91 protein-coding genes and 6 pseudogenes are annotated in these 91,465 nt (G+C 71.1%); 53 read left to right on the top strand and 44 right to left on the bottom strand.

Going from position 1 to position 91,465, the window contains the following annotated elements:
* The 5 genes and pseudogenes from AB0L59_RS38385 to AB0L59_RS38365 form a co-directional block, all read left to right on the top strand.
* Positions 1 to 238: pseudogene (locus tag AB0L59_RS38385) on the top strand (hypothetical protein); the annotation flags it as partial.
* Between the two features lie 540 nt (positions 239 to 778).
* Positions 779 to 1,258, top strand: coding sequence for a hypothetical protein (locus tag AB0L59_RS38380; RefSeq protein ID WP_365591689.1), 480 nt, complete (start codon positions 779 to 781; stop codon positions 1,256 to 1,258).
* A 185-nt stretch (positions 1,259 to 1,443) separates the two neighbouring features.
* Complete coding sequence (locus AB0L59_RS38375; protein ID WP_365591686.1) at positions 1,444 to 3,336, top strand: NHL repeat-containing protein; 1,893 nt, start codon at positions 1,444 to 1,446, stop codon at positions 3,334 to 3,336.
* Between the two features lie 377 nt (positions 3,337 to 3,713).
* Positions 3,714 to 4,205: pseudogene (locus AB0L59_RS38370) on the top strand (tyrosine-type recombinase/integrase); the annotation flags it as partial.
* Between the two features lie 14 nt (positions 4,206 to 4,219).
* Positions 4,220 to 4,516 (top strand): ribosomal protein L7/L12, encoded by a 297-nt coding sequence (locus tag AB0L59_RS38365; RefSeq protein ID WP_365591683.1) that lies wholly within the window; start codon positions 4,220 to 4,222, stop codon positions 4,514 to 4,516.
* An 80-nt stretch (positions 4,517 to 4,596) separates the two neighbouring features.
* On the opposite strand, the gene AB0L59_RS38360 is transcribed toward AB0L59_RS38365, so the two are convergent.
* Positions 4,597 to 5,358 carry a phosphoglyceromutase gene (locus AB0L59_RS38360; RefSeq protein ID WP_365591680.1) on the bottom strand — a complete coding sequence of 254 codons (762 nt, stop codon included), beginning with the start codon at positions 5,356 to 5,358 and terminating at the stop codon, positions 4,597 to 4,599.
* Positions 5,359 to 5,536: 178 nt separating this feature from the next.
* Here AB0L59_RS38360 and AB0L59_RS38355 point away from each other — a divergent pair, with 178 nt between their 5' ends.
* On the top strand, positions 5,537 to 6,790 hold the full coding sequence (locus tag AB0L59_RS38355) for an MFS transporter (protein WP_365591678.1): 1,254 nt from the start codon (positions 5,537 to 5,539) through the stop codon (positions 6,788 to 6,790).
* 478 nt (positions 6,791 to 7,268) lie between these two features.
* Here the strand turns inward: AB0L59_RS38355 and AB0L59_RS38350 are convergent, their stop codons facing one another.
* Positions 7,269 to 7,478, bottom strand: coding sequence for a hypothetical protein (locus AB0L59_RS38350; RefSeq protein ID WP_365591675.1), 210 nt, complete (start codon positions 7,476 to 7,478; stop codon positions 7,269 to 7,271).
* A 639-nt stretch (positions 7,479 to 8,117) separates the two neighbouring features.
* Here AB0L59_RS38350 and AB0L59_RS38345 point away from each other — a divergent pair.
* Positions 8,118 to 8,591: a carboxymuconolactone decarboxylase family protein gene (locus tag AB0L59_RS38345; RefSeq protein WP_365591672.1), complete on the top strand. Its 474-nt coding sequence runs from the start codon at positions 8,118 to 8,120 to the stop codon at positions 8,589 to 8,591.
* A 15-nt stretch (positions 8,592 to 8,606) separates the two neighbouring features.
* Here AB0L59_RS38345 and AB0L59_RS38340 read toward each other — a convergent pair whose 3' ends face one another.
* Entirely contained in the window at positions 8,607 to 9,047 is a 441-nt protein-coding gene (locus AB0L59_RS38340) for a DUF2000 domain-containing protein (RefSeq protein WP_365591669.1), read from the bottom strand.
* 49 nt (positions 9,048 to 9,096) lie between these two features.
* Here AB0L59_RS38340 and AB0L59_RS38335 point away from each other — a divergent pair.
* Positions 9,097 to 9,893: pseudogene (locus AB0L59_RS38335) on the top strand (AraC family transcriptional regulator).
* Here AB0L59_RS38335 and AB0L59_RS38330 read toward each other — a convergent pair.
* The 3 genes from AB0L59_RS38330 to mshA all read right to left on the bottom strand — a co-directional run bounded on the left by AB0L59_RS38330 (position 9,872) and on the right by mshA (position 13,529).
* Positions 9,872 to 11,590, bottom strand: a complete 1,719-nt coding sequence (locus AB0L59_RS38330) for a glycosyl hydrolase family 28-related protein (RefSeq protein WP_365591667.1) — start codon at positions 11,588 to 11,590, stop codon at positions 9,872 to 9,874. The pseudogene AB0L59_RS38335 and the gene AB0L59_RS38330 overlap by 22 nt on opposite strands.
* A 108-nt stretch (positions 11,591 to 11,698) precedes the next feature.
* Positions 11,699 to 12,199, bottom strand: a complete 501-nt coding sequence (locus AB0L59_RS38325) for a YbjN domain-containing protein (protein ID WP_365591664.1) — start codon at positions 12,197 to 12,199, stop codon at positions 11,699 to 11,701.
* The gene (mshA, locus tag AB0L59_RS38320; RefSeq protein ID WP_365591661.1) at positions 12,192 to 13,529 is read right to left on the bottom strand and encodes a D-inositol-3-phosphate glycosyltransferase; all 1,338 of its coding nucleotides are present in this window, start codon (positions 13,527 to 13,529) and stop codon (positions 12,192 to 12,194) included. The genes AB0L59_RS38325 and mshA overlap by 8 nt, the downstream gene beginning before the upstream one ends.
* Positions 13,530 to 13,847: 318 nt before the next feature.
* Between mshA and AB0L59_RS38315 the strand changes: the two genes are divergently transcribed.
* The 4 genes from AB0L59_RS38315 (at position 13,848) to AB0L59_RS38300 (ending at position 18,362) form a co-directional block, all read left to right on the top strand.
* Positions 13,848 to 14,552 carry an LAETG motif-containing sortase-dependent surface protein gene (locus tag AB0L59_RS38315; protein WP_365591658.1) on the top strand — a complete coding sequence of 235 codons (705 nt, stop codon included), beginning with the start codon at positions 13,848 to 13,850 and terminating at the stop codon, positions 14,550 to 14,552.
* A 133-nt stretch (positions 14,553 to 14,685) separates the two neighbouring features.
* A complete protein-coding gene (locus AB0L59_RS38310) occupies positions 14,686 to 15,471 on the top strand; it encodes a class I SAM-dependent methyltransferase (RefSeq protein ID WP_365591656.1) in 786 nt (261 codons plus the stop codon).
* 187 nt (positions 15,472 to 15,658) lie between these two features.
* Positions 15,659 to 16,726 carry an NlpC/P60 family protein gene (locus tag AB0L59_RS38305; RefSeq protein WP_365591699.1) on the top strand — a complete coding sequence of 356 codons (1,068 nt, stop codon included), beginning with the start codon at positions 15,659 to 15,661 and terminating at the stop codon, positions 16,724 to 16,726.
* Between the two features lie 334 nt (positions 16,727 to 17,060).
* Positions 17,061 to 18,362, top strand: coding sequence for a fused response regulator/phosphatase (locus AB0L59_RS38300; protein WP_365591653.1), 1,302 nt, complete (start codon positions 17,061 to 17,063; stop codon positions 18,360 to 18,362).
* Between the two features lie 108 nt (positions 18,363 to 18,470).
* Here AB0L59_RS38300 and AB0L59_RS38295 read toward each other — a convergent pair whose 3' ends face one another.
* The 3 genes from AB0L59_RS38295 to AB0L59_RS38285 all read right to left on the bottom strand — a co-directional run bounded on the left by AB0L59_RS38295 (position 18,471) and on the right by AB0L59_RS38285 (position 20,107).
* Positions 18,471 to 18,815 (bottom strand): DUF2516 family protein, encoded by a 345-nt coding sequence (locus AB0L59_RS38295; protein ID WP_365591696.1) that lies wholly within the window; start codon positions 18,813 to 18,815, stop codon positions 18,471 to 18,473.
* A gap of 103 nt (positions 18,816 to 18,918) precedes the next feature.
* Positions 18,919 to 19,536, bottom strand: coding sequence for a hypothetical protein (locus AB0L59_RS38290; protein WP_365591651.1), 618 nt, complete (start codon positions 19,534 to 19,536; stop codon positions 18,919 to 18,921).
* Positions 19,537 to 19,615: 79 nt separating this feature from the next.
* Positions 19,616 to 20,107, bottom strand: coding sequence for a helix-turn-helix transcriptional regulator (locus AB0L59_RS38285; protein ID WP_365591648.1), 492 nt, complete (start codon positions 20,105 to 20,107; stop codon positions 19,616 to 19,618).
* A 130-nt stretch (positions 20,108 to 20,237) separates the two neighbouring features.
* Between AB0L59_RS38285 and AB0L59_RS38280 the strand changes: the two genes are divergently transcribed.
* Positions 20,238 to 22,625 (top strand): excinuclease ABC subunit UvrA, encoded by a 2,388-nt coding sequence (locus AB0L59_RS38280; RefSeq protein WP_365591645.1) that lies wholly within the window; start codon positions 20,238 to 20,240, stop codon positions 22,623 to 22,625.
* A gap of 70 nt (positions 22,626 to 22,695) precedes the next feature.
* On the opposite strand, the gene AB0L59_RS38275 is transcribed toward AB0L59_RS38280, so the two are convergent.
* The 8 genes and pseudogenes from AB0L59_RS38275 to AB0L59_RS38240 all read right to left on the bottom strand — a co-directional run bounded on the left by AB0L59_RS38275 (position 22,696) and on the right by AB0L59_RS38240 (position 28,974).
* Positions 22,696 to 23,235, bottom strand: a complete 540-nt coding sequence (locus AB0L59_RS38275; protein ID WP_365591642.1) for a DUF6817 domain-containing protein — start codon at positions 23,233 to 23,235, stop codon at positions 22,696 to 22,698.
* A gap of 107 nt (positions 23,236 to 23,342) precedes the next feature.
* Positions 23,343 to 23,843: an HAD domain-containing protein gene (locus AB0L59_RS38270; protein WP_365591639.1), complete on the bottom strand. Its 501-nt coding sequence runs from the start codon at positions 23,841 to 23,843 to the stop codon at positions 23,343 to 23,345.
* 12 nt (positions 23,844 to 23,855) lie between these two features.
* Positions 23,856 to 24,488, bottom strand: a complete 633-nt coding sequence (locus AB0L59_RS38265; protein ID WP_365591636.1) for an RraA family protein — start codon at positions 24,486 to 24,488, stop codon at positions 23,856 to 23,858.
* 14 nt (positions 24,489 to 24,502) lie between these two features.
* Positions 24,503 to 24,861 (bottom strand): annotated as a pseudogene (locus AB0L59_RS38260) (AAA family ATPase); the annotation flags it as partial.
* A 206-nt stretch (positions 24,862 to 25,067) separates the two neighbouring features.
* The gene (locus tag AB0L59_RS38255; protein WP_365591633.1) at positions 25,068 to 25,772 is read right to left on the bottom strand and encodes an HAD-IA family hydrolase; all 705 of its coding nucleotides are present in this window, start codon (positions 25,770 to 25,772) and stop codon (positions 25,068 to 25,070) included.
* Between the two features lie 14 nt (positions 25,773 to 25,786).
* Entirely contained in the window at positions 25,787 to 26,944 is a 1,158-nt protein-coding gene (locus tag AB0L59_RS38250; RefSeq protein WP_365591631.1) for an aminoglycoside phosphotransferase family protein, read from the bottom strand.
* A gap of 62 nt (positions 26,945 to 27,006) precedes the next feature.
* Entirely contained in the window at positions 27,007 to 27,840 is an 834-nt protein-coding gene (locus AB0L59_RS38245; protein ID WP_365591628.1) for a GntR family transcriptional regulator, read from the bottom strand.
* A gap of 240 nt (positions 27,841 to 28,080) precedes the next feature.
* Positions 28,081 to 28,974, bottom strand: a complete 894-nt coding sequence (locus tag AB0L59_RS38240) for a GntR family transcriptional regulator (RefSeq protein ID WP_365591625.1) — start codon at positions 28,972 to 28,974, stop codon at positions 28,081 to 28,083.
* Between the two features lie 299 nt (positions 28,975 to 29,273).
* Between AB0L59_RS38240 and AB0L59_RS38235 the strand changes: the two genes are divergently transcribed.
* On the top strand, positions 29,274 to 29,456 hold the full coding sequence (locus AB0L59_RS38235) for a hypothetical protein (protein WP_365591622.1): 183 nt from the start codon (positions 29,274 to 29,276) through the stop codon (positions 29,454 to 29,456).
* 20 nt (positions 29,457 to 29,476) lie between these two features.
* On the opposite strand, the gene AB0L59_RS38230 is transcribed toward AB0L59_RS38235, so the two are convergent.
* Together AB0L59_RS38230 and AB0L59_RS38225 are read right to left on the bottom strand one after the other, a co-directional pair.
* A complete protein-coding gene (locus AB0L59_RS38230; protein ID WP_365591619.1) occupies positions 29,477 to 30,217 on the bottom strand; it encodes an HAD-IA family hydrolase in 741 nt (246 codons plus the stop codon).
* Complete coding sequence (locus tag AB0L59_RS38225; RefSeq protein ID WP_365591694.1) at positions 30,217 to 31,071, bottom strand: winged helix-turn-helix domain-containing protein; 855 nt, start codon at positions 31,069 to 31,071, stop codon at positions 30,217 to 30,219. The genes AB0L59_RS38230 and AB0L59_RS38225 overlap by 1 nt, the downstream gene beginning before the upstream one ends.
* Before the next feature lie 166 nt (positions 31,072 to 31,237).
* Between AB0L59_RS38225 and AB0L59_RS38220 the strand changes: the two genes are divergently transcribed.
* Positions 31,238 to 31,426, top strand: coding sequence for a hypothetical protein (locus AB0L59_RS38220; protein WP_365591617.1), 189 nt, complete (start codon positions 31,238 to 31,240; stop codon positions 31,424 to 31,426).
* On the opposite strand, the pseudogene AB0L59_RS38215 reads toward AB0L59_RS38220, so the two are convergent.
* From AB0L59_RS38215 to AB0L59_RS38205, 3 genes and pseudogenes are all read right to left on the bottom strand, one after another.
* Positions 31,421 to 32,033, bottom strand: a pseudogene (locus AB0L59_RS38215) (GntR family transcriptional regulator). The gene AB0L59_RS38220 and the pseudogene AB0L59_RS38215 overlap by 6 nt on opposite strands.
* 379 nt (positions 32,034 to 32,412) lie before the next feature.
* A complete protein-coding gene (locus AB0L59_RS38210) occupies positions 32,413 to 33,651 on the bottom strand; it encodes a GNAT family N-acetyltransferase (protein WP_365591614.1) in 1,239 nt (412 codons plus the stop codon).
* Between the two features lie 50 nt (positions 33,652 to 33,701).
* Complete coding sequence (locus tag AB0L59_RS38205) at positions 33,702 to 34,304, bottom strand: aerial mycelium formation protein (protein WP_365591612.1); 603 nt, start codon at positions 34,302 to 34,304, stop codon at positions 33,702 to 33,704.
* A gap of 159 nt (positions 34,305 to 34,463) precedes the next feature.
* On the opposite strand from AB0L59_RS38205, the gene dtd reads away from it, so the two are divergent.
* Entirely contained in the window at positions 34,464 to 34,889 is a 426-nt protein-coding gene (gene dtd, locus AB0L59_RS38200) for a D-aminoacyl-tRNA deacylase (RefSeq protein WP_365591609.1), read from the top strand.
* A gap of 110 nt (positions 34,890 to 34,999) precedes the next feature.
* The gene (locus tag AB0L59_RS38195; protein ID WP_365591607.1) at positions 35,000 to 35,770 is read left to right on the top strand and encodes a maleylpyruvate isomerase N-terminal domain-containing protein; all 771 of its coding nucleotides are present in this window, start codon (positions 35,000 to 35,002) and stop codon (positions 35,768 to 35,770) included.
* 16 nt (positions 35,771 to 35,786) lie between these two features.
* On the opposite strand, the gene AB0L59_RS38190 is transcribed toward AB0L59_RS38195, so the two are convergent.
* The 4 genes from AB0L59_RS38190 to AB0L59_RS38175 form a co-directional block, all read right to left on the bottom strand.
* Positions 35,787 to 36,752, bottom strand: coding sequence for a folate-binding protein (locus AB0L59_RS38190; RefSeq protein ID WP_365591604.1), 966 nt, complete (start codon positions 36,750 to 36,752; stop codon positions 35,787 to 35,789).
* Positions 36,753 to 36,761: 9 nt separating this feature from the next.
* A complete protein-coding gene (locus AB0L59_RS38185; protein WP_351030817.1) occupies positions 36,762 to 37,199 on the bottom strand; it encodes a Fur family transcriptional regulator in 438 nt (145 codons plus the stop codon).
* 30 nt (positions 37,200 to 37,229) lie between these two features.
* Positions 37,230 to 37,805, bottom strand: a complete 576-nt coding sequence (locus AB0L59_RS38180; protein WP_365591601.1) for an FABP family protein — start codon at positions 37,803 to 37,805, stop codon at positions 37,230 to 37,232.
* Positions 37,806 to 38,515: 710 nt separating this feature from the next.
* Positions 38,516 to 38,641 carry a hypothetical protein gene (locus AB0L59_RS38175; protein WP_365591598.1) on the bottom strand — a complete coding sequence of 42 codons (126 nt, stop codon included), beginning with the start codon at positions 38,639 to 38,641 and terminating at the stop codon, positions 38,516 to 38,518.
* Positions 38,642 to 38,691: 50 nt separating this feature from the next.
* On the opposite strand from AB0L59_RS38175, the gene AB0L59_RS38170 reads away from it, so the two are divergent.
* Positions 38,692 to 39,054, top strand: coding sequence for a DsrE family protein (locus AB0L59_RS38170; protein ID WP_365591595.1), 363 nt, complete (start codon positions 38,692 to 38,694; stop codon positions 39,052 to 39,054).
* A gap of 5 nt (positions 39,055 to 39,059) precedes the next feature.
* Here the strand turns inward: AB0L59_RS38170 and AB0L59_RS38165 are convergent, their stop codons facing one another.
* The gene (locus AB0L59_RS38165; RefSeq protein ID WP_365591592.1) at positions 39,060 to 39,323 is read right to left on the bottom strand and encodes a DUF3099 domain-containing protein; all 264 of its coding nucleotides are present in this window, start codon (positions 39,321 to 39,323) and stop codon (positions 39,060 to 39,062) included.
* A gap of 180 nt (positions 39,324 to 39,503) precedes the next feature.
* Here AB0L59_RS38165 and AB0L59_RS38160 point away from each other — a divergent pair, with 180 nt between their 5' ends.
* The 5 genes from AB0L59_RS38160 to AB0L59_RS38140 all read left to right on the top strand — a co-directional run bounded on the left by AB0L59_RS38160 (position 39,504) and on the right by AB0L59_RS38140 (position 42,916).
* Positions 39,504 to 40,241, top strand: a complete 738-nt coding sequence (locus AB0L59_RS38160; protein WP_365591590.1) for a DUF2993 domain-containing protein — start codon at positions 39,504 to 39,506, stop codon at positions 40,239 to 40,241.
* 198 nt (positions 40,242 to 40,439) lie between these two features.
* Complete coding sequence (locus AB0L59_RS38155; RefSeq protein ID WP_350751515.1) at positions 40,440 to 40,520, top strand: Ms5788A family Cys-rich leader peptide; 81 nt, start codon at positions 40,440 to 40,442, stop codon at positions 40,518 to 40,520.
* A gap of 121 nt (positions 40,521 to 40,641) precedes the next feature.
* Positions 40,642 to 41,487 carry a sulfurtransferase gene (locus AB0L59_RS38150; RefSeq protein WP_365591587.1) on the top strand — a complete coding sequence of 282 codons (846 nt, stop codon included), beginning with the start codon at positions 40,642 to 40,644 and terminating at the stop codon, positions 41,485 to 41,487.
* 27 nt (positions 41,488 to 41,514) lie between these two features.
* A complete protein-coding gene (locus tag AB0L59_RS38145) occupies positions 41,515 to 41,802 on the top strand; it encodes a DUF1416 domain-containing protein (protein ID WP_365591584.1) in 288 nt (95 codons plus the stop codon).
* A gap of 418 nt (positions 41,803 to 42,220) precedes the next feature.
* The gene (locus AB0L59_RS38140; protein ID WP_365591582.1) at positions 42,221 to 42,916 is read left to right on the top strand and encodes a hypothetical protein; all 696 of its coding nucleotides are present in this window, start codon (positions 42,221 to 42,223) and stop codon (positions 42,914 to 42,916) included.
* Between the two features lie 354 nt (positions 42,917 to 43,270).
* Here AB0L59_RS38140 and AB0L59_RS38135 read toward each other — a convergent pair whose 3' ends face one another.
* Genes AB0L59_RS38135 through AB0L59_RS38125 form a run of 3 tightly spaced genes read right to left on the bottom strand, consistent with a single transcriptional unit; the run spans position 43,271 to position 45,606 of the window.
* Positions 43,271 to 44,449 (bottom strand): hypothetical protein, encoded by a 1,179-nt coding sequence (locus tag AB0L59_RS38135; RefSeq protein ID WP_365591580.1) that lies wholly within the window; start codon positions 44,447 to 44,449, stop codon positions 43,271 to 43,273.
* Between the two features lie 4 nt (positions 44,450 to 44,453).
* On the bottom strand, positions 44,454 to 44,708 hold the full coding sequence (locus AB0L59_RS38130; protein ID WP_365591578.1) for a MoaD/ThiS family protein: 255 nt from the start codon (positions 44,706 to 44,708) through the stop codon (positions 44,454 to 44,456).
* 46 nt (positions 44,709 to 44,754) lie between these two features.
* On the bottom strand, positions 44,755 to 45,606 hold the full coding sequence (locus AB0L59_RS38125) for an alpha/beta fold hydrolase (protein WP_365591575.1): 852 nt from the start codon (positions 45,604 to 45,606) through the stop codon (positions 44,755 to 44,757).
* Between the two features lie 170 nt (positions 45,607 to 45,776).
* Here AB0L59_RS38125 and AB0L59_RS38120 point away from each other — a divergent pair, with 170 nt between their 5' ends.
* The 6 genes from AB0L59_RS38120 to AB0L59_RS38095 all read left to right on the top strand — a co-directional run bounded on the left by AB0L59_RS38120 (position 45,777) and on the right by AB0L59_RS38095 (position 51,768).
* Entirely contained in the window at positions 45,777 to 46,556 is a 780-nt protein-coding gene (locus AB0L59_RS38120) for a response regulator transcription factor (RefSeq protein WP_365591573.1), read from the top strand.
* A gap of 116 nt (positions 46,557 to 46,672) precedes the next feature.
* Positions 46,673 to 47,698, top strand: a complete 1,026-nt coding sequence (locus tag AB0L59_RS38115; protein ID WP_365591571.1) for a LacI family DNA-binding transcriptional regulator — start codon at positions 46,673 to 46,675, stop codon at positions 47,696 to 47,698.
* 135 nt (positions 47,699 to 47,833) lie between these two features.
* Positions 47,834 to 48,907 (top strand): trypsin-like peptidase domain-containing protein, encoded by a 1,074-nt coding sequence (locus tag AB0L59_RS38110; RefSeq protein ID WP_365591568.1) that lies wholly within the window; start codon positions 47,834 to 47,836, stop codon positions 48,905 to 48,907.
* A gap of 32 nt (positions 48,908 to 48,939) precedes the next feature.
* Positions 48,940 to 49,242, top strand: coding sequence for a hypothetical protein (locus tag AB0L59_RS38105; protein WP_365591565.1), 303 nt, complete (start codon positions 48,940 to 48,942; stop codon positions 49,240 to 49,242).
* A 319-nt stretch (positions 49,243 to 49,561) separates the two neighbouring features.
* Positions 49,562 to 50,296, top strand: a complete 735-nt coding sequence (locus AB0L59_RS38100; protein WP_365591563.1) for a response regulator transcription factor — start codon at positions 49,562 to 49,564, stop codon at positions 50,294 to 50,296.
* The gene (locus tag AB0L59_RS38095; protein ID WP_365591560.1) at positions 50,293 to 51,768 is read left to right on the top strand and encodes a HAMP domain-containing sensor histidine kinase; all 1,476 of its coding nucleotides are present in this window, start codon (positions 50,293 to 50,295) and stop codon (positions 51,766 to 51,768) included. Before AB0L59_RS38100 ends, AB0L59_RS38095 begins: the two co-directional genes overlap by 4 nt.
* A 63-nt stretch (positions 51,769 to 51,831) precedes the next feature.
* Here AB0L59_RS38095 and AB0L59_RS38090 read toward each other — a convergent pair whose 3' ends face one another.
* The gene (locus AB0L59_RS38090) at positions 51,832 to 52,320 is read right to left on the bottom strand and encodes a MarR family transcriptional regulator (protein ID WP_365591557.1); all 489 of its coding nucleotides are present in this window, start codon (positions 52,318 to 52,320) and stop codon (positions 51,832 to 51,834) included.
* Between the two features lie 109 nt (positions 52,321 to 52,429).
* On the opposite strand from AB0L59_RS38090, the gene AB0L59_RS38085 reads away from it, so the two are divergent.
* Together AB0L59_RS38085 and AB0L59_RS38080 are read left to right on the top strand one after the other, a co-directional pair.
* A complete protein-coding gene (locus tag AB0L59_RS38085) occupies positions 52,430 to 53,296 on the top strand; it encodes an NmrA/HSCARG family protein (RefSeq protein ID WP_365591556.1) in 867 nt (288 codons plus the stop codon).
* Between the two features lie 184 nt (positions 53,297 to 53,480).
* On the top strand, positions 53,481 to 54,203 hold the full coding sequence (locus AB0L59_RS38080) for a PH domain-containing protein (protein ID WP_365591555.1): 723 nt from the start codon (positions 53,481 to 53,483) through the stop codon (positions 54,201 to 54,203).
* 19 nt (positions 54,204 to 54,222) lie between these two features.
* On the opposite strand, the gene AB0L59_RS38075 is transcribed toward AB0L59_RS38080, so the two are convergent.
* Entirely contained in the window at positions 54,223 to 56,031 is a 1,809-nt protein-coding gene (locus tag AB0L59_RS38075; protein WP_365591552.1) for an ABC transporter ATP-binding protein, read from the bottom strand.
* 582 nt (positions 56,032 to 56,613) lie between these two features.
* Between AB0L59_RS38075 and mshD the strand changes: the two genes are divergently transcribed.
* The 7 genes from mshD to AB0L59_RS38040 all read left to right on the top strand — a co-directional run bounded on the left by mshD (position 56,614) and on the right by AB0L59_RS38040 (position 64,292).
* The gene (gene mshD / locus AB0L59_RS38070; protein ID WP_365591549.1) at positions 56,614 to 57,540 is read left to right on the top strand and encodes a mycothiol synthase; all 927 of its coding nucleotides are present in this window, start codon (positions 56,614 to 56,616) and stop codon (positions 57,538 to 57,540) included.
* A gap of 220 nt (positions 57,541 to 57,760) precedes the next feature.
* The gene (locus AB0L59_RS38065; RefSeq protein WP_365591546.1) at positions 57,761 to 58,102 is read left to right on the top strand and encodes a hypothetical protein; all 342 of its coding nucleotides are present in this window, start codon (positions 57,761 to 57,763) and stop codon (positions 58,100 to 58,102) included.
* A 732-nt stretch (positions 58,103 to 58,834) separates the two neighbouring features.
* Positions 58,835 to 61,189 carry an RNA degradosome polyphosphate kinase gene (locus AB0L59_RS38060; protein WP_365591544.1) on the top strand — a complete coding sequence of 785 codons (2,355 nt, stop codon included), beginning with the start codon at positions 58,835 to 58,837 and terminating at the stop codon, positions 61,187 to 61,189.
* Complete coding sequence (locus tag AB0L59_RS38055; RefSeq protein WP_365591542.1) at positions 61,170 to 62,288, top strand: CHAD domain-containing protein; 1,119 nt, start codon at positions 61,170 to 61,172, stop codon at positions 62,286 to 62,288. Before AB0L59_RS38060 ends, AB0L59_RS38055 begins: the two co-directional genes overlap by 20 nt.
* An 18-nt stretch (positions 62,289 to 62,306) precedes the next feature.
* The gene (locus AB0L59_RS38050) at positions 62,307 to 62,720 is read left to right on the top strand and encodes an NUDIX hydrolase (RefSeq protein WP_365591539.1); all 414 of its coding nucleotides are present in this window, start codon (positions 62,307 to 62,309) and stop codon (positions 62,718 to 62,720) included.
* Between the two features lie 130 nt (positions 62,721 to 62,850).
* Complete coding sequence (locus AB0L59_RS38045) at positions 62,851 to 63,267, top strand: peptidase inhibitor family I36 protein (protein ID WP_365591536.1); 417 nt, start codon at positions 62,851 to 62,853, stop codon at positions 63,265 to 63,267.
* On the top strand, positions 63,264 to 64,292 hold the full coding sequence (locus tag AB0L59_RS38040) for a hypothetical protein (RefSeq protein ID WP_365591534.1): 1,029 nt from the start codon (positions 63,264 to 63,266) through the stop codon (positions 64,290 to 64,292). Before AB0L59_RS38045 ends, AB0L59_RS38040 begins: the two co-directional genes overlap by 4 nt.
* A 21-nt stretch (positions 64,293 to 64,313) precedes the next feature.
* Here the strand turns inward: AB0L59_RS38040 and AB0L59_RS38035 are convergent, their stop codons facing one another.
* On the bottom strand, positions 64,314 to 64,499 hold the full coding sequence (locus AB0L59_RS38035; protein WP_365591532.1) for a hypothetical protein: 186 nt from the start codon (positions 64,497 to 64,499) through the stop codon (positions 64,314 to 64,316).
* A gap of 143 nt (positions 64,500 to 64,642) precedes the next feature.
* Between AB0L59_RS38035 and AB0L59_RS38030 the strand changes: the two genes are divergently transcribed.
* Both AB0L59_RS38030 and AB0L59_RS38025 read left to right on the top strand, forming a co-directional pair.
* Positions 64,643 to 65,491 carry a hypothetical protein gene (locus AB0L59_RS38030; protein WP_365591530.1) on the top strand — a complete coding sequence of 283 codons (849 nt, stop codon included), beginning with the start codon at positions 64,643 to 64,645 and terminating at the stop codon, positions 65,489 to 65,491.
* Between the two features lie 101 nt (positions 65,492 to 65,592).
* Positions 65,593 to 65,760 (top strand): hypothetical protein, encoded by a 168-nt coding sequence (locus AB0L59_RS38025; protein ID WP_365591702.1) that lies wholly within the window; start codon positions 65,593 to 65,595, stop codon positions 65,758 to 65,760.
* Between the two features lie 52 nt (positions 65,761 to 65,812).
* Here AB0L59_RS38025 and AB0L59_RS38020 read toward each other — a convergent pair whose 3' ends face one another.
* A complete protein-coding gene (locus AB0L59_RS38020; RefSeq protein WP_365591527.1) occupies positions 65,813 to 66,178 on the bottom strand; it encodes a metal-sensitive transcriptional regulator in 366 nt (121 codons plus the stop codon).
* 222 nt (positions 66,179 to 66,400) lie between these two features.
* Here AB0L59_RS38020 and AB0L59_RS38015 point away from each other — a divergent pair, with 222 nt between their 5' ends.
* The 3 genes from AB0L59_RS38015 (at position 66,401) to AB0L59_RS38005 (ending at position 68,750) form a co-directional block, all read left to right on the top strand.
* Positions 66,401 to 67,021 (top strand): DUF47 family protein, encoded by a 621-nt coding sequence (locus tag AB0L59_RS38015; protein WP_365591525.1) that lies wholly within the window; start codon positions 66,401 to 66,403, stop codon positions 67,019 to 67,021.
* Positions 67,022 to 67,028: 7 nt separating this feature from the next.
* Positions 67,029 to 68,027: an inorganic phosphate transporter gene (locus AB0L59_RS38010; RefSeq protein ID WP_365591522.1), complete on the top strand. Its 999-nt coding sequence runs from the start codon at positions 67,029 to 67,031 to the stop codon at positions 68,025 to 68,027.
* Positions 68,028 to 68,396: 369 nt separating this feature from the next.
* Complete coding sequence (locus AB0L59_RS38005) at positions 68,397 to 68,750, top strand: hypothetical protein (protein ID WP_365591519.1); 354 nt, start codon at positions 68,397 to 68,399, stop codon at positions 68,748 to 68,750.
* Between the two features lie 148 nt (positions 68,751 to 68,898).
* Here AB0L59_RS38005 and pstB read toward each other — a convergent pair whose 3' ends face one another.
* From pstB to pstS, 4 genes are all read right to left on the bottom strand, one after another.
* The gene (gene pstB / locus AB0L59_RS38000) at positions 68,899 to 69,675 is read right to left on the bottom strand and encodes a phosphate ABC transporter ATP-binding protein PstB (RefSeq protein ID WP_365591518.1); all 777 of its coding nucleotides are present in this window, start codon (positions 69,673 to 69,675) and stop codon (positions 68,899 to 68,901) included.
* Positions 69,676 to 69,723: 48 nt separating this feature from the next.
* Positions 69,724 to 70,782 (bottom strand): phosphate ABC transporter permease PstA, encoded by a 1,059-nt coding sequence (pstA, locus tag AB0L59_RS37995; protein WP_365591517.1) that lies wholly within the window; start codon positions 70,780 to 70,782, stop codon positions 69,724 to 69,726.
* A complete protein-coding gene (gene pstC / locus AB0L59_RS37990) occupies positions 70,779 to 71,786 on the bottom strand; it encodes a phosphate ABC transporter permease subunit PstC (RefSeq protein ID WP_365591516.1) in 1,008 nt (335 codons plus the stop codon). The genes pstA and pstC overlap by 4 nt, the downstream gene beginning before the upstream one ends.
* A 117-nt stretch (positions 71,787 to 71,903) precedes the next feature.
* On the bottom strand, positions 71,904 to 73,034 hold the full coding sequence (gene pstS / locus AB0L59_RS37985) for a phosphate ABC transporter substrate-binding protein PstS (RefSeq protein WP_365591691.1): 1,131 nt from the start codon (positions 73,032 to 73,034) through the stop codon (positions 71,904 to 71,906).
* Between the two features lie 350 nt (positions 73,035 to 73,384).
* On the opposite strand from pstS, the gene AB0L59_RS37980 reads away from it, so the two are divergent.
* Positions 73,385 to 74,941 carry an FAD-binding oxidoreductase gene (locus tag AB0L59_RS37980; protein ID WP_365591514.1) on the top strand — a complete coding sequence of 519 codons (1,557 nt, stop codon included), beginning with the start codon at positions 73,385 to 73,387 and terminating at the stop codon, positions 74,939 to 74,941.
* A gap of 15 nt (positions 74,942 to 74,956) precedes the next feature.
* Here the strand turns inward: AB0L59_RS37980 and AB0L59_RS37975 are convergent, their stop codons facing one another.
* From AB0L59_RS37975 to AB0L59_RS37955, 5 genes are all read right to left on the bottom strand, one after another.
* Positions 74,957 to 75,700: a hypothetical protein gene (locus AB0L59_RS37975; protein ID WP_365591512.1), complete on the bottom strand. Its 744-nt coding sequence runs from the start codon at positions 75,698 to 75,700 to the stop codon at positions 74,957 to 74,959.
* A gap of 87 nt (positions 75,701 to 75,787) precedes the next feature.
* On the bottom strand, positions 75,788 to 76,492 hold the full coding sequence (locus AB0L59_RS37970) for a phosphatase PAP2 family protein (protein ID WP_365591510.1): 705 nt from the start codon (positions 76,490 to 76,492) through the stop codon (positions 75,788 to 75,790).
* Positions 76,493 to 76,739: 247 nt separating this feature from the next.
* Positions 76,740 to 77,747, bottom strand: a complete 1,008-nt coding sequence (locus tag AB0L59_RS37965; RefSeq protein WP_365591509.1) for a bifunctional lytic transglycosylase/C40 family peptidase — start codon at positions 77,745 to 77,747, stop codon at positions 76,740 to 76,742.
* A gap of 439 nt (positions 77,748 to 78,186) precedes the next feature.
* Positions 78,187 to 78,957: a trypsin-like peptidase domain-containing protein gene (locus AB0L59_RS37960; RefSeq protein WP_365591508.1), complete on the bottom strand. Its 771-nt coding sequence runs from the start codon at positions 78,955 to 78,957 to the stop codon at positions 78,187 to 78,189.
* A 213-nt stretch (positions 78,958 to 79,170) separates the two neighbouring features.
* Positions 79,171 to 80,070 (bottom strand): oxidoreductase, encoded by a 900-nt coding sequence (locus AB0L59_RS37955; RefSeq protein WP_365591507.1) that lies wholly within the window; start codon positions 80,068 to 80,070, stop codon positions 79,171 to 79,173.
* 62 nt (positions 80,071 to 80,132) lie between these two features.
* Between AB0L59_RS37955 and AB0L59_RS37950 the strand changes: the two genes are divergently transcribed.
* The 8 genes from AB0L59_RS37950 (at position 80,133) to AB0L59_RS37915 (ending at position 90,383) form a co-directional block, all read left to right on the top strand.
* Positions 80,133 to 80,747, top strand: a complete 615-nt coding sequence (locus tag AB0L59_RS37950) for a TetR/AcrR family transcriptional regulator (protein ID WP_365591505.1) — start codon at positions 80,133 to 80,135, stop codon at positions 80,745 to 80,747.
* Between the two features lie 235 nt (positions 80,748 to 80,982).
* The gene (locus tag AB0L59_RS37945; RefSeq protein ID WP_365591503.1) at positions 80,983 to 82,350 is read left to right on the top strand and encodes a S53 family peptidase; all 1,368 of its coding nucleotides are present in this window, start codon (positions 80,983 to 80,985) and stop codon (positions 82,348 to 82,350) included.
* A gap of 961 nt (positions 82,351 to 83,311) precedes the next feature.
* Positions 83,312 to 83,620, top strand: coding sequence for a hypothetical protein (locus tag AB0L59_RS37940; protein ID WP_014673544.1), 309 nt, complete (start codon positions 83,312 to 83,314; stop codon positions 83,618 to 83,620).
* A 120-nt stretch (positions 83,621 to 83,740) separates the two neighbouring features.
* Positions 83,741 to 84,571, top strand: a complete 831-nt coding sequence (locus AB0L59_RS37935) for a hypothetical protein (RefSeq protein ID WP_365591502.1) — start codon at positions 83,741 to 83,743, stop codon at positions 84,569 to 84,571.
* Entirely contained in the window at positions 84,561 to 85,907 is a 1,347-nt protein-coding gene (locus tag AB0L59_RS37930; protein WP_365591500.1) for a hypothetical protein, read from the top strand. The genes AB0L59_RS37935 and AB0L59_RS37930 overlap by 11 nt, the downstream gene beginning before the upstream one ends.
* Positions 85,904 to 87,463 (top strand): SCO6880 family protein, encoded by a 1,560-nt coding sequence (locus AB0L59_RS37925; protein WP_365591498.1) that lies wholly within the window; start codon positions 85,904 to 85,906, stop codon positions 87,461 to 87,463. Before AB0L59_RS37930 ends, AB0L59_RS37925 begins: the two co-directional genes overlap by 4 nt.
* 14 nt (positions 87,464 to 87,477) lie before the next feature.
* Complete coding sequence (locus AB0L59_RS37920; protein ID WP_365591496.1) at positions 87,478 to 88,890, top strand: ATP-binding protein; 1,413 nt, start codon at positions 87,478 to 87,480, stop codon at positions 88,888 to 88,890.
* A 23-nt stretch (positions 88,891 to 88,913) separates the two neighbouring features.
* A complete protein-coding gene (locus AB0L59_RS37915) occupies positions 88,914 to 90,383 on the top strand; it encodes a type IV secretory system conjugative DNA transfer family protein (protein ID WP_365591495.1) in 1,470 nt (489 codons plus the stop codon).
* Here AB0L59_RS37915 and AB0L59_RS37910 read toward each other — a convergent pair.
* A complete protein-coding gene (locus AB0L59_RS37910) occupies positions 90,372 to 90,932 on the bottom strand; it encodes a GNAT family N-acetyltransferase (protein ID WP_365591493.1) in 561 nt (186 codons plus the stop codon). The genes AB0L59_RS37915 and AB0L59_RS37910 overlap by 12 nt on opposite strands.
* Before the next feature lie 101 nt (positions 90,933 to 91,033).
* Here AB0L59_RS37910 and AB0L59_RS37905 point away from each other — a divergent pair.
* Positions 91,034 to 91,360 (top strand): annotated as a pseudogene (locus AB0L59_RS37905) (isochorismatase family protein); the annotation flags it as partial.
* Between the last annotated feature and the right edge of the window lie 105 nt (positions 91,361 to 91,465).

Below are 91,465 nucleotides of genomic sequence, written 5' to 3'. Positions count from 1 at the left end.
GGTCGTGGACGACCGCGACGCCCCATGCGACCGGGCCTTGATCCTCGACGACCGGGTCTTTCGTTCGCTCAATGCCCTCGGTTGGATCAGTTGGAAGGCGGCCGGCACACGCCACTGGCCCACTCGATACGCCGCCTACGTCAGCACCATGCACGGCTGGGCCTCGTCTCTGGGAGTCACGGCGGACTGGCTTGAGTGGCTTCTCTTCCATCTGAACGGTCGCGTAGACGAGCCCTGAGCTTGGGAAGCTCAGGTGATCTAGGGCTCGCTGCTGTGTTGACCTGCGACGGAGGTGCCCACGTCTGGCGGGCAGGGGTCATTGCTTCACCGGTGTTCCCCGTTGTTCCCCGTACGATCTGGCACGCGTATGGCACGACTCTTCGTCCCGCATTCGCGGTGAGGGCGGGGACTCGTGGGCCGGCTAGGCGGGTGCTGGGCATCGATGGTCGGTCCACTCGCTTGACTGGACGATGCACGAGACCGCGGGCAGCCGTGCATCGCCCCGACAGCGGTGGCGGTACTCCTCGTAAGCGTCGACAATCGGAGTTGTTGGCCGGGTGCCTGGTCGAACTTCGATTTCCGTGATCGAGGTTGGCCGTAGGGCAGTAGACATCGGGCAGGGGAGCGCTGGTTATGCCTGGGCTGTTCCTGCTGTTCCTCACCTCCGACAGGCCCGTTCCGCTGGTCTAGGCGGTTCGGCAGCGTCGGCCTCAGCCAGTTGGCGGCGCATGACTCGGCGCGAGTGATCATTCGCACCAGCATGCCAGGAGGATGATTCGTGGCACTCACCGAGACGGATCTGCTCAAGATGGGTGATGCGGGCCTGGTGGAGCTATTCCGCGCCAGTCCGCCCGGTGCCATTCCGAAGGGCCCGGCGGAGGGTACCGGCATCGTCCGTTGGGGAGGTAGCTGGGTGGCTCAGCCGCTCGCCTGGCTGGTACGCATGACCCTGTGGCGGGGAAAGGTTTTCGACCCCCAAGGATATTTGAGCAATCGGATGACCGCGTTCGATGTTCTCGCCATCGTGGCTCAGGTTTACACCGGGCCGAGCCTGTTGGACGAACAGGACTGCATCGTCATCGACTACTCCAAGATCTCACTGGTCGCACGTGGCGTTCGCGACGAGATACGCGAAGTCGAACCGGGGTTGTTTCTGGGCGTGGTGTGGCTGTTCGGGGCCCGCGTCGGCTGGTTCACGCTGAGGGTGCCGGAAAGCGGCGCTGGAGCCTTCGGGACGGAGGAAGCCGCAGCCGGGTGAACCGGCTGATCGGTCACACGCAGGGCAGTCAGCGCACTCCTCGTGGCGGCAGGGCAGTGCCTCCCTGTTTCTTCCCCTGTTCGATGACACAGAGCAAAGGGACGACTATGAGCAATTCGCGCATGCGCGCTGGTGGATTGCCTGCCTGTAAGGAGCGTCGCCGCGCCAGAAGGTGGACCGGCGTCGTGACGTTGACGTCGGCCACGGTCGCTGCGGCCTGCGCCGCCTTTGGCCTGCCGACATCAGCGCTCGGTGCTGCGTCAGCCTCGTTGCAGGGAACCGCCACCGGGGCGGGGAAGCCGCTCCAGGGGTCTCAAGTCGTACTCATGGCCGGGTCGCGCTCCGGAGTGAAGAGGCTGGGGCAGGCCACGACCGACGCGCACGGTTCCTTCCGGATCACGTACACCAAGCCTGCCGATGGCGCGGTGTACGTCGAGGCCTTGTCTGGGCAGGCGCACCGACTCCGGCTGCGCTCGGTCGTCGGGTTCGGCGGGGGCGGCGGGGTGCCCGAGCGAACCGTGAGCAAGGTGACGATCAACGAACTCACCACGGTCGCCGCGACGTACGCACTCGCCCAGTTCAGCGACCAACGCGGCATCTCCGGGCCCGGTCCGGGGCTGCAGAACGCCGCCGCAACCTCGTTCAACCTTGCCGATCCCGGGACCGGAAAGGCCGGAGGGCCCCTCACCAGCGACAACGCCAACAGCCAGACGCTCGCTACGCAGAACACGCTGGCCAACCTCGTCTCCCTCTGCGTCACGGACAACGTGCGATGCGACAAGTTGATCCAACTGGCGACGCCGCCCGGCAGAACCAGGCCGACCGACACCGTGCAGGCGATCCTCAGCCTGGTCCACAACCCGACCCAGTCGCCAGGCCGCTTGGAGGCTCTGGCGCGTGCCGCGAAGGTCTTCACACCGGCGCTCAGCGCCGCACCCTCGTCCTGGATCCTGGCTCTGCGCTACACCGCTTCGCAGCTCTACGCGGCCGGCCGCATCGCGTTCGACGCGAAGGGCAACGTATGGGCGACCAACAACTGGAACCCAGGAACCCGCGATCCCAACTACCATGTCACTGTGCTGGATCCGACCGGCCGACCGACCTTGGACAGTCCCATCAGCGGCGGCGGCATGAAGGCAGGTGCTTGGGGCCTCGCAATTGATCACGAGGGATCCGTGTGGGCTCCCAGCTACGGCGGCAACGCGATGTCGAAGTACTCGGCCTCTGGCAAACCGCTGTCACCCGAAGCCGGATGGAAGAACGGCGATTTCGTCAAACCACAGGGGGTCGCGGTCGACCAGCACGGCAACATATGGATCGCCAACTCCCACGGTCTAAAGGGCAAGCCCGGTGCAGGCAGCATCGTGGTCTACCCCCACGGCGACCCGAGCAAGGCCATCACCATCATCGAAAAGAGCCTCAACCACCCGTTCGCCGTCCAGATCGACGGCCAGGGACGGGCCTGGGTCACCAACAGCCACCTTTCTTTCGAAGAGATCAGGCAATCGGGGCGGCCCAGCAACGTCGGTGGCAGCGTCACCATCATCGGCCCCGACTTCAAGCCGATCACCTCAATCAACGACAAATCACTCCAAGCGCCCGTCGGGCTCGCTCTCGACTCCAAGGGCAACGCCTGGGTCGCCAACTTCTTCAGCAGCGCGGTCACCGAGATACGGCCAAACGGAACTGTCGCGGGCGTCCACCAATTGCCCAGGAGGGTGTTCCCCTGGTCGGTCGCCATCGATGGCCGGGACCGTGTATGGATCGCTGGTTTCGGCGACTCCTCCGTGTCACTCCTGTGCGGGGCGGACAGCGCAGCCTGCCCGCCCGGCGCTTCCGCCGGGACTGTCCTGTCCCCTGCACAGGGCTTCCAGAACAAAACGATCCAGCACCTCACGGCGGTGCAGATCGACTCCTCGGGCAACGCCTGGGTGGCCAACAACTGGTCCAAGATCGTCCCGCCCACCGGGGGCGTGGGTCTTGTGGAACTCATCGGCGCCGCCACCCCGGTCTGCACCCCCTTGACCCCGCTGCCGGTGCGTCCGTCGGCAACAGCCCCGAACCCATGCCCGAAGTAGGCTGTAGCGGGTCAGGCACAGCGGCGTTGATCTGGGCGGAAGCCCACGGAGCGTGGGGTGATTCGCTCAGGTCGGCGGAGCGGCTTTGGGGCGGCGCTGCTTTGGCGCGAGTGATCATGGCGCCGTAAGCTTGCGGCGCGTCGGGCAGTCTGTGGACCTGCCCGGTAAGGCGCGACGTTGGGGCCATGATCTTCGAGGCTCGCGCCAAAGTGGCTGCCTAAAATCGCGGAGCCGACCGCCCCAGCCACGACGTACCCCTTCTCTGACGTCAGACGGCTGATTGCTGCGCGCGCGGCGCGGGCGCCGGCCGGGCTGGAGCGGGACGGAGGCAGGAGCGCAGGCCCGGCCGGGGGCCGGGCCGCGCGCGGTGAGCGGTGCCGGTCTTCGCCCCGCCGAAGGGTGGCAAGCTCCGGGACGTACCGCTCCCCGGTCCAGTCGCTGACGCTCTCCGCGCCCACATGAAGCGATTCCCGCCGGTCGAGATCACCTTGCCGTGGAAGGTGGCGGACGGGCCTCCGGTGACCAAGCGGCTGATCTTCACCGGACCACGCGGCGGGCACGTCGGGCGGACGTCGCTCAACGAGGAGGTGTGGAAGCGGGCCCTCGCCTCGGCCGGCGTGATTCCCGAGCGGAAGCCGGGCGGGTCGTATGCCGAGTCACGCGAGAACGGCATGCACGCCCTCCGCCACTTCTACGCCTCGGTGCTCCTGGACGCCGGAGAGAACATCAAGGCCCTCGCCGAGTACCTCGGCCACTCGGATCCGGGGCTGACCCTCCGGGTGTACGCACACCTCATGCCGTCCAGCCAGGAGCGCACCCGAAAAGCCGTGGCTGCCGTCTTCGAGGGCGCATACGCTCCCGTCCGCTGAGGCAGGAGGGCGAGATGTCCGACGAAGAGTCCACCGAGTACTACACGCTGCTCTGCGACGACCCGTCCCACGAGGTGGTGCTCGTCGACTGCGGGCCCCGCGAGATGGATGTGATCCGAGCAGTGCGCAAGGTGACCGGGCAGAGCTTGTGGCACAGCAGGGTCCTGGCGCGCCAAGCGCCCGTCACCCTCCTTGGGGGTCTGTCTGCGTACAGGGCCCAGTCCGCTGTCGCTTCGCTCCAAAGCGCCGGAGCCAGAGCGGAGTGGAGACAGCAGCCGGAACCCGGAGACCGCACGGCCCCATCGTCCTGACGGCCCAGAGACGGCCCAGAGACAGCAACAAGCCCCCTACTCGCGGAGAAACCGCAGGCAGGGGGCTTGATCGTTCCGGGTTACTTCTTCTTGCCCTGGTTCTTGACCGCCTCGATCGCCGCCGCGGCCGCCTCCGGGTCGAGGTACGTGCCGCCGGGGGTGATCGGCTTGAAGTTCTCGTCGAGCTCGTAGTACAGCGGGATGCCCGTCGGGATGTTCAGGCCCGCGATGTCGGCGTCCGAGATGCCGTCCAGGTGCTTGACCAGGGCGCGCAGCGAGTTGCCGTGGGCCGCGACCAGGACCGTGCGGCCGGCCAGGAGGTCGGGGACGATGCCGTCGTACCAGTAGGGGAGCATCCGGACGACGACGTCCTTCAGGCACTCCGTGTTCGGGCGCAGCTCCGGCGGGATCGTCGCGTAGCGGGCGTCGTGCGCCTGGGAGAACTCGGAGTCCTCCGCGAGCGGGGGCGGCGGGGTGTCGTAGGAGCGGCGCCAGAGCATGAACTGCTCCTCGCCGAACTCGGCCAGCGTGGCCGCCTTGTCCTTGCCCTGCAGGGCGCCGTAGTGGCGCTCGTTCAGGCGCCAGCTGCGGTGGACCGGGATCCAGTGGCGGTCGGCGGCCTCGAGGGCCAGCTGGGCCGTGCGGATCGCGCGCTTCTGCAGGGACGTGTGGACCACGTCGGGGAGGAGGTCGGCGTCCTTCAGGAGCTCGCCACCGCGGACTGCCTCCTTCTCGCCCTTCTCGTTGAGGTTGACGTCCACCCAGCCGGTGAACAGGTTCTTCGCGTTCCACTCGCTCTCGCCGTGGCGGAGGAGGATCAGCTTGTACGGTGCGTCGGCCATGGGAAAGAGCGTAATCCACGGGTTCCGGCCGCCGCCCGGACCGGCCAGTGGGTGGACGGTTTACGGCGTCTGTTAAACGAGTGGCCACCGGCGGACCCCGTCTGTAAGTTGTGCTTGCCGGTTGTGCTTCTTACAGTGCCCCGCAGGGGGCGCGCTACGATCCATGGGGGGTCTTGTCATGTCCGCCGCCCGTCTCCGACGTGCCGCCCGGGAGAGCGTCTCCGGGCTACCCCGTGAGTTCTGGTGGCTGTGGACCAGCACCCTCGTCAACCGGCTCGGCGCCTTCGTGGCCACCTTCATGGCCCTCTACCTCACCCTCGACCGCGGCTACTCCGCCTCGTACGCCGGCCTCGTCGCCTCGCTGCACGGGCTGGGCGGGGTCGTCTCCTCGCTGGGGGCCGGGGTGATGGCCGACCGGCTCGGCAGGCGGCCGACTCTCCTCATCGCCCAGTCGGCCACCGCCGCCTCCGTCGCGCTGCTCGGCTTCATGACGGCGCCTGTCGCCATCGCCGCCGTCGCCTTCCTCGTCGGCATGGCCTCCAACGCCTCCCGGCCGGCCGTGCAGGCGATGATGGCCGACATCGTCCGGCCCGAGGACCGGGTGCGCGCGTTCTCGCTGAACTACTGGGCCATCAACCTCGGGTTCGCCGTCTCCTCCATGGCCGCCGGGTTCATCGCCGAGTTCAGCTACCTCGCCGGGTTCCTGATCGAGGCCGGGATGACCCTGGCCTGCGCGCTCGTCGTCTTCCTCAAGTTGCCCGAGTCCCGGCCCACGGCCCAGGTGAGGGAGAGGGACAGCGCCGTCAGCCTCGGCACGGTGCTGCGCGACGGGCGGTACATGGCCGTCGTCGGGCTGTCCTTCCTCGTCGCGCTGGTCTTCCAGCAGGGGTCCGTGGGGCTGCCGGTGGCCATGGGGCGGGCTGGGTTCTCGCCCGCCGACTACGGTCTCGCCATCGCCGTCAACGGCCTCCTGATCGTCGCCCTGCAGATCCCGGTCACCCGCTTCATCGAGCACCGCGACCCGCGCACCCTCCTGGTGGTCTCCTCGCTGCTCGCCGGCTACGGCTTCGGGCTCACCGCCTTCGCCGGGTCCGTCGGCGTCTTCGCGGTCACCGTGTGCGTGTGGACCCTCGCGGAGATCGTCAACGCACCGACCCAGACCGGGCTCGTCGTACGACTGTCCCCGGTGCACGGGCGCGGGCGCTACCAGGGCGTGTACACGCTGTCCTGGTCCGTCGCCGCGCTGGTCGCACCGCTGATGTCCGGTGCGGTGATCGACCGCTGGGGCGCGGAGTGGCTCTGGGGGATGTGTGCCGTGGTGGGGACGGTCGCGGGGCTGGGGTACGGGCTGCTCATGCGGGGGCTGCCGAAGGAGAGCCCGGCCGTCGCCGCCCCGAGGACGGACGCCGAGGCCGAGGTCAGTGCCGCCTGAGCGGGCCACCGACTGAGCGGGGCATCAACTGAGGACCCACCGCCCGACGGCCACCGGCCCAGGGCCCCGCTGCCCGACGGCCACCCTCTGAGAGAGCCACCGCACGAGAAGCCAACGGCTGAAGAAGCCAACGCCACAACGGGTCACCGACCCAGGGCCCCGCTGCCCGAGGTCCGCCGACTGAAGGAGCCAACGCCCGGTAGCCGACCGGCTGCAGGAACCACAGCCAAAGCTCGACGGACCGCAAAAGCCAACGCCCGAAAGCCCACCGGCCGCCGGAACCACAGCCAAAGCTCCACCGACTGCGAAAGCCCACACCCGAAGGTCAGCCGACAGCAGGCGTAGTCGAAGGGCCGCCGGCCGAGGGGCGGCGTCCCTGCGCAGGCCGGGCGGGCGGGAGAAAAGCCTGGACACACGGCCGATCCCCCACCGGTGGTCCGCCGTGGGAAGCGGAGCCGGCAGGGGATCGGAGCGGTGCTCAGAAGGAGAGGTTGACGCCGATCTGGTGCGGCTGGCTGAGGGCGCCCAGCAGCTCGCCCTGGACGGAGCCGAGCTGGGACAGCGCGTCGGCGCTGCCCAGGGTCGTGGAGTCGGCGGTGACGCTGGCCTCGGGCAGCAGACCGCCGGAGACGGTGTCGAGCTCGGCGTCGGCGATCTCGAGGGTCTGGACCTGGTGAGCGGAGTTCATGGGGAAACTGTCCTTCGCTTGGGTTGTCCTCAGGGGGGAGCGGCGCCGTTGGGGGACAGACGGCTAACCGCGGCCGCACGGGCACGCACCGGCCTTTTCAAGCCGCTTCGGCGCGATCCCGGCGGTGCGAGCGATCAAACCACGGAGCGCGCCGGGCAGCCAGTCAACCGCCGCGCATCTCCGGCCGGTTGCCCCGCCGGCCGACTCATCCGTGCGGGCTCGGTCACGCGTTGGGGGCAGAGTCTCCACATGCCGCGCCGCACAGGCAGGCCACAGCTCTTGCCACCGCCGCGCCGACCAGGACAACTCCGCACCAACGGAACCCTGTCGAACCACGGTTGCGAACGCGCTGTGCAGATTCCGTCGACGAACGCGTCCGGGCCCGTCGCCCGCGTCGTCCCGCGGGCGTCCACGCGCTCGACCGGGCCGCCCCCGCCCGCCGAAGCGACCGCCACTCTGCGGTGACGCACGCCGTACCCGGCCGTCCCCCGCGCTCGCGGCGCTCTCCGGGTTCCGCAACGCCGGAGCGGCGCCCCCCCGCCCATAGTCGGTGACTCACGTCACACCCAGCCCCGTCACATCCCCCCGGCCCGATCCGTCAGGGAGGTGTAGCCATCGGCAACCACACGGGAGCACACCATGGACGCTCGTCTGAACCTCTTCGCCAACCCTGTCGCCGGGAAGTTCCTCAAGTACGTCAACTCGGCGGGGAAGGCGGTGTCGGACTCCGGCCTGCCGGCCGCCACACAGGAGCTGGTGAAGATCCGGGCCAGCCAGATCAACGGCTGCGGGTTCTGCACCGACATGCACACCAAGGACGCGGCCGCCGCCGGGGAGACCGCACAGCGGCTGAACATGATCGCGGCCTGGAGGGAGGCCAAGGTCTTCACCGAGGCCGAGCGGGCCGCGCTGGAGCTGACGGAGCAGGGAACCCGCATCGCCGACGCGGCCGGGGGCGTCCCGGACGCGGTCTGGGCGAACGCCGCCAAGCACTACGACGAGGACCAGCTCGCCGCTCTCGTCTCGCTGATCGCCCTGATCAACGCGTACAACCGCGTCAACGTCATCGTCCAGCAGCCCGCCGGCGACTACCAGCCGGGCATGTTCGCCTGACCGCGGCCGGGGGCCTCAGGGGTGCATCCGGGCGCCCTTCAGAACCTTGTCCACCCCGTTGCGCGGTCCGTACACCGCCAGCCCCACCAGGTCCAGCTCCGCCGTCGGCACCGCCCGCACCGCCGCGCGGTTGTCGCGGTCGTTGCCCGTCGCGAACAGGTCCGAGGTGAAGACGGCACGGGGCAGGGCGCGGCTCAGCGCCCTGCCGTGCGCCGCCTTCAGGGTCTCCTTCGCCCCCTCGAAGACCAGCACCGGCTGGCGGAACATGGGGAGGTGGCCGACGCCGTCCGCGTCCTCGTACGGCTCGCCGATCACCTCGGGGACCTGGCTGCCGAAACCGCTGACCAGGAACGCGGTGACGTTGAGCCGCTGCCAGGGCTCCAGGTCCTCCCGCAGCAGCACGGCGATCTTGGTGTCGAAGCGGACGGGCTCGGTGGGGATCGGTTCGGTGTTCATGGGGTGAGACTGCCGGGCGGCCGGGCAGCGGGTCTTGTACGTTCTTTGCGTGGCCGCCGACCAGCCGGAAGTCTCCGCTTGGCGCCCGCGCGTACCGGGCGTCGTGGAGGTCTTCCACGCCCACTTCACCGAGTACGCCTACCCGATGCACGTCCACGACGCCTGGACGCTGCTCATCGTGGACGACGGGGCCGTACGGTACGACCTCGACCGGCACGAGCACGGCACCCCGCACGACACCGTCACGCTGCTGCCGCCGCACGTGCCGCACAACGGCTCGCCGGCCACCCCGGACGGCTTCCGCAAGCGGGTCGTCTACCTCGACAGCAGCCGTCTCGGCGACGATCTCATCGGCCGCGCCGTCGACACGCCCGACCTGCGGGATCCGGTGCTGCGGCGGCGCGTCGGGCAGTTGCACTCCGCCCTCGCCCAGCCGGGCGACGAACTGGAGGCCGAGAGCAGGCTGACGCTCGTCGGGGAGCGGTTGCGGGACCACCTGCGGGGGACGGCCGGCCCGGCGCACCGCCCGGATCCCGTTCTCGCCCGTTTGCTGCGCGAGCTGCTCGACGCCCGGATGGTCGACGGCCTGCCGCTGGAGGAGGCCGCGCGGCTGCTGCACGCCCATCCCGCACACCTGGTACGGGCGTTCAGTGGCGCGTACGGCATCGCCCCGCACCAGTACCTGATGTCCGGCGGGTCGGGCGGGCGCGGCGACTGCTGCTGGACGGCCTGGCGCCGGGCGAGGTGGCCCCGGCCACCGGCTTCTACGACCAGGCCCATCTCACCCGGCACTTCAAGAAGCTGGTGGGGGTGACACCGGGGCGCTATCGCGGCAGCTCGCGCTGAGCCTCGTACAGGTTGCGCGGGCGTACGGCGTCCGTGGTGCCGTACAGCTCCAGGCGGGAGTGCAGGTCGCCGGTGAAGTCGGGGACGTCGATCTGGTCGAACTCGGTCACCGTGTCGAGGCCGACGGTGGCCGAGTACGGGGCCAGGCCGTCGATCTTCACCAGGCCCGCGCGGCCGTTGGTGACTCTGACGTTCCAGTGGGTGAAGCGGGCGCCGAAGAGGGGGCCCGCGTTGGCGTCCCCGCCGTGCCGGCCGTTGTTGTTCACGGTGATGTCCGTGCGGACGTTGGCGAAGGGCAGGCCGCGGTGGCTGTCGAAGGTGCCCATCCGCATATCGCCGCGCGACCAGACGTTGTGCGAGGACAGGCCCTCGACGTTGATGCCGTGCAGCTGTGTGTTCGGCGGGGCCGGTACCGTGCGCTGCTCGATCGTGAAGTCCTCGATCAGGTTGTCGTGGGAGCCCTCGCGGCAGAAGTACGGGTGGTGCGAGCCACGGCCGGCCACGCGCGTGCGGCGCAGGGTGCAGGCGGAGGCGGCGACCAGGCCGAAGCCGTTGTCGACGTTGCGCACCGTGACGTCGTCCACCCAGCAGTCGTAGGCGCACTGCAGGACCACGCCGTTGTAGCCCTTGTCGAGGAGGTGCGGGGACTGCGGGGTCTCCGTCACGTCCAGCGTGATGCCCTCGACTCCCGAGTCCGTCAACTCCGGTACGTGCGTGGTGAGTCGCGGAGTCCACTCCGGGCGGATATCGAGCGGGAGGGGGCGTTCGAGGGTGATCCGGCGGCCCCGGACACGGGTGATGCGGACCGGCCACTCGTAGGGGACGTACGACAGCAGCTTGGTCTTGTCGTCCCAGTAGTACGACGCCGGGCCCGGGCCGCCGCCCGACATGTGCTGCAGAAGGGTGTGGGCGGGGTCGTCGGAGAGGCGGAGGAGGACGAGTCGGCCGGGGTGCAGGGCGGAGGCGTCGGCGACGGTGATCGTCCAGGAGCCCTGCCGGGCGGGTTCCACCGCCGTCAGCGGCGCCCACTCGTCCCGCTTGTTGCCGGTCCAGCCCTCGAAGGGCCAGGCGCGGGATCTGATGGCGGCGACGAGGGAGTCCCAACGGGCTCTCGGAGCCAGCCAGATGAGGCCGCCCGCCCAGGACCAGGCCGACTTGTCGCCGCCGTAGCGGGAGCCGTAGACGCCGATCAGCTCGGTGAGACTCTTCGTCGCGTACAGGGTCGTACGGCCGCTGCCGGCGCCTCGCAGCACGACGCCCGAGTCGCCGATGCGGATCAGGCCGTCGATGCGGAAGGTGCCGGGCGGGATGGTGACCGTGCCACCGCCGGCCCGTCCGGCGGCGGCGATGGCACGGTTGATCGCGGGGGCGCAGTCGGTGGTCCCGTCGGGCACGGCGCCGTAGTCGGTGACGTCGGCGACGACCCGGGGGCGGGGGAAGCGGGGGGCTCCGCCGTGCCGGCCGGCGCGGCCGACGTAGGGAATCTGGGGATGGGTGAAGGGGGAGCGGACGAACTCCCCCCAGATGGCCGGGACTTGTCCGGCCTGCGGGACTTCTCCGGACGACGGCACTTCCCCGGCCCGCGGGAATCCGGCCTGCTCTGCCGCCGCCGCCCGGACCGTCGTCGCACCGAGCGCCACCGCCGTGGCACCGGCCAGCAGGGTCCGTCTCGTGAGATGCGTGCTGCTCATGCCCATCCGCCCCTTCATATTCATGCATATGAACGACGTTCAGGATCGCGTCGGCGGTGAGCATGCCACTGCCCTGGCAGCAGAGGGAAGGGGCCGTACCGAAAGTCGGGTAAGTCAGTCGGCGGGACGCTCGATCAGGTGTCTGAACGCATCCAGGTTGCGCGTGGACTCGCCGCGGGACACCCGCCAGGCGTACTCCTTGCGGATCGAGGAGGCGAAGCCCAGCTCCAGAAGGGTGTTGAACGCGCCGTCGGCCGCTTCCAGGACCTGGCCGAGGAGGCGGTCGATCTCGTCGGGGGTGACGGAGGCGAGGGGCAGCCGGCCGGTGACGTAGACGTCGCCGAGGCGGTCGACGGCGTAACTCACGCCGTAGAGCTTGAGGTTGCGCTCCAGCAGCCAGCGGTGGACTCCGGCCTCGTTCTCGTCGGGGTGCCGGACGACGAACGCGTTCAGCGACAGCGAGTGGCGGCCGACGAGGAAGGAGACCGTCGTGGACAGCTTGCGCGTGCCGGGGAGCTTGACCACGTAGTTCCCGGGCTCGGGGCTCTCCCACTCCAGTTCGGCGTCCTTGAGGACACCTTCCAGGACCTGGCCGGCCTTCTCGACGTCACCCATGAAGGGAGCGTACGCGACGGCGGTGCTCCTGGGTCGCGGCCGTGTAGACGTCGGCGGTCTCGGTGGCCGCCCGGTCCCAGCCGAAGGACTGCGCGTGGCGGGCGGCGGCCCGGCCCATGGCGGCGGCGAGGGACGGCTCGTCGGCGAAACGGCGCAGCACGCGCGCGTAGTCGGCGGGACGGTGACCGTGCACGAGGAAACCGGTCTCGCCGTCGCGCACGGCCACCGGCAGCCCGCCGACCGAGGCCGCGAGCACCGGCGTGCCGGCCGCCTGTGCCTCGATCGCGACCAGGCCGAAGGACTCGCTGTAGGACGGCATGACCAGCACGGACGCGGCCCGGAACCAGTCCGCGAGCTGCTCCTGCCCGACCGGCGGGCGGAAGCGTACGACGTCGGCGATGCCGAGCCGGGCGGCAAGCTTCTGCAGCCCCTCCGGCTTGGCGAGCCCGCTGCCGCTCGGGCCGCCGACGATCGGGACGAGGATGCGCGAGCGGAGCTCCGGGTGCTCGTCCAGCAGCACGCCCACCGCGCGCAGGAGCACGTCCGGGGCCTTCAGGGGCTGTATGCGGCCCGCGAAGAGCGGGATCAGGGCGTCCTGCGGGAGACCGAGGCGGGCACGGGCGGCGGCGCGGCCGTCGGCGGGGCGGAAGCGGTCGAGGTTCACACCCGGGTGGACCACGGCGATCTTCGCGGGGTCCGCGGCGTAGTGCCGTACCAGCTCGTCGGCCTCCTCCGCCGTGTTGGCGATGAGCCGGTCGGCGGCGCCGACGATCTGGGTCTCGCCGATGACCCGGGCGACGGGCTCGGGGGTGTCGCCGTCGGCCAGGTTGGCGTTCTTGACCTTGGCCATGGTGTGCATGGCGTGCACCAAGGGCACGCCCCAGCGCTGGGCGGCGAGCCAGCCGACGTGGCCGGAGAGCCAGTAGTGGGAGTGGACGAGGTCGTAGTAGCCGGGGCGGTGACCGGCCCAGGCCTGCATCACGCCGTGCGTGAAGGCGCACAGCTGGGCGGGGAGGTCCTCCTTGGCGAGGCCCTCGTAGGGGCCGGCGTCGACGTGCCGGACGAGCACACCGGGGGCCACGTCGACGGCCGGAGGCAGTCCGCCGGCCGTGGAGCGCGTGAAGATCTCCACCTCGATGCCCTGAGCGGCGAGCCGCTGGGCCAGCTCCACGATGTAGACGTTCATGCCGCCGGCGTCACCGGTGCCGGGCTGGTGGAGCGGGGAGGTGTGCACGGAGAGCATGGCGACCCGGCGGGGTCTGCGGTGCAGCCGGAGCCGGGACGCGGCCGACGGGGAGCGTCGCCCGAGCCTGCTGACGTACTGGCTCACCTGGCCGTCCTCCTTGCTGCGGGCATGCCGGACGGAGGGCCTGGCTCGCCCTCCGAGGTGGTCCAACAGCGGACAGGTGCCCTGCCATTTCCGGATCAAGCGGCTTTACCCAATCATGACCTCGAATCGCTCAACCGTTCGGGGGCGGGTGCTGTCGCCGGACGGTCGCGCGCCACGCGGGTGCGACGGCACCCCACTCGGCCGACGAAGTCCCTTAACCGAGCCTTGACCTGCGGCGATACAACCTTTGACAGGACACGCACAAGCCCGGTAAACGCTTCCTCGTCCACCGTTCCCCCTCGAAGGCCGAGGACAAGCGTGTCCCTTTCCCACCGCGCCACCCGGGCTGTCCGTGTCATAGCCACGTCAGCCGCAGCGGTCGCGCTCTCCGTCACCGCCGCCCAGAGCGCCCTCGCCTGCAGCATCGGCGACTTCTCCGCCGCCCCCGCCTGCGACAGCACGGGCGAACCCGTCATCCGGGTCACCGACCGGGACGCCTCCGGCACCCCGGCCGCGCTCACCCTGAAGGTGGAGCTGAGCATGCCGGGCGGCGAGCGGGACGTCGACGCGAAGACGATCGACCACCCGACCGCGCAGGGCGTCAGCGTCGACCTGCACCCCTTGGACTGGTACGCCGGAGAAACCCTCGTGGTCCACGTCAAGGCGGGCGACCGCGTCGACGAGGACCTCAGACCCCCGGTCGTCGTACCGGACGACTTCACGTGCACGCCCACCGGCGGCTCGGCCCCCTCGGCCTCCCCGGCGCCGACGCCGTCCGGCCAGCCCTCCTCCCGGCCCTCCGGCGCGCCCTCCGTCACCCCGAGCCCGGCGCAGACCGGCAGCCCGGCCGCGTCGCCGGTCGCGAGCAGCGCCCCGTCGCCCGCCGGCGGCGGCACCCACCTCGCGGAGACCGGCGCCTCCGGTGCCACCCCGGTGATCGCCGGTGCGGCGGCGGCGCTGGTCGTGCTCGGTGGCGGCGTCGTCGTCGCCCTGCGCCGCAGGGCGGCCCACGGCTCCCGGTGAGCCGGTGCCCGGTCCGGCCGAGCCCTCGGCCGGACCGGCGCGTCCGCGGCGCCCGCTTACCCTCGTAGGCATGACAGCCCGCGCCGCGTCCCTCCCCCGCTCTCGGCTTCGCTCGAGCGGGGGGACCCCCGTCGTGGGAACGGTCACGCGCGGGACGACCAACCCCAACCGGCTCCGCCGCATGGACCGCTGGATCGCGGCGACCCACGGCGCCGAACTGCGCCGCGCCGCGGACCCGCTGGCCATCGACCTCGGCTACGGCGCCGCCCCCTGGACCGCCGTCGAACTGCTCGGCCGGCTGCGGACGGTCGCGCCCCACACGCGCGTGGTCGGCATCGAGATCGAACCGGAGCGGGTCGCGGCCGCGCGGCCGTACGAGCGGGAGGGGCTGACCTTCCGGCACGGCGGCTTCGAGGTCCCCGTGCCCGGGCGGCCGGTGCTCGTCCGGGCCGCCAACGTGCTGCGCCAGTACGACGAGGACGAGGTCGCCGCCGTCTGGGAGCGGCTGTGCGCGCGGCTAGCGCCGGCCGGCGGCGGCTCGCGCGGCGGACTGCTGGTCGAGGGGACGTGCGACGAGATCGGGCGGCGGCACGTCTGGGTGGCGCTCGGCCCGGAGGGCCCCCGGACCGTCACCTTCGCCACCCGGCTGGGCTCCCTGGAGCACCCCTCCGGCCTCGCCGAGCGGCTGCCGAAGGCGCTGATCCACCGGAACGTCCCCGGCGAGCCGGTGCACACCTTCCTGCGCGACTTCGACCGCGCCTGGGCCGCCGCCGCGCCCTACGCCTCCTACGGCGCCCGTCAGCGCTGGCTGCGCGCGGTGCGGGACCTGACGGCCGACTGGCCGGTGACCGACTCCCCCGCCCGCTGGCGGCAGGGCGAAGTGACGGTGGCGTGGGAGGCGTTGGCGCCCCGGAGCTGACATCACCCGTTCGGTGAGGGTGGGACGGAACGATCCTGGTGCGCCGTTCGTCACATCGGCGGGGAGATCGTCATGCCCGGGCGGGTACAGGGGGAACACCTACCTCTGTCGTTCTGTGTCGCAACGTGACACCATCCCCCCGGCACCGTAAGTTACTGACGGTAAATCAGCTTTGGGGGCATCTGTGATGGGCTGGGGCAAGCGCAGCATCCTGTCGGCCGCCGTGACCGTGGTCTGCGCGGTGACCGTGCTGGGCGCGCCCGGCACGGCCTTCGCCGCCCCCTCGCCCGGCCCGAGCGCATCACCGACTCCGCCGCCCGGCAAGGACCTTGAGCGGGTCCGCGAGAAGCTCGACGAGCTCTACCACGACGCGGCCGTCGCCACCGACGCCTACAACGCGGCCGAGGAGAGGACGAAGCAGCAGTCCGCCCAGATCGTCGCGCTGGCCAGGAAGATCGACGAGGGGCAGCGGGAACTCGCCCGGCTCAAGGACCAGGCGGGCGCGGCCGCCCGAGCCCAGTACCGCACCGGCGGCATCCCGCCCACCGCCCAGTTCCTGCTCAGCGACGACCCCGGACAGGTCCTGGACGGGGCCGGCCTGGTGCTCCAGGGCCAGCGGGCGACGAAGTCGCTGATGAGCGAACTGACCAGCACGCAGAAGCAGTTGCAGGCGTATGCCGCCGACGCCGCCGACCAGTGGAAGAGGCTGGACGCCGAGCGCCGGGCCAAGGCCGCCGCCAAGAAGCGGATCCAGCAACAGATCTCCGCCGCCGAGAAGCTCGAGTCCGACCTGGAGAAGAAGGACAAGGAGCGGCTCGCCAGGCTGGAGGAGCAGGCCGCGCTGAAGGCCCAGACGGACTGGCTGGACACCGGCATCCTCAAGAAGATCCACGGCAAGGCGTCGGCGCAGGGCGAGAAGGCCGTCGCGTTCGCCACCGCCCAGCTCGGCAAGCCGTACGTGTGGGGCGCCGAGGGACCGAAGTCCTACGACTGCTCCGGCCTGACCTCCCAGGCCTGGGCGGCGGCCGGCCACCCCATCCCGCGCACCTCGCAGGAGCAGTGGAAACAGCTCAAGCACGTCGACATGAAGGACATGCGCCCCGGCGACCTCGTCATCTACTTCGACGACGCCAGCCATGTCGCCATCTACATCGGCGACGGGGCGATCATCCAGGCCCCGCGCCCAGGCCGGACGATCACGGTGGCGGGCGCCGGTTCGATGCCGATCCTGGGGATCGTACGACCGGACGCGTAGGCCGCACGGCCGGGACGGGCCGGGCGGCACAGCGCCCTCGAGTCGCGGCCGCCTTCCGGGTGCGGGCTCCGCCGGGGCACGTGACGTACGCCATGTGACCCAGTCCACCGCCCATCCCGACCCACCCGGGCCGGACGTGAGCTTCGTCATCTCCTGGGCCGGGTCGCCCTGTCCAACTGTCGTACGGAACGCGGCATATGACAGCGGTCTGCGCGGGAGCGACGCGGCTCACACCATTCCATCGGAGTGGGCAATGCCGCTATGGTCACCCGTCGGTGGCTTCGAGACCCTCGACGCCGCCGTGCCCTCGGGGGGAGGGAAGGAACCCAAGACGATGCCCGTACCCGTACCGCGGCAGAGAGCGATCCCGGCCGTGGAGAGTGGTCAGGCGCAGGCCGCCTCCGCAGTCGGCGGCCCCCTCAAGGAAGAGGCCCACCGCGACGCCACGCCCACGAGCGGCACCGGCGCCACTCTCACCCTGCTGCTGATCGAGGACGATCCGGCCGGTTCGCCGATCGTGCCCGACCTGCTGGACCCGGCCGGCAAGCCGATCCGTGTGCGCACCGCCCGCAACCTCACCGAGGCCGAGCGGCTGCTCACCGACGACGTCCACTGCATCCTGCTGGACCTGGCGCTCCCCGCGCCCGGCGGCAGAGGCGCCGACGACGAGCTGGCCGTCCTCAAGCACGTGCTCGAGCTCGCGCCCCGGCACGCCGTGCTCGCGCTGACCGCCTCCGGCGACGCCGAGCGCGGCGCCGAGGCCGTACGCGTGGGCGCGCAGGACTATCTCTTCCGGGACGAGCTGGACGGCCGGCTGCTCAGCCGTGCCATCCGTTACGCGGTGGAGCGGAAACGTTCCGACTCGGCCGAGCGGCGGCTGGCGGAGGGCCGGCTGCGCGCACAGGAGAACCGCCGTCTGGAGCGCGGGCTGCTGCCCACGCCCCTGCTCGAGGGCTCCTCGCTGCGGTTCGCGGCCCGCTACCGCCCCGGCCGCTCCCGGGCGCTGCTCGGCGGCGACTTCTACGACGCCGTCCGCACCCCCGACGGCACCGTGCACGCCATGATCGGTGACGTCTGCGGCCACGGCCCGGACGAGGCCGCGCTCGGCGTGGAGCTGCGCATCGCCTGGCGGGCGCTGACGCTCGCCGGGCTGTGCGGGGACGAGCTGCTGGGCACGCTGCAGGAGGTGCTGGAACACGAGCGCGCCGACGACGAGATCTTCGCGACTCTGTGCACGGTGGACATCGCACCCGACGGCCGCCGCGCGGGCCTGTGCCTGGCGGGCCATCCGGCCCCGCTGCTCGCCCGCCCCGGCCGGCCGGCCCGGCTGCTCCCCTACGACAACAACGGCCCCGCCCTCGGCCTGCTCCCCGGCGCCCGCTGGCCGCGGATGCAGGTGGAGCTGGGCGCCGAGTGGAGCCTGATGCTCTACACCGACGGCCTGATCGAGGGCCGGGTCGGCGAGGGCGGGGAGCGCCTGGGGCAGGAGGGGATGGTGTCGATGATCCGCCGCCAGCTCTCCGAGGGGCTGCGGGGAGAGCATCTGCTGCGGGCCGCGGTTCATGAGGTGCGGCAGCTCAACGGGGGCGAACTGACGGACGACGTGGCTGTGGTGCTGCTGGATCGGGCGCCCTAGTTCCGGGCTCTCGCCGTAGGGAGTTCCTCACCGTCGCCGGGTGCGGTGCGTGGGGGTTGCTCGCGCGGTTCCCCGCGCCCCTCGGGCACCCGCGCCCGGCAATCGCGACTAGCGGCCGCCGTTCCAGGGCCCGTAAGGACCGTCGCTGCTGCTTCCCCGGCCCCGGCGGCGGAATCCCCTGCCCCCGGACACCTGCTGAAGCGCCGGCCGTACGTCCACGAAGAAGACGATCGTGGCGACCAGACCCGCGAGCTGCAGGAACAGCATCGGCACGAACAGGTTCACGGCGACCGCGATGCCCAGGATGATCAGCCAGAAGCCCTTGTTCTGCTTGTCCGCGGCGCGGTACGCGTCCTCGCGGAAGACCGCGGCCATCACGAACGCCACGATGGCGAGCGCCAGCATGACGGTGAAGATCAGCCACATCACGCCGCCCACTGCCGTCATCAGCACAATGCCCACCACCCGAGTCGAGTCGTCCGTACAGCCACCGTACCCGTACAACGGGCCGGGCACCCCCAAGGTGCCCGGCCCGGTGTCATCTCCTCGATCCGGCTCACTTGGCCGGCGGGGTGGTCTTCTTCGCGGTGGTGGCCTTGCGGGCGGCCGGGGCCTTCTTCAGGGTCGGCTTCTTCTCCGCGGCGGACTCGCCGCCGGCCTCGGCCGGCTTCGGCTCGGCCCTGAACCCGGCCGGCTCGGCCCTGTCCTGGACCGGCTCGGGCTTGCCCTCGACGGCGATGGCCAGCTCCTCGATGTCCTCGGCCGCCTCGCCACGCCAGTTCCGCACCGCCTGCTCGCCGTGCTCGGCGACCCGCTCGTAGGTCTCGCGGGCCTTGACGGCGTACTCGGCGGCGACGCCGACGCCGCGCAGGGCGAAGTCCTGGGCCTGCTCGCCGAGCTTCTTCAGGTCGACGTCGAGGGTGCCGAGGAGTTCGTTCACCTTGCTCTGGAGGGTTTCCTGCGCCTCCTTGGCCCGGGTGGCGGCCTTCTCCTGCACGGCCTTCGGGTCGGTGTTGCGCACGGCGTCGATGCGGGCAGGAGCCTCGACGCGCAGCTGCTCGACCAGGGCGGGCACCTTCTTGGCCTGCTGGATGGCGAGGTCGGCGGTGCCGGCGGCGAAGTAGAGCGGAGTCGGGTCGCTGAGGGTCTTGCGCAGGTCGTCGGTGATGGCCATGGTGATCTGGTCCTCCCGGATTCGCGTTCGGCTGAGGTTGTTGGTGGTCCGCGGTGAGGCGACCGGCGCCCTGGTCCGGTTATCCGGCCGTCCGCCGCGGACCGGCATCGGCATCGTGTCCGCCGGCCGTGCCCGTACCGCGCACGGCGGTGTCGCCGGTGTCCGCCCTCCCTCGCTGCGCCAGGTCCTCGACCGCCTCGTCCGCGGCGGGCTCGCCGACCCCGAATCCGTTCTCTTTCCGGAAGGACTCGTAGATCTGGAGCAGCACCTGCTTCTGCCGCTCGTTCAGCGAGGGATCGGCGAGGATGACGGCGCGCGTCTCCACCTCGTCCCGGTCCCGCTCGGCGTCGAGGATCCCGGCGCGGACGTACAGCGTCTCGGCGGAGATGCGCAGGGCCTTGGCGACCTGCTGGAGCACCTCCGCGCTGGGCTTGCGCAGCCCGCGCTCGATCTGGCTCAGGTAGGGATTGGACACCCCGGCGGCGTCGGCGAGCTGACGCAGCGACAGCTGGGCGTTCCGCCGCTGCTCGCGCAGATACTCACCGAGATTGCCGACGTTCAGTGATGCCATGCCTCCACCTTGCCGCATCTTCGCTAACAATTGCAAGCACCCGCTTGCAAAAGTGTCGTGGGACCGTCCCCGGGGACCGGGTCAGGATCGGAGAAGCGCCGGCCGGTCCGTCCCCGCTAGCGTGGCCGCCATGGACCTCACCGCACCGCACGCAGCCGACAGCCACGACCTGATCCGTGTGCACGGCGCCCGGGAGAACAACCTCAAGGACGTCAGCGTCGAGATCCCCAAGCGCCGGCTGACCGTGTTCACCGGCGTGTCCGGCTCCGGCAAGAGCTCGCTGGTGTTCGACACGATCGCCGCGGAGTCGCAGCGGCTGATCAACGAGACGTACAGCGCGTTCGTGCAGGGCTTCATGCCCACGCTGGCCCGGCCCGAGGTCGACGTGCTCGACGGGCTCACGACCGCGATCATCGTGGACCAGCAGCGGATGGGCGCCGACCCGCGCTCCACCGTCGGCACCGCCACCGACGCCAACGCGATGCTGCGCATCCTGTTCAGCCGGCTCGGCACGCCGCACATCGGCTCGCCCAAGGCGTTCTCCTTCAACGTCGCCTCGATCAGCGGCGCCGGCGCGGTCACCGTGGAGCGCGGCGGCCAGCAGGTGAAGGAGCGGCGCAGCTTCAGCATCACCGGCGGCATGTGCCCGCGCTGCGAGGGCCGCGGCACGGTCTCCGACCTGGACCTCGGCCAGCTCTACGACGACTCCCTCTCCCTCAACGAGGGCGCGCTCAGCATCCCCGGCTACAAGACGGGCGGCTGGAACTACCGCCTCTACACCGAGTCCGGCCTGTACGACGCGGACAAGCCGATCCGCGACTTCACCAAGCGTGAGCTGCACGACTTCCTGTACCGCGAGCCGACCCGGATGAAGATCGCGGGCATCAACATGACCTACGAGGGTCTGATCCCGCGGATCCAGAAGTCGATGCTCGCCAAGGACAAGGAGGGCATGCAGCCGCACATCCGGGCGTTCGTCGACCGTGCGGTCACCTTCACCGTCTGCCCCGAGTGCGAGGGCACCCGGCTCACCGCGGCGGCCCGGTCCTCGAAGATCGAGGGCGTCAGCATCGCCGACGCGTGCGCGATGCAGATCAGCGACCTGGCCGAGTGGGTCCGCGCGCTGGCCGAGCCGACGGTGGCGCCGCTGCTCGCCTCGCTCCGGCACACCCTCGACTCGTTCGTGGAGATCGGCCTCGGCTATCTGTCCCTCGACCGGCCGGCGGGCACACTGTCCGGAGGCGAGGCCCAGCGCGTGAAGATGATCCGCCACCTCGGCTCGTCGCTCACCGACGTCACGTACGTCTTCGACGAGCCCACGATCGGACTGCACCCGCACGACATCCAGCGGATGAACGAGCTGCTGCTGCGCCTGCGGGACAAGGGCAACACCGTGCTGGTCGTGGAGCACAAGCCGGAGGCGATCGCGATCGCCGACCACGTCGTCGACCTCGGTCCCGGCGCCGGTACGGCGGGCGGCACCGTCTGCTTCGAGGGCACCGTGGACGGGCTGCGGGCCAGCGGCACGCTCACCGGCCGGCACCTGGACGACCGGGCCGCCGTCAAGGACACGGTGCGCAAGCCGACCGGTGCCCTGGAGATCAGGGGTGCGACGACGCACAACCTGCGCAACGTCGACGTGGACGTCCCGCTGGGCGTGCTCTGCGTCGTCACCGGGGTGGCCGGCTCCGGCAAGAGCTCGCTCGTGCACGGTTCGATCCCGTCCGGCGCGGACGTCGTGTCCATCGACCAGGCCCCGATCCGCGGCTCGCGGCGCAGCAACCCGGCGACCTACACCGGTCTGCTGGAGCCGATCCGCAAGGCGTTCGCCAAGGCCAACGACGTGAAGCCGGCGCTGTTCAGCGCCAACTCCGAGGGCGCCTGTCCCACCTGCAACGGCGCCGGTGTCGTCTACACCGACCTGGCGATGATGGCCGGCGTCGCCACGACCTGCGAGGAGTGCGAGGGCAAGCGGTTCCAGGCCTCGGTGCTGGAGTACACCCTCGGCGGGCGGGACATCGCCGAGGTGCTGGCGATGTCGGTGACCGAGGCGGAGGAGTTCTTCGGCGCGGGCGAGGCGCGCGCCCCGGCCGCCCACAAGATCCTGGAGCGCATGTCCGACGTCGGCCTCGGCTACCTCACCCTGGGCCAGCCCCTCACCACGCTCTCCGGCGGCGAGCGCCAGCGCCTGAAGCTGGCCACGCACATGGCCGACAAGGGCGGTGTGTACATCCTCGACGAGCCGACGACGGGCCTCCACCTGGCCGACGTCGAACAGTTGCTGGCCCTCCTCGACCGCCTGGTCGACTCCGGCAAGTCCGTCGTCGTGGTGGAACACCACCAGGCGGTCATGGCCCATGCCGACTGGATCATCGACCTCGGCCCCGGGGCCGGCCACGACGGCGGCCAGGTCGTCTTCGAGGGCACCCCGGCGGAACTGGTCGCGACGCGCTCGACCCTGACGGGGGAACACCTGGCGGCGTACGTCGGCGCGGGGTGTGACACGGCCGCGCGGTGAAGCGCCGTGGAACCGCGGTCGGTCGCCGAGTACGGGTGCGCCGCGTCCCCAACCTCACAGGGCGATACAGCTAGCCGGCCAGCACCGCCTCGCACGACGACCAGGCCGGGGGGCTCAGCAAGGGGCGGACGCGGGTGAAGAGGCCGAGCAACGCGGGACCCCACCGGCTGCGGAAGGCGGGGTCCAGGACGGCCAGGTCGAGTTCGTTGGCGGCGGTCAGCTCGGCGAAGTCCCGGCGCGGGCCGGCCCCGGGGACGTGGGCCCGGCCGGTGAAGCGGTCCCGGAAGACCCCGTCGTCCTCGGCGAGCGCCGGATAGCTCGCCTCGCGGTCGCAGGAGCCGTACAGGTACACGAGGGCCTCGGCCTCGGTACCGATGACTCCCGCGAGGTCGGCCCGGCGGTCGGGCGGCAGCAGGGCCTCGGGAAAGCCGTCGGTGCCGTAGCAGGCGTGACACAGGCCCGCGAGCCGGAGAGCGGGGCGCGCGCCCCACTGCGCGAGTTGCCGCTCGACGCGCCGGAGATGCGCGAGGAGGGTGCCGCCCGGATGCGCGAGATCGGCGGCTCCCAGGTCGCGCAGGAACGCGATCGCGGCGGCGGGGGAATCCGGCACGGGTCTCCTCCGTCCGTCGGCCCGAAGGACATCGTCCTGACGATCATCCGGCGGTGGGCGTGAACCGGTCAATCCTCGGATTTCCTCCGCCGGCCCAAGCCGTCGCTTCACCCGCTCCCCGGCCTGGGGGCGCTCGCCGCGTACAGCCACTCCCTCAGCGCCCTGAAGTCGGCCTCCGTCAGCCCGTAGCGGTGGTCCACCCGGTGGAGCAGGGCGGGGGCGGGATGGTGGACGGTGGTCCAGGCGCGGTCGGCCTCGGTGATCTCGTCGTCCACCCAGATGAAGTGGCGCCCGGCCGCCCAGTCGACCAGCGGCCGGGTCTTCCAGTGCAGCAGCCCCGGCGGTTCGTCCTCGTCCGGCCACTCCACGACCGGCAGTGGCGGCAGGCCCAGCCAGGGCGCGAGGACCGCGTTGGCCTCGTCCATCCAGGTCGTGGCCCACACCAGCTCGCAGCCCAGCGCGGACAGCCGGCGGCCCAGGCCCGGATCGACCCGGTTCAGCAGCGGGTGGGCGTCGGCGCCGGCCGAGGGGCCCGCGTAGACCGGATAGGCGCGGTCCGCCGCCCCGAACGGGATGAGCGGACCGTCGACATCGAGGAAGAGCAGCATCACGGTCCAGGATCAGCCCTCGAAGCCCCCTTCGGCCAGGATCTCGTCGATCCGCGCCCGGTGGGCCTTCTCCCAGTCGTCCAGGGTCTGCTCGGCCTCCTCGGCCGACTTGGCGAGGGCGACCTGGAGGATCTCCGCCGCGCGGGACGCCGGTACGGCGACGACGCCCTCCTCGTCCGCCACGACCACGTCTCCGGCCTCCACCCGTACACCCCCGCAGCGCACGGGCCCGTTCAGCGGTCGTACGGCCTTCTTGGCGCCGGGGATCGGGATGATGCCGCGGGCGAAGACGGGGAAGGCCAGAGCCCGGACCTCGCCCAGGTCGCGGATCAGCCCGTCGGCGACGAACGCCGCCACGCCCCGCCGCTGCGCGACCGCGCACACGTTGCCGCCGGCCAGCGCGTGGTCGAGGTCCCCGGACTCGACCACGATCACCGAGCCGGGCGCGGCGCGGTGGATGGCCGCGTGCAGCATGAGGTTGTCGCCGGGCGGGCAGCTGACGGTGAACGCCGGTCCGGCGACGCGCGGTACGGGCTGCCACAGCGGCCGTACGCCGATGTCCATGACCCGCTCGCGGCCGAGGAGGTCGGCGAGGGTGGTGGTGGGGATGTCCCCGAGGGCGGCGACGATCTCGGTGTCGGTCATGGCCGCACGCTACCGGCCGTCGGCACCCGGAAGCCGGTGGTCAGCGGGATCACGGCCGCGTCCGGCCGGCCGAGGTGGCGCAGCTGGACGGACCAGTCGCGGGCGGCCCAGGCGGTGGTGCCCTGCGCGAGGTCGCCGAGGACGGTCAGCGAGCCGAAGACGGCCCGGCGGGCGATGGCCCGGCATCCATGGGCGAGAGGTCCTGCGCCTCGTCCACGACGATGTGCCCGTACCCCTCGGGACGTTCGATCAGGCCGGCCAGTTCGTCCAGGAGGACCAGGTCGGCGGCCGACCAGCGGGCCGACTTGTACGAGCGCGGCGGGCGGGGCCACAGCAGCGCCGTCTGCTCGTCGGGGTCCAGCAGGCCACCGGCCGGTCGAACCGGAGCACGTGCGCTCGCGGCTCCCGGCACTTCCGCCGCCCCGCCGGCAACCGGCCCGGTTCCGCGGGCAGCGGGAACACGTAGGTCTCGCGGTGGTGACCGTGGAGAGGTCACTCGACGACGTCTTCGGCACCGTCCACGTCGAACGCCCGCAGCCTCGCCTCCCACCACGTCGAAGCGGTCACGTGCCGCCTCCCTCAATCGCCCTGGAGCAGTGGAAGGTAGGAAGTCACCACGACCGGAGCGTCCGCCTCTCGCAGGCCACGCACCTTGCGCTCGTCGCGTCCATAGCCGACGAAGGCGACCCCTGCCGCCCGCGCCGCCCGGACGTCGGAGCCGCTGTCGCCGATCATCAGCGCGTCGGCGGGCCCGACCCCGAGCCGGACGAGCGCACGGTGCACCACATCCGGGTGGGGCTTCATCAGTCCGGGATCGGACGTGCGCCCCTGAACCGTCTCGAAGAGGTCCGACAGTCCCACGGCGGACAGGTACAGCTGCGCCGCCCGAGGGGAGTTGTTGGTGACGACGGCCAGCCGGTGCCCCGTGTCCACCAGGTGCCGGACGAACTCGACGGCGTGCGGCGTGGGCCAGGCGCTCCTCGCCGCGTCCCGCTCGCCTGCGGTGAGCAGTTCCTCCATCAGCGCCAGCAGGTCACCGCGGCCGGGCCCCGCCCGGTGCACCGCGCGCAGCACCACATGGGGATCGATGCTCTCCCGCTCGTCGGGCGTGAAGAGGTCACCCGCTCCCGATGCGTCGGCCACCTCGCGCAGCGTGTGCGCCAGCGGTGCCGAGGACCCGTCGGGAAAGAGCCGGCAGACCGGCCCGTCGAAGTCGAACAGCACGCACCGTGCCGTCACCAGCATCCGCCGCGCATCCCCCACGTCACCCGGGCCGTCGACCATGCCGTCCCCCCGTCTCATCCGTGCCCACGCCGCCCGGCCCCGGTGGCCGCGCCCCCGGCCCGCGCCGGACGGGGGCCCGCGTCGGCCGCCACCCATGCGCGCAAGGCGTCGATGACCACTCCCTCGCCCCGCACTCCCTCCAGGAGCCCCAGCGGTTCTCGTGCCCGCTGCAGCGCCCGGCGGACGCGTTCGGCCGCCGCGCCGAGTTCACCGGCGCCGGGGCGGTCCGGAAGGACCAGCGCCGCTCGCATCACATCGGGGAACACCGACTGTACGTACTCGAATCCGAGGTAGACGGGCAGATCGGCCTCCATGCCCGCGCACAGCGCCCCATGACCCGCCCGGTGCATGGCGTCCGCCCACATGCGGACCATGAGGTCCTGCTCCGTCTTGTCGTAGTTCATCCGCACCAGATGCGTGGCCAGGTCGTGCAAGGGGTCACCGAACAGGGAGAGCTCCCAGTCGATCACCGACAGACGCTCGCCCCCGGACCCGGGCCGCACCACCACGTTCGCCCGGTGGACATCGGTGTGCAGCAGGACAAACGGACGCGAGGCCGGTTCCGGCACACCGCGCATGAAGCGGTCGATCGCGTCCGCGGGAATGCCCACGGCCTCGAACAGCGACCCGAAGCGGGGCAGGTTGGCCTGGTGAACCCTTTCTTTGGCGAACCGCGCGATCCACTCCAGGAACCCCCGGCTGTGGTCACGGCGCGGCCAGCCCGGTGGAAGGGGCGGCAGTTCCTCCGCCGTGACATCGGCCAGACGGGCGAACATCTGCGCCAGAGCCCAGAGCCGTTCGCTGCCGATGGCGCCCTCCGGGACGACGTCGGCCAGTGTCCGCCCGTCGATGTACTCGTGCAGGGACCAGTCCCCGAAGTCGGCCAGGCAGCGCGGGACTCCGCTCATGTGGGCCTCGAGCGCGCGCAGGACCCGGGCCTCGCTGGACCAGATCCGGGGCACCACCTCGACGGTGGGAAAGGGCGTACGGAACTTCGCGAGCAGCCGTCCGGACGGCTGCCGGAGCAGCAGCGCCAAGGGTTGCCGCAGCGCTGCGATGCGGTTGATGTTGTGGTGGCCGGAAACCACCTCCCCATCGGGGCTGCGGCGCCGCGCCTCCGCGAAGTAGCGCACGAGGGCCAGGTGCACTCCGCGGGGCAGAGGGTGCGACATGCGCGCAGAGGATAGCGGGTGGCATGGGCCTTCTCACGCCGTGTCACTATGTGGACGCCGCTTCACAGGTCGTCCTCGGCCTCGCTCAGCAGTTCCCAGCATGACCGGAAACTGGCCTGCGCGGTGGCGAAGTTCCGGCCGTCGTGGGACTCGGTCTCCGTCGAGTCGCTGTGGTAGTGGGAGAGCTGCGAGCCGAGACCGAGGACGTCCAGCGACGGCACCAGGCTGCCGTCCGTCTCCAGCATGATCGTACGCTCGAACACCTCGTACAGGCCGAACAGCACGTCCTTCTCGTTGATCACGTAGAGCTTGTACTGCGGGGTCATCGGCACGCGGCGGATCTCCGCGTCGGCGTCCACACCCAGCCCCCGCCATTGCTCCATGAGGTCCTTGACCTCGATGGCGTACCTGCGGGCCATGGCACGCCAGCGCTGCCAGATCCGGTCGTCGTCGGGGTCCTTGGCGGCGGGGTACGCCAGCCGCATCCGCTCCGAGGGCAGGAGCATGCGCAGCCGTACCCGCCGCGGAGCGACCTCCCCGCCGGCCACCCGCTCGGCCTGGACCTTCAGATGGTTCCAGAGGGTCTCCGAGGTCAACGTGAAGGTGTCCAGGAGGACTTCGGGCTCTTCGAAGGCGCGGTGGATGAACGGCCCGAGCGAGACCTTCGTCCCCCGCCTGGGCCGCGCGCCGGGCGGTTCCACGTCCGGCACCTTGACCACCCGCATGCCGCTGCCCTGCCGGGACTCCACCCATCCCTCGTCCGACAGCTTGCGCAGCACACGCTGGATGGTGTCCCGGCTGACCCCGAACTCGTCGGCCAGCTGCCGCTGGGTCTTCAGGTTCTGGCCGGCCCGGTAGGTCCCGTTCGCGAGCTGCTCGCGGAGCACGGACTCCACCAGAGTGGCCCTGGGTCCGCCTTCCGCATGTCCTGAGGTAACCACACACCGAACCTAGCGTCCTCGCCCGCGGAACGCACTACTTTGGGCCGCTCATTCACTCCTATTGGACCGATAGGCCCAACCGAGATGACTGGAACCCGACAAGTTGGCGGGGCCGACCCATCTGGCTGGAAGTGGTGGGCATGGGGCCGGGGGCCCTGTCGTGGCGGCCAGGAGAACGTGAGGTCCGCGTGGCGTTCAGGAGAGCGTGAGGTCCGTGGTGATGGTGTTCCACAGCGCGTCGAACCATTTCTGGGACTGTTCCCCGAACGCGGAGTCCCGCTCACCGGCGCTCCTGTCGAAGGAGAAGAGGAGGGCCTGGGAGCCGAGGGCGTCCCACATGTCGAGCCGCTGGGTCTCCCCGGCCGGGTCGCCCCACTCCTCCTCCCGCCTGGTCAGCATGTAGTAGGCGAACAGCACTTCCTCGCCGTTGAGCAGGTACATCTTGAAGGGCGGAGTGAACGGCAGCGCGCGGAAGGTGACCTGGACGTCGATGCCGTGCGTGGCCCGCAGGGCCAGGAGATTGTGCTGGATGACCTGGCCCTGGGCGTTGCGCATCGCCAGCCAGCGCCGATGGACCGGGTCGCCTTCCAGGTGCCCCTCGACGGGCACCGGGAAGGCGAGGGTGATGTCCCGGGACGGCACGAGGATGCGGACCTCGATCCTCCGGGGACGCAGGCTGCCCTCGTGGATCAGCCGGAGCGGCTCGCCGAGGGCGACCATGAGGGTCTCTGCCGTGTGAGAGACGACGTCGATGCGCACGTCGGGGGCCGCGAAGGCCTCGGTCAGCCGGGGAGCGAGGGCCACCATCGTGGGCTGGGGCTCGCTGCGCGTCGCGGTGATCTCGGCGACGCGAGGCGGGCTGCCCTTGCTCACGTCCGTCAGCAGTCCGTCGTCCTGCAGCAACCGCAGGGCCTGGCGTACGGCGCCGCGTTCGACCCCGAACTCCCCCGCCAGTTCCGCCTGGGTGGGCAGGCGGTCGCCCGGCCTCAGCCGGCCGGCGCGAATCCGGTCCCGCAGCGCGTCGGCGACCTGCCGAGAGGAGAGCCGTTTGCCACGGTCCACTGCCACATGCTCCTGGGTCACGACCAAAACGCTACAACTTTGATCCATCTACCGGGAGTTGTTTCGTAGTTGTTTATGAAGATCCACCAACGACCGGAACTTGGTCGCAGTTGGGAACCAACCTGACGGGAACTCACCGGGATTCCGCCCCGCACTCGACCAGTCGGCCACCCGCTCCGGCAATCGGACCGGCATCCAGTCAAATAATCAGTCCAAACCTGACGGCCGGTTAAGCGATCACCGAGCGAGGGCAGAACCATGACGCCGGGATCAGTCCAATTGGACGACTAGTTGATCGCGCGGCGCACGTGACGACAGGGGGAGACATGATCGTCAGCCAACTGGTGACCGCCACCCTGACCATGGGCCTGGAGCACTTGGTCCAGGCGCGCTACGGAGGACTGGGCATGCTCTCCCTGTTCCTCGTCGGCACCGGGATCAAGGCACGGAACTCGACCTGCTCCGGGGTCGGCGCCGTGCTGATGCTGCTGCTGATGCTCCAGGCCTGAGGCCGAACACAGCAGTCCAATCAGCCGACACCCCGGAGCAGGCGCAACAGCGGCTCCAGGGAGCCGACGACACTCGCCCCTCCCGCCTCACGCAGCAGCCTCGCCCTGCGCCCGTCGGGCGCGTAGCCGAGGAAGGGCACGCCGGCGTCGTTCGCGGCGGAGAGGTCGGAGGGGGAGTCGCCGATCATCAGGGCCGCCGAGGGGGCGGAGCCCATCGCGGACAGGGCCCGGTTGAGGCAGTGCGGGTCGGGCTTGAGCAGGTGCAGGTCGGTCGTACGGCCGTAGATGTGGGGGGCGAAGCAGGAGGTGAGGCCACGGTCGCGCAGATAGGAGCTGACCACCTTGGGAGAGTTGTTGGTGGTGATGGCCAGGCGGGAGCCGACCGCGGTCCAGGTGCGTATCAGGGGGTCGGCGTAGGGGGTGGGAAAGGCGGAGGCGGCGGCCCGCATCTCCTCCTGGGTCAGCCGTTCCTCCAGTTCGGCCACGAGATCGCTGCCGGGATGCCTCAGGTCAACGGCGCGCAGCAACTCGTGCGGGTCCGGCGAATCGCGCTCGGACGCGCTCAGCAGGTTGTGCAGCCCGCGTCCGGCCAGCCAGTCCACCAGGTCGGTCGCCACCCGTTCCGCCTTGTGCCGCGCGAACAGACGGCAGATCGGCCCGTCGAAGTCCCACAGGACGACCCGGGCACCTTTGATCAGTTCCCGGAGCTTCTCGATCTCGATCGCGGTCTGTTCGGTCTGCGTCGTCGCATCAGAAGTCACTAGGAGAGTGTCAGGTCCGTGGTGATGGTTTCCCAGAGGGCGTCGAACCACTTCTGCGATTGCTCCACGAACGCCGCGTCCCGCTGTCCGGCCCGCTGCGCGAAGGAGAACAGCAGCGACTCCGAGCCGCGGGTGTCGTACATCTCCAGCGTCCCGTGCTCGGTCCGCTCCGCACGCCGCGTGATCATGTAGTGCGCGAACAGCGCCTCCACCCCGTTGAGCAGATACAGCTTGACCGGCGGGGTGAACGGCAGCGCCCGGAAGGTGACGTGGACGTCGATGTCGTGGGTGCCGCGCAGCGCCTGGAGGTTGTGCCGGAGCACCTGGCCCTGGGCGTTGCGCATGGCCAGCCAGCGCTGGTGGACGGCGTCGTCCTCGTCGCTCCCCGCGTCGACGGAGACCGGGAAGGCGAGGTTGATGTCGCGGGACGGCAGCAGGATGCGGGCGTCGATCCGCTCGGGGCGCAGCCGGCCCTCATGGACCAGCCGCAGGGGCTCGCCGAGCGCCGGGATCAGGCTCCCCGCGGTCAGACAGGCGGCGTCGATGCGCACGTGCGGCGCCGAGAACGCCTCGATCAGCCGGGGCGCGAGGGCCACCATGGTGGGCTGCGGCTCCCCGCGCGCGGGCGCGGGCTCGGCGACCCGTGGCGGACGGCCCCTGCTCACGTCGGCGAGCAGCCCGGCGTCCTGGAGCACCCGCAGCGCCTGGCGCACGGCACCCCGCTCCACCCCGAACTTCCCCGCCAGCTCGGCCTGCGTGGGCAGTCGCTCGCCGGGCCGCAGCTCACCGGCACGAATGCGCTCGCGCAGGGTGTCGGCGATCTCATGGGGAGTGAGCCTTCTGCTGCCGTTCACTGCCGCATGCTCCTGAGTCACGACCGAACGCTACAACTCGACTCTGTCCGCAGGGAGTTGTCGGGAAGTTGTTTATCCCCTCGGACCAAGTGGGGACAACTTAAGTGAAGTTGGCTGCCAACTTACGGAAGTTGGTAAATCTTTGCTGACCGAAGGGGGAATCGCCGTGCCCGCCCTCGCCCTCCTCTCCGCCCTGTTCGTCATGGGCTTCGAGCAGCTCGTCCAGTGGAAGTACGGCGCCGTCGGCGTCGTCGGCATGCTGCTGCTCTCGGTCGGGATCAAGGCCAAGAGCCCGGCGGTCAGCTCCGCCGGCGCCGTCCTGCTCGCCGTGCTCCTCGCCGGCCCGGCGCTATGAACTGAGCACCGGGCCCGAACCGATCGTCTCCCACAGCGCGCCGAACCACAGCCGCGACTGCTCCACGAACGCGGCGTCCCGCTCCCCGGCCCCCCGCTCGAAGGTGTACAGCCTCGAGCGGGGGGGCCGTCGGCGTCGTACAGCTCCAGATGCTCGTGTGCCATCTCCCGCTCGAGGCGCCGGAGCGTGTAGTACGCGAACAGCGCCTCCACCCCGTTGAGCAGGTACAGCCTGACCGGCGGGGTGAACGGCAGCGCCCGGAGGGAGACCCCGGACGTCGATCTTGGCCGGTTTCAGTCGTCCCGCATGGTTCTGCCGGAGCGGCTCACCGACGGCCGGCGTCAGCGAGACCGAGGCCGGGCAGAGCGCGTCGGTCCGCACGTGGGAAGCGGTGAAGACGTCCGCGACGCGCGGCGCGAGCTCTTCACGCTGGCCGGTCTGCCCTTGGAGACGTGGGTGAGCAGCTGCTCCGACCACAGGATGCGCAGGGCCTGCCGTACGGCCCCGCGCTCGACGCCGAACTCGTCGGCCGGCTCGGCGTGGGTGGGCAATCTCTGACCCGCCCGCAGCACACCGGACCGATCCGGCTGCGCAGTTCGTCGGCGATCTCGCGATGGGACGGGTGGGGCCGCTGTGACCTCGTCCGTCCACTGGCGGAGACGTGCTCGGGATCCACGGACGGACACCACAACTTCCCGCCAAGTTACGGCAGTTCGCCGGTCGCTGGTTATGAGTCGCATCCCAACGGAGATAAGTACAGTGAAGTTGGCTGCCAACTTGCACAACCTGGTCAAGCTTCCCAGTGGTTGGCCGACCGGGCTCCCTTCCGGAGGGGAGCCGGGAGTCCGGGCAGGGGACGGCCACCGAAGCGCACAGTCACAACTGAACACGACAGCGCACAGCCACAACTGAACACCGCACAGCACAGCCACAACTGAACAGCTCGCTACGGATGCACAGCCGGCGTCACCGGGAGAAGGGATCGGTCAGAAGATGTCCGGGCACCACGGCCGCCCGGGCGAGCGGAACAGGGCGTCGGCCTTCCGGGCGGCGCCCTCTCGTTCTTCCCGCACCCGGCCGAGCGCCGCCAGCCGCAGCACCGACTCGCCACCGAGCCAGACCGAGGCCAACTCGGCCACGCCCAGGACGAGTTCGACACCCGCGTCGCTCGCCGGAACGCAGGAAGCCCCCTCGGGCGAGGCCTCCAGCCGGAACCGGCCCCCGGTCAGACCGGCGTCGTCCACGACCTCCAGGACCAGCGCGCCCGTGCTCTCGTACGTCCGCGCCTCCAGGGCCCGTACGACGTCCAGGATGCGCACCCACAGCCAGTCGGCGTGCCCGGTGACCCGGGCCGCGCGCGGGTCGGGGAGATAGTCCGGCAGCAGATCGTCGGGGCCGCGGAAACCGCTCTTGACCTTCGTGACCCAGTCTATCGAGCACAGGTAGTGCCACAGGGCGCGCTCGGCCGCCGGGGTGGTGCCGATGAGCTTGAGCACGGTGGCGGTCTGGTCCGGCTGCTTGCCGTTCCAGGTCGCGTCGGACTTGTACGCCACCAGCCCCTGGACCTCGTCGCCGGCCGATCGGTAGACGGCGTGGAACGGCTCGGTCCAGTTGGCGTGGTAACGGACTGCCCCGGTGTTCATCTGCCACCACAGCTCGCTGCGGCTGACCGCGCCGGGCTGGATGCGGCGGAACCGCTCGAACAGCTCGGGGCCGAGCTTGCGCACGTCCTCGCCGTCCACGAGGTCGATCCGGCCGCCGTCCGAGGGGCCGGACCAGCGCGGGTCGAGGCCGGCCCGGGGCACCTCCACGGTCCACTCGGTCGCCCAGGTCGCCGGACCGAAGCCGTACCGCCCGTAGATCGGATACTCGGCGGCGTTCAGCGTGGCGACGACGTCGCCGCGCTCCTTCGCCGCGTCGAGGTCCCGGTGCATCATGCGGGTGAGCAGGCCGCGGCGGCGGTGGGTGGGGCTGACGGTGACGTTGGAGATCGCGTCCGCTGCGACCAGGCCGCCGCCGACCACGGTCAGCTCCTGGTCGAAGGAGCGGAAGGTGGCCACGCACCGGCCGCCGTCGAAGGCGCCGAGGAGCCGGCCCGGCACGAACTGCGCGCGCCGGGCCTCGAGTTCCTCGGCGGTCAGCACGGGTGGCTGCAGGAACCCGGTGGCCAGCGCGCGCTGCCAGTCCGCGAAATCGGTCTCGGTGATGGTCCGGAGGTCGGTCATGGGCCCACGGTAGGCGGACGGCCCGCCGGGTGTCCTGCGGATTGAGGACCTCAGATCAGCAGGTCGTCGACCTGGGCCTCGCCCACCCGGTACCGCCGGGCGATCTCCGCGCTGCACGCGTCGGTCGTGTGCTGCAGGCGCTGGCGGCGCCCGGACACCTCCTGCTCGTACCGGACCAGACGCCCCATCGCCGTGGTCAGTTCGAGATCCGTCCGCGCCTCCAGGTCCGACAGCTCCACCTCGGCGAGCATCTCGGCGGCCAGCTGCCGGTACTCCTCGTTGTGCGGGGTGCCGAGCGTGACATGGCGGGCCGAGGAGCGGTGCCGGGCCGGGGCGTCCTTGAGGATCTCCGGGAGCCGGTCGACCACGGAGCCGTCCGCGGGCGCCGGCACGGAGGCCCGGCCGCGCCGGCACAGCTCCGCCCGCAGGATGTCGATACGGCCCTGCAGCAGCCGCCGCACATAGCTCAGGTCCGCTTCGTCGCGCTGCGCGTCGCGGCGCAGGGTGCGCAGCTCGGGCAGGCTCAGCCGGGACAGTTCGGGCTCGGGCGGCTCTTCGGGCAGCGCCGGGCCCGGCGGAGCGTCGGCGCGCTGGGCGGGCGGCCGGTACGTCCCCTGCGTCCCCAGCCGTCCGCTGGTACTCGGTGTGCTCATGTGCGTGTGACCGTCCCCTCGACCGGCGTGTGGAAGCATCGTGCCACCCCAAGTGGCCACAATGTGACCGAGTGCCCCCGAACGGCCCTAGATGGTGGGTAAGGGATCGATATTGGACCCGCTGTCACCGCCTACCGGGCACCCGGCATGATGGTCCGCATGCGTGCGGTGGTGCAGAGAGTGGACGGCGCGAGCGTCGTCGTGGACGGCGAGGCGGTCGGCGCGATCGAGGGCGAGGGGCTGTGCGTCCTCGTCGGGGTGACCCACGAGGACACCAAGGAGAAGGCGGCGCAGCTGGCCCGCAAGCTCTGGACGATCCGGATGCTGCAGGACGAGCGGTCGTGCAGCGACATCGACGCCCCGCTGCTGGTCATCAGCCAGTTCACGCTGTACGGCGACGCGCGCAAGGGGCGCCGGCCGACCTGGAACGCGGCGGCGCCGGGCGACGTGGCCGAGCCGCTGGTGGACGAGGTGGTGTCGCAGCTGCGGACGCTGGGGGCGACGGTGGCGACGGGACGCTTCGGCGCGAAGATGCGGGTGTCCCTGACGAACGACGGGCCGTTCACGGTGCTGCTGGAGATCTAGGCCCAGTCCGCGCGGCGCCGTCCCGTGCGGCCCGTTCCACGCGTCCCGTGCGGCCTCCTCCGCGAGCAGGGCGGGTTTCACCGGCGGCCCGGGCGGGATACCCATGGCGCGTGATTCCATCCAAGGTCGATGACACCCTGCCGGAGCTGGCCCCCTTCGTCCGCGCCGTGCAGGCGCGAAGGCCCGACCACGGCACCTGGTGCGAGGCGTGGACGGTACGGGACGTCCTGATCCACCAGACGGGCAATGCCGAGGAACTGGCCCGGGTGCTCCAGGCGTTCCTCGCGGGAACGCCGGTGGAGACCAGGGGCTTCGACCGGGAGGCTCCCTTCCGGCGGATGTCCGACCCCGAGCTGTGGGCCGCGTTCATGAACCGCTGCGAACGGCTCACCGAGGTCGCCGCGGCCGCCGCCCAGGACCTGTCGCCGGACACGGAGGTGAGGTGGACCGGCCGGACGGTGACGGTGCCCTTCTTCGCGGAGCACATGCGTGAGGAGCTGATCCTGCACCGCTGGGACCTGACCGGCGACGACCGGACCGCGGTGCGGGCGCTCGACGAGCCCTGGATGACCGAGCACAGCGTGGTGTCGGTCGGCCGGCCCTTGCTGGCACGGGGCAGCGCCGGCCTGGATCCGGGGCCCGACGGCCGGGTCGAGGGCCGGCTGCGCACCCCGGGTACGGACGACATCGTGGTGACCGCCGACGCCGGGGGCAGCAGCATCCGGTTCGCCGCCCCCGAGGGCCCCGCCACGATCGAGAGCGATGCGGCCACCCGCGTCCTGCTGCTGTGGGGACGGCGCCCGGCCGACCCCACACGCTGGCACAGCTCCGCCGGACCGGAGGCCCTGCGCCGGGTACGGAGCCTCCTGAGCGGCTACTGAGACGGCGCGGAGCCCCCTACGGCTCGACCACGACCTCCTGCGCGGCCGCCGTCTCACCGGCCATGAGCCGGGCGTCGACCGGCACGTTCCGCTTGACCAGCGCCAGGGCCACCGGGCCCAGTTCGTGGTGCCGTGCCGAGGTCGTCACGAAACCGATCTTGCGGCCGTCGGGCCCTTCGTCCGCGATGCGGATCTCCGTGCCCGGCACCGGCAGACGCACCTCGCTGCCGTCCAGGTGCAGGAAGACCAGCCGACGCGGCGGCTTGCCCAGGTTCTGGACCCGGGCGACGGTCTCCTGACCCCGGTAGCAGCCCTTCTGCAGGTGCACGGCCGTACCGATCCAGCCCAGCTCGTGGGGGATCGTCCGGTGGTCCGTCTCGAAGCCCAGCCGGGGCCGGTGCTGCTCGACGCGCAGCGCCTCGTGGGCGAGCAGACCCGCGGCGGGGCCGTGCGCGGCGGCGAAGGACTCCAGATCCTCGCGCGGGAGGAAGAGGTCACGGCCGTACGCCGTCTCGCGGACGACGACCCCGTCCGGCGCCTCGGCGATCGAGCCGGCGGGCAGGTGGACGACCGCGAAGTCGGCCGTGCGGTCGGCGACCTCCACCCGGTAGAAGAACTTCATCGATTCCAGGTACGCGACCAGGGCGGCCTGCGTGCCGGGCTCCACGTGCGCCCAGACGGTGCTGCCGTCGTCCACCAGGTACAGCGCGTGCTCGATGTGCCCGTGCGCGGACAGGATCAGCGCCTCGGTGGCCTCACCGGGGGGCAGCTCGCTGACGTGCTGGGTGAGCAGCAGGTGCAGCCAGCTCAGCCGGTCCTCACCGCTGACGGTGACGACCCCGCGGTGGGACAGGTCGACGAAACCGGTGCCGTCGGCGAGGGCGCGCTGCTCACGGAACAGGTCTCCGTAGTGGGCCGCGACACCTTCGTCGACACCCTCGGCGGGGACGGCGCCGGGCAGGGACAGCAGAGGGCTCTTCATACCGTCAGCCTACGACGTGGTAGTTGAACTCTTCAGCGAACAGTCCTTGCACCTGCCGAAGATCGCGAAGTGCTTCATGTCCGTGTCGAAGCCGAACTGCGCCCGCAGCTTCGCCGTGAACTCCGCTGCCACGTCCACGTCCGCCTCGATCACGTTCTCGCAGTCGCGGCACACCAGGTGCAGGTGGTGGTGGCGATCGGCGAGGTGGTACGTGGGCGCACCGTGCCCGAGGTGGGCGTGGCTGACCAGGCCCAGCTCCTCCAGCAGCTCCAGCGTCCGGTAGACCGTGGAAATGTTGACCCCCGACGCCGTCTTCCTCACTTCCACGAGGATGTCGTCGGGGGTCGCGTGCTCAAGGGTGTCCACGGCTTCGAGGACAAGCTGCCGCTGCGGCGTCAGCCGGTAGCCGCGCTGCCTGAGGTCGCTCTTCCAGTCGGTGCTCACCACACCGGAAAGTCTAGAACCACTCGAACAGGACTACTTGAAGAAGGCGATGCCGTCGTCCGGCAGGTCGTCCGGCAGGGCCTTGGCCCAGCGCTCGACGTCCTCGGGGGTGACGACCTTCTTCAGGTGCGCCGACATGTAGGGGCGCAGCTCGACGTCCGGGGTCTGCTTCTCGCCGACCCACATCAGGTCGCTCTTGACGTACCCGTAGAGCCGCTTGCCCCCGCTGTAGGGCTGCGAGGCCGCCGTACGGGCGACGGCGTCCGTGACCAGGTCGATCTGCGGCTTCTTGTCGGCCATCTCGCCGTACCAGATCTCGATGACTCCGTCGTCGCGGGTCATCGTCACCTCGACCTTGCGGTCGGCGTCGATCCGCCAGAAGCCGGACTCCGACTCCAGCGGGCGGACCTTGTTGCCGTCCTTGTCCAGCACCCAGGTGTGGGAGTGGTACTCCAGGAAGTCCCGGCCGTCGTGGGTGAAGCTGACCTCCTGGCCGAAGTTGCACTTCTCCGAGCCGGGGAAGTCGTGCACGCCTGCCCCGGCCCAGTTGCCGAGCAGGAAGGCGAGCGGGACGAGGTCCTTGTGCAGGTCGGACGGGATCTCGATCATGAGAGCTAATTCCTAGACGTGGGTCAGCGCTGGCCCTGGTACAGCTTCTTCACGGTCAGGTACGCGAAGGCGAGCACGCCGACGCAGACCAGGACCAGCAGGGTTTCGAAGAAGATCTCCACGGGTGCTCCTTGAGCGTGGGTGGGCGGACGACAGAGCCGGGGCCCAGCTTACGCGGCCGGGCTCCGGCTCTCTTGGCGAGGTGGGCCGCAAGGGCTCGGTCGGGCAGTTGCCGCTGCGGCACGACCGTCCGCCGGACGTGGATCTCCTTCGCGGCCCTCGAAGCCGTGGGGAACGACTCCGTCTATCGCGGACGCGTACGCCGGCGCCACGCGCAGTGCGCGGGCCGGCCCGTCGTAGCCGGCGAACCCGTCCTGGCGGACCTCGTCGGCGAGCGGGCCGGTCTCGAACCGGAGCAGGTGGATCCGGGTGCGGGTGCCGTCCGGCACGGTCCACGCCACGCGCAGCGACGTGCCGCAGGCCGTGGCCGGTGAGCACGCCCCGGAGTGCGTCCCGGCCGCCCCTGCTCGCGCACTGCGCCGGGAACACCGCCGGCTTCACCCTTCCGTGGTCGCCGGCGAACGCCGTGCCGGCCTCGGCCCCGCCCGGCGCGGGCAGCACCGGTCCGCGCAGGTCGGCGTGGTGGACGGAGGCCTTGTCGCGCTCGGGGAACGGGGCGGGGCTGCCGGCGGGCAGCGGTGGTCGCACGATCAACGGGCCGTCCCGGCGGCCGCGCGGGCGGCGGGGCCCGGGACGTCGGTGCGTTCCCTGCGGGTGATCCCGTACGCCGTCGACGCGCCCGCCGCCGCGACCACCAGGACGGTGGTGATCGCCATCGAGGCCCTGCACCCCGGCCGAGCCGACCGCGAGGGCTTACCCTTCCGGCATGGCGAAGAAGCTCGTGATCAAGGTGACAGCCGGGGCCGATGCCCCCGAGCGCTGCTCGCAGGCGTTCACCGTGGCGGCGGTGGCCGTGGCCAGCGGGGTCGAGGTGTCGCTGTGGCTGACCGGGGAGTCGTCCTGGTTCGCGCTGCCGGGGCGGGCTGCCGAGTTCGAGCTGCCCCACGCGGCCCCGCTGCCGGACCTGGTCGAGTCGATCCTGGCCGCGGGTCGCATCACGCTGTGCACACAGTGCGCGGCCCGGCGGGAGATCACCGAGAAGGACGTCATCGAGGGCGTGCGGATCGCGGGCGCACAGGTCTTCGTGCAGGAGGCACTGGCCGACGACACCCAGGCCCTCGTCTACTGAGACGCCTACCGGCGCGGGCGCTTCTTGCCGTCCAGCTCGTCCCACCACTCGTCGGACTGGGGGTCGCCGGAGGGATCGTCCCACCAGCGGTCCTCCGGGCCCCGCCGGTTGGCGATCATCGCCGCGACCGGCGGGATGATCATGGCCACGACGCACATGCCGACGGCCGCCGGCACGGACCAGATACGCACGACTCCCCAGGCCAGGACGAAGAGCCCGATGCAGGTGCCCATCATGGCGAAATAGATGTGACGCCGACGCGCGTACATAGGTCCAGCGTAAACACGGTGGGCTGCGTGGCGCTGCCCTGCGCTACCGCCGTCCGCGCCGACGGCGGCCCGGCCGATCCCACCCGCCTGTCACAACTGATCCACAATGTGCCCGGCGGCCGGGCCGGCAGGGTTACCGTGACGTAGCCAGACCTGCCGCCGACCCGGGGGAACACCACCATGCGCGCCCTGCGAATAATCCTGATCCTCGTCGTGATCCTGGGTGGGCTGTTCGTGATCGCGGACCGGGTCGCGGTGCACTTCGCCGAGGGGGAGGCCGCCGACAAGCTGAAGGCGTCGGAGAACCTGGCCTCGACGCCGGACGTGAGCATCAAGGGGTTCCCGTTCCTCACCCAGGTCGCGGGCGGGTCGCTCGACGACGTCGAGGTCGGCATCAAGGACTACCAGGCCGCGACCGGGACCGCCGGGAAGACGATCCGGATCGACGACCTGCAGGCCGACATGAAGGGCGTCGCGTTCTCCGGGGACTACAGCTCCGCCACCGCGGCCACCGCCACCGGCACCGCCACGATCTCCTACGCCGAGCTGCTGAAGACGGCCGATTCCCAGCCGACCGAGGTCGCCCCCGGGGTCACAGCCCGGATCGTCGGCCTCTCCGACGGCGGCAACGGCAAGATCAAGGTCATGGTGGAGGGCAAGGTCTCGTCCCTCGGGATCAAGCAGACCGTGCCCGTGCTCAGCTCGGTGAGCGTCGTGAACGACAAGGTGCAGGTCCACGCCGACTCGCTGCCCAAGCTCGGCGCCGCCGCGATCGCCGAGAACCGCATCCGCGAGATCACCGACTTCCAGCAGGCCGTCAACCAGTTGCCCGGCGGCATCAAGCTGGACAAGGTGCAGGCCGCCAAGAACGGCGTGGAGATCACGGTGAAGGGTTCGGACGTCAGGCTGGCGGGGTAGGCACACTCCCGGCGGACGGTACTCGTCCGGCTGGCGAGACGACGGTGTCCGTACCGTAGATACGAAGAGTGACGCGAGCGCCCGGGAAGCCGTACGGCGGCCACCGGGCGCTTCCCTTGTCCCGCCATACGGACGATCGCGTCTCGTCATGTGACACGCCGGTGACACGCCCGCCCGGACGTCCCTACGATCGAGGCCATGAAGCGACAGGCGGATCTCACGAAGCGGCGGGCAGTGGACCTGTGCCGCGTTGCCGCCATGCTCTGTCGCCCCTTCTGAGCGAAAGTCCCCGAACTTCCGCATCTCATCCCCGCCCTGCCGGAAGGGCACCCGTGCGCCGTTCGGGCGCACCCCCCTCTCTACACGCACGCCCCCGCAACTGCCCCGGAGGAGAAAGAGCATGAGCCGCACCGACGTCCTGGTCGACGCCGACTGGCTGCAGGAGCACCTGGACGACCCGGCCATCGCCATCGTCGAGGTGGACGAGGACACGTCCGCCTACGAGAAGAACCACATCAAGAACGCGATCCGCATCGACTGGACCAAGGACCTGCAGGACCCGGTCCGCCGCGACTTCATCGACCAGGAGGGCTTCGAGAAGCTCCTGTCGGAGAAGGGCATCGCCAACGACACCCAGGTGATCCTCTACGGCGGCAACAACAACTGGTTCGCGTCGTACGCCTACTGGTACTTCAAGCTCTACGGCCACGAGAACGTCAAGCTCCTCGACGGCGGCCGCAAGAAGTGGGAGCTGGACGCCCGCGAGCTGGTCGCCGGCGACGAGGTCCCCGAGCGCGCCAGGACGGACTACAAGGCCAAGCCGCAGGACGCCTCGATCCGCGCCTTCCGTGACGACGTCGTGGCGGCCATCGGCTCGCACAACCTGGTCGACGTCCGCTCCCCCGACGAGTTCTCCGGCAAGCTGCTCGCCCCGGCGCACCTGCCGCAGGAGCAGTCGCAGCGGCCGGGTCACGTCCCGTCCGCCAAGAACATCCCGTGGTCGAAGAACGCCAACGACGACGGCACCTTCAAGTCGGACGAGGACCTGAAGGCCCTCTACGCCGAGGAGAACGTGGACCTCGCCAAGGACACGATCGCCTACTGCCGCATCGGTGAGCGCTCGGCCCTGACCTGGTTCGTGCTGCACGAGCTGCTCGGCGTCGAGAACGTCAAGAACTACGACGGTTCGTGGACCGAGTACGGCTCCCTCGTCGGCGTGCCGATCGAGCTCGGCGCCGGTAAGTAAGACACCCCACCCCTCTGGAGAAACAGCATGTGTGGAGCGAAGGCCGGCGGCCCCGACGCCTCGACGATCAAGCCCGGTGAGACCACGATCCAGGGTCAGGTGACCCGCGACGGCGAGCCGGTGACGGGCTACGTCCGGCTGCTGGACGCGACCGGCGAGTTCACGGCGGAGGTGCCGACCTCCGCGACCGGCCAGTTCCGCTTCTACGCGGCCGAGGGCACGTGGACCGTGCGTGCGCTGGTGCCGGGCGGCTCGGCCGACCGCACCGTGGTGGCCCAGAAGGGCGGCCTGGCCGAGGTTGCCATCGCGGTCTGAGCGGGTTCAGTGACGGCGGAGGGCCGTACCCCCTGGGTTGGACGCCAGTGGGGGTACGGCCCTCCGGCATGTGCGGGTGCGCCCGTGCGGGTCCGCGGGACCTGATGCGGGGTCATGCCGACGCGGCCGCCATTAACGCGTCTCTCCTCGGGGCGCCGGTAGCGACACGCTTGCCGCCAGTGTGGCTGATTGTCATATATTCACTCAAAAGGTCTAGCGGTGTGTCAATCCCCCTTTTCTGAGGGCGACTTGAGACTTGCGCTCCGGGCGAGATGCGGCGACCAAACGTCAGAATTCCCCCGATTGGTTCCATGCAACCCAGTCTCCTGGCATTCCCGACATGACAGAGATGCGGCCGGTTTATACGTTCCATTTCGACCGGCCGATGAGTCGGCGTCTCACAGACTGGAGATGCACCATGCAGATCACTCGCACCACGGTTGTCACCGCGGCTGTGGCGGCTGCCGCGGCCCTGGCCGCGACCGGCGTAACGTACGCCACAGCCGCTTCCGCCCCCGAGGCGGCGGCTCCGGCGGCTGTCGCCGCCGCGCCTGCCGCCGCCCACCTCGGTGGCGGCACGAGCAACAACAACGGCAACAACAACAACGGCAACAACAACAACAACAACGGCAACAACAACGGCAAGGGCAACGAGGGCCACGAGGGCCACGAGGGCGGCGGCCGGGAGGGTGGCCGCGGCCACCGCGAGTTCCCCGGCAGGATCCTCGTCAACGAGCGGTCCTACTCCGCCCACCCCGGTGACTGCATCACCGTGGTCAGCGGCCTCGGTGCCCGGAGCCTGAACATCCGCAACGAGAGCCGCAAGACCGTCGAGGTCTTCCGCGGGGCCGTCTGCGACAACGGTGCTCCCATCGCCACCGTTGGACCGTTCAGCTCCAGCAACGGCGTGCGCTCGCGCACCCCCGAGGGCATCCACATCCACAAGGGCGTGGTCGCCAGCTTCCGCGTGGTCTGCGACTACGGCTGGGGCGGCTGGGGCGGCGGCTGGGGCGGCGACGGCGGCTGGGGCGGCGACGGCGGCGGCTGGGGCGGCGGCGACGGCGGCGGCTGGGGCGGCGGCGGCTGGGGCGGCGGCGACGACGGCGGGAGGTAGTCCTAAGGTCGCCGCATGACATGGAGCCCCGGCCCGCCGGAATCGGGCCGGGGCTCCAGGCTTGACCATTGTCCGGCAACCCAGACACCACGCGCCCCGGCACACCTGGAGACAGGACGCCACCGCGCTCGCCCGGCCGGCCCACCGGCCGGGCGACTCCCGCAGCGCCACCCCCGGTTGACGCGGCAGGAGCACCGTCGCCGAAGAAACCTCACCCGCCCCGCGGACACCGCCGAACGGGTGAAACAGACCCCCTCATGCGGTCGCCGGGTCCGCGGCTCCGACCGACCGCGAGGAGACGGCCGACCGCGAGCCACGACCGACCGGCAGCCGACAACCGGCCCCGGAACCGCGCTAGCCCAGCGACCGCCCCAGCACCCACACCACCGGTGCCGCCGCCGACAACGGCAGCGCCACCCCCGCCGTGAAGTGCACGAACCTGGACGGGTAGTCGTAGCTGGCCACGCGATGGCCGATCAGCGCGCACACCGCGGCGGCCAGCCCCAGCAGCGCGCCCTTCGCGCCCAGCCCGGTGGCACCCCCGACAGCGATCCCCGCGCCGGCGGCGGCCGACAGGGACACCACGACGGACACCGGCGTCGGCAGCGGCAGGGCCCGGGCCAGCACCGCCACCGCCACCGCCGCCGCGCCCACGGACACCGCGTGCGGGGCGGCACCCAGATACCCGGTGGCCAGAACCGACAGCGCCGCCGAGACGACCGTCGCCATCAGGCCGTACATCCGCTCGTCCGGTGAGGCGTGCGAGCGCAGCTGCAGGACCAGGGAGAGCAGGACCCAGACGCCGAGGGGGCCGAGGATGGCCGCGGGGGCGTGCTCGCGGCCTGCGGCCAGGACCGCCGCGTCGGCCGTCACCCCGCCCAGGAACGCGAGCGCGATGCCCTGCCGGGCCGGCCACATGCCGTTCAGCCGGAACCAGCCCGCCGCCGTCACCGCCTGGAGCACCACGAGCGGGACGACGAGCGCGTACGAGGCGACCGGCGCCGTCGCGGCCAGCAGCAGGCCCAGTACCGCGGTCAGCAGCGCAGGCTGCATGCCGGGCTCGATGACCGGCGAACGGCCCTCCAGGCGCGCCCGCTGGGCATCCGTGATCCGGGCGTTGCCGGCGAGGGTGGCGGGGCCGTAGGCCGGCTCGGACTCCGGTGCGGCTTCCGGCCCCCGTGCCGGTGCGGGCGCCGGTGCGGGCGCCGGGTGCGGCTGCGGCATCGGCTGCGGCTGCGGCTGCTGGGCGGCCGCGTACGGCTGCTGGTACTGCCCCTGCCCGTCGTACGTCTGCGACGGCGGATACGCCGTCTCCGCGCCCTGCGCCGGCATCTGCACCGACGCGTGCGTCTGTGTCTCCCAGGTCTGCCCCTGCCACTGCTGGGTGAGCTGGGGGTCGTGGCCCTGCTGCTGGTGGTCGTACCCGGGCCACTGGTGCTGGTGCTGGTGCTGGTGCTGGTGCTGGTAGGGGTCGTAGCCCTCGTAGGGGCCGCCCTGGTAGGGCTCTCCGCCCTGATACGGCTGGTCGCTCATCGCCTCACCCTCCTGCGAACGGCGGGAGCACCTCGACCGTGCCGCCCTCGGCCAGCCGTACCGTCTCATGCGCGCGGGTCCCGACGGGGTCGCCGTCGACGAGGAAGGAGCATCGCTGCAGTACGCGCGTGAGTTCACCGGGGTGTCGCGCGCGCACGGCGGCCAGCGCGTCGGCCAGCGTGTCCGCGTCGTACGGCTCCTCGGCGACCTGGGCCGCCGCCTTGGCGGCGGCCCAATAGCGCAGCGTGACCTTGGGCATCTCGTTCCTCGATCGACGGCAAGAAAGAAATAAGAACGCTGTCAGGCTAGCCCGCCCTGACGGCCGCCCATTCCCCGATCCGGCCCAGCAGGGCGTCGTCCGCCGCGTGCTCAGCGTGGCCCATGCCCGGCTCCACCCAGAGTTCCCCGTGGTCACCGGCCGCCTCGGCCAGCATCCGGGGGTGGTCGAGGGGGAAGTAGCCGTCCCGGTCGCCGTGCACGATCAGCAGCGGAGTGGGGGCGATCCCGGGGACCGCCTCCGCCGGGGACAGCGGCACCGGGTCCCAGTCGCTGTGGTGGATGCGGGTGCGCAGGCCGTAGCGGCCGACCAGACGGCCCTCGGGGCGGGTGACCAGCCAGTGCAGCCGGCGCATGGGGGCCGTACCCCGGTAGTACCAGCGGGCCGGGGCGCTGACCGAGACCACCGCGTCGCTCGTACCGGGGTGCAGCGCCGCGTGCCGCAGGACCACCGAGCCGCCCATGGAGAAGCCGACGGTCACCACGCGCGCGTGCCCGAGGCCGCGGGCCCAGTCGACGGCGGCGTGGAGGTCCAGGACCTCCTTGTCGCCGACCGTGGACCGGCCGCCCGAGCGTCCGTGGCCGCGGAACGAGAAGGCGACGACGGCGCCGTGACCGCGCAGAACGCCCGCCACCCGGCGAACGTGCGGACGGTCCACGTCACCGGTGAACCCGTGGGCGATGACGAACACCGGATCACGGGAGGCCGAACGGGAGGCGTCCGGATGGGTTTCGTGTACGACGGCGCCCGGATCGTATACGGAATCGATCAAAATTCCGTCGGCGGTGCGCAGGAACGTCCGGATAGGGCCCAGTCTGCCTGTCTCGCGATTCGGACGAACGGTGGAATGCGCCACTTGACCTGCCGAACGGTTGCTCATGTGGGCTATTCTGCTGGGCAGAGGACTCGGGCAGCGAAGCCCCCGGGTCCTTTTGTGCTTTCGGAAGCGTTGTATACGAAGCGGGAAACCGTGGATGTACGGGGCCTTCGGGATCGCAGAGCAGTACCCGTCCGCACAGTCCTCGCAGGGACCGAGGAGGAACCAGACGTATGAGTTCTCTGCTGCTCCTGACCAACGCCCTCCAGCCTTCGACGGAGGTGCTCCCCGCCCTGGGCCTGCTCCTGCACAACGTGCGGGTGGCCCCGGCGGAGGGCCCCGCCCTGGTCGACACCCCGGGCGCCGACGTCATCCTCGTCGACGGCCGCCGCGACCTGCCCCAGGTGCGCAGCCTGTGCCAGCTGCTGCGCTCCACCGGCCCCGGCTGTCCGCTGATCCTCGTCGTCACCGAGGGCGGTCTCGCCGCCGTCACCGCCGACTGGGGCATCGACGACGTGCTCCTCGACACCGCCGGTCCCGCGGAGGTCGAGGCGCGCCTGCGGCTGTCCATGGGACGGCAGCAGATCGTCAACGACGACTCCCCCATGGAGATCCGCAACGGCGATCTCTCGGTGGACGAGGCCACCTACTCCGCCAAGCTCAAGGGCCGGGTCCTCGACCTCACCTTCAAGGAGTTCGAGCTGCTGAAGTACCTCGCCCAGCACCCGGGCCGGGTCTTCACCCGCGCCCAGCTGCTGCAGGAGGTGTGGGGCTACGACTACTTCGGCGGCACCCGGACGGTCGACGTCCACGTACGGCGCCTGCGCGCCAAACTCGGCCCCGAGCACGAGTCGCTGATCGGCACCGTCCGGAATGTCGGTTATCGATTCGTTACCCCCGAGAAGGCGGACCGGTCCGCCGAGGAGTCCAAGGCCAGGGCGGACCGGGCAAAGGCGGAGGACACGGAGGCACCCGCCGTCCCCGGCGCCGCCGAGATCCACGCGGACGCCTAGTTCCGGCTCGTTTCCGCCGGGCAGGTGTGGCGGCCGTCCGGGCGGGGCATTGCTCCCGCACATCCAAGCAGTGATACGCCCTGCCCGGACCGGGTCAATCCGCGTAGACTCCGCGCGTGGCGAAGGTGACTCGGGATGACGTGGCACGGCTGGCTGGAACCTCCACCGCCGTCGTCAGTTATGTCATCAACAACGGACCCCGGCCGGTCGCCCCGGCCACGCGCGAGCGTGTCCTCGCGGCGATCAAGGAACTGGGGTACCGCCCCGACCGGGTCGCCCAGGCGATGGCCTCGCGGCGCACCGACCTCATAGGCCTGATCATCCCGGACGCCCGCCAGCCCTTCTTCGGCGAAATGGCGCACGCGGTCGAGCAGGCCGCCTCCGAGCGCGGAAAGATGGTCCTGGTCGGCAACACCGATTACATCGGCGAACGCGAGGTCCACTACCTGCGCGCCTTCCTCGGCATGCGCGTCTCGGGCCTGATCCTCGTCTCCCACGCCCTGAACGACCTGGCCGCCGCCGAGATCGACGCCTGGGACGCCCGCGTGGTGCTGCTGCACGAGCGCCCCGAGGCCATCGACGACGTCGCCGTGGTCACGGACGACCTGGGCGGCGCCCAGCTCGCCGTACGCCACCTGCTCGAGCACGGCTACGAGTACGTCGCCTGCATGGGCGGCACGGCCGACACCCCGGCCGTCGGCGACCCGGTCTCCGACCACGTCGAGGGCTGGAAGCGGGCCATGGCCGAGGCGGGCCTGTCCACCGAGGGCCGCCTGTTCGAGGCGCCGTACAACCGCTACGACGCCTACCGCGTGGCGCTGGAGGTGCTCTCCCGCCCGAACCGCCCGCCGGCCGTCTTCTGCTCCACCGACGACCAGGCGATCGGCCTGCTGCGGGCGGCGCGCGAGCTCCGCATCGACGTGCCCGGCGAGCTGGCGGTGGCCGGGTTCGACGACATCAAGGAGGCGGCGCTGGCCGACCCGCCGCTGACCACGGTCGCCTCGGACCGCTCGGCGATGGCCCGGGCGGCGGTCGACCTGGTGCTGGACGACGGGCTGCGGGTGGCGGGGTCGCGACGGGAGCGGCTGAAGACGTTCCCGTCCCGGCTGGTGGTGCGCACAAGCTGTGGATGCGCGGGCTGAAGCGCTGCCTGAAAGCCGGGTGAGAGCCCGGCCGAGGCAGGCGGGAAGCGTCTTTATATCGGGCAAACGAGGTTCTGCCGGGCTTCTCAGCGAGCACTCAGGAAGCTCTCATGGTGGCGGGGGACCCTTCTAGTCATGACCGAGAGCATCCGCCGCAGCGGCGAGTACGAGTACGGCACCCCTCAGGGCACGGGCGCGTACGACAGCCCGCAGGGCACGCCCCAGGGTGCGTACGCCCAGCAGCCCAGCTACTCCGCTCCCGTGAACCCCGAGTGGCCGCCCCCGCCGCCGTACGACCCCCCGACGGCGACGGATGCGCTGCCGGCACCCGAGCCGAGGAGGAAGCGCAACCGGGGTCCGCTCGCCCTCATCGCGGCCGTCGCGATCGTGGCGGCGGCGGTCGGCGGCGCCACGGCCTACGGCTTCCAGGAGCTGACCGGCAAGGACACGGTCGCCAGCGCCGGCACGAGCACCACCGTGGTGCCGTCCAGCAAGAAGGGCGACGTCGCCGCGATCGCCTCCGCCGTCAGCCCCAGCGTGGTCGAGATAAACGCGACCCTCGGCAACGGCTCCTCCACCGGTTCCGGCGTGGTCATCTCGTCGAACGGCGAGATCGTCACCAACAACCACGTCGTCTCCGGCGCGCAGTCGATCAAGGTGCGCACCAGCGACGGCAAGAGCTACACCGCCGATGTCGTGGGCACGGACAGCTCCAAGGACCTCGCGCTGATCAAGCTGCGCGGCGCCTCCGGTCTGAAGCCCGCCTCCCTCGGCAACTCCGCCGGTGTCCAGGTCGGTGACACGGTCGTGGCGATCGGCTCCCCCGAGGGCCTGACCGGCACCGTCACCAGCGGTATCGTCTCCGCCCTCAACCGGGACGTGACCGTCTCCACCGACGAGGGACAGGGCCAGGGCGGCGACGGTCAGTGGCCGTTCCAGTTCGGCGGCCGTCAGTTCAACGGCGACACGGGTTCGTCCACGACGACGTACAAGGCCATCCAGACCGACGCGTCCCTGAACCCCGGCAACTCCGGCGGCGCGCTGATCGACGCGAGCGGCAACGTCATCGGCATCAACTCCGCGATGTACTCGTCCAGCCAGCAGTCCTCGTCGTCCTCGGACGCGGGCAGCATCGGCCTCGGCTTCGCGATCCCCGTCAACACGGTCAAGTCCGACCTGGCCAAGCTGCGGGCGGGCAACAACAGCTAGCGCTTCACCCCTCAGTCAGCAGGGAGTACGTCATGATCACCAAGGTTTCGCACCGGAACGCCGACCGCGGCCCCACCGACATCACCCTGGCCCTCGCGATCTCCCGGGACCTGCACATGCCCATCCCGGCCCCCCGTGAGCCCGAGCAGGTGTCCCGCGCCCCCCGTCCGGCCCTCCGCGCCTCCAGGCCGGCCCCCCGCGCACCCGAGCCGGCCCCCCGCGCGCCCGAGCTGGTCGTGACGACGTTCCCGGAGCTGATGGGCCTGCGCACCGCCCCCGTCCGCACCCACCGCCGCAAGGTCCCGCTGAACCGCCTGTCCGCGGTGCGGGCCTGAGGCGGCGGGGCCTGAGGCCGCCGGCCTGACGCGGCCGGACCTGTCATGGGGTTGGGCCAGCCTGCGGGCTGGCCCTTCCCCCTGCGGCGGGTCCGGCGGCGGTCGGGGACCGGCTTCGGGTCGCGCCCGGCTTCGGGTCGCGACCTGCTTCGGGTCGCGACCTGCTTCGGATCGGGACCGACCGACGTCCGGGGAACGCCCCGGGGGCTGACCGCTTCCCGGTCGAACCCGGCAGGTGTGCCGCCCGGCGCGTCGGTCGTGGCACGCTGAGAGACACCCCTCCATCCCACCCAACCGCACCCCCGAGGAATCGCGAGCGATGAGCCCCGCCGAAGGCGACCGTGACCCCCAGCGCATCCTGATCGTCGACGACGAGCCGGCGGTACGCGAGGCGCTCCAGCGCAGCCTCGCGTTCGACGGGTACGACACGGAGGTGGCCGTGGACGGCGCGGACGCGCTGGAGAAGGCCACCGCCTACAGGCCCGACCTGGTCGTCCTGGACATCCAGATGCCGCGCATGGACGGCCTGACGGCGGCCCGCCGCATCCGCGGGGCCGGCGACACCACCCCGATCCTCATGCTCACGGCCCGCGACACCGTCGGCGACCGGGTGACCGGTCTGGACGCCGGGGCGGACGACTACCTGGTCAAGCCCTTCGAACTGGACGAGCTCTTCGCCCGCATCCGGGCACTGCTGCGCCGCAGCTCGTACGCTGCCGCGGTGTCGGCCGAGGCCCAGGAGGACGAGGCGCTGACCTTCGCCGACCTGCGCATGGACCTCGCGACCCGTGAGGTCACCCGCGGCAGCCGGCAGGTCGAACTGACCCGCACGGAGTTCACGCTGCTGGAGATGTTCATGGCGCACCCGCGCCAGGTCCTCACCCGGGAGCAGATCCTGAAGGCGGTCTGGGGCTTCGACTTCGAGCCCTCCTCCAACTCCCTCGACGTCTACGTCATGTACCTGCGCCGCAAGACCGAGGCCGGCGGCGAGCCGCGTCTCGTGCACACGGTGCGGGGCGTGGGGTACGTCCTGCGCCAGGGCGGCGCCGAGTGAACAAGCTCGTACGGCGCTACCGGTCCCTGTCGATCAGGGCCCGGCTGGCGATGCTGGTCGCCGCGGCGGTGGCGTTCGCGGTGGCGGCGGTCTCGGTGACGTGCTGGTTCATCGTGCAGGGGAAGCTGTACTCACAGCTCGACGACGATCTGCAGAAGTCGCTGCGCGGTGCGGGCCAGCTGGACCAGCTGAACTTCTCCCTCAGCAACTGCACCGACACGCCGGCGTCCGGCGGGATCTTCCAGGACAGGTACTCCCAGCTGGTCACCGAGACCGGCAAGGTCTGCCTGATCGGGGGCGCCTCCGGCAAGATCAAGGTCATCGAGGCCGACAAGACGGAGATCAAGGCCCTCGCCAGCACGATCTACTTCCGCAACGGCACCGACTCCGAGGGCAACGAGCTGCGCGTGCTCACCCGCCCCCTCCTGCCCACCTCGACCGCGAGCGGCGCACGCGGACCGAACGTCGGTGTCCAGGTGGCCATCCCGCTCAAGAACACCGAGAAGACCCTCAACGACCTCGCGCTCGTCCTCCTCCTCGTCTCCGGCATAGGAGTCGTCGGGGCCGGTGCCGCGGGCCTCGCCGTCGCCCGTGCGGGCCTGCGCCCCGTCGACAAGCTCACCGATGCCGTGGAGCACGTGGCCAGGACCGAGGACCTGACCATCCGCATCCCGGTGGAGGACGACAGCGAGGACGAGGTGGCGCGCCTGTCCCGGTCCTTCAACTCGATGACGTCGTCGCTGGCCAGCTCCCGCGATCTCCAGCAGCAGCTGATCGCCGACGCCGGCCACGAACTCCGTACGCCGCTGACGTCGTTGCGCACGAACATCGAACTCCTGACCCGCAGCGAGGAGACGGGCCGCCCCATCCCGCCGGAGGACCGCAAGGCCCTGCTCGCCTCGGTGAAGGCGCAGATGACCGAACTGGCCGCGCTGATCGGCGACCTGCAGGAGCTGTCCCGCTCGGAGGGCCAGCGGGGCGAGCGTGTCCAGGTGGTCTCCTTCCAGGACACGGTCGAGGCGGCGCTGCGCCGCGCGCGCCTGCGCGGCCCCGAGCTGACCATCACGGCGGACCTGGAGCCCTGGTACGTACGGGCGGAGCCCTCCGCGCTGGAGCGGGCGGTCGTCAACATCCTCGACAACGCGGTGAAGTTCAGCCCCGAGAGCGGCACGGTCGAGGTGCGGCTGACCTCCGGCGTGCTGACCGTCCGCGACCACGGCCCCGGCGTCCCCGAGGACGAGCTCCCGCACGTCTTCGACCGCTTCTGGCGCTCCCCCAGCGCCCGCGCCCTGCCCGGCTCGGGCCTCGGCCTGTCCATCGTGGCCCGCACGGTCCAGCAGGCGGGCGGCGAGGTCACCCTCTCGCGCGCGCAGGGCGGCGGCACGGTGGCCACCGTACGCCTGCCGGGCGCGCCGACACCGCCCCCGGAGACGCCGGGCACGCGGGCGGACGAGCGGGACTTCGCCGGGTGACCGACCCGGCATCCGGCACGGCTCGGACCGGCCGGGCCGGCCGGGTCCGTCGGGTCGGTCGGGTCAGTCCGGCTTCGGCAAGGTGCGCAGGCGCTCGATCTGGGTCCGGCTGAGGTCGTTCGCGCGGCGCATGTGGCGGGTGATCGTCCTCAGCTCGTCCTCGCTGTGGTCGTCGAACAGCCTCTGCCAGGTGCGGCCGAGCTCGTCCCAGACCGCGGTGACGCGCGCGACACGCTCCGGCACCGGGGTGACCAGCACCCGCCGACGGTCCCGCGCGTCCGGCATGCGGGCCACATAGCCACCGCGTTCGAGCCGGTCCACCAGCCGGGTGGCCGAGCCCGTGGTGAGACCGGTCAGGTCGGCGATCTGCCGGACCGTGAGCGGCTCGGGCTCGACCGTCAGCAGACTCAGGGCCTGTACGTCGGTCGGGTGCAGCCCGAGGTGGTCGGCGACGGCCTGGTTGAACAGCACGTACGACGCGAGATAGCGCCGCGACTCGGTCGACAACTCCTCGTACAGCCGGGCCCGGCGCGGCTCTGTCCCGTCCGTCACGTGACTGGCCTCCCAAAATTACTGCGCGACGCAGCGAAACTCGCGCTACTCTACTGCGTGGCGCAGCTAATGCGCCACACAGTGATTCTACCGCGACCCAGGGAGACCCATGCTCACCGTCGCCGTCGCCGGCGCGACCGGCGCCCAGGGCGGAGCCACCGCCCGTGCCCTGCTGGCCGCCGGCCACCACGTCCGAGCGCTGACCCGCGCCCCGGACGCACCGGCCGCCACCGCCCTGCGCGCCCTCGGCGCCGAGATCCGCCACGCCGACTTCGACGACCGCGCCTCCCTCGACGCGGCCCTCACCGGCGCGGACGCGTTGTTCGCCGTGACCACCCCGTTCGGCACCGACACCGCGACCGAGGTACGGCAGGGCAGAGCCCTCGTCGACGCCGCGGTGGCCGCCCGACTCGGCCATGTCGTCCTCACCTCCGCCGCGCACGCCGACCGCGGCACGGGCGTCCCGCACTACGACAGCAAGGCCGAGATCGAACGGCACCTGCGGGCCTCCGGCGCGCCCTGGACGGTGATCGCCCCGGCCGCGTTCATGGACAGCCACACCGGCGGCTGGACCCTGGCCGGACTGCGCGAGGGCGTCTTCGGCTGGCCCATGCCCGCCGGCCGGCCCTTCGCCCTCGTCCCCGCCGCCGACATCGGCGCGTTCGCCGCGCTGGCCCTCGGGCGCCGTACCGCATTCGCGGGCCGGCGCGTCGACATCGCCTCCGACACCTGCACCCCGGAACAGATCGCAGCCACCCTGGCCACCGTCACCGGCCGCCCGGTCACCCACCACGAGGTCGCCCTCGACCAGGTCCGCACCCACTCCGCGGACCTGGCTGCGATGTTCGCGTACTTCACCACCACCGGCCTCGACGTCGACACCGCCACCCTGCACCGCACCCACCCCGAGATCGCCTGGCACACCTTCGCCGACTGGGCGGCTGACCAGAACTGGCAAGGTCTGCTGGGGAGTTGAGAGACGGGCGGCGGCCTTCCCCCGCCCTCGGCAACTCCGGGGCACGCCCACAGGGCCCCGACCGGCGGCTGATCGTTTCAGCCGTCGCCCAGCCGTCCGCCCACCCCCTCCTCACCGCTCCGGTCAAGGGGTCTAGCCTCTCCTCGGTCGCGCACCCTTCCGGTGCGTCGGGGAGGGGGCCTCCATGGACGAGGGCGAATCGACACGGGTGTACCGCAGGCAGCGAAGACGGCCCCGACAGGCCGCGCTGCTGCCGCTCGTCCTGCTGGGCAACGCCGCGCTGCAGACCATCCGCGCCGGCCACGCCGTGCCGACCTGGTGGGTCCCCACCGCGCTCGCCGCGCTCGTGGCGGTCGGCGTGTGGGGCATCCTGTCAGAGTGGCGGGCGCACACCGTGGTGGCGGCCCGCGGAATCACCCGGCAGGGACCCCTGCGGGCACGCACCTGGGCCTGGTCCGCCGTGTACGACATCCGGGTCGAGAGCACCGGCAACCAGCCCCTCAACACCCATCCCCGGTGGGCGGCCTACCTGTACGACTCCGAAGGCCGCCGCTTCCTGCTCCCACAGCTCAACGAGTGGCAGCTGGACGATCCCCACGCCGAGGTCGCGGGGCTGCGCGCGGCCGCCTGGCGGCACGGGATGCCCTACGGGCAGCGGGCCGAGATCGAGGAACGGATCCTGCGGCAGGCCGGTCGACGCCGGGGATGGCAGGGGGCGAGCGTCGCGGCCGTGGTGGTGTTCGCCGTCATGATCGTGGTCGCGCTCGCGGAGGACATCGCCGGGACACCGGCCAACCTCGTCCTGCTGCTCGTGGTCGTACCGCTGGCCGCCCTCGGCCTGCTGGGGCCCCTGCTCGGCCGGTACTGCGCCGCCCGGGCCCTGCGGCTGCCGCGCGACGGGGCCTAGGTGTGCCGTTCCGGGGACATCACCGGCGGAGGATCAGCGTGTCGTCCGAAGCCGGGGCCGGAGCCGCAGCCGGGAGCGCCGGTGCCGTCACCGCCTCCGGCAGCGGGTGCGCCAGGCGGGCGTAGGCACCGCCCCGGGCGAGGAGTTCCTCGTGTGTGCCGGCCTCCACGAGCCGGCCTCGGTCGATGACCAGGATGCGGTCGGCGTCCGGCGCGAGGGACAGGTCGTGGGTGATCATGATGGTCGTACGGCCCGACATCAGGCTGCGCAGGGGCTGGACGACCTGGCGGGCGGCGACGGCGTCCAGCCCGGCCGTCGGCTCGTCCAGGACGAGCACCGGGGCCGCGCGCAGCATCGCGCGGGCGATGGCGATGCGCTGGAGCTGGCCGCCGGAGAGGGCGGCGGTGCCGGGGGCGATCGGGGTGTCGTACCCCTCGGGCAGCGCGGTGACGAAGTCGTGCGCCGCCGCGTCCCTCGCCGCCTGTTCGATCTCGGTGTCCGTCGCGCCGGGGCGGCCGCAGGCGATGTTCTCGCGGATGGTGCCGTTGAGGATCAGGGTCTGCTGCGGCAGCAGGGCGACCTGCTCGCGCAGGAAGTGCAGCGGGAGGTCCCGCAGCGGCACACCGTCCAGGGTGATGACGCCGGCCGAGGGGTCGTAGAAGCGGGTGAGGAGCTTGGCGAGGGTGGACTTGCCCGCGCCGCTCGCACCGGTGATCAGCACCAACTCGCCCGGCCGCGCCGTGAGTTCGACGCCCCGGAGACAGGCGCGCGCGGAGCCCGGGTAGCGGAACGAGACGTCGTGGAGGCCGATCCAGCCGTGTACGGGCCACTGCGGGACCGGGGCCACGGGATCGGCGACCGCGGGCTCGGCGTCGAGGACCTCGCCGATGCGGCGGGCGCCCGCGGTGGCCGCGGTGACCGTCAGGCCGAGCCGGCCGAGGCTGCGGATCGGCGGGTAGAGGTAGCCGAGGAAGGCGGCGAACGCCAGCAGCTCGCCGAGGGTCATGCGGTGGGCGGAGATCTCCCACACGCCGAAGCCGATCACCGCGAGCACGCACAGCGTCTCGACGACCTCCACCAACTGCTCGTACATCTCGCTCAGTCGCGCCCCGCGCACACTGGCCCGCATCCAGGCGCGGGCCTCGCGGTCGAGCCGTCGCTCCTCGTCGGCGCGCCGGTTGTAGGCCTGGGTGAGGACGACGTTGCCGAGCGACTCCTCCACCACGGAGGTGATCGCGCCGTCGGCGACCCGCTCGTCCCGGGAGGCCTGGGCGATACGGCCGGAGAAGCGGCGCGCGGCGAGCAGGAAGAGGGGCACGAGGACGAAGGTGGCCAGCGCCAGGTCCCAGCGCAGCCAGAAGGCGGCGGTGGCGTAGAACACGGCGGAGAACGCCGCCGACACGGCTCCCACGACACCCGAGACCACCAGCTGCTCGATGGACTCGACGTCTCCGGTGAGCCGTTCGACCAGGTCGCCCCGGCGGTGCCGCTGGAAGAAGTGCGGGGGCAGGTCCTGGACATGACGGAAGACGGCCGCGCGCAGGCGCAGGACGAATCTCTCGGCCGTCCAGGTGGCCAGGGAGTTGCCGAGGTAGCCGACGAGCGCGGCGAGCGCGGCCACACCCAGCCAGGCGCCGGCCGGCCCCCAGAAGGCGGAGAGCCTGCCCGACTTCAGGGCGTGGTCGGTCAGCTGGGCGAACAGCAGGATCGCGGCGGTCTCGGCGAGCGCGGACACGACCACGCACGCCACGATCGCCGCGAGCCACTTGCGGTCGCCGTGCGTCAGCGGCCAGAACCGGCGGAAGGCCTCGCGGGCTTCCCCCACCATTGGCAACTCCTTTCCACAGCTGTGGACACGGCCGGGCGGGGCCACCGGTGCGACGGTGACCGGTGACCCCGCCTCACGAAGGCCTGCCTCAGCCCTTGTCTCCGACCGGGCGACGCCGCGGCGCGGGCTTCTTCGGCTCGTGCTTCCGCGACTCCGGAGCGGGCTTGCGGTGCTTCTTGACGGGGGTGATCCTGTGGAACGACATGGAATTTCCCTCCCTGATTCCTGGTAATGACTCAGTTTGCGCTTATCGCGCGATTACGGCGGTGTTTACTTGTGGCCGACCGGGCGCTTGGGCTCGTGCTTCTTCGGCTCGCACCTCCGGCGCTTCGGGGCCGGGGCGGGCTTGTGGGACTTCTTCACCGGGACGATCTTGCGGAAGCTCATGACTTTCCCTCTCGCTTCGGCGTCGTTCGCGCCTTTCGCTTTCGACACGAAAAACACTACGGCACCGGCGAGCCGAAAAAAGCCAATTCCGGTGAGACCTCAATTAAAGAGCACTGTGCGTAATTCACAGGTATTTTGTGGAACCACGGCGCCATTCACATAGGTTTTACGGGGTGGCTGCCGTACCCTCTACGCATGAGCAGCGACGACACCGCACGAGCCTTCCCGGCCCGCTCCCTCGAGACCAGCTCCGCGCTCACCCCGGACCAGGTGGAGGCCGTGCTGGGCCTGCTCGCCGAGGCCGGCCGGGTCGACGGGCAGCAACCGGTGTCCGAACAGGGCCGGCTGCAGTTGCGCGGAGGCGCCCGCGAGGGTGTGTCGCATCTGCTGCTGAGCGTCGACGGCGAACTCGTCGGGTACGCCCAGCTGGAGGACACCGACCCGGTGGAGGCACCGGCCGCCGAACTCGTCGTCCACCCCGCGCAGCGCGGGCACGGACACGGCCGGGCGCTCGGCTCGGCCCTGCTCGCCGCCTCCGGAAAGCGGCTCAGGGTGTGGGCCCACGGCGGGCATCCGGCCGCCCGGCATCTCGCCCAGGTGCTCGGCCTGACCCTGTTCCGCGAACTGCGGCAGATGCGGCGGCAGTTGACCGACCTGGAGCTGCCCGAGCCGGTGCTGCCGGAAGGCGTGACCGTGCGGACGTTCGTGCCGGGCAAGGACGACGCCGCCTGGCTCGCGGTCAACGCGGCCGCCTTCGCCCACCACCCGGAGCAGGGCTCACTGACCCAGCGGGACCTCGACGACCGCAAGGGGGAGCCGTGGTTCGACCCGGCCGGGTTCTTCCTCGCCGAGCGGCGCGGGGAGGTGATCGGCTTCCACTGGACCAAGGTGCACGCCGAGGAAGGCCTGGGCGAGGTGTACGTCGTCGGGGTCCGCCCCGGTGAACAGGGCGGCGGGCTCGGCAAGGCGCTCACCGCGATCGGCCTGCGCCACCTGGCCGGCCAGCAGCTGCCGACCGCGATGCTGTACGTCGACGCCGACAACCAGGCGGCGGTGTCGGTGTACGAGCGGCTGGGCTTCAGCACGTACGAGACGGACCTGATGTACCGCACGGAGACCTGAGCACCTACGCCCCACGCCCCCGGCAGGCGCGTCGACTCCGCCGAGCGCTGGTACGCGCTGGGGGCCTTCCACACCCACGGTCCCACCACCGCCGCGCTGACCCTGGCCGGGCTGGCGGCGGGCACACCGGCGGGGCTGGTGCTGCGCCGTTCGCTGCCCGCGCTGGTCGTCGGCGTGGTGCTCACCGCGGGCATCGCCGGCCTGGAAGCTGCTGCGCCCCATGTGGCCGGCGGCCACCGAGATCGGCACGCTCAGGCAGGGCTACCGGGGGAACGGCATGGTCGTCGAGCAGGGCCTGGTGTCCCGGACCGGCGCACATGTGCACTGCGGCTCCGCGGCGCGCCACGAGTGCTCCACGGCCGTCGGGTACTGCAACACCTACCGCCCCTACTCCCACTACTGGCCGCTCCAGCTCACCACCAGCGCGCTGCTCCCGGCCGTCGCCGGACTGCTCGTGCTCGCCTCCTACCTGGTGCTGCGCCGCCTGACCGGGATGCTGCGGCCGGCCGCGCGGACCACGGGAGCCCCGCGCGCCCTCGTGCCCACCGGAGCCCCCGTATGACCGCCCCCGCTCCGGCGCTGCTCCCCCTTCACCGGGCACGGACGACGTCGTGAACGTCCTCGGTGAGGTCCTCTTCCACGCTCCCTGCGCGGTGGCGGCCAGGGCGGGCGCCGCGCTGATCGGCCGCGACGGCCGCGACCGAGGGGGAGTCCGGTACCGCGAGCCGGCCCGGACCCTCTCCGCACCCCGCCGGCTCACGGCCGAGCCGACCGCGGCCGCGACACCGCTGTTCGCCGGCGCCGCCGTGCTCGACGTGGCGTCGGGCGGTCGGCACCGCCGCCCGGGACGTGCTGGTGGGCGACTGGGGCCGGGACCGCGTCTTCGTCCCGCGCGGCCCCCTGCTGCCCGGCGTTCGCGCTGTTCGCCCCGGCCACGGGCATGGTGATGCCCCTGGCCGGGGTCGCCGCCGCTGCGGTGTACCGGGTGCTGCGCCTGCGGTCCGTCCGAGCGCCGCAGCTCTGGACGCCGGTCCGCCCGAGGCCCCGTAGGGGGTGCCCGCCGTGGGCGGGTGCGGGTGCGGGGGCCGGTCGCGCCCACGCGGGCGGGCCCGCATGTCGACACAGCCCCGCCTCCCCTTACGGAACCGCGGTGCCGTCGGCCGGACAGCGGTCGTAGCCTGCCGGCACGGAATCCGTCGCTTTCGCGACCGCGACCCCCCGGAGCCGCCCCGCGCTATCCCGCACGTCATGTCTCCGTAACCATCGATTCAGCCGAGCTTGCGACGCTCGGCCAATGAAGCCCGCCGTGCCAGAGCCTTCGCCGCCCCCCGAGGGGCCCGCGCAGAACGGGGCCGTGACGCTCCCGCCCGCACGTTCCGACGCGCCCGTGACGCCCGTAGCGCGGAAGAATGGGGTCATGAGTCAGCAAGACGCCCAGGCACCGGTCCAGCACGCGCAGCCCCCCGTGGGCTCCATAGCCGCGCACCGCCCGCACACCGTGGCCGCGACGGTCTCCGACCTGGAACCCGACATCGACGCGGATCTCGACACGTACGAGGAGTCCAGGACCGACGGCGCGCCGCTGCCCCACGGTCGCTTCCTCGACCGTGAGCGCAGCTGGCTCGCCTTCAACGAACGTGTCCTGGAGCTCGCCGAGGACCCGAACACCCCGCTGCTGGAGCGTGCGAACTTCCTCGCGATCTTCGCCAGCAACCTGGACGAGTACTTCATGGTCCGGGTGGCAGGACTGAAACGCCGTATCGCCACCGGCGTGGCGACGCGGTCCGCCTCCGGGCTGCAGCCCCGCGAGGTGCTGGAGATGATCTGGGCGCGCTCGCGCGAGCTCATGGCCCGGCACGCCGCCTGCTACCAGGAGGACGTCGCCCCCGCGCTCGCCGAGGAGAGCATCCACCTGGTCCGCTGGAACGAGCTGACCGACAAGGAGCAGGCGCGCCTGTTCACGCTCTTCCGGCACCAGATCTTCCCCGTGCTGACCCCGCTGGCCGTCGACCCCGCGCACCCCTTCCCGTACATTTCCGGCCTCTCCCTGAACCTGGCCGTCGTCGTACGCAACCCGGTCAGCGGCCACAAGCACTTCGCGCGCGTGAAGGTGCCGCCGCTGCTGTCCCGCTTCCTGGAGAGCAGCCCCGGCCGGTACGTCCCGATCGAGGACGTCATCGCCGCGCACCTGGAGGAGCTGTTCCCCGGCATGGAGGTGCTGGAGCACCACACCTTCCGGCTCACCCGCAACGAGGACCTCGAGGTCGAGGAGGACGACGCCGAGAACCTGCTCCAAGCCCTGGAGAAGGAGCTCATGCGGCGCCGCTTCGGCCCGCCGGTGCGCCTGGAGGTCGAGGAGTCCATCGACCGCGAGGTGCTGGACCTGCTGGTGCGCGAGCTGAAGATCGGCGAGGCGGAGGTGTACCCGCTGCCCGGTCCGCTGGACCTCACGGGTCTCTTCCGCATCCACTCCCTGGACCGGCCGGAGCTGAAGTACCCGAAGTTCGTCGCCGGCACCCACCGCGACCTCGCCGAGGTGGAGTCCGCGTCCGCGCCGGACATCTTCGCCGCTCTGCGCACCCGGGACGTGCTGCTGCACCACCCGTACGACAGCTTCTCCACCTCGGTCCAGGCCTTCCTGGAGCAGGCCGCGGCCGACCCGGACGTCCTCGCGATCAAGCAGACGCTGTACCGCACCTCGGGCGACTCCCCGATAGTCGACGCGCTCATAGACGCCGCCGAGTCCGGCAAGCAGGTCCTCGTCCTGGTCGAGATCAAGGCCCGCTTCGACGAGCACGCCAACATCAAGTGGGCGCGCAAGCTGGAGGAGGCCGGCTGCCACGTCGTCTACGGCCTGGTCGGTCTGAAGACGCACTGCAAGCTGTCCCTGGTGGTCCGCCAGGAGGGCGAGACCCTGCGCCGCTACAGCCACGTCGGCACGGGCAACTACCACCCGAAGACGGCGCGTCTGTACGAGGACCTGGGCCTGCTCACGGCCGACCCGCAGGTCGGCGCGGACCTCTCCGACCTGTTCAACCGCCTGTCCGGCTACTCGCGCCGGGAGACCTACCGCCGCCTGCTGGTGGCCCCCAAGTCCCTGCGGGACGGCCTGATCTCACGGATCGACAAGGAGGTCCAGCACCACCGCGCGGGCCGCCCGGCCTTCATCCGGCTCAAGGTCAACTCGATCGTCGACGAGGCGATCATCGACGCCCTCTACCGTGCGTCCCAGGCCGGTGTCCCGGTGGACGTGTGGGTGCGCGGCATATGCGCGGTCCGGCCCGGCGTCCCCGGCCTGTCCGACAACATCCGGGTCCGTTCGATCCTCGGCCGCTTCCTCGAGCACTCCCGCGTGTTCGCCTTCGGCAACGGCGGCGAGCCCGAGGTGTGGATCGGCAGCGCCGACATGATGCACCGCAACCTCGACCGCCGGATAGAGGCCCTGGTGCGGGTCGTCGACCCCGCCCACCGGGCGGCCCTCAACCGGCTGCTCGACACCGGTATGTCCGATTCCACCTCCTCCTGGCACCTCGGTCCCGACGGCGAGTGGACGCGACACGCGACCGACGCGGACGGCCAGCCCCTGCGCAACGTCCAGGAGATGCTCATAGACGCCCGGAGGCGCCGGCGTGGCACAGCAACACCTTGACCCGACGGACCCCGCAGCCGAGGTGGTGACCGGGGACGCCCTCGCGGCGTACCTGCGCACCCAGGCCACGGAGTTCCTCCGCGCCCTGCGCCTGCACCGCGAGAACGGCGGTGCCAACGGGGGCGCTCCCGCGCGGGACCGGTCGGGCGCGGGAGAGAAGGGCGCGGAGGAGTCCGTCGACGCGACGCGTGCCCTGCGCCGCTCGGCCCGCCGCATCAGCGGCAGCCTGCACACCTTCCGCCCGCTGCTCGATCCCGACTGGTCCGAGGAGATGCGCCCCGAACTTGCCTGGCTCTCCGGCACGTTGGGCCTGGAGCACGCCTACGAGGCCCGCCTGGAGCGGCTGCTGCTGGCGCTGCACCGCCTGTCGGGCGCGGCGGTGCTGCCGACCCAGACGCTCGAGGCCGCGGTGGCCGCGGGCGCCTCGACGGCGGCGAACAACGCCGGCGGCCAGGCGACCGCCGCACCGGAACGCGGCAACCTCACCGTGGGCGCGGCGAAGGCAGGTGCCCTGCTGGAACGGCAGTTGACGCTGGCCCGGACGAGGGCCCACTCGACAGCGCTCCAGGCCCTGGGCTCCAGCCGGTTCCACGCCGTGGCCGACAAGGTCGCCGTCCTGGCCAGCGAGGTCCCCCTGACCCCCGTCGCCCCCACCACCGATCTGCGTCCCCTGGCAGCCGCTGCGGAGGAACGGCTGACAGACGCGATCACCGCGCTCCCGCTGGTCGTCGCGGGCCACCCGTACAACGCGGAGGCCCTCGTCCACGGCCTGTCCCCGGACCCGTCCCCCCACCCCCAGGACGGCCCCTGGCACCAGGTGCGGCTGCTGCTGCGGCTGCACCGGTACGCCCTGGAGGCGCTGCACGGCGGCACCCTGCCGATGGACGTCCGTCTGCTCGCGGCGGGCCAGGCCCTGAACCGGCACCGGGACGCCTCGGAGGCGGCAGCGGCGGCGGCCCAGGCCGCCCGTACGCCCCGGATCGCCCCGGCGACGGCGTACGCGCTGGGCGTGCTCCACGCCGACCAGCGGCACGAGGTGGAGGCCGCCCGGTACGCCTTCCAGCAGGCCTGGCAGAAGCAGGTCGTCAGCGCACCCTGAGTTCCACGAGGAGGCGGTGTGAGCGACACCCTGGTGCGAGCGGCCGGATGTGTGCTGTGGCGCCGCTCGCCCGTCGCCGATGACCTGGAGATCTGTCTGGTCCACCGGCCGAAGTACGACGACTGGTCCCACCCGAAGGGCAAGCTCAAGCGCGGCGAGGACGCGCTCGCGGGCGCCCTTCGGGAGGTCGCGGAGGAGACCGGGTACACGGCCGAGCCCGGCGAGGAGCTGCCGACCCTGCGGTATCTCGCGAACGGCCGCCCGAAGCAGGTGCGTTACTGGGCGGCCGAGGCGGTCTCCGGCCACTTCACCCCGAACGACGAGGTGGACCGGATCCTGTGGCTCTCCCCCGCCGCGGCCCGCAGCCGGCTCACCCAGCTCCGCGACCGCGACCTCGTGGACGCCCTCGCCCGGTCGTTCGAACACATGTAGCGGAACGGTGAACGCCGGAGAAATGATCACCTGAGTGTCTTCTGTGTGAACCCTGATCCTGTTGTGATGGCTGCGCACCACCTGGCACGAACGTCCAACTCGACGGATCTACAGGGGAGTTGCCAGACCGATGCACATCAGGAAGAGCGCCGCGCTCGTCGTGGCCGCCGCCGCCATCGCCACCGGCGCGAGCGTGGTCCCGGCCGCCGCCCAGAACGACGGCCGCTGCACCACCAGTGTCAGCTCGAACCTCTTCGGCGAGCTGTGCCTGTACTACAACTCGGGGCTGTCCGGCTCGCACGCCGACTTCAACGTGCCGACCAAGGACGAGGCCGGTTACGTGTTCTCCTCCTCCGGCGCCGGTCAGGGCCAGCCGGTGAAGAACAACGCGGCCTCGGCGACCAACCTCGACCCCGACTGCACCGCGATCATCTTCTACAACAGCGGCTGGAGCGGCCCGGCGGACTACATCGACGCCCACTCCTCCGTCTCCCGGCTGAACAAGACGTACAACAACAACGCCTCCAACCACTGGGAATGCCCGTGAGCGCGCGGCCGCGGGGGCGCTTCGCCGTCCCCGCGGCCGCGGCCGCCCTCCTGCTCGCGGCCTGCGGCACCTCCGCGGACCACACCCTGCCCGTCCCCGCCCCGACGCACCGCGGCCCCGCCCCCGTCACCCCGGTCAGCCTGCCCCGGCCGCTGCTCGAACGACCGGTCGACACCGCCCGGTTGTCGCTGCAGGAGCTGGCCGCCGTCGGCCGCGCCGAACTCATCGAGCGCGCCGCCTGCATGCGCCGCTACGGCTTCGACGTCCGCGCGCGGTTCACCCGCAGCCTGCACGCGACCGTGCCGGACCGCTCCTACGGCGTGATGACCGACGCCGACGCCCGCCGCTACGGCTACCACATGGCCCCGGACGTCGATCCGCGCGTGCCCGCCAACCAGAAGAAGCAGACCGACCTGGTCATCCCCCACCCGCCCCGGTCCGCGGCGGACCGCCGGGTGCGCGACCTGGTGATGTACGGCACCGCCTCCGGCACCCTCACCGAGGACGACGTGCAGCGCGCCGACGGGCCGCACCCGCCGCGCGACGCCGAGGTGATCGGCACCTACAAGGACCGCCCGGTCCGGGCCGGCGGCTGCGCCGAGGAGGCCCGCGACCGGATCGTCGGCGACGGCGGCAGCGAACGGAACCCGGTCGCCATGCGCATCTACGTCACCTCCTTCCAGCAGGCGGAACAGGACCCCGACGTACGCCGGGCCGTTCGCGCCTGGTCGGCGTGCATGGCCCGCGGCGGCTACCACTACGACAGCCCGCTGAACGCCGGCACCGACCTGCCCACCGCACAGGCACCGGCCGCCGACGCACACGAGAAGGCCGTCGCCCGCACCGACATGACCTGCAAGGACTCCGCGCGGCTGATCGCCGTCTGGTCCGCCGCCGAGGCACGGCACGAACGCCGGGCCATGGCCGGCGAGAAGGCCGCGCTGGCGGCGGAGACGGCGCGCAAGAAGCGCATGCTGGAACGCGCGCTCAAGGTGCTCGCCACCACCGAGGGCGCCGCGGACTGAGCCGGCCGCTGCCCGGCGCCGTCACGCACCCGCCCGGTGCGCCTCCGCGTCCGTGCGGGCCTGGCTGCGGGCCCTGCGGGCGGGGCCGCGCCAGCCGCAGCTGCAGCCGGCCACGCAGAAGCGGCCCTGTTCGGTCGTCGTCGTGAGGTGTTCCCGCCGGGACCGGGCGTGCTCCGGCCCGTCCTGCTGCGCCGAGGTGACTGCCACCCCGACAAGGTTACCCATCCTGCGGCAAAGGGCTCGTACGGCCGTCCCACCCCTGCGGCACCGCGTGACGGCGCCCCCTACTCGTCGTTAACCGGACGAGTAGGGGGCCCGTGACGGACGTACCGGCTGGGGGTAGGCAGGCGATGGATCGGCGGCAGCACAGGAGCGCGGGCAGGACGGTCGTCGCGGTCGGCATCATGCTCGGCCTCGGGGCGGGTGCCACGGGCTGTTACGGCAGCGGGGCCGCCGCCGAGGACGTCAAGGGCGGAGGCGATCCGGTCGCCGTACTGCACCGGGCCGCCGCCACCCTGCGCGGCGCGGGCAGCTCGCAGGCCGCCACCTCCATGGAGATGGCCACGGGCGGCACCCGGGTCACCATCCGGGGCAAGGGCGTCTACGACTTCCGGCGCCGCCTCGGCCGGCTCACCGTCGTCCTGCCCGAGGACCCGGCGGGCACCTCCGAGCACCAGCCCATCACCGAACTCCTCGCTCCCGGCGCGCTGTTCATGAAGAACCGGGGGGCCGGCGTGCCCGCCGACAAGTGGGTGCGGGTGGACACCGCCACGCTGTCCGACGGCAACCTGGTCACCGGCGGCGCGACCGACCCGTACGCCGCGGCCGAGGTGCTGCGCGGGACGCGGACGGCGACCTACGTCGGCAGGACCGAGGTCGGCGGGACCGCGGTGCGGCACTACCGGGGCACGGCGGACCTGGGCAGCGCGGCCCGCCGGGCCTCGGCCGAGAACAGGGCACCGCTGGCCGCGGCGGCGAAAGGCTTCGCCACGGCCGAAGTCCCGTTCGACGCCTATCTCGACGACCAGGGCCGCATCCGCAAGCTCCGGCAGCGCTTCAGCTTCGTCAACGGCCGGCAGAAGACACCCGTGGCGGTCGCCTCGACGACCCTGCTCTACGACTTCGGCACCCCCGCCGACGTCGAGCTGCCTCGCCCGGCGGACATCTACGCGGGCCGGATCGCCGAGGACGGGCACTAGTCCGGGCCGTCACCCTGGAAGTAGCCCGTCCGTGCCATGCGCGGCGTGCGGGGCGCTCCCTACTCTAGGAAGTCGGTGACGGCAGAGAAGAGGTGAGGCGGGTGGCTCCGGTCGGCGGTACGGCGGTGCAGGACCATGTGGCCCTCGCCGAGATCGAGCTGTGCGGGGAGTTGATCATCGCCGCCTCCGCGGCCCGGGAGCGGCTCAGCCTGGAGAGCATCGACGAGGTGCTGCGGGTGGCCGAGGAACGCGAGTCCTGGGGGTCCTGAGCGACCCGGACCACGGCAGGCGGCGGGCTCGGCACCGCGGCAGGCGGCTGGATCAGGAACGCAGCAGGCGGCCGATCGCCTTCGTCGCCTCGTCCACCTTGGCCTCGATCTCGTCGCCGCCCTTGAGCGCCGCGTCGGCCACGCAGTGCCGCAGATGCTCCTCCAGCAACTGCAGCGCGAAGGACTGCAGCGCCTTGGTGGAGGCGGAGACCTGGGTGAGTATGTCGATGCAGTACGTGTCCTCGTCGACCATCCGCTGCAGCCCGCGGATCTGCCCCTCGATCCGGCGCAGCCGCTTGAGGTGCTCGTCCTTCTGCTTGTGGTAGCCGTGTGTGGCGTGCGGGGCGTGCGCGCTCTCGCTCGCGGCCGCACGCGCGGTCTCGGAGGGAGCCGTGGCGCCGGCCTCGGTCGTCGTCATCGCGGGCCTCCATCTCGGGACGAGCTGATTTCGATCACAATTGCGACCGGATACCCCTACTGGGTATATGGTAACGAACTTTCCGGGGTAGAGAGGCCTTGGTACGCCCCCGTGCTGATCACTCTGCCCGATGGGCGACACTGGGATGCGGCCCATTAGCCGTGGCCGGATGATGCGCCTAGCATCAGCCTGACCGAAACCGAAGCACCCCGAGGACCCCACGTGCGCTTTCGTCTGACCCCCAGGGAGACGAGCTTCTACGACATGTTCGCCGCATCCGCGGACAACATCGTCACCGGCTCGAAACTCCTGATGGAACTGCTCGGGGCGGACGGACCTGCCCGAGCCGAGATCGCAGAGCGTATGCGGGCCGCGGAACACGCGGGTGACGACGCCACGCACGCGATCTTCCACCAGTTGAACTCCTCGTTCATCACGCCGTTCGACCGCGAGGACATCTACGCCCTCGCCGGCTCCCTCGACGACATCATGGACTTCATGGAGGAGGCCGTCGACCTGGTCGTCCTCTACAACGTCGAGGAACTGCCGAAGGGCGTCGAGCAGCAGATCGAGGTGCTGGCCCGGGCCGCCGAGCTGACGGCCGAGGCGATGCCGAACCTGCGCACGATGGACAACCTCACCGAGTACTGGATCGAGGTGAACCGCCTGGAGAACCAGGCGGACCAGATCCACCGGAAGCTCCTGGCGCACCTCTTCAACGGCAAGTACGACGCGATCGAGGTGCTCAAGCTCAAGCAGATCGTGGACGTCCTGGAAGAGGCCGCGGACGCGTTCGAGCACGTGGCGAACACGGTGGAGACCATCGCCGTCAAGGAGTCCTGAGGCGTCGATGGACACCTTCGCCCTGGTCGTGACCATCGCGGTCGCGCTCTTCTTCACGTACACGAACGGCTTCCACGACTCGGCGAACGCGATCGCGACGTCGGTGTCGACGCGCGCGCTCACCCCACGGGCGGCGCTGGCGATGGCGGCGGTGATGAACCTGGCCGGCGCCTTCCTCGGCTCCGGGGTCGCCAAGACGGTCAGCGAAGGCCTGATCGCCACCCCCACCGGGGGCACGGGTATGGGCATCCTCTTCGCCGCGCTCATCGGCGCCATCACCTGGAACCTGATCACCTGGTACTTCGGCCTTCCGTCCTCCTCCTCGCACGCCCTGTTCGGCGGCCTCGTCGGGGCGGCCCTGACGGGCGGCACCGCGGTCCACTGGAACGGCGTGGTGGACAAGATCATCATCCCGATGTTCCTGTCCCCGGTGGTCGGCCTGATCGTCGGCTACCTGGTGATGCTGGCGATCATGTGGATCTTCCGCCGGTCCAACCCCCACAAGGCCAAGCGCGGCTTCCGCATAGCGCAGACGGTCTCGGCGGCCGGCATGGCGCTCGGCCACGGTCTCCAGGACGCCCAGAAGACGATGGGTGTGGTCGTGCTGGCACTGGTGATTTCCGGCCACGAGACGTTCGGCGACCCGATCCCGGTCTGGGTGAAGCTGGTCTCGGCGGTGATGCTCTCCCTCGGCACCTACGCGGGCGGCTGGCGCATCATGCGCACCCTGGGCCGCAAGATCATCGAGCTGGACCCGCCGCAGGGCTTCGCGGCGGAGGCCACCGGCGCGTCGATCATGTTCGGTACGGCGTTCCTCTTCAAGGCGCCGATCTCCACCACCCACGTCATCACCTCGGCGATCATGGGCGTCGGCGCGACCAAACGCCTCAACGCCGTCCGCTGGGGCGTGGCCAAGAACATCGTCCTGGGCTGGTTCATCACGATGCCGGCGGCCGCGCTGGTCGCCGCGCTGGCTTTCGGGGTCCTCAAGCTGGTGGTGTTGTAGCTCCCTCCTCCCGACCCGCCCACCGCCCACCCGCCTCGATCGGCTGAGAAGCCGGCCAAGAGGGTGGGCGGGCGGCTGTCCGGGGCGGCTACAGCTGGTGGGACACCTCCCAGTGGGCCCCGGGCACCTTCGTGTAGTAGTCGTTCGGCGGGCCCGTCGCACTCGGCAGGCGCGAGTCCTTGCGCAGGGTCTCGCTGTGACCCACGGACCCGCGGCGACGTCCGCGGCCGAAGCCGGGGCGATTCCGCCGGCCCCCGCGGTCGGGGTCAGCCCCTGGCGCCCGCGGCAGGCGGACCGCCGCGGCCTTCGCCGATCGCCGCCGGGCTGGGCGGCAGCAGCCGGTGCGGCCGTACCCGGTGGATCAACGGCGTGGCCTGGGCGCCGTGCACCCGCGCTGACGGCAGCACCCTCGTCTTCGCCGTACGCGTGGTCAACACCGGCCCCGACCCCGTGACCGTCAGGGTGAAGCCGGCCTGCGTCCGCGCCGCGGTGGCCCACCCCTGTCCGGGGAGGTGGGGCCACGGAGTGCAGCTCACCGCGCGGCCGGGCCAGACGGTGACCAGCCCCCTGACGGAGTGCACGGTGGCGAGACTGCCGGCACCCGCGTTCCAGGCCAAGTCCTGGGTGATCACCGGCCAGGAGTCCACGTGGGGGTACCGAGAGATGTCCCCGACCGTCCACATCCGGCCGGACGGCCGGCCGATCTGGGCCGACGAGGCCTGACCGGCCCCCGCATCGGTCCGGGCACGCGCGTGGGCCCGCCCCCGGGAGCCAGGGGCGGGCCCTTTTGCGTCCTCGCGGTGGCACCGCCATGCAGCACCGCGAGGGGTTCATCGGCGCCGTCCCGGCCGAGCCGGGGCGGCAGCGCCTGTCAGCCGAAGCGGCCGGAGATGTAGTCCTCCGTGGCCTGGACCGACGGGTTGGAGAAGATGCGCTCGGTGTCGTCGATCTCGATCAGGCGGCCCGGCTGGCCGACCGCGGCCAGGTTGAAGAACGCCGTGCGGTCCGAGACACGCGCCGCCTGCTGCATGTTGTGCGTCACGATGACGATCGTGAAGCGCTCCTTCAGCTCGCCGATCAGGTCCTCGATGGCGAGGGTGGAGATCGGGTCCAGGGCGGAGCAGGGCTCGTCCATCAGCAGGACCTTGGGCTCGACCGCGATCGCGCGGGCGATGCACAGGCGCTGCTGCTGGCCGCCGGAGAGGCCGGAGCCCGGCTTGTTCAGGCGGTCCTTGACCTCGTTCCAGAGGTTCGCGCCCTTGAGGGACTTCTCGACGATCTCGTTCAGCTGCGACTTCTTGTAGTTGCCGTTCAGGCGCAGACCCGCCGCCACGTTGTCGAAGATCGACATCGTGGGGAAGGGGTTCGGGCGCTGGAAGACCATGCCCACCTCGCGGCGGACCGACACCGGGTCGATCCCGGCGCCGTACAGGTCCTCGTCGTCCAGGAGCACCTTGCCCTCGACACGGCCACCGGGGGTGACCTCGTGCATCCGGTTCAGTGTGCGCAGGAACGTCGACTTGCCGCAGCCGGAGGGGCCGATGAACGCCGTCACCGAACGCGGCTCGACGGTCATCGAGATGTCCTCGATCGCCTTGTGGGAGCCGTAGTAGGCGGTCAGTCCGCTTACGTCGATTCGCTTGGCCATGTCTACTTCACTTCCAGAAATTCAAGCTCGGTCGCTGTATGGCCGCGCTCAGCGACCGGTCTTGGGGGCCTTCCAGCGGGCGATGCCGCGGGCCACCAGGTTGAGGATCATCACGAAGGCGATCAGCGTGAGCGAGGCCGCCCAGGCACGGTCGTAGGCCGCGCTGGCACCAGCGCTCTGCTGGTACTGCTGGAAGATGAACAGCGGCAGCGACGCCTGCGCACCCTCGAACGGGTTGTTGTTGATGAACGGGTTGCCGAACACCAGCAGCAGCACCGGCGCGGTCTCGCCCGCGATACGGGCGATGGCCAGCATGACGCCGGTGGTGATACCGCCGATCGAGGTCGGCAGGACCACCTTCAGGATGGTCCGCCACTTCGGCACGCCGAGCGCCAGCGAGGCCTCGCGCAGCTCGTTCGGGACGAGCTTGAGCATCTCCTCGGTGGAGCGGACGACCACCGGCATCATCAGGATGGCCAGGGCCAGCGAACCGGCGAAGCCGAACGGCTGCATCTTGAAGATCAGCATCAGCGACAGGATGAACAGACCGGCGACGATCGACGGGATACCCGTCATGACGTCCACGAAGAACGTGACGGCCTTGGCGAGCTTGCCCCGCCCGTACTCCACCAGGTAGATCGCGGTGAGGATGCCGATCGGCGCACCGATGACGGTGGCGAGGCCGACCTGCTCCAGGCTGCCGATGATGGCGTGGTAGATACCGCCACCGGGCTCGGAGTCGGCGACGACGCCCATGGAGTGGGTGAGGAAGTAGACGTCGAGGACCTTCACACCGCGCGAGAGGGTCGTCCAGATCAGGGAGACCAGCGGGATGACGGCGAGCAGGAAGGCGACCCAGACGAGGGAGGTGGCGATCCGGTCCTTGGCCTGCCGGCGGCCCTCGACCTTGGCGGCGATGCCGTAGGTGCCGAGGATGAAGAGGATCGCGGCGATCAGGCCCCACTCGACCTTGCTGCTCAGGCCGCCGATCAGGCCGATGGCCACGGCCAGGACGATCGAGCCGGCCGCGATGGCCCAGGGGGACCACTTCGGGAGGCTGGCGCCGCGCAGGGTGCTCGGGCGCTTGGTGACGGCTGCGGTGCTCATGCGTTGGCCCCCGAGTACTCCTTGCGGCGGGCGATGATCATGCGGGCCGCGCCGTTGACCACCAGGGTGATGACGAAGAGGACGAGACCGGAGGCGATCAGCGCGTCCCGGCCCTGCTCGGTGGCCTCACCGAACTTGCTGGCGATGTTCTGGGCGAACGTGCCGCCGCCCGGGTTGAGCAGGCTCGCGTGGATGACGTAGTCCGGGGAGAGCACGGTGGCGACGGCCATCGTCTCGCCGAGGGCGCGGCCGAGGCCGAGCATGGACGCCGAGATCACACCGGAGCGGCCGAAGGGCAGCACGGCCATGCGGACGACCTCCCAGCGGGTGGCGCCGAGGGCCAGCGCGGCCTCCTCGTGGATCCGCGGGACCTGCCGGAACACCTCACGGCTGACGTTGGTGATGATCGGCAGGATCATGATCGCCAGCAGGACGCCGACGGTGAGCATGGAACGGGGGGCGCCGCCGTCCCAGGAGAAGATGCCGGTCCAGCCGAAGTAGTCGTTCAGCCAGCCGAACAGGCCCGCCATGTGCGGGACGAGGATCAGGGCACCCCAGAGGCCGTACACGATGGACGGCACGGCGGCGAGCAGGTCGATCACGTAGGCGATGGGACCGCTCAGCCGGCGCGGGGCGTAGTGCGTGAGGAACAGCGCGATCGCGACGGCGATCGGGACCGCGATGACCATGGCGATGACCGAGGAGACGATCGTGCCGAAGGCCAGCACCGCGATGCCGAAGACCGGCGGAGTGAGGTTGGTGTTCCACTCGAAGGTCGTGAGGAAGTTCCCGTGGTCCTTGCTGATCGCGAGGGACGCACGGTAGGTGAGGAAGACCGCGATCGCGGCCATGATCACCAGCAGCAGGATGCCCGAGCCGCGCGAAAGGCCGAGGAAGACGCGGTCACCGGGGCGGGACGCCCCGCGGGCGTTGCGCTTCTGCTCGGCCGCCGTGGGCTGGGGCGTGGGAGGGGGTGTGTCGGTTGTCTTGGTCGATATGTCCATCGGGTTCTCCGGTCTGCGGAGCCGGCCGCCCGCGCTGGGGGCGGCGGCTCTTGGCGGCGGTGCACCGGACGGTGCGGCCCGGCCCGTACGGGCGCCGGGCCGCACTTTCGGATCAGATCAGCTCAGGCCCGCGATGGTGGTGCGAACCTTGCTGATGATCTCGTCGGGGATCGGGGCGTAGTCGTTGCTCGACAGCACCTTCTGGCCGTCCTCGCTGGCGATGTAGCCGAGGAAGGCCTTGGTGGCGGGCAGGGTGTCCGCCTTGTTGCCCTTGTCGCAGACGATCTCGTACGTCACCAGGGTGATCGGGTAGGCGTTCTCGGCCTTGGTGGCGTAGTCCAGCTTCAGCGACAGGTCCTTGCCGGTACCGACGACCTTGGCGGCCGCGATGTCGGCGGTGGCCGTCTCCACGGAGGGCTTGACCGGGGCCTTGGCGCCGGTGGCGATGGCGACGGTGTTCATGTCCTTGGCGTAGGACAGCTCGAAGTAGCCGATCGCGCCGGAGTTCTGCTTGACGCCCTGGGCCACACCGGCGGAGCCGGAGGCCGCCTGGCCGCCCTGCGCCTGCCAGGCCTTGCCGCCGGAGTACTTCCAGTTGGCCGGGGTGGTGGCGATCAGGTACTTGGTGAAGTTGTCCGTGGTGCCGGAGTCCTCGGAGCGGTGGAAGGCCTGGATCTTCAGGTCCGGGAGCTTCGCCGACGGGTTCAGCTTCTTGATCGCCGGGTCGTTCCAGTTCTTGATCTTGCTGTCGAAGATCTTGGCGATCGTCGGGGCGTCCAGGACCAGGTTGTCGACACCCGGGACGTTGTAACCGAGGGCGATCGGGCCGCCGACCATCGGCAGGTCGATGCCCTGGCCGCCGGAGCAGACCTTCTGGGAGGCCGTGACCTCGTCCGGCTTCAGCGCGGAGTCGGAACCGGCGAAGGCGAGCTGACCCTGGTTGAAGGAGGTGACACCGGCGCCGGAGCCGCCACCCTTGTAGTTGATCTGCACGCCACAAGCCTGGGAGAACTCCTTGACCCAGGCGTCGATCGCGTTCTTCTGCGCGGAGGAGCCGTCGGCGAGCAGCTGCCCCTTGGCGTTGTCGCACTTGATCGCGGAGTTGGCGGCAGAACCGGACGGGTTGCCCGAGGCCTTGCTACCGCCACCAGTGTCGTCGGAGCCGCACGCCGTCAGGGCCAGGGCGCCGGAGACGGCGATCGCACCGAGCGAAAGGGCGCGCAGCCGGTTCTTGCGCTGAAGCTTCACTTTCGGGAGTTCCTTCCAGGAGCCGCCGCTGTCGGCGGCGTGCGAGGTATGGAGGTAGCGCGAGCGCATATGGCCGCGCTCCGCACCGTGCACGGCCGAAATTAGGCAGAACAGGTGAAGCCGCCGATGGCCGGAAGTGAACGAGAGGTGAACCCCTGCCGTCGGCCCGGTTAGGTCACGGAACGCTTACGGGGAGGGCACACCCAGGTCCCGACCGCCGGGTTACACGCACCCGTCTTCGGCGTTCGTTTCCCTGTGTGCGAACTGTTACGAACCAACGCGTCCACCGGGTCGTCTCACCCCAGGAAAGGCCAAGGGGGCCTGCGGAAAGGCGACACACGACGATGAGCATGGAACGGCGTACGTTCATCGCGGGCGGCACGGCGGCACTGGCTGCGACCGCGCTCACCGGTTGCAGCTCGGGCCCGGGCAGGTCCACCGCTACGGCGACCACGGGCTCATCGTCCCTCACGTCACTCAAAACCACCAGCGCGAACGCCGCGGCGAACTGGACGGCCCTCGCCCATGACCTGGACGGCACCCTCGTGCGGCCCGGCGACGCGAGCTGGACGACGGCCCACCAGCTGTACAACACCCGCTTCGACGGCCTCAAGCCCGCGGCGGTCGCCTACGTGGCGCACGCCGACGACATCCGTACGACCCTCGCCTACGCCCAGGCCCACGGCGTCCGGGTCTCCATACGCAACGGCGGCCACTCCTACGCGGGCTACTCCTCCGGCGACAGCCGCCTCATCCTCGACGTCTCCCGGCTGAACCGCATACGCGTCTCCGGCGGGACGGCGGTCGTCGGCGCCGGCTCCAAGCTGATCGACGTCTACCGGGGGCTGGCCGCGAAGGGCGTGACCATACCCGCGGGCTCCTGCCCCACCGTCGGCGTGTCCGGCCTGGTGCTCGGCGGCGGTCACGGCGTCGCCTCCCGTGCCTACGGCCTGACCTGCGACAGCCTCACCCAGGCGACGGTCATCACGGCCGACGGCACCCAAGTGACCGCGAACGCCTCCTCCCACTCCGACCTTTTCTGGGCGCTGCGCGGCGCCGGCAACGGCAACTTCGGCGTCGTCACCGAGCTGCAGTTCAAGACCCACCCGGCACCGCAGGCGGTGACCGCGTACATGACCTGGCCGTGGGCGAAGGCGGCCGCGGTGCTCAAGGCCTGGCAGGAGTGGGGGCCGGGCCAGCCCGACGAGATCTGGTCCTCCCTGCACCTGGAGTGCTCGCCGGGCCGCACCCCGACCATCTCCGTGGCCTGCTTCTCCCTCGGTACCTACGGCGAGCTGCAGAACGCCGTGGACCGCCTGGCCCACGCGGCCGGCGCCAACGCCTCCTCCGTCACCCTGCGCCGCCGGGGCTATGAGGAGGCGATGGAGATCTACGCCGGCTGCTCCTCCTTCTCCGCCGACGCCCAGTGCCATCTGCCCGGCCCCACGCCGGGCCGCTCCCCCCAGGGCAGGCTGGGCCGGGAGACGTACGCGGCCCGCTCGGACTTCTTCGACCGCTCCCTGTCCTCGGCCGGCATCCAGACGGTGCTGGGGCAGATCGCCTCGGTGCGGGGCGGCGCCGGCAGCATCGCGTTCACCGCCCTCGGCGGCGCGGTCAACCGTGTCTCCCCCACGGCGACGGCCTTCGTCCACCGCCGCTCCCGGATGCTGGCCCAGTACATCGCGTCCTGGGGCGCCGGAGCCTCCGGCGGCACCGCCCAGTCCTGGCTGACCTCGGCGCACAACGCGATGAAGCCCTACGCCTCCGGCGCGGCGTACCAGAACTACACCGACCCGACGCTGACGGACTGGAAGAAGGCGTACTACGGCGACGCGGTGACGCGGCTGGGGAAGGTGAAGAAGCAGTACGACCCGCAGCGCTTCTTCTCCTACACGCAGGGGCTGTAGCCGCCGCTGCCCGGCTCAGGTGTGGCAGAGCACCTCGGCGACGACGGCTTCGGGATCGAGATCTTCGAGGTAGGCGTTGGCCCGCTCCGGGTACCCCTCGGTGTGGTCGTCGTCCCAGGTGCCGTCCAGGGTCAGCAGGGCGTGACCGGGCACCGCGCGCAGCGTGATCGCCTGCCGGGCCCGGTCGTGGTCGACCGTGAAGTAGGTCACGGGGTCCTCGAGCAGGAACCTCATGCCGAAGTGGGGGTCGTCACCGCGGACCGCCCGCTGGGCCACCTCCTGCACCAGAGGCTGGGCGAGATGCTCCCGCGTCGCCCGGTCCATCGGATACCCGCCGGGGTCGGCCTCGTGCCGGGCGACGAACTCCGCGAGCGGCCGGGCCGGCGGGAACTGGCCACTCAGTTCCCGCCATGCCTCGGTCATCGCGTCGTGTTCCCGTACGGCCCGCCGCCGCATGACCGTGAAGTCGAGCAGCCCGCGGGGCCCTCCGTGGCACTCCAGCGGCCCGAGCGCCGCCAGCTCGGCCTTGCGGCGCGGGACGGTGGAGGCGGTGATCAGCCGACGGTCGCCGTCGCACTCGGGCCGCACGAGGAGGGGCGCCTCCTCGGCAGCCCCGAGCAGCCACCAGTCCCACTCACCGGCCGGATTGCCGTTCTCGGAGAGGTTCCAGTCGTACGGCGCCATCGCCGCCGCGAGTGCCTCCGGCACCTTGCGGGGCGCGGTGGGCGGCAGACACACCGTGGCGTAGAACTTGGTCATGGGAGGGGAGGGTACGGCTGAACGAGCAGGCACGCGCGGGGGTTTCCGGGGAACCAGCGCGGCAGGCCGGCCGGCCCGAGCGCAGGGCTACGCCGCCAGGTCCCGTTCTTCCGCTTCCACCGCCGTACGGGCCCCGGGCAGCAGGGCGTCACGGCTGCCGGGTCCGCCCGCGCGCCTCCGTACCACCCACCCCGCCCGGGGCGATCCCTCCACCGCCCGCATCAGCGGTGTGAGCAGCGCCATGGCCGGCGGGGACAGCAGCAGCGCGACGGCCGTGCCGAGCGCGAACCCGCCGACGACGTCCGTCGGATAGTGCACCCCCATGTAGACCCGGCAAAACCCCTCCAGCAGCGCGAGCCCGATCCCGGCGAGGCCGAAACGGCGGTTGGCGACGAAGAGGGCCACCCCCAGCGCCATGGTGATGGTCGCGTGGTCGCTGACGAAGGAGAAGTCGGTCTTGCCGGAGACGAGGACGTCCAGCCCCTGGTGGTCGACGAAGGGACGGGGCCGTTCCACGAAGCCCCGGATCGGGATGTTGACGGCCAGGGCGATACCGGCCGCGAGCGGCGCCCACACCAGCGCGGCGACGCAGGACGCGGCGTCCTCGCCGCCCCGGCGCCGCACGGACCACCAGCACCACAGGACCAGCAGGGCCATGGCGAGCAACAGGCCGTACTCACCGAGGAACTCCATGACCCGGTCGAACCAGTGCGGGGCGTCCTCGGCCAGGCCGTTGATGTCGTAGAGCAGGCCGACGTCGGGGTTCGATCCGGATTCGGCGAGTACAGCCATGGTGCTGCGGCCCCTTCGTCGTCTGCCGGACGCACCTCGTGTGCGTCGCTCCTGCCCCCGTGGTTCGTAGATCCGCTTCCGCTGTACTGCCCTACTGCCCGCACTGACGTCCGCTCGGCTACGTCAACAGGAACGCACGGTCCCCATCAATACGTTCCACTCTCCACTGAATGATCACGCAGACGTTATCGAAGAGAGACGCATCACCGCAGCTCAGGGGATGGGTTTACGCTCGGTTCACACCGCCTCAAACCGCCGTGGGGAGTGCTTTCGCGCCCTCTTCGGTGACGCGGGTGGCGCCGAAGTAATCGGGCGTGTCGATGGGGTCGAACCGGATGACGGCACCGGTGCGCGGCGCGTCGATCATGTACCCGCCCCCGACGTAGATCCCCACGTGGTGGATGGCCCGCGAGTCGCTGAGGTCGGTGGAGAAGAACACCAGGTCGCCGGGGAGCAACTCGTTCCGCGAGGGATGCGGCCCGGCGTTGTACTGGTCGTTGGCCACACGCGGCAGGCTGATCCCGACCTTCGCGTACGCGGCCTGGGTCAGTCCCGAGCAGTCGAAGCGTCCGCCCTGCTCGGCCGCCCCCTCACCGCCCCACAGATAGGGCGTGCCGAGCTTGCCCTGCGCGAACGCGATGGCACCGGCGGCCTGCTGGGTGGGGTCGATGCGGCTGACGGGCGCGGCGAAGCTCTGCTCCAGGCTGCGGATCCGCTTGACGTAGTTCTGCGTCTCGCTGATCGCCGGGACGCCGCCGGCCCTTATGACGCGGTAGGCACCGGCGTTGTAGGCGGCGAGCATGTTGTCGGAGACGTTGCCGGGGACGTCCTTGACGTACTTCGCCAGCTCGCAGTCGTACGAAGCGGCCGACGGGATCGCGTCGTTGGGGTCCCAGACGTCCCGCTTGCCGTCCCCGTTGCCGTCGATGCCGTGCGTGGCCCAGGTGCTGGGGATGAACTGGGCGATGCCGCGCGCGTCGGCCGGGCTGACGATCGTGGGGTTCCAGCCGCTCTCCTGGTACAGCTGGGCGGCGAGCAACGCCGGGGTGAGCGCCGGGCACAGATTGCCCCACTTCTGCACGAGCGTCTTGTAGGCGGCCGGCACGGCCCCCTTGGCGAGTCCGCGGCTTCCCGAGGTCACTCCGTCGACGAGGTTCCCGGCGACGACGTACACCCCGATGACGAGCAGCATGACGAAACCCATGCCGGCCCCCACGAGGGCACCGCCGACGACCCACGCCTTACGCACCGTCAACCGCCCCTCGCCACCGGCCAGTCCACCCGCAGCAGTGTATGAGCGGACCGCCTTGCCGCACGAGGACCCCGGACCCGCCGCACGGCCGGCATACCACGCACACACCACCGCGGGCGCTGCGGCCGGCGCCGCCATGACGGCGACGTTCCAGGACTCGTGGGTGACTTGGCGGCCCGTTCGCACGGCACGGATACGTCAACGGGGCCGGTCCTCGTGAACGGGCGGGACCCGGGCGCCTCGGGCTCTTGATCCGTTGCCCCGCCGGAGACGCCCGGGGCGGTACCGCGCGTCGCACGCCGGCCCGGAGCTCCTCGGCTCAGCGAACAAGGGCACTCAGGGCATGAGGCGGCCGATCGTCTCGTACCCCGACGCGGCCGAGAAGTCCGGCGACTGCCGGCGCGGGATCAGGTGGTACGGCACGGTGGGCGAGGCTCGGCCGTCAGCCGTTCGCCGTGGCGTCCTTGTACAGCTCGGCCGCCCCCTTGCCCAGCACCACGCTGTACGACACGTCGTCGGTCGAGCCGCCCTGCTCATGGCCGCCGAGGACGCCGACGACCTGGTCGTCGCCGTTGATCCAGGGGCTGCCGCTGGTGCCGCCGGTGAAGGCGGGGCAGTCGATGCGCTGCTGGGTCCTGCTGTGCGCTTTCGGCTTGTTGGTGCAGCTGATGGGCACGTCGCGGGAGTCGGGATAGCCGATGACGGTCACGGCCGTGGCGCCGGTGGCCGTGCCGGCGGTGAACCGGTTGGCGCCCACCGCGTCCTCGATCGGCTTGCCGTGCAGGTTCTCGACGCTCACGAAGGCCAGGTCGCTGTCCTCGTCCTTGTCCTTGGCCCACCCGTCGGGCAGGTAGCGCTTGCCCACCTTCCACACCCCGTACGGTGCCTGCCCGTCCCGGTAGCCCGGTGCGAACACCAGTTTGCTGGCGGCGCCGTCCACGCAGTGTGCGGCGGTGACGAGGAGGTTGCCCTTCGGGCTGTCCACGACCGAGGCCGTGCAGAAGTGCCCGCCGGGCAGCTTGTCGGCCCGGTCGGCGCCGAACAGCGCGCCGACCCGCACCGTCCGCCGGGTCGCGACGACGTCGGCGGTGACCCCGAAGGGCCCCGGCCCGTCATCGGCGGACGCCACGGACGCCGAGGTCACGGCGAGCATCACCACAGCGCCCAGCAACGCGGGACGTGAGGTGACCGTGATGCGTGAGATGCGCTTCATCAGTTCTCACTGTCCCCCACGTAGGTGAGAATCCCGCTGCGACTTAACTGAGATTTTCCTGTGAAACCTCCTGATGGGCGCTGATCTCGTCCGCCGACCGGGGAAGTCCCGGCCCCGGCGCGACGCCTCCCCACGGGAACCGGCCGGCTCCGCACCCCGCTTCCGCATCACCCATCGACAGCCCCGACCAGCGATGATCACGGAACGTCACGGTCATCCGGCCGGTTTCAGCTGCCACTCCACCCCGGTCAGCTCTTCGGACAGCGTCCACAGCCGCCGCGCCGCCGCCGGATCGCCGGCCGCCGCGCTGCGGCCGACCAGGGTGGGGGCGCCGCGCATCTCACCGAGACCGGAGGGGCCGGCGTAGGAGGCGCCGGGGAGGTCCTGGCTCGCGGCGTAGAGGGTGGGCAGGGCGCCGGCCTTGTCGCTCTGCGCGAAGACCTTGTTCCCGACCGCCATGAGGGCCCTGGCCAGCGGGTTCGCATGGTGGCTCTGGAGGTTGGTGGCCGCGTAGCCGGGGTGGGCGGCGAGGGCGCGGACGGAGGAGCCGGACTCGGTGAGGCGGCGCTGGAGTTCCAGGGTGAACAGCAGGTTCGCCAGCTTGGACTGGGCGTAGGCGCGGGTCGGGGTGTAGCGGCCGCGCAGGTTGACGTCGGCGAAGTGAATCGCTCCGTCGCCGCCGCGGTGGAGGCCGGAGGACACCGTCACCACCCGGTCCGTGATGTGCGGGAGCAGCAGGTTGGTCAGCGCGAAGTGCCCGAGGTGGTTCGTGCCGAACTGCATCTCGAAGCCCTGCTTGGTGCGCTGCTCCGGCAGCATCATCACGCCCGCGTTGTTGATCAGCAGGTCCAGCGGGCGGTCCCAGGCGTCCGCGAACTCGCGCACCGAGTCCAGGTCGGCCAGGTCCAGGCGGCGCACCTCGGTGCTGCCGTCCACCTTCGCCGCGGCGGCGCCGCCCCGAGCGAGGTCCCGTACGGCGAACACCACGTGCGCCCCGGCATGGGCCAGCGCCTCGGCGGTCGCGAGGCCGAGACCGCTGTTGGCGCCGGTGATCACGGCCGTACGGCCGGTCAGGTCGGGGAGGTGGGTCGCATTCCATTTCGCATCAGCCATGTCCCGAATGTAGGCACCGACAACAAAGCTGTCAACGACAACATCCGGATACGATGGCACGCATGCCGCGCATGTCCTCCGCCCCCGCGAACCGCCCCTACCACCACGGAGACCTGCGCGCCGCCCTGCTCAAGAGCGCCGAGCGCACCCTGCGTGCCAAAGGGGCCGGCGCCCTCTCCCTGCGCGAACTGGCCCGTGACATCGGCGTGAGCCACGCGGCTCCGGGCCGGCACTTCAAGGACAAGCAGGCCCTCGTCGACGCCCTCGCGCTGGACGGGTACGAGCGCCTGAACCAGGCCCTGGACGCGGCCACCGCGGACTCCGCCCTCACCTTCGAGGGACGGATGGCCGCCCTCGCCCGCGCCTACCTCGGCTTCGCCGTCGAGAACCCCGAGCTGCTCGAGCTGATGTTCGCCCGCAAGCACGACCCCGACAGCTCCGCCCAGCTCGCCGCGGCCGTCGACGAGTCCCTCGGCTCCTTCACCCGGATGATCGCGGACGCTCAGGAACGGGGCGAGATCGTCGCGGGTGACCCCGAGCGGATCACGACGGTCGCCGCCGCGAGCCTGCACGGCCTCGCCGCCCTCATCGCCAGCTGCGCACTCGACGCCGACGAGGCGATGAGCGGCCTGGACGAACACGTCCACCTGCTGCTGCACGGCCTCAAGCCGCGCTGACCCCACGCGGCACCGGCCCAACCTGTGCACGCGGTCAAGCGCCACCCAGCACACTGCCATTGATCAGTAAGCCCCCAACCGCCTTGAGTAACGCGGAAGTCAGAAATCCGAAAGCCGCTTGTTGTCGCGTACTCAACAAGCGATGGTCGACACGGGCCGCCGCCCCCACCGGTCACCCACCGGTGGAACCCCCACACCCGCAGGCCTCTGTCCACCACTCACAGGAGGCTGTACCTTGCGTACGACCACCCCCGACTTCCCCCACATACGCGGCAGATGGAGCCGCGTCGGCTCGGCCGCCGCGGCCACCGCCGCGCTGGTCATCGCCGGACTCGGCACCGCGGCACACGCGAACGCGCAGACCGCCGCCACGGGCCACAGGGTGACCGCGGAGTCCGTCGCCGCCCAGGTCGCCAAGGCCCACGTGCGCTACGAGAAGGCGTGCGGCACCACCCCGAAGAAGGGCTACGCCGCCTGCGACGCGCTGCGCGTCACCGGCGGCACCACCGCCTTCATGGAGAAGCAGGCGGCGCTGAAGGGCATCACCCCCAAGACCGTGAAGCCCGACGCCGCCGCCGACTCCCCGACCGGCTACGGCCCGAGCGACATCCAGTCGGCGTACGGCCTGACCGATGCCGCCTCCGCGAACGGCTCGGGCGAGACCGTCGCCATCGTCGACGCCTACGACGACCCGAACGCCGAGTCCGACCTCGCGGCCTACCGTTCGTACTACGGCCTGCCGGACTGCACCAGCGACAACGGCTGCTTCACCAAGGTCAGCCAGACCGGCTCCACGACCTCCCTGCCCTCCGCCGACAGCGGCTGGGCCGGCGAGATCTCCCTCGACCTCGACATGGTCAGCGCGACCTGCCCGAACTGCGACATCCTGCTGGTCGAGGCGAAGTCCGCGTCCGACGCCAACCTGGGCACCGCGGTGAACGAGGCCGTCAAGCTGGGCGCCAAGTTCGTCTCCAACAGCTACGGCGGCTCGGAGTCCTCCTCCGACACCACGTACGACACCTCGTACTACAAGCACCCGGGCGTCGCCATCACGGCCAGCGCCGGTGACGAGGGCTACGGCGCCGAGTACCCGGCCGCCTCCCGGTACGTCACCGCGGTCGGCGGCACCTCGCTGTCGACGTCCTCCGACAGCCGCGGCTGGACCGAGTCCGTCTGGAACACCTCCAGCACCGAGGGCACCGGCTCCGGCTGCTCCGCCTACGACGCCAAGCCCAGCTGGCAGACCGACAGCGGCTGCGCCAAGCGCATGATCGCCGACGTGTCCGCCGTGGCCGACCCCGCCACCGGCGTCTCCGTCTACGACACCTACGGCTCCGACGGCACCGGCTGGAACACCTACGGCGGCACCAGCGCCTCCGCGCCGCTCATCGCCTCGGTGTACGCCCTGGCCGGCACCCCGGGCAGCAGCGACTACCCGGCCCAGTACCCGTACCGTGCGGCCGGCACCTCCGCGCTGAACGACGTCATCAGCGGCAGCAACGGCAGCTGCTCCACCAGCTACTTCTGCACCGCCAGGTCGGGCTACGACGGCCCGACCGGCTGGGGCACCCCGCAGGGCACGGACGCCTTCGGCGCGAGCTGAGCCCCACGCACACGGGTGACCACCCCGTCGGGTCACGGGGAGCCGCCGGATGAGGGGGACGTGGGGTCCCCTCGGCGGCACGGAAAGGAGGACGGGCCGCGGCAGCCGGCCGCGGCCCGTTTTCCCTGCCCAACTCCCGCTGCGACAGCCGTGAATCGAGCCGGTCGTGCGCCGTCCCGGCACCGCTCTCCTGAGAGGTCGGAGGGGCGTAGCCGGAGGGGGCGGAGGCGCCGGCGGCCTTCGGGGGGACGGTCGGCCCGCGCCAACGCCGAGGCCGATCCGGCGAAGTACCGCTCGTCCTACGGCCTGTCCTCCCGCACCACCTCCAACGGCCGCTTCAAGAAGGTCAGCCGGACCGGCTCCACCGGCTCCCCGCCCTCCGCCGACAGCGGCCGGGCCGAGGAGCCCCCGCCCCGCGGACCGAGACGCCGGCCGCCGGGCCGTCGGAGCTCCTACGGAGTGACGGGCCGGCCGGTACACCTTCGGCGGCACCAGCCGGCTCGCCCCTCGTCGGCGGCGTCCACGCCCTCGCCGGCACCCCGCCGAACAGCAGCGACCCGGCCGGGGCACCCCGCAGGGCACCGCGGCCTCCCACCGGCTGACCCCGCGTCAACCCCGCACGCCACCAGGCCTCCACGGCACCGCCGTCGGGGCCTTGTCCGGTTCCCCTCCCCCGCCCATGAGAACATCATCTCGACGCCTCACCCGACCGGCCGTCAGATACCGCGCCAGGTCGTAGAGGAGGACAACGACGGAACCACACCACAGGTTCCGGTCGGACCTCGTTGCCCGGCGTGACCTGCCGTGATACACAGAGTGACCGTACGAGCTATTCGTACGAAACCCGCCAGTCAATGACGTCAAGTCGACATACGTTGGCGGCGTTGTCGGCGACAATGAGTCCTGACCTCTGCACCCCGCAGGGGGCCAGCGGAACTACCCACCAGGGGCGGTGACTTACATGCTCTTTGCGGCCGACAAGGGAGACATCAACACCATCATCGGCGGGATCGCTCCGGACTGGGGCCCCTTCGGCAGCCTGGGCAACGAGGCCAAGGTGATGATCGAGGTGGTGATGGCCGTAGCCATCCTTCTCTGCCTCGGCATCGCGGTCTGGGGCGCGGCCAAGCAGCGCATCGGCGCCACGGCCCTCCGGGACACCTTCAGCGCCGAACAGGGCAAGGGCCTCATCATCGCCGGCCTGACCGGGGTCTTCATCATCGGCTCCCTCGGCACCCTGTTCACCATCGTGTACGGCATGGCGGTCTGACCCCGTTCTTCCTTCCGGCTGAGGTTGCGTCTCCCTGATGTCGAGTCACCACACCGCGCCCGCGCGGGAACCAGCACGGCTACCGTCGTATGCCTACGAGGGTGAGGGAGTGCACACAGCATGAATCCCGGAGACGAACAGGCATACGCCGACTACGGCGACACGGGCCACACCCGCACCCGCCTCCCCGAGGGCGACCCCTACGGCGGCGCCCCCCGCCGGGGCCCCCGCCGCTCCTCCTCCCGCAGCCTGGTCACGGTGGTAGGCGTGGTGGTCCTCCTCATCGCGGCGATCGCCTTCGCCAACAGAGGGGACCATTCGTCCGCCGACGGCTCGACGACGAAGTCCGACAAGCCGGGGGCCGCTCCCACGGCCCCCAGTGGAACGCGCCCCGTAGACACCAAGTCCGCCGGCGTACCTACAGGGTTCGCCCACACGGAGCAGGGAGCGCAGAGCGCGGCGTCGAACTACGCGGTGGCGCTGGGCTCAACGGGCATGTTCAACAAGGACAGTCGCGACGCGCTCCTGCACCTCCTCTACACCTCCGGAGCCGCGACTCGGCTCGAGGGCCCGATGGACCAGGCCTACTCGACCGACTTCCTCGCCCAAATGGGCCTCGACTCCGAGGGCAACCCGCCGAAGGGCAGTACGTTCGTCTCCCGGGTGGTCCCGATCGGCACGACGGTGCAGCTCTACGCGGACGACCACGCCAAGGTAGCGGTCTGGTACATGGGCCTCATCGGCATGGCGGGCAGCTCCTCCACCGACCCCGTCACCTCGTCCTGGAAGACATGGACGTTCGACCTGCAGTGGTCCGACGGCGACTGGAAGATCGCCGCCGACACCCAGAAGGACGGCCCCGCACCGGTCCCAGGTGACGACAAGGCCGCCACCTCCGACGAGATCAGCAAGGCCATCGAACAGTACGGAGGGTTCACGTATGCCCGGTAACCCGCGACGTGCGCTCAAGCTCGCCGGAGCCGTGACAGCCGTACAGACCACGGCCGTTCTGCTGGCCACGCGCGCCTTCGCCGCACCCTCGCCCACCCCTTCCGGCGGCCCGTCGCCCTCACCCTCCAAGAGCAAGTACAACTGCGACGTCATCTCCGGCGAGGCCAGGAAGTACTGCGAACGCGGCAACACCTCCAGCGGATCCGGCGGTGCCAACGTCCCCGACACCTCCACTCTCGACCCGCTGTCCTCCCTGGCCAAGGGCTGTGCCGAAGCTGCTTCCTGGACGATCGACAAGCTCAGCAAAGCCGTGAAGGAAACCGCCAACGTAGACTTCACCAACCCCAAGTTCCTGCAGCAGTACGCCATCGTCTTCGCCGCGTCCACGATCCTCACCCTCCTGCTGTGGCTCCTCGCCGTGGCCAAGCGCGCGGTGCGCGGTGTGCCGCTCACCACCGCCATCTCCGAAGCCGTCGGCTTCCTGTGGCTGACCGTGCTCGCCTCCGCCTTCACCCCGCTGATCCTGTACACCGTCGTGTCGGCCACCGACGGCGTCACCGACGTCCTCGCCCGGGCCACCGGCGACCAGGCCGACACCTTCTTCGGCACCTTCTCCGGCGCCCTCGGCAAGGGCACCGACATCGGCGGCGGCCCCATCATGCTGATCGTCGTCTCCCTGGTCAGCATCCTCGCCGCCGGCGTCCTCTGGCTGGAGCTGGTCATCCGCGCCGCGCTCCTCTACGTCGGCGCCCTCCTCGGCACCGTCGTCTACGCCGGCCTCGTCGACAAGAACCTGTGGGGGCACGTACGGCGCTGGGCGGGGATCATGATCGCCGTCATCCTCGTCAAGCCGGTCATCGTGATCGTGCTGGGGCTCGCCGGCGCGCTGTCCAGCGGCAACGGCCCCGACTCCTTCTCCGCTGTCGTCTCCGGCCTCGCCATCATCCTGCTCGCCATCTTTGCCAGCGCGATGATCTACCGCTTCGTCCCCGGCTTCGGCGACGACATCGCCAGCGGCCGCAACAACCGCATCATGCAGGGCGCCGAGAGCAAGGCCGCCGCCGTCATCAGCTCCCCCGCCACCCTCGTCGCCCAGGGCATCAAGACCCACAGCACCCGCGCCGACAGCAACGGAGCCGCAGGCGGGCAGAGCAGCAGCCCCCGTCCCGCCAACCCCGCCACCGGCGGTGTCGCCGCACACAGCAGCCGTACCCCCACCGGGGGCGGCGGAGCAGTCCCTTCCGCCACGCCCGCCCCCCGGGCGCCCAGCCCCGCCAACACCCCGCACGCCAGCAACACCCGCAACATCAACCGCACGGGAGGTGAAGGGCGTTGACGACCGAGTCCCATCTGTCCCATCCGGTCACGCCCCGCCGTACGTATCTCATCGGCCGCGCCCGGCCGAACGCGATCGTCGGCCGGAACCGCGAGTCCGGCGAGATCGCGCTGATCATCGCGGGCGCGTTCCTCGGCATGATGTGCGGCCTTCTCGTCCCGGTCCTGTCCCTGCGGATCGTGCTGCTCATGGGCTTCCCGCTGCTCGCGCTCGCCGCGGTCTACGTGCCGTACAAGCGCCGCACCTTCTACAAGTGGTTCGAGATCAACCGCAGCTACAAGCGCATCGTCAAGGGCGGCAACGCCGTCTACCGGTCCGGCGCCGCGGAGGCCGGGACCGCGCTCGACGGGCGGGAGGTCGAGGTCGGGCCACCTCCCGGCATCGGGCGGATCACCTGGCTCGCCGCGCCCTTCGGGCCGGATGAGATCGCGGTGCTCCTGCACGCCGACCGGAAAACCGTCACCGCCGCCATCGAGATCGAAGGTCCCGGCGTCGGCCTGCGCGACTCCGAGGACCAGGAGGCCCTGGTCGACCGCTTCGGCACACTCCTCAAGCACGTCGCCAACGGGGACGGCTTCGTGACGCGGCTGCAGATGCTCGCCCGCACCCTGCCCGCCGACCCCGACGCGCACGCCAAGGACGTCGCCCTGCGCGGCGACGACCGCTCCCCGGGCTGGCTCCAGCAGTCGTACGACCAGCTGCAGTCCATGGTGTCCACCAGCAGCGAGCAGCACCGCGCCTACCTCGTCGCCTGCATGCACTACTCCCGCGAGCTGGCCGCCGAGGCCAACGCCATGGCCCGTGCCGTCCGCGCCCGCGGCGGCAAGGTCGACCGCGACGCGGGGCTCGCCGTCGTCATGGCCCGTGAGCTGACCGACATCTGCTCCCGGCTCCAGGAAGCCGACATCCGGGTGCGGCAGCCGCTGGGCCAGGGCCGGCTGGCATCCCTGATCCACTCCATGTACGACCCCGACCACCCCATCGACCACATCCAGGCGATGACCCAGCGCAACGCCTGGCCGGCCGAGCTCGACGCCATGGAGCCCACGTACCTCCAGGCGAAGACCCGCGAGTCCAACACCCGCGCCCCCTGGTGCCACGCCACCGCCTGGGTGAAGGAATGGCCGATGACCCCGGTGGGCGTCAACTTCCTCGCACCCCTCCTCGTGCACACCCCGGACGTCATCCGAACGGTCGCCGTGACGATGGATCTCGAACCCACCGAGGTAGCCATCGAACGCATGCTGACCGAGAAGACCAACGACGAGGCCGAGGCCTCCCGCGCCGCCAAGATGAACCGGACCGTCGACCCCCGCGACGTCGCCGCGCACAACCGTCTCGACCAGAGAGGCGAGGACCTCGCGAGCGGCGCGGCGGGCGTCAACCTCGTCGGTTACATCACCGTGTCCTCCCGCACCCCGGACGCCCTCAACCGCGACAAGCGCACGATAAGGGCCTCCGCCGGCAAGTCGTACCTCAAGCTGGAGTGGTGCGACCGAGAGCACCACCGCGCCTTCGTGAACACACTTCCCTTCGCCACCGGCATCCGAAGGTAGGGGCTGATTCGCCGATGCGGGATCCGCTGTCCGTCCTCACCGACGCCTTCACCTCCTTCCTCTTCGGGAAGGTCGAGACGACCCGGCTGCCGGTGCGCACCTCCACGGGCCAGGCCCAGGCGGTCTACCTGCCCACGGCCGCACCCGGCCTGGGCGACTCCGGCGTCATCATCGGCCGCGAGGTGTACTCCGGCAAGGGCTACATCTACGACCCCTTCCAGCTCTACGGCCAGCAGCTCCCGGCCCCGCACTGGCTCGTCCTCGGCGAGTCCGGCAACGGCAAGTCGGCCCTCGAGAAGACGTACGTCCTGCGCCAGCTGCGCTTCAAGGACCGCCAGGTCGTCGTCCTGGACGCCCAGGGCGAGGACGGCGTGGGCGAGTGGAACCTGATCGCCGAGGAGCTGGGGATAACGCCGATCCGGCTGGACCCGACGGCCGCCCTGGACCACGGGATCCGTCTGAATCCCCTGGACCCGGCGATCACCACCACCGGCCAGCTCGCGCTGCTGCGCACCATCATCGAGGTCGCGATGGGCCACGGCCTCGACGAACGCGCCGGCTTCGCGCTGAAGGTCGCGCACTCGTACGTCAACGAGACGATCCTCGACCGCCAGCCGGTGCTGACCGACATCGTCGAGCAGCTACGACACCCCGAGCCGGAGTCGGCCGAGGCGATGAACGTCGCCATAGACGACGTACGGGCCTGGGGCCTCGACGTCGCGCTCGTCCTGGACCGGCTGGTCGACGGTGACCTGCGGGGCATGTTCGACGGCCCGACCACGGTCGGCATCGACCTGGACGCCCCCCTCATCGTCTTCGACCTCTCCCACATCGACCGCAACTCCATCGCCATGCCCATCCTCATGGCGATCGTCGGCGTGTGGCTGGAGCACACCTGGATCCGCCCCGACCGCAAGAAACGCATCTTCCTGGTCGAGGAGGCCTGGCACATCATCAACAGCCCGTTCGTGGCCCAGCTGTTCCAGCGCCTGCTGAAGTTCGGCCGCCGGCTCGGTCTGTCGTTCGTCGCGGTGGTCCACCACCTGTCCGACGTGGTCGACGGCGCCGCGGCGAAGGAGGCGGCGGCCATCCTGAAGATGGCCTCCACCAGGACGATCTACGCCCAGAAGGCGGACGAGGCCCGAGCCACCGGCCGGGTGCTGGGTTTGCCGCGATGGGCCGTGGAAATCATCCCCACACTGACGCCCGGCATCGCCGTATGGGATGTCAACGGCAACGTTCAGGTGGTCAAACACCTGATCACGGAGACGGAACGCCCGCTGGTCTTCACCGACCGCGCGATGACCGAGTCCTCCAGCGACCTCGCGGCCGACGACGCCCTGCGCGCCGCCGAGCTGGAGGCCGAACAGCGGGCCGCGGCCTTCGTGGAACAGCACCTGGGCGACTCCGAGTCGACGGTGGCATAGGGGCAGAGGCAGGGGAGGAACGGGTGAGACCGGACGCTCGCGATCACCGCGCGGACCGCCGGGACGGCCAGGGCGGCATTCCCGACGGCCTCCTGATCGGCATCCTCGCGTTCCTCCTCGGCATGACCCTGCTGGTGTGGACGGCCACGGGCCTCGCCGCCCTCTTCACCAAGGGGGCCTGGCCCCACGGCGTCGTCTTCATCCGCACCCCCCTGGCCATGCGCCACCTCATCGGCGCACCCCACGACATCACCGGCGCCTGGCCGGACACCCCCGCCGCCCAGCTCTCCGGCTGGGGTCTGTTCTGGGGCCTGTTCATCGGCCAGCTGATGGTCCTCTTCGTCCTCACCGTGTTCGTGATGGGAGCGGTGGCACGGTGGCGGGCGGGGAGGGCACGGAGGAGGGAACAGCCAGGAGCGGTCAAGGAGACCGCGCAGCCGGTGCCACACCTCCCCCTGCCCCAACCCCCCTATGAGGTCCCCGCACCTCGCAGTGAACCCCAGCCGCAGGAGTCGGGCACCCTTCCAGCCGACGGCAAACCGGTGGGCGAGTGGGAAGCCGGCCCCGCCGAGGGCCCCGTGCTCTACGCACCCCCCGCAGCCCGCCAGAGGGCCGCAGCCCAGGCCGTACGCGACGCGGAAGGACCCACCCTGGTCGTCACCTCGGACCCCGGCCTCTGGGCCGAGACAAAGGACGCCAGGGCCAAACTCGGTCCCACCCTCCTCTACGACCCCACCCATCTCTGCGACACCCCGGCCCGCCTCCACTGGTCCCCCACCACCGGGTGCGAGGACAAAGAGACCGCGCTGACCAGAGCCACCGCCCTCCTCGCCCCCGTACAGCCCACGGCCAAGATCGACCAGGCGGTGGCCGACACGGCACTGACACTCCTGCGCAGCTATCTGCACGCCGCCGCCCTGGAGAACCGCACCGTCCGCCATGTCCACCGCTGGTCCCAGGGCACCCAGGTCCAGGACGCGGTACGCACCCTCCGCACCCACCCCAAGGCCGCCCCCGGCGCCGCCGGCGAACTCGAGGCCGCGCTCACCGCCCACCCCGAACGCCGCGACATCGCCCAGGAGTTGACCGGCCGCGCCCTCTCGGCGCTCTTCACGGTGAACATCCGCGAGGCCTGCACACCCAACCGAACTGATGCGCTCACCCTGGATTCCTTCGTCCACGAAGGGGGCACGCTTTATGTGGTCGGTGAATCCATCGAGGACCCCAGGAGCAACCCGGGCGCGATGCCCCTCCTGACGGCCCTCGTCTCCAGCGTGGTCGAGCGCGGCCGGCGCATGGCCGAACGGTCATCCTCCGGTCGGCTCGACCCACCACTCACCCTGGTGCTGGACGACATCGCGGCCGTGGCCCCGTTCCCCCAGCTCCCGGACCTCCTCGCCACCGGAGCCGATCAGGGCCTGCCGACCCTCGCCCTGCTCCGCTCCCGCGAACAGGCCCGCTCGCGCTGGCCGCACCGGGAACTACCGGTCTAGGACGAATTCCAGCTCGGAATCCGCGGGATGGTTCTCCAGCGGCACGGTCACCCCGCTCGGCACGAATCCGGCCTTCCGGTAGGCACCCTGGGCCCGGACGTTGTCCTGGTGCACCAGCAACCGCACCCGCTCCGCACCCCGCTCCCAGGCCCATGCCACGCCGGTCGCGAGCAGCGCCTGGATCAGCCCGTTCCCTCGGTGCCCGGGCCGTACGAACACCCCGACCACGTGTCCCTGCCGGCGCTCGACCGGAAACCCGGCCCAGTCCGTGCTCCCGGCTTCCTCGATGAGCACGGTGACCGAACCGACCCACGTCCCGTCGGGCGCCTCCGCGATGAACTGCCGAGCCCCGCCGGCCTCCTGGGCAGAACGCTCGGCCCGTTCCTGATAGAACGAGTCGGGCCGGGCCACGGCATCCTCGTAGGTCTCCAGAAAGGCCAGGTGGGCAACGGGGTCCCGCAGCGCGTCGAGCCGCAGCCGCTTCGCCTCCGCCCACTCCGTGGCCCGTATGCCGCGTACCACGTAGCCATTGCTCGTCAAGGTAGTCATGGGGGCACCGTAATGCGGGGCCGCCGTCGGTGGCAGCTCATATTGTGGATACATGACAACACTGCCCGAGCGGCCGAACACGGCATTGCTCGTCATCGACTCAGGACACGGAGCCCCTGATCCCGAAGAACTACCCGGACTCCTTCGAGGACACCGAGTTGGAGACCGTGCTCGCACGCCACAAGGTGGGCCGGCTCGTCGTCACCGGTGCCCAGACGGACGTCTGCATCCGCTCCACCCTGCACGGCGCGATCGTCCGCGGCTACGACGCGACACTGGTCGCCGACGCCCACACCACGGAGGACCTCACCAAGTACGGCGCTCCGGCCCCGGAACAGGTGATCGCCCACACCAACCTCTACTGGAAGCGGCACGAGGCCCCCGGTCGGCGGGGCGGGACCGTGGAAACGGCGGAAGTGACCTTCTGAGACTGCTCGGAAACGCAGAAAGGCCCACGCCGTGTGGCGTGGGCCTTTCCCAAGAATTGTTCGGCGGCGTCCTACTCTCCCACAGGGTCCCCCCTGCAGTACCAT

The sequence above is a fragment of the Streptomyces sp. NPDC052109 genome (genome assembly GCF_040680195.1).
Taxonomy (GTDB): domain Bacteria; phylum Actinomycetota; class Actinomycetes; order Streptomycetales; family Streptomycetaceae; genus Streptomyces.
This window is presented reverse-complemented; position numbering and strand designations above follow the sequence as displayed.

What these genes read in the sequence shown, in the direction of transcription:
- AB0L59_RS38365 (WP_365591683.1), top strand. Translation starts at nt 4,220, where the DNA reads ATGTCCGACGAAGAGTCCACCGAGTACTACACGCTGCTCTGCGACGAC.
- AB0L59_RS38360 (WP_365591680.1), bottom strand. Translation starts at nt 5,358, where the DNA reads ATGGCCGACGCACCGTACAAGCTGATCCTCCTCCGCCACGGCGAGAGC.
- AB0L59_RS38355 (WP_365591678.1), top strand. Translation starts at nt 5,537, where the DNA reads ATGTCCGCCGCCCGTCTCCGACGTGCCGCCCGGGAGAGCGTCTCCGGG.
- AB0L59_RS38350 (WP_365591675.1), bottom strand. Translation starts at nt 7,478, where the DNA reads ATGAACTCCGCTCACCAGGTCCAGACCCTCGAGATCGCCGACGCCGAG.
- AB0L59_RS38345 (WP_365591672.1), top strand. Translation starts at nt 8,118, where the DNA reads ATGGACGCTCGTCTGAACCTCTTCGCCAACCCTGTCGCCGGGAAGTTC.
- AB0L59_RS38340 (WP_365591669.1), bottom strand. Translation starts at nt 9,047, where the DNA reads ATGAACACCGAACCGATCCCCACCGAGCCCGTCCGCTTCGACACCAAG.
- AB0L59_RS38330 (WP_365591667.1), bottom strand. Translation starts at nt 11,590, where the DNA reads ATGGGCATGAGCAGCACGCATCTCACGAGACGGACCCTGCTGGCCGGT.
- AB0L59_RS38325 (WP_365591664.1), bottom strand. Translation starts at nt 12,199, where the DNA reads ATGGGTGACGTCGAGAAGGCCGGCCAGGTCCTGGAAGGTGTCCTCAAG.
- AB0L59_RS38305 (WP_365591699.1), top strand. Translation starts at nt 15,659, where the DNA reads ATGGGCTGGGGCAAGCGCAGCATCCTGTCGGCCGCCGTGACCGTGGTC.
- AB0L59_RS38300 (WP_365591653.1), top strand. Translation starts at nt 17,061, where the DNA reads ATGCCCGTACCCGTACCGCGGCAGAGAGCGATCCCGGCCGTGGAGAGT.
- AB0L59_RS38290 (WP_365591651.1), bottom strand. Translation starts at nt 19,536, where the DNA reads ATGGCCATCACCGACGACCTGCGCAAGACCCTCAGCGACCCGACTCCG.
- AB0L59_RS38285 (WP_365591648.1), bottom strand. Translation starts at nt 20,107, where the DNA reads ATGGCATCACTGAACGTCGGCAATCTCGGTGAGTATCTGCGCGAGCAG.
- AB0L59_RS38280 (WP_365591645.1), top strand. Translation starts at nt 20,238, where the DNA reads ATGGACCTCACCGCACCGCACGCAGCCGACAGCCACGACCTGATCCGT.
- AB0L59_RS38270 (WP_365591639.1), bottom strand. Translation starts at nt 23,843, where the DNA reads ATGCTGCTCTTCCTCGATGTCGACGGTCCGCTCATCCCGTTCGGGGCG.
- AB0L59_RS38265 (WP_365591636.1), bottom strand. Translation starts at nt 24,488, where the DNA reads ATGACCGACACCGAGATCGTCGCCGCCCTCGGGGACATCCCCACCACC.
- AB0L59_RS38255 (WP_365591633.1), bottom strand. Translation starts at nt 25,772, where the DNA reads ATGGTCGACGGCCCGGGTGACGTGGGGGATGCGCGGCGGATGCTGGTG.
- AB0L59_RS38250 (WP_365591631.1), bottom strand. Translation starts at nt 26,944, where the DNA reads ATGTCGCACCCTCTGCCCCGCGGAGTGCACCTGGCCCTCGTGCGCTAC.
- AB0L59_RS38235 (WP_365591622.1), top strand. Translation starts at nt 29,274, where the DNA reads ATGATCGTCAGCCAACTGGTGACCGCCACCCTGACCATGGGCCTGGAG.
- AB0L59_RS38210 (WP_365591614.1), bottom strand. Translation starts at nt 33,651, where the DNA reads ATGACCGACCTCCGGACCATCACCGAGACCGATTTCGCGGACTGGCAG.
- AB0L59_RS38205 (WP_365591612.1), bottom strand. Translation starts at nt 34,304, where the DNA reads ATGAGCACACCGAGTACCAGCGGACGGCTGGGGACGCAGGGGACGTAC.
- dtd (WP_365591609.1), top strand. Translation starts at nt 34,464, where the DNA reads ATGCGTGCGGTGGTGCAGAGAGTGGACGGCGCGAGCGTCGTCGTGGAC.
- AB0L59_RS38190 (WP_365591604.1), bottom strand. Translation starts at nt 36,752, where the DNA reads ATGAAGAGCCCTCTGCTGTCCCTGCCCGGCGCCGTCCCCGCCGAGGGT.
- AB0L59_RS38180 (WP_365591601.1), bottom strand. Translation starts at nt 37,805, where the DNA reads ATGATCGAGATCCCGTCCGACCTGCACAAGGACCTCGTCCCGCTCGCC.
- AB0L59_RS38175 (WP_365591598.1), bottom strand. Translation starts at nt 38,641, where the DNA reads ATGGCGATCACCACCGTCCTGGTGGTCGCGGCGGCGGGCGCGTCGACG.
- AB0L59_RS38170 (WP_365591595.1), top strand. Translation starts at nt 38,692, where the DNA reads ATGGCGAAGAAGCTCGTGATCAAGGTGACAGCCGGGGCCGATGCCCCC.
- AB0L59_RS38165 (WP_365591592.1), bottom strand. Translation starts at nt 39,323, where the DNA reads ATGTACGCGCGTCGGCGTCACATCTATTTCGCCATGATGGGCACCTGC.
- AB0L59_RS38160 (WP_365591590.1), top strand. Translation starts at nt 39,504, where the DNA reads ATGCGCGCCCTGCGAATAATCCTGATCCTCGTCGTGATCCTGGGTGGG.
- AB0L59_RS38155 (WP_350751515.1), top strand. Translation starts at nt 40,440, where the DNA reads ATGAAGCGACAGGCGGATCTCACGAAGCGGCGGGCAGTGGACCTGTGC.
- AB0L59_RS38150 (WP_365591587.1), top strand. Translation starts at nt 40,642, where the DNA reads ATGAGCCGCACCGACGTCCTGGTCGACGCCGACTGGCTGCAGGAGCAC.
- AB0L59_RS38145 (WP_365591584.1), top strand. Translation starts at nt 41,515, where the DNA reads ATGTGTGGAGCGAAGGCCGGCGGCCCCGACGCCTCGACGATCAAGCCC.
- AB0L59_RS38140 (WP_365591582.1), top strand. Translation starts at nt 42,221, where the DNA reads ATGCAGATCACTCGCACCACGGTTGTCACCGCGGCTGTGGCGGCTGCC.
- AB0L59_RS38135 (WP_365591580.1), bottom strand. Translation starts at nt 44,449, where the DNA reads ATGAGCGACCAGCCGTATCAGGGCGGAGAGCCCTACCAGGGCGGCCCC.
- AB0L59_RS38130 (WP_365591578.1), bottom strand. Translation starts at nt 44,708, where the DNA reads ATGCCCAAGGTCACGCTGCGCTATTGGGCCGCCGCCAAGGCGGCGGCC.
- AB0L59_RS38125 (WP_365591575.1), bottom strand. Translation starts at nt 45,606, where the DNA reads ATGAGCAACCGTTCGGCAGGTCAAGTGGCGCATTCCACCGTTCGTCCG.
- AB0L59_RS38120 (WP_365591573.1), top strand. Translation starts at nt 45,777, where the DNA reads ATGAGTTCTCTGCTGCTCCTGACCAACGCCCTCCAGCCTTCGACGGAG.
- AB0L59_RS38110 (WP_365591568.1), top strand. Translation starts at nt 47,834, where the DNA reads ATGACCGAGAGCATCCGCCGCAGCGGCGAGTACGAGTACGGCACCCCT.
- AB0L59_RS38105 (WP_365591565.1), top strand. Translation starts at nt 48,940, where the DNA reads ATGATCACCAAGGTTTCGCACCGGAACGCCGACCGCGGCCCCACCGAC.
- AB0L59_RS38100 (WP_365591563.1), top strand. Translation starts at nt 49,562, where the DNA reads ATGAGCCCCGCCGAAGGCGACCGTGACCCCCAGCGCATCCTGATCGTC.
- AB0L59_RS38085 (WP_365591556.1), top strand. Translation starts at nt 52,430, where the DNA reads ATGCTCACCGTCGCCGTCGCCGGCGCGACCGGCGCCCAGGGCGGAGCC.
- AB0L59_RS38080 (WP_365591555.1), top strand. Translation starts at nt 53,481, where the DNA reads ATGGACGAGGGCGAATCGACACGGGTGTACCGCAGGCAGCGAAGACGG.
- AB0L59_RS38075 (WP_365591552.1), bottom strand. Translation starts at nt 56,031, where the DNA reads ATGGTGGGGGAAGCCCGCGAGGCCTTCCGCCGGTTCTGGCCGCTGACG.
- mshD (WP_365591549.1), top strand. Translation starts at nt 56,614, where the DNA reads ATGAGCAGCGACGACACCGCACGAGCCTTCCCGGCCCGCTCCCTCGAG.
- AB0L59_RS38065 (WP_365591546.1), top strand. Translation starts at nt 57,761, where the DNA reads ATGTGGCCGGCGGCCACCGAGATCGGCACGCTCAGGCAGGGCTACCGG.
- AB0L59_RS38060 (WP_365591544.1), top strand. Translation starts at nt 58,835, where the DNA reads ATGAAGCCCGCCGTGCCAGAGCCTTCGCCGCCCCCCGAGGGGCCCGCG.
- AB0L59_RS38045 (WP_365591536.1), top strand. Translation starts at nt 62,851, where the DNA reads ATGCACATCAGGAAGAGCGCCGCGCTCGTCGTGGCCGCCGCCGCCATC.
- AB0L59_RS38030 (WP_365591530.1), top strand. Translation starts at nt 64,643, where the DNA reads ATGGATCGGCGGCAGCACAGGAGCGCGGGCAGGACGGTCGTCGCGGTC.
- AB0L59_RS38020 (WP_365591527.1), bottom strand. Translation starts at nt 66,178, where the DNA reads ATGACGACGACCGAGGCCGGCGCCACGGCTCCCTCCGAGACCGCGCGT.
- AB0L59_RS38010 (WP_365591522.1), top strand. Translation starts at nt 67,029, where the DNA reads ATGGACACCTTCGCCCTGGTCGTGACCATCGCGGTCGCGCTCTTCTTC.
- pstB (WP_365591518.1), bottom strand. Translation starts at nt 69,675, where the DNA reads ATGGCCAAGCGAATCGACGTAAGCGGACTGACCGCCTACTACGGCTCC.
- pstA (WP_365591517.1), bottom strand. Translation starts at nt 70,782, where the DNA reads ATGAGCACCGCAGCCGTCACCAAGCGCCCGAGCACCCTGCGCGGCGCC.
- pstC (WP_365591516.1), bottom strand. Translation starts at nt 71,786, where the DNA reads ATGGACATATCGACCAAGACAACCGACACACCCCCTCCCACGCCCCAG.
- AB0L59_RS37980 (WP_365591514.1), top strand. Translation starts at nt 73,385, where the DNA reads ATGGAACGGCGTACGTTCATCGCGGGCGGCACGGCGGCACTGGCTGCG.
- AB0L59_RS37975 (WP_365591512.1), bottom strand. Translation starts at nt 75,700, where the DNA reads ATGACCAAGTTCTACGCCACGGTGTGTCTGCCGCCCACCGCGCCCCGC.
- AB0L59_RS37970 (WP_365591510.1), bottom strand. Translation starts at nt 76,492, where the DNA reads ATGGCTGTACTCGCCGAATCCGGATCGAACCCCGACGTCGGCCTGCTC.
- AB0L59_RS37960 (WP_365591508.1), bottom strand. Translation starts at nt 78,957, where the DNA reads ATGAAGCGCATCTCACGCATCACGGTCACCTCACGTCCCGCGTTGCTG.
- AB0L59_RS37955 (WP_365591507.1), bottom strand. Translation starts at nt 80,070, where the DNA reads ATGGCTGATGCGAAATGGAATGCGACCCACCTCCCCGACCTGACCGGC.
- AB0L59_RS37950 (WP_365591505.1), top strand. Translation starts at nt 80,133, where the DNA reads ATGCCGCGCATGTCCTCCGCCCCCGCGAACCGCCCCTACCACCACGGA.
- AB0L59_RS37940 (WP_014673544.1), top strand. Translation starts at nt 83,312, where the DNA reads ATGCTCTTTGCGGCCGACAAGGGAGACATCAACACCATCATCGGCGGG.
- AB0L59_RS37935 (WP_365591502.1), top strand. Translation starts at nt 83,741, where the DNA reads ATGAATCCCGGAGACGAACAGGCATACGCCGACTACGGCGACACGGGC.
- AB0L59_RS37930 (WP_365591500.1), top strand. Translation starts at nt 84,561, where the DNA reads ATGCCCGGTAACCCGCGACGTGCGCTCAAGCTCGCCGGAGCCGTGACA.
- AB0L59_RS37920 (WP_365591496.1), top strand. Translation starts at nt 87,478, where the DNA reads ATGCGGGATCCGCTGTCCGTCCTCACCGACGCCTTCACCTCCTTCCTC.
- AB0L59_RS37910 (WP_365591493.1), bottom strand. Translation starts at nt 90,932, where the DNA reads ATGACTACCTTGACGAGCAATGGCTACGTGGTACGCGGCATACGGGCC.